The organism is Streptomyces aquilus, assembly GCF_003955715.1.
Classification (GTDB): domain Bacteria; phylum Actinomycetota; class Actinomycetes; order Streptomycetales; family Streptomycetaceae; genus Streptomyces; species Streptomyces aquilus.
In genome coordinates this window covers 10192724-10306902 of the sequence record NZ_CP034463.1, presented here as the reverse complement: position 1 = coordinate 10306902, position 114179 = coordinate 10192724, and the positions used below count along the sequence as shown (strand labels likewise).

Below are 114179 nucleotides of genomic sequence, written 5' to 3'. Positions count from 1 at the left end.
GAGGCGGTGTCCACTGGTGTCCAGAGCGTTCCAATGCACGCCGTCTGAAGGGCTGTTGGCCCTTTTCGGGGCCGAACAGGATCTCCCTGTCACTGTCAGTTCAGCAGATGCGGAGATCCCTCCATGCTCCCAGCACCCCGCGGCCACCGGCTCGCGCGCATCCCCGAGCCTCAGCCCATCGTGGTCACGACGACTCCGTGCATCCCCGCCTCCGGCCGACCGTGCGGCTGCGGCGCGCCCCACTGCTGCGAGGGGGGCGCGGCCGGCCGCACCCGAGGCCGGCCGCAGCGCGCATCGCGCATGCCCCGCCGCCTGCTGCACGAGGCGCTCTGGGCGGCCGTAGCCGGCGCGGCGTACACGTGCGGTGCCACCGGCACGGGCACGGTTTTGTACTGGTTCATCCACCGTTAGGGGAACGGGGTGCGCCGGTGCCTGCAGTCCGCCGCCGCGATGTCCGGGCTGCAGGCACAGTCGAGGAGGGCGCGCACTCCGCGTATGAGCGCGGACTGGCCGAACGCCAGCTTGGAAGACAGCAGTTGGTCATCCGATTGCGAGGACGGCGGTTCTTTCGTGACCGGCCGTCGTGTCGGCGACGCACCTTCGTCGAGCAGGTCGACGGGCTGTAGCGGGCGGTAGGGACGCGGGCCGTGAGCTGACACCGCTGGGGCTCTGAATCCGTTGGCCACCACGGCAAGTCCGACGAGGGCGTTCGAGCCTACGCAGATCATGGTCCAGAGCTGCGGCTCGTTCACGGGGAACGGCAGATCCGTCAGGGGCCACTCGCGCTGGAGCAACGCCGTGCGGTGTCTTTGTGTTCGCCGATGCCGAAGGAAATCTGTACCGGGGTCATGATCCCCAGTGTGCCGTCCGCGCTCGAGAAGACGCGGCGCCGTTGCGCTCAGACGGTGCTTTGCACGGAGGTGTGCGGGCGGGCCGCGCGCTGGGCGCGCGGCCTCACCGCTGACCGGGCGCACCCCAAATGCGCTGCGGTCCGGGTTCCGTGCACGGCGTTGTCCGAGGTGCCCAGATCCTGCGACCAGGGTGTCCCAGGCTGGCCGCAGGAAGCAACTCGAAACCTGGACACGGGCGGGACAGCGTTGTTCTGCCTCGTGCCGACTAGCCGGAGGAGGCCTTTGAACAGGGAGAACGCATCGGAGTCCTGTTCTGGACACAGTTGGGACAATGCCTTGAACTCTAGGTTCCGGGTGGTGTTGAGGGGGGCGGGTCCGGCAGGATCTGGGATGTGTGCAGCGGCGGGCTGGCCCCAAACCTCCCGTCGGCAGTGGCACACATGTCCGAGGTGCATCAAGGGAGTTCACGCATGAGTAAGGCTCTGCTGTGTGTCGGGGACGGCGCTCCGGTGCCGCGTCACCTGTCCGATGTCGTGATGGTCGTTGCCGTGCTGATCGTGGTGGTCGGCACGCTGGGTTCGGCGGCGGCCTGGCAGGACGCGGCGCAGGTACTCGTCACCGAGACAGTGGCCGCGGTAGTGGCCGCGATGGTGGTGGCCGTGGTGAAGCCGTCGGCGCACGACCGCATGTGACGGCTGGTTGATGTCATGGCGGGGCGACGGGAGAAGGAGCTTGTTGCCCGGGTGCCGGAAATGGCGGAGGTGGCGCGCTGGCTGCGGCAGTCGCGCCACCTGTCGGGCCTCACGTACGAAGACCTCGTACAGGCTACGGGCTTCAGCAGGGGCAGACTCAACCGGGCAGCCCACGGCTGGCGCTCCCCCTGGCCGGTGGTCGAGGCGTTCACCCGGGCCTGCGGCACGGACGTAGCCGAGGCCAGACAGCTCTGGCTGAAGGCGAAGGCCGCCCTTGAGGGGATCGACCAGGGCCCCGATGTGATCTCCATCGGGCAGGTGGGCACTTTCGAGGAATTGCGCGAAGCGATGAACCGCCTGCGCGCCCTGGCAGGTTCGCCGAGCCTGCGTGAGCTGGAAGATCGGGCTGGAAAGAGGCTGACGCGGAGCACCTTGAGCAATGTCCTGAGCGGAGCGGTGAATCCCCGCCGGAACCTGGTGGTGATGTTCGCCGAGATCGTGGGGGTAGGACGCAGTGAGGCAGCAGCCTGGGCAGCTGCCTGGGAGCGTGCCGACACCAACTCTCGTGCCGCACGGGCTCGTACGGCACGAGACCTCAAGGCCCCGGCGAAGCCGTTGATGTTGGTGCCTGCTCCGGCCGCGCTGGCCGCGTTGGCCGACATCCCGCTGGCCGAGTGGGCGGCTGTGGCCGAGTTGGTGGACGCCGTGATGAAAGGCAGCACAGGGGCGGGGCAGCACCCTGCGGTCACGGTCGGATTCCAGCACGATCCGGACTCCCCCGGCCACGAGACGATCACCGTCTCGTGCCGGCACACCGGTATGGACCGCGACACCATCAGCAAGGCTTTCCTGGCAAGTTGGACCGGCGGGACGCAGGACCAGGACATCTTCGGCCTGGGCTTTGTCGTGGCGTGTCTGCAGCTGGGTGCGCACATCACGCTGCGCACCGCCCGGGCAGGCGATACGGCATGGACCGTCCTCACCTTCGATCTGGCCTCCCTTACCGCCGGCTCCCCCTGGCACGCGCTCATCGGCGCGGAACCCAAAGCAGCGGCGGAGGACCAGGGCACGTTCATCACCATCAAAGCCCTGCGCGACCCCTGGCCGCCGGGCAGGCAGAACCGTCTGCGGCATCAGCTGGGAGACATTTACAGCTACCTGCTGCGCAAGGAGCAGGTACAGCTGACCGTGTCTGACCGGCCGGTGGCTCCCCGCATGCCGTGCATCTGGGGCGAGAACCGCGTTGTCCAGCGGCGCGAGGGCAACATCGCGGCCGTGCAGCGCCTCGACATCGTGCTGGCCACGCGGTATCGCTGCCGGAACTGCCGTCACACCAGTCCGCTTGGCTCACCGCATTGTCTGCAGTGCCAGGGAACACAGCTCGAGTTGACGGAACAACGCGTATGGGGCTGGCTGGGCGTTCAGCGCTATCTGCACGGCAGTGACTACGGCCTCGACTTCTATCGCAACGGCCGCAAGGTTCTCGTCAGGGACAAAGGCCTGTTCTTCTTCGAGGATGGCCCTGACCGCTCCATGGTGGAGTATCCGGTGGACGGGCCCGCGAAGGGCAGGCTGGTCGGTGAGATCCACTGTGACCACGTGCCCGTCAACTTCACCAAGACGGCATTCGATTACGACAGCCCGGAATGGCGTGCGGTCGTCCATGCCGTGCGCGGCCCCGGCCCTCTTGCTCCCCGGCACGCCCAGCGGTTGGGATACGCGCCCAACACCAGTCCCCTGGCCACCCTCTTCCGCGCCTTCCGCAGGAACGATCCCGGTCTGCGGAACCTGATCCCCGGAGACGGAGCAAAGGCCCTGCACGATGAAGCCGCCGCATGGGCGGAGCGTTTCCGCAAAGGAGATCCTGCCTATCAAAGCGACGACAAGTGGTACGAGGCCGCCCTCGCACACGACACGCCGCGTCCCGCCGTCGTTGCGGCCGCCGACGACCGTATCGATCTGGTGAGCCTGTCCCCCGAGGACTTGGACGATCTCGTCCACCGCCTCTGCATGGAGCTGCACGGCACTACTGAAGGCGGCCCCCGCGAGTTGATCGGACCAGGGCCAGCAACCACTGTCTTGCGTGACAGGCCCACCACCGGCGAACGGTGGGTGCTTCAGTGCCGGCGCAACCGGCACGTCGTGCCTCTGGAGACGGTTCACGCCCTGGCCGGGCAGATGCTGGACGTGCAGGCCAGCCGGGGCATCCTGGTCACCACCAGCTGGTTCGGGGCAAGCAGCCATGCGTTCGCCCAACGCAGCGGCCGCATCGATCTGGTGGACGGCCGAACTCTGAAAGCCCTTCTGCGTGAACACCTCGGCATCGAGGCCCGGCTCGGACTTGGCCGTCTTCCGCCTGAGTGGAATCCGGGAGACATTGCCTGAGCATCCCGGCTCTCGCTGCCAGCCGTACGGCTGGCAGCGTCGTTCGCGAAGGCCATCGCTGCTTCGGCTGTGCCTGTCCCTGGTCGACTGAACCAGTCGCGGAGCGCGCCGCGCGCGGGCGCTGTCGTGCCGCGATCGGAAATAACCCGAATCTGCCTGCCTGTTCGCTACTCGGGGGCTAAAGTCGCGTTTCAGGCCCGGGTCGCCGCTCGTAGCGATGGCACGAGCTGCAACAGACTTCCACGCTGTCCGGGGATGCGGTCGTACCGTGCCCACCAGCAGCTTTCTTCTCACTGCGGCGGGCTTCGGCTTGCCGCGCATCGTTGGAGCTCCTCCATGACAGCCGTCCAGGCCACCCCATCTGCGCTGCCCCGCGACTTCTTCTGCGAGCACTCCGCCAGCAAAAGCCGCGTTCTCGTTCTGCTGGCACACCCTGACGGGCCCTCCAGCCTGCAGGCCGTCATGACCTGCAAGGATGCGCTCGTGGCCCAGCATGCCGCGCTCCTCCTCTCCCTCGCTGCCCGCAACGGGATCCTCACCGCGCCGCAGCAGAACACGGCGGGCAAACTGCTCACTGTGCTGCCGGATGCTCCTGCTGCCTCCTTCCGTCAAGCTCTCGACCAGGCACGCGCGGGGGTGTGGCCCGCCGGCTCGCCGGGGTTCACCTGGCCTTCCGACGACCCGTTCGACTGGGTGCAGGAGAGCGGCACGGAAGAGGCACTTCCCGTTTCCGCTATCCGCACCCCGAGGGACGCTCGGCTCGCCGACCTGCCCGGTCCGGTGATTCGCGTGGTCCAGTTGCGCGAGTTCCACGTCTACGACCAGGCCAAGGCACTCACGGCAGCGGCCGCCAGCGGCTGGGAGCCTGCGCCGCAGGAGGAGCTCACCCAGGAGGATCCGCACGACCTGACCGGCGCTGTCATGTTCGCTGCCGAGACCACGGGTGACCTGCCGGGCGCGGACTGCCTGAACGACACGCAGGAAGGTCAACTGCTGCTGTCTGCTCAGGGAGACGAGGTCGCCGACTGGTCGGCTGAGCCGGTCCGCGTCGATTTCGGCTCGGGCTGGCGCCTGCACCGGACCAATCGCTCCGGCACCGCCTCGAGCACGGGCGCTGTGCCCGAGAGCGACCAGGAGCAGCCGGACTTCGCCGCTCTCTTCGCGCTGCCCGCGGCGTGCGACTGCGAGGAGGAGGACTGCCGCAAGTGCGACTGGACGCTCACGCCGCGCACGGCCGAGCTGCTGTACAGCGCGCTGGTCGAGCTTGCTGAGTCGGCTTACGACGATGCCGCCGAGTTGGGTGATCGTCCCGTCATCAAGGACGATGACGGTGCCTGGGGCTTCTTCTCCCGTCTTCCGCAGGTGACCTGGCGCCAGAACGCGCAGTGGCGGCGCGGCCTGGCCCGGGCCTGCGACGATCTGGCAGGCGACCTCGCGAGCGGCAGATGGCCCCGGCCCGTCTGCGCGGCGGAGGAGATGGTCTTGCATCTCGCCCTCGACGATGCCCTCGAGCATCTGGAAGCCGGTGACGGCAGTCCGCATGCGGCACTGCCCACGCACCGCGACGACTATGACTTCGACGCCTGCTCGGATTTCTTCTTCCAGGACCACGATGTGCTGTGGCTGTACGACAGCAAGTACAGCGAAGACGCCGGAGAAGCCGAGGGCAGGGAGCCTGTCGGCGTCCCGCCCGCCTTGCACCCGGACAACTGGTTCGAAGACTTCCTCAACGTCCCTGCGCGCTCCCCAGAGCGCGGATACCGCCGCTGAACCGCAGGCACGGCTCTTGGCATCAGCCGATGTCGTGAACCCTTCGCCTTCTGCACTCACATCGCCACGGGCTGGCGCCCGGACCTGCAACAGAGAGCACCTGGATGAACGTGAGCACGCAGCCCGTATGGGCTGAAGAGAGATACGAGCGCAACAAGGTCCGCCAGCTGCTGGTCCCCGGCGGCACACTACAGGCCACCGACGAGGCCGGGGCGCTACAAGTTTCCAACGTCTACGGCAGCTGGCCCGCGGTACGCACGCCAGCGGAAGCGGCCGACGGGCTGACCGCCGTGCTGCCCGGCTCTTCCGGCCAGGAGGTGCACTGGCAGGGCAGCCGCATGGCGCACCCGCCGCAGGCGGTGGTGGAGTCGTATCGGGATGCCATCGGCTTTGGGTGCGGATCCTTTGAAGTGACCGTCGGGATCAAGCGGTGAGGCCGTAGTTCTGCGGGTCGGGGCTGGGGTAGAGGCGTTGATGTTCACGCACCGCGTGGTAGCGCCAGTAGTCCTCGAAGTCGCCGTTCGTGATCAGTGCGCGGAGTTGGAGGACGGCTTCGGCGCCGTCGAGTCCCCAGCGGGCGCCGGTGATGTCAAGGCGGTCGGCGATGAGGTGGCGGCAGGCGCCTTCGACGGCGCCGGTGGCGATTGGCCAGCCAGCCGTGAGGGCGGTGTCGTAGTGGAGCTGGTCGAGGTGACCGGTGAGATAGCGAGCGCAGGTGGTGACGGCGTCGCAGCGGGTTGCGGGAAGCTGTTCTGCTGCGGCCTGGGCGGTCATCTCGGTGGCGGCGCGGTCGGCGTGTCCGGCGAGGATCGCGGTGAGTTTGTCTGCGGCCCAGGTCTCGGCCTCGCGGCTGCCGACCGGATGGAAGGCATGCGCGTCCGTCCACGTGTACTCGGCGACGTGCACGAAGTCGAGCAGGATATTCAGGTGAATGCCGCGGCGGTCGGCTTCGGCCTGGATCAGGTCGAGTTGGTGGCGGGCGCCGTCGACGAGGACGAGCCAGTCCCGCAGATGCCGGGGGTCGCGGGCCTCGGCCTGGTCGAAGGCGTCGGCGACGACCAGTTCTGGAGAGTGCATCACCGAGGCGGTGCACCATTTGCGCTCCGCTTTCGGGCCCTGTCGTGGCGGCCGGGTTTCGCTTCGGCCACCGGGCGGGTGGACGATATCGTGCGGCCGACGTGGGGCCGGAACGACATCGAAGACGCAGGCCACCGTCGCCATGCGTTTGCGGTTGGGCTTCTCGCCCGGGGCCAGGCGTCCGCGTCGCCCGGCCGCCGCGCTCTTGGCCGCGGCTCGGCGGGTGGCTTCGCGCAGGGCTTCGGGGCGCATCACCACGCCCTTGCCGTCGATCTCGATGACCAGCGGCATCTCGCGGGTGCACGGGGTGGGGATCTTCGCCGTGTAGTAGGCGGCGATGTCGACCGCGGAGGCGACCACCAGTTCTTTGAGGCGGCGCTTGCCCAGCACCTTCCCACATCGTCGCTCGATTGCAGCGGCAGCCTGGTCGAACGAGCCTCTCACGGCTTCCAGGACCGCGAGCCGGGCAAGGCCGCGTGAGTGCCGGCCCGCGGGCAGCGACAGCTTCTCGTCTGCTGGGTGCACGTTGGCAACGCCTCGGCCACGATGGGCGATCCGGGTCACCCGAACTGGCCCGAACACGCACGTCAGTAGGCGGCGGTGACCCATCTCTCGCCAGGTTCGAGGCTGTCCTTCCGGACCGAGTACCAGGGGCTGCCCTCGGTCCGCTCGCATCGTGTCCTCCTCCTTCCTGGCTCGCTGATCGAGGTGGTTCTGCATCAAATGCCGCAGCAGTTCGCGCCCTAACTCTTCGAGCTGGGCTTCGAGTTCGTCGTGAGACAAGTCTGCTGCCGGGCCGTCGGCCAGCGTCGAGATGAGGCGTTCGAAGGCATCACGGGAGGCGGAGTATGGATCAGGCTCGGGTAAGGCATCGTACGGTTCCATCGAGGGCTCTTCTTCGGGAGTGATTCGTTTTGGTTGGCACCTACGAATCTACGGAGAAGAGCCCCTTGGTCACTGCGAGTTGCTGCGGTCTCGCCCCGGGCCTTGCCGGGCGAGGGTGAACTGTCCCGGCGTGTTCTCGTCCAGCCAGCCTCGTTCCACCAGCCGCTTCAGCTTTTCCCGGGTGCCCTCGATCTTCCCGGTCGTCGTCGGCAGACCGATCCGCGGCACGATCTGCTTGGCCTGCAGCGGTCCTGGCGCGTCAGCGATGATCTCCACGATGTCCCGGTAGACATCCGGTAATACCGCCACCACCAGGCCCTCCCGCCAAGGCGGCACCATCATCACCCCGACGCCGTGAGGCACCGACGTCTCGTCCGGCGCCGGAGCATCCCCCGCCGCAAGGTGCGGTCCGGCCTGAGCGGCCGACAGTTCCGCCAGCACCTGCGCGACGGTCTCCCGCGTGATCTCGAGCCGCGAAAGATCCTCCCGAGCCGCCTCCAGCCGGATGGCCAACTCGGCTGCCTCAGCTTGGAGTGCCTCCACGCGCCGCCGAGCTGCGGCCTCTCGAGCCTGAAGCTCTTCCGGCAAAGACACCATGGCGCCCCACCTCCATCCCGCCACGGTAGAAGCCCGACGACACCACCACACACCAATCAGCGTTTGCCCAGCTCTCCCCGCCCGGGAGCAACTACACCCAATCGATCATTCGAAGGGGAAGAGCAGGACAATAGGCAAGTGCAATCAGTGATTCCCCTAGACCGGAGCAGGGTGCTGAGCCGATGATCAAAACACCGCCCACGATGCAGATGGTCTCCTTTGCGGCCTGGCGGGACACTGCCCCGCATACGGGCCACCATGCCGATCGGCACTACGTCACCCTGGCCGAACTCCTGATCCGCCTGGGGAGTTACGGCCTCACGCTCACGTGGCGAGCCCGGATCTTCGACGATCACCCACACTCCAGCTTCGCGGAGCTGGTCAGAGCTTCAGCCGGCCACGGAATCCCCACCCTCGAGCTGTTGGCCATGGACGCGCCCCACCTGCAGGCCGTCGACGGAGACTTTGAAGGCTACGCGGGTAGCGAGCTCGTGCTGACCCTGAGGGAGTTCGACAGTTCAAGCTGGGATGTCCGCACAGCAGACGAGTGGGTACTCAACGAGATCCGACGACACTATCCGGACGCCAAGCCCATGACCCCGGACGAATGGGATGCCACGAACTGATCCCCGAGGAGGGAACCGTCACTCCAAAGGATCCGCACCCAACCGCCGTTCGCACCACACACACTCGGCAGCAGTCGCAGTCATGGCCGAGATCATCGCTCACGCCACTGACATCGGCCGCAGCCGTACAGCCATGGAACACCCCAGAACGCGCCCTGGGGACGACCGGGACGGCGGCCCGCCTGCCCACGGGGTGATGGGACTTCCTGGATTCGGCCAGAGTTGCTCTTCCTCCTCAGTTGATCTGGTTTTGAAGGGTGTGCGGAGGTTGGGGAGTACGAGCCATGAGGGGCCGCCGACCATGAGGTCGGCGGCCCCTTGGGAATTGGTGCAGTGGGTTGTGGTCAGCCGTTCTGTGATGAGTGGGTGTCCGCCGTCGTTGCGTTGAGGGCGGCTGGGTGGAAGCCGGCCTCGGTCAGGACGTTGGCGGCCACTCCGCGGCCGACCTGGGCAAGGCCGATCAGCAGGTCGTCGCAGTCGATGCGGTCGGAGCCGTTCTGCTCGGACCGTGCCTCGGCGATAGCGATGGCTTTGCGGGCGTAGGGCGTCCAGGCGATGCGTTCGGCTGCTTGGGAGGCACCCATGCTCAGCCGGGTTCCGACGGACCGGTGGATCGTCTTCGACGAGACGCCGGCGGTCTGCAGGAGTTGGGTGGCGCTGTTGTCTTCCGCGGTCAGTCCCCAGAGCAGGTGCTCGGTGCCGATGTAGTTATTGCGGTGCTGCACCGCTGCCTGTTTGACGTGGACCATCGCCTGGCGGAGGTCGTCGGTCATTGTCTCGGGGCTGTATCGCTTGTGCGGGGCGTGGAAACGCTGCTGGACCGCCTGTCGGGTCACGCCCAGGGCGGCGCCGATGTCAGTCCATGAAGAGCCGTGCATGCGGCAGTGCTCGACGTAGTCCTCGACCAAGTCGTCCGCCAGCGCCTGCATCTGGCCTGCGAGTTGGGCGGCAACGGTGAGGAGGGCGAGCCAGTCGGGCTGTTCTTGTCCGCCGGGGCGGTGTGCGGTGTCGCATCTGCGGTCGACTTCCGCGATGAGATCGTCCAGGTCCGGAAGAGCCATGAGGCAAGTACGCCTTGACAATTCAAAATTGTCAAGGCGTACTTGCCTTGCTTCATGCGTGTGTCAGGGGAGTCTCCGCATCGGGATGACGTCGGGGCCGGTGGGCATGGGAGGACGAGCGGCTTCTGGGGTGGCCAGCAGAGCGACGATGGTGACGGGCTGCTGGCAGTGGGGGCAGTTGCGGGTTGCCGTAGGCTCCAACGGGTCTCGTTCGGCGACGAGTTGGCGCCCGGGGCGAGTGACGGCTTTGGGTGGTGGCGGGAACTCTGGCCGTGTCTGCGGTCGTGAGAGCGGCGCCTCACCCAAGCGGCGGGCCCGGGCCTCGTCACGTTCATGCTCGCGCTGGCGTTCGGCATCCTTGCGGCATGCGGGCGAGCAGTAGACCCGCCGCACCGTTGTGGGGGCGTCGAAGACGTTCTCGGAGAGCAGTAGACGCGGCGCTTCGCGCGGCCGTAGGCGGTGAACTCGCCTGCGCAGACCGGCAGGTCATCTGGGTGGGGATCTTCTGCCGGTTGGCCTCGCGGCAGGTGGGTGAGCAGAACACCTGCCGACTGGTGCTGCTGGCGACGGCGAAGACGGTTTCGCAGACCGGGCAGCGTCGGGCCGTGGCGTCGGTGTCCTCGGGGATGGTGGGCTGGTCAGGAGACACGGGCGTTCACTCCCGTCCGCAAGGCGTCGGCCTGGTTCTGGTGGTTGCGGCCTCGATGACCCGGACGAGTTCAAGTGCAAGGTTGCGGTCCGCTTTCTCGGGACCTGCATCCGGGCCGGCGGGGAGTTCGGTTTTCTGGGCAGCCATCGACGGCCTCTTTCTGCGTGCGCGATGGTGGGGACTCCGGCGGCCGGTGTCAGACGCTGGGGCCCGGGTGGTCGAGCGAGGCGTCGTGCAGGAGGAAGTAGGCGATCACCGGGCGAGGGTGTTGCCGGCCGGGGGTGAGCTGCAGCCGCGGCCTGGTCTTCACTCGGGCCACTTCACGCCCAGGCCAGTTGTGATCTGTGGGCCCAGTAGGCTTCGGCAAGGGGGCGCGGGAGTGCGGAGATGCCACGTCGATCTAAGTCGGTTCGACGGGGCCAGGGCGGCACATGGGGCGGGGATGGCTGAAGCGAACACATTGGGCTATCGGCTGGTGCAACGGAATGTGCGGCCCCCGCGTGCCATGACTCTGGTGTGTTCGGGCGGGGACTGGCGGGCGGACGTGCTGCGCATGGTGGAGTGCTATGCGCGCACGTGGGGTGGTGACGGCCACGGCTTGATCGCTTGCTCGCCCGAGTGGGAGGTCGCGGAGCCGTTCTGGCGGCTCGCGGAGGCTTTCGACGCGGATCACTGGGCGGTGTTCGCCCGGACAGGGCGGGGCCTTCAGATGTCGGACCCTCGGGCGTACGAGGCGCAGCTCGCCTCGTACGTGGAAGGCTGGTCCAGGGAGAACGATGTTGACGAAGCCCAGGCCCGGCGGATGCTCGAGCCTCAACTTCTGTCGTCCGGCGCGGGAATGGTGGCGCCGCGGGAGCTGGGGGACCGTATCCGGCGGCGCATGGCTCCGCTGGCGTCGGCGCAGGTCACGGTAACAGCGGAGTTCCGCGCGGACGAGGCGCCGCCGCACCGGCTGGTGGACATGTGCGGGCTGACGTTTCAGCCCGCGCGCATCACCGGCTTCGACGCGGACGAGCTGCCGCCTGCGGTGCAGCTGCTCGTCGCCGCGCGCGCCGGCTTGGTGGCTCCGGGGCATCTGGCGCGGCTGCGGGAGCGCGGCGAGGTGGACCATGCCACCGTTCCGGTGCATCGGGAAGACCTGGCCCAGGTGCTGCGGTACGCGTGGACGGGCCGGCCTGAGACCGGCGCCGATTTCACCCAGCAGGACTTCCTGGACGACCTGCCACTGGCGCAGTCCCGGCTGGGCTGCTCCTGGTTCACCACGTTCGACACGGACGCGGACAGCGAGCCGTTGGTGGTCATCTGCGGGGACAGCGCCGAAGACTTCTGCTACGCCTACACCCGCCAGCGTGTGGTGGGAGACGCGCACTGGCTGCCGGTCGGCCCGGACACCGAAGACCTCAGCCCGCAGCTGCACACCGAGCTGATGCAGATCCTGTACGACCTCGCGGTACCGCTGGTCTCCGCCCGTCCCCTCCTGCTGTCCTCACTCACCCTCGGCGAGGACCAGATGCACGCAGTCCGTGACCAGCTGGTGGCCACGCCATGGGGGCGGATGGCCGCCTCCGGCTCCCCAGGCCGGCTGGACGTACAGGTCTGTGCCCCGGCGGATCTGCCGGTGTGCCGCCGCCTCCACCTTCTCGACAAGGCGCACGTCGGCGACACCCTGCACGAGCCGTTCCTCGGGACCGACCAGGCACGGAACGTCGAGATCCCGCTGCCCAGCGAGGCGGCCGGGGTCCAGCCGGACTCCTGCCGGTGGCAGGTGGACGTCCTAGACCCCAAAGCCGTCCTTCCTGCGCGGTGGGCGCTGAACGACGTGATCACCGCCGACGGCACCTCGTGGGGAGTCCGCTCCAGCACGTCCGGGATCAGCATCGACTCCCACGGCCGGATCTTCACGGTCACCGGGACCTCCCTGGCCCAACTTCTGGTTCAGGTAAGGCTGCGGCTTCCCACAGCCCGCCAGGTGTTCAGCACCCTCCTGGCTGGGGCGGGCATCACCCTGGAGGAGTCCGACAAGGGCCGCTACACCCGGCGCATGATCGAACTGTGGGGAGACTTCGCGGCCCTGGCCGCCGACCTCAAGGAGGGCCCCGCCGCGAACCTGCTGTCCGGGTGGATCTCTGCCGGGAAAGAGCTCGGGCGCGTCTACCAGGACCGCAAGTACCTTACGTTCGCCGATGTCTGCTCGATCACCGGCGGGAGCGAGGAAGGTGCCCGGCAACTGCTGGACGGCTACCTGCAGCGGTCCATCGCGACGCGGGGCCTGCTGTTGACCTGCGGGCAGTGTGTCGGCACGGCCTTCTACCGGCTGGAGGACATCGGAGCGCATTTCCGGTGCCAGCGCTGCCGTCAGCACAACCCGATCGTCCGGTCGGCCTGGAAGGGACAGGAGTTGGAGCCGCAGTGGTACTACGGTCTCGACGAGGTCGCCTACCAGGGCCTGCGCTCGAACGTCCAGGTGCCGGTCCTCGCGCTCGCGGCGCTCTCGGAGCCGGCGCGCTCCTTCCAGTACATGCCCGAAGCGGTCGTCCGCCGGGATGGATACCCGGACCTCGAGGTCGACCTCTGGGCCATCGTCGACGGCCGGATCGTCATCGGCGAAGCCAAGATCAGTGATCGTCTCGAGCAGACGAAACGTGAGGAAGCGCGGCGTTGCGCCGCTCTCAAGGGCCTGATCGACGAGCTCAGCGCGGACGAGTTCGTGATGGCCACCACCGGCTCCGCGTGGGACCGGCGGACCGAGACCCTGGTGAACGAGAAGATTGCGCCGACGGCCAAGGTCACCTGGCTCACCAACCTGCGCTGACATCCAGCGCCGCTGCTGCAGCACCAGGTCGCTTCCCCTTCTCCCCCTGGGCCTGCGCTCCAGCCCTCCGCCGTCGAACCGCCGTATCCGGTAATCGGCGGCAGCGACGGGCGCGGCAGACGGCAGAGCATGCCCTGTCCGTCTAGATGTACTGCCCAGGGACGTTGGTCAACCTGGTGATGGGTGGTTTGCCGCCGGTCGCGGTGTGGGGGCGATGGTGATTGTAGTGATGGAGCCAGGCCGGCAGGGCTTTGCGGCGGGCTGATTCGCTGGCGTAGAAGCGTCCCAGGGCCCAGCCGTCGGCGAGGGTGCGGTGGAAGCGTTCGACCTTGCCGTTCGTCTGCGGCCGGTAGGGCCGGGTCTTCTTCGGTGTGATCCCGAGTTCGTCGCAGGCCCGGGACCAGTGCCGGGAGCGGTAGGCCGAGCCGTTGTCGGTGAGGACCCGCTCGATGCTCACCCCGCGGGCGGCGAACCAGTTGACCGCCCGGTGCAGAACACCGGCCGCGGTCGCGGCCGTCTCGTCATCGCAGATCTCGGCGTAGGCGACGCGGGAATGGTCGTCGACGACGGTGTGCACGAACGCGGTCCCCAGCAGCGGTCCGCGGTACTTGTTGCGGGGCCTGTCGGGTGTTGCGGCACGGTTTGTGCGGCCCTGGACGCGTCCGACGTAACGCCAGCCGCCGTCGGGCACGTTCCCGAGCTTCTTGACGTCGATGTGGAGCATCGCGCCGGGGTGATCGTGTCCGTAACGGCGGACCGGCTCGCCGGTGACGCGGTCGATGTGGGACAGCCGATTGATCCGGCACCTGGTCAGGACCGCGTGGACGGTCGAGGCGGGCATGCCCAGCCGCCCGGCGATCTGGACCGGGCCCAGCCGCTGCTTCCAGCGCAGATGCACGATCCGGCGGACCTGCGGCTGTGGGGTCCGGGCGGGCTGTGGTGGGGCCGTGAGGACCGGTCGAGCATCGCCTCCTCACCGGACTCGGCGTAACGGTCGGCCCACCGCTTGGCGGTGGGCCAGGACACGTCATAGCGCTCGGCTGCACGGGCGACGGGCCACCCGTCATCAACGATCAGACGTGCCAGGCGCAGACGGGCACGAGGCGTCAAAGCAGCGTTAGCGTGAGACACGAAGGCCTCCTGTTTGGCGGAGCGGTTCCTCGACAGCTCCACTCCACAACCGGAGGCCTTCACCCGTCATCCGATTCAGACGGTGTCAGAGCACAAACTCGACCAACCTGCCTGGGCAGTACATCTAGAGCAGCGCGGAGCGGCACACGGGCAAGGAGCTGGGGCCTTCGACCTGCGCCTGGCCGCAGGAGGCGAACACCCGGTGCACCGCCTTTTCCGGAGTAGGACAGCCGCATCGAGCACAGATAGACCTTGGTCATCTTGCCCGCGAGCATGACGTGCACGTCGCCGCAGTCGACCTCCGCCTCTGCCCCTGGCAGATGGGTCTGCGGCACGAACATCGCCTCCGGGCCCCCCCGCCTGCCGGCGTACCTCCTTGCGGCGGTCCTTCACATAGACGCGGACCATGGAATACGAGCGCAGCACTGGGACGCTCTCGTCTTGAGCTCCGCCGCTCAGCCCCCTCGCCTGAACCGCCCCTCACCTCCACATCCATCCGCAAGGACGTCCCGTGCGCGCACATGCCCTCAACTCCGGCTCCTGCCCTTCTCCCGCATTCGCGCCGTGCTGTAGGTGGCCACGCCCTCCGGAGCTGACGTGCGGGCCGCCATGCAGGCGGGGCTGCTGACCTGCAAGCCCCGGCCGGTCCCCTACCCCCCGCATCCCAGAGAGGCGAACCAGCATGACGAGAGGATCAGCCCGTCCAGGCCTATATCTGTGCCGCGACCTCACGCACCGTGAGCCCCTCACGGGCGGCACGGACCAGCGGGAGAACACTGTCGAGGCCAGCGCTCACCGCCATACCGCGCCGCCGAGCGTTCGCTCTGGGGCGAGCCGAGCTCAAGGAGTCAAGTCGCGACTCCCGGCTCGCTCCGCCCGCCCGCGCCGAAGCTGGTCTGTACGGTGCCGATGAGGGCAACCTCGCGGCAGCCCACCGCTATTTCGCCTTGGCGAACTCGACGAAGGCCACCCAGGTCGTCGGCTGGACGGCCAGCAAGCCGCCACTGGGCGCCTTCGTGTCCCGCACCATCACCATGGTCGGGTCGTTGTCGGCTACTTCAACGCAGTTCTCTGTACCCGTGTAGGTGCTTGTCCGCCAGTTCGGGGCCACAGGCTGCACGGTGTTCTCCTAGTCGCTCGGCATCTGATCGAAGTGCTGGCTGGCGGTGAGGATGAGGTCGCGGACGGCAGTGCCGTAGACCGCGGACTGCTTCAAAAGGGCGAAGGCTTTGGCGTACAGCTCGATCTCTCGGGGCTGCGTGACAGAGAACTCGGCCGAGTAGGTTTCGACGAGGACGAGCTTGTCGTCGAACATCGAAAAGGAGTTGCCGGGCCAGATACCCACGGGTGCGGACCGGGGGATGATGCCCAGGCTCAACCGGGGAAGGCGCATCACGGCTAGGAGGCGGTCGAGCTGCCCTTTCATCACCTCTGGTCCTCCGAAGTTGGTGTAGAGCGCCTGCTCGCCGAGCACTACGTTGAAGATTCGATTGCCTCGGTACAGGTACTGCTGCCGTTCAAGCCGTTTGGCCGTGGCGGCTTCGGCATCGTCGGGAATCTCGTAGTAGTCAACAACCTGCCGGAAGGTCTCCGCCGCGTACTCCACCGTCTGAAGCGTTCCCCACACCAGCGTTGGGTGCCAGATACGGAAGACCTTGGTTTTGGCGTAGACCGGCAGGGCCTTCTTCTGCCGCTGCTCTGCCCCGGTCTGGAGCTGCCGGCGCCACTCAAGCCACAGCTCGTCAATGTGGCGCACCGTGGCGATCAAGTCTGGGATGTGCTCTGGTCTGCTGGTCTTGGTACACCAGACGCGGATGTCATCCTCGCTGGGGTTTTGCCTGCCGTTCTCGAGCCGAGACACCTTGGACTCTGCCCACCCCGTGGCCAGAGCGAATGCCCGGCCGCTCGCGAACCCCGCGTCTTTCCGGAAGCCGCGCAGCCGGGCACCCAGTACCTCTCGTGCTTCTTGTGCTTGGTTACTCACTGATGAGTCAGGGCTTGTACTCGGTGTGCGGGATGGCGTCGGCCCAGAGCAGGTCGCGCACACGAACGCACTCGGCAACGGTGTCGGGGTCCTCGATGATCTCCGACCCCAGGACGCGGCCTTCCGGATCAAAGTGGCCGACGGCCAGGAGCTGGTCGTCGTAGAGCCACCAGTCGTTGCCGCCCAGGGGGAAGAAGGTGCCTTCAGGCAGCTGGTGCCGCGGGAACCAGCGGATGTCCTCGCCGGCCTCGATGTTGAGGTGGGTCAGCGAGTGCTCCCACCCGACGTACTGAGAGTGCGGCTCGGTAACCACCCGCACGCGGCGGACCCTCTTGCCTTGGCCAGTGACGCGCTTCATCAGCGTCATCCATGGATCGAGCCAGGTGTAGTCGTCGGGCTCTCCCCGCTGCCATCGGGCATACGGCGTGTCCTCGATGGGAGACCCGTAGTCGTCCCTTAGCTCCAGGTGGAAGGCGTCGCGCTCGAAGTCGTTGAACAGCTCGTCACGCTGCGCGGGGGTGATCAGGTCCACTGTCTTCCTCCAGCAGGGCCGTGATCGAGGACTTGGGGACCTCGATGCAGGTCTCATAGTCGGGCATGCGCATCTGGCTCAGTGCTTCAGGATCGTGCACTTCCGGGCCCTGGAGCACGCATGTGCCCTGTTCCGTGACGAGCATGATCGGGGCCGTGAACTTCCTGATCTCGCCGGACACTTGGCCGTCCTTGGTGAGGTGCTCGAACAGCTCGGTTGGCACCTCGATAGCGGCCTGTCCTTCCGGCACGTTGAGCTGCATGAGCAGTTCGTTGGCGAAGACCTTCCAGCCTTGGATGACGTAGCTGTCCTGGTCGCTGGCGTACAGGGTGGGGCTGTCTCCGGGGGTGGAGTTCTTACCAAGGAACCGTAGCTTCATGGTTGCTCTCCCGTCCGCTATCTTGCGCAGAATTGCGCGACACAGCGATCGTCGACGTCCTGATTGGTGCCGTCAATCGGGTTGCTGCAAACTCGCGCAATCTTCTTGGGAGTTGGACGACGGCCGCCTTACGGTCGTTGTCGAACCCAAGTCCGCGCAGGCAGCGTCGAGGGGAGAAGCGTGGTGGCGAGCGTGAGCGAGGAACCCAAGGCCGGCATCGACAGCTTGCCCGTCGATGTGGAGCTGCTCTCGGACACCACAGATGACGTGCTGAAGATGGAGCTGAGCACGTCGACCCGAGAGGACATCGACTTCAAAACGACGAGGGTCGTCGGTCTCCTGAGTCTGCTCCTGGCCGAAGACCGGGGCGCTGATGACGATGACGAAGGCATGGACCTGTTCCGCCAGGCGTACAAGCTGTTGGAGCTGACCAACCGCCCCGGCAGACAGACGCCGAGTTTCACAGCCTTCTTCTACATGCGCGACGTAGCCAACCTCACCCGGCGCCTGATGTGGGTCTACACCGAGCGAAACGGCGGGGTGCCACGATGACTGACACAAGGCTGCCTGGCGTGGGTGACGAGGTCGAGTACCAGCCCGGATGCCGAGCGATCGTGACCGACGTCAGCCACGGCGTGCCCATCCTCCGGGCCGCAGCTCGTGCCGAGTGGCCGGCCGACAAACCGGACCAGCTCGTGGTGACACGGACTCGCCAAGAGCGCATCGAGGCCGGGGCATGACCCCTCGCCCGTGGCTCCAGGGCACATGTCTGCTCTGCCGCCGCCCCGATCAGCTCGTGATCTTCATAGGCCCAGTCGAGGCAGGCGGCCTGTCAAACCCCCGCCTTCACGTGTGGCGACTGCTGCGAGTGGTGTCGCCACGTCGTCTGCTCCTACAACCAGCAGCGGGACGCGCGTCCTGCCGTGCAGCTCCCGCTCCGGCTTGGTTCCCCTGTGCGAGCCGGGGTGGGGGCTTAAGCCCCAGGAGGTATCGGATGCACCAGCTGATCGTCAGCCCGTTCTTGGACGGCTACCTGGCCGTCCGCCCCGGAAGGGCCACCTGTGTGCGCCTGCCGGCCGAGCGCTACGAGGACATACAGCACCGTGCCCAGACGGACGACCACGTACCCGACTGGCTGGCAACCACCGCCACCGAAGCCTGGGGCCTCGACTTGAACGGTCAGACCGCCGGTTCGGCGCTCCTGGTACGCGAACCGACCGAGTTCGGCTTTGCCCGGGCGAGTTGGGAGATCAACCTCTACTGCAACTTCGGCTGCAAGCACTGCTACCTCGGCGAACGCCCTCTGGCTGGCCTCAGCTGGGAAGACAAGGTCAAGCTCATCGACATCTTCCGCGACGCCGGAGTGCTGTGGCTGCAGATAACAGGCGGTGAACCCACGGTCGACCCCGACTTCGAGGGCGCGTACCGGTACGCCTACCGCCAGGGCATGATGCTCACGGTCTCCACCAACGCCTCGCGTCTGTGGAAGCCCAAGCTGCTGCGACTGTTCCGTGACTGCCCGCCGTATCGCATCGTCGTCAGCATGTACGGCGCCACCAAGGAGTCGTTCGACGAACTCACCCAGCGCAGGGGCGCCTGGAAGAATTTCCACAAGGGCATGGTCGCGGCCCGCAACGCCGGTCTGTCCCTGCGGGTTTCAGTCGTGGTCACCGAGGACAACGCTCACGAGGTCGACGCCATGGTCGCCCTCGTCCAAAGCTGGGGCCTCGATCACCACGTCTACACCAACATGCAGCCGACCTTCTCCGGCACCGGGGAGCCCCTGCTCGTCCAGTCCACGGAGCACCTGCGTAAGCGACCGGTCTTCCAGGGCTGCAACGCCGGCGTCACCTTCTTCCACGCCGACCCCCACGCCAAGGTCTCGATCTGCAAGATCGGCCGTGATGACCAGATCGACCTCATGGCCGAAGGCGTCGACGGTCTTCGCCGGCTCGGAGCCATCTCCGACCGGCTGATGCTTCGCACCGGTGGCTGCTCGGGCTGCTCGCTCTCCGGCTCCTGCCGGGTGTGCCGACCGCTCGCCAAGGTCTACCAGGAGGCGAAGGCACCACTGAACGCCTACTGCCAGCACGCAGACACCAAGGAGATGGTGCACGCATGAGTCCCGTACCCGTCGAGATCCTCACCAGCCGCCCGCCGGTCGTCCGCCCGACCGTGTCCGCCACGCTCGTCGCGACCACGGCGGTCGTCATCGAAACGGACGCCGATGCCCTCATGGAGGGCAGCGCCTGCTCCTGCGCGGCCGGCGACGACAACCCGAACTGACTCTTCCGGTCACCCGTGCTCAGGTCCTGGCGCAATCGCGTCAGGACCTGAGCCTTCGAGTACGAGATGAGTACCTTAAGCACATGCGATTCCGCTGGGACTGGCTTCGTCCAGTGGTGCTGGCGCCCTACGTGCCCACCATCGGGCCGGTCCATCCGTCAGTCCTGACCGAGGACCTGTTCACGGACACCCTGATCGCGGCCTCCACCGAGCGCTGGTTCCTGCGCTACGACAAGGACATCCGCTGGTCCGACAGCAAGGACGAGACCGTCCTTGTCCAGGACATCGCCCACCAACCCGGCGACACGCTCATTCCCACACTGTCCCGACGCGGCGCCGGCACGATCAAGGTCCACCTCTACGGCACCGAGCCCGGCAGCGCGCTCACGGCGACCGAGCTGGCCCAGAAACTAGCCGCCGAACACGGGGCGGCGAGCGCACGGATCGTGCGCTTCCTCGGTCCGGAAGCTGCGGACGGGCGCGGTACGCGCATCCACCTCCAGGACTTCACGACGGCCATCTGCCCAGCTCCTGACGGCCCTGTCCGTCTCTTGCATGAGTGGCCGGCCGGCGTACAAGACACCTTCGCCGGCTTCGCCCAACGGATGGCCGCCGACGGCTTCACCTTCCTCCACCAGCAGATGCAGGCCAAAGCGGTCGGCCCCGTCCTGACAGCCGTCGCGAAGGGCCGGGTAGCCGGCGCCATCGGCCCCATGGAGATCCGACCCGACGCGATCGGCACCCCACAACTGATGCCCCAGTACTTCGGCGTCCTTACCGAACACCGCGGCCAAGGGCTGGGACGCCTGCTGTGGCGCGCCGCCATGTACTGGGGGCAGGTCAACGGCGCCGCATACCAGCTCCTCCAAACCGAGGTCGCAGGCGCCTCAGACCGCCTCTGCCGCTCCGAAGGGCTGACGTCCCTCGGATTCACGTACTGGCAGGCCGCCTGATCTGCATCCAAGCCTTCAGGGCCGCGCGATGCCGGATCACATGCCCTCGGTGAGTATCCGAGGGAGTGCAGGCCGAAGTGTCCGGGCGCCCCAGCTCCGTGATTGCCATGCCGGCCGCACTCGCCCAGGCGTCACGGGCGTAGGAGCCGCAGCTCAGAGGGAGGGTTCACACTACCCTCGAAGACACCATTATTGGTGATTAGAGGTGGTTGCCGATCGATTGCCGCCCGGGGCGCCCGCTTCACCCGCGGCCGACTTGACGGCCCAGACATTCCACCCGCCCCGACCCCAGTGATGCCGCACCCCTGCCCGCCAGCCCGGGCACAGGGCCGCGCCACGGCCTTTCATCAGCGCCCGCCCACCACAGCCCCGTGCCGCACCGCCATCGGCGATCAGGCAGGTGGGTCCGAGAGCGTCCGCTGTAGCTGTTCGCGCAGCCGCATCACTTCGGCGTTCGCCCGCTGACGGAGCAATTCCTCGTAGCGGGCCCAGTCGAAGTTGAGCACGGCACGCCGGTCGTTGAGGTCGCTCTCCTCCTTCAGCAGAGCGACCTTATCCGCATCGATCTCCGCAAACTGGGCCCGCAGGTCGTCGAGTTGTTCACTCAGTACCGCACGCTGCCGCTTCAGCGAGGCGACCTCGCGTTCCAGTCGCTCCTTGTCGCCCCGTTCCTGTTCGAGGAGCGAGGTCAGACGGCTCAGTTCCGCCGCCACGCGAGCTTGCTCATCAAGGACTTGACGGAACTCCGTGCGCACTCGCTGTTCGTGTTCCTGAAGATTGTTCAGAATGTCCCGCAGATCCGACTTGGCCGATTCCAGTTCCAGCAGCGTCGCACCGTCCGGCGGAGGAACGTACCCGGTGTCCGTGGGGAACGAGTCTCCCGGCCCTGTGTCTGGGTCACCTACGCCTGGGTTCGACTGCCGGGCCCTGTCCCGTAACAGCAGCACACGGGTGCGCCGTTCCTCCCATCGCCGCAGGCGGGGATCCTCACGACTGACCGGCTTTTCGTCCTGCACCTCGTACAAGACCCGGACGAGGGCGTTCAGGAAGTCCCGGCTGGGCAGCCGCTTCCCGCGCAGAGTTTCGGCGATCCCGGAGGGCGACAACACGATCGGCGAGCGATCCCCGATCTGGCGGTAGGTGATGTCACAGGCCAGCTGCAGGTCTTTCAGATCCCGGGCGAAAGCGGCCTGCGCCGCCTGGTACACCTCTTCCGCCGATTCCGTCGGGCCATAGATCGGAGTAGCCAAGTTTCCCCCTCACACCACGTGACAGCCATGCTAAAACGCGCATGCCATCCTTGCCCCGGACTCCCTGAACAACGCGGAACACCCGCGGTGTTCGCCAGAATTCGCTCACGTTCGGCGTCACAGGCGCCGTGTTCGGGTTCGTTCTCCCGAATTCCCTTTACTCGCCATCCACTCCCCCCGGCTGCTGAACTGCCGACATGGACCAAAACGAGCCCACCGAACCAGCCCCCGCACGCGACCGGCTGCTGGACCTGGCCGCCCTCACAGGCCTGACAGGACTGTCCCTGCTGGTCTACGCACTCGGAGGCGCGACCGCCCTCTCCACCATCAGCGTTACCGGGATGGGCCTGTTCACCACCTGGAAATTCCGGGAACGCCCACCACACGACCGGGAACGCTGAACCATCAGGCCGATGGGCAGACCCGGTTCGGGCCAAGCGCCTACCCCGCCCGAACCGGTGCCTGTTGTCGGTCTAAAACTGACGACCATCGTTGACACCTGGGTCTCCCGACGCCTACGGAGATCCACATGTCGAAGACAACCCCGCTCGATCGCGAGGCCAAGCGGCGCCTGGCCGTCATACGCCATGTCGAAGAGGTCACCGGCAACGTTGCTATGAGTTGCCGGTACTTCGGCATCAGTCGGCAGGCCTACTACATCTGGTACCGCCGTTACCAAGCCGAGGGCATCGAGGGGCTGCGCACGCGCTCGAAGGCCCCCAAGCACAGCCCGAACGCCACCCACGTTGAGGTAGTCGGGAAGATCATCTACCTCCGGCAGAACTACCACTTCGGGCCAGAGAAGATCGCGATGTACCTCAAGCGGTATCACGACGTCACGATCAGCAAGTCGGGCGTGTGGCGGATCCTGAACCGCCTGGACATGGGCCGTCTGCCGGCCTCTCAGCGGTACAAACGCCACGACCGCCGATGGAAGCGGTACGAGAAGAAGCTGCCCGGCCATCGGGTGCAGATCGACGTGAAGTTCATCGAACCACTTGCCTCGATGCCTCAGGGCCGCCGCGGTGGGCGCAACAAGTACTTCCAGTTCACCGCGATCGACGACTGCACCCGGCTGCGAGTCCTGCGGATCTACCCAACGCTGAACCAAGCGACCGCGATCCAGTTCCTCGACTACGTCATCCAGCGCCTGCCGTTCCAGGTCGAGGTCATCCAGACGGACAACGGCGCCGAGTTCCAGTCTGCGTTCCACTGGCACGTATTGGACAAGGGCATTGCCCACACCTACATCAAGCCGCGAACACCGCGCCTGAACGGCAAGGTTGAGCGCTCTCACCGCATCGACGCCGAGGAGTTCTACCGGCTCCTCGAGGGCGTCATCATCGACGACGCCGAGGTCTTCAACGACAAGCTGCGTGAGTGGGAGGACTACTACAACTACCATCGCCCGCACGGCGGCCTTGGCGGCCAGACACCTTACGAACGCCTCAAGCAGAAGACCACGACTCAGGCGTAACCGGTGATCGTCAGTTGCACACCGACAGCCTGTCTCCCACGCCACGCCCCGCGCGCATAGAGCTAACCCCGACCGAAGAGTGCCCCCATAACCGTCTTCGAAGCCCGCAACTGGTTACCGGCCGAAGGCACTGACAGACCGCGGATCAGGGGCATGACCACCGGCCTTTCCGGCCGGGAGGCACTTCGTCATGTCGACCGGGACGGTGCTGTCCCCTGCGCGGGCGGTCGCGGACTCAGGGAGCTCCACGCCCCTGGTGCCGTCTCAGAAGGACCCCGATCAGCGGGCCCTCAGCCGCCACCTCTCGGCGATCTGGACCGAGCCCGTCGCCGTCATCAAGACAGTCGATGGGATCCCAATCCGCGGCGCAGGCCCGCGCCTCTACACCTGCTTCGATCCCGAGACACGCGGCGAGCTCGCCGCCCTGTCGTGGGCAGAGCCGGTACTGTCCAACTGCCTCCAGACCGGGAAGATCAACGGGCACAGCGTGGCGAGCAGATACACACCGCCCACCGACAGCAGCGTGCAGGGCAGGCCGGCCGAATCCACGAGGAAACCCGCAGCCAGTCCGCCCATCGGAGTGATCAGCTGGACCGAGGCCGTCGTCGCACTCAACACGCGGCTGCGCAGTTCCTCCGGCACCGCCTCATACGTCACGGTGGCCATGATGGGGCTGAGCACACCGAAAGCGAGACCCTCAACCGCCATGATCACGGCCAGCGGGGCGAAGGTGTCGGTGAAGGCGGCAACCACGAAACGCGGCAGGCCCCCGATGAGAAAAGCGATCGTGAACACGGGCCACCGCCGAAAGCGGCTGCCCACCGCCCCAAAGACCAGCGCCCCCACGAGTGCACACACCCCGAACGCCGCGTTCAACAGACCGAGATCGACGGCACCATCAAGCTGCCCACGGGCATCCACGGGCAGGAGCACGGCACTCCATCCCTGGTCGAGGCCCCTGGTGACCAGCGTCATCAGGCACAGGCCCAGCAGCAACGGAGTGGCTGCCAGGAAGCGATAGCCTTCCGCGAGTTCACGACGGTAGGCACGCAACGATGTCGCCTCGACCTGCCGCTGGGCTTGTGCCGCGGGCAGGCCGCGCACCCCGAACGCGAACAGCGGCGCGGAGACAGCGAAGGTCGCGGCATCCATCCACAGAACGTTCTCGGCTCCGAGTACAGCGATCAGCACACCTCCGAGAGCCGATCCGGTCAGCGCCGCACAGCGTGCCGCACCGTCATACAACCCGGCAGCCCTGGTCAGCGGCATTCCGGCGCGTTCGGCGAGCGTGGGCAGCAGCACGCCGCGAGCGGTTTCACCCGGCGCCCGGAACAGCCCTGTCATCGCCATCAGCACGCACAGCATCCAGAACTGCAGGATGCCGGCGAACTGCAGCAGCGGGATCGCCGCAACAGCGGCCCCACAGGCGAGATCGGAGACGACACTCACCCGCCGTCGCCCCATCCGGTCGATGACCGGGCCGGTGACGAGCGCAGCGAGCACGGCGGGCAGCAGTGTGCAGAATGCGACGATCCCGGCCTTGGCGGCACTGCCCGTGCTCTGCAGCACGAACCACGGCACGCCCATGTACGTGAGGCAATTCCCAGTGACCGAAAGGAGGTTGGCGGCAAGAACCATTGCCAGAGGACGGCGATCAACCGGCCTGAAGTCTTCAGGCACTACGGTGGTCTCCCATAAGGGCAAGCGCCCACCGCGAACGAAACCCGTCAGCTGGTGAGCGAGGCGAAGTGGTCAGCGTCTGGCGCGCACAGCGAGGCGCACCGCGATGCGGTGTTCACAAGCAGCGCCTCCACCACTTCGCCGGGAGACCACCCGACACCTCCACGCATTGTCACCTCGCACACCCGTCCTCGGCAACGAAGATCCGTTCGCAATGCGCAGCTCGCGCAGGGAATCGTGCGAGATACGCAGATGAGAGCCGTCGGTGCCCCCTGTGGTCAGCTATCGGCCGGCCGCCCGGCCTTGCTCCGGGTGTGGGCGAGTCGGTAAGAAGGGGCCCCGCCTCTCTCGCTTTGTTCGCCAGGTTATGGTCCCCTTTCCCCCTTCCAGGCCGAGGAGTTGCCACGCTGCGCCGCGCCCTGCGACCGACACGTCTGCGCATTCCCGCCCGTCGCTTCTCCGCCGGGATCGCAGAGCTGCCGCCCACCGCGCGTGAAGCGCTCGGCACCGACGTCACAGCCGGGCAGGCCATCGCCTACCACCGCGACCGCCGTCGCCCTCTACCGCAGCGGACACACGCTGCCGATGACCGACGCAGACCTGGACGACGCAGTGCTCGCCCTGGACTTCCCCTCGTCGGCCTCGAGCGCTAAGACCCGCGCGTCCATCCGTGCCGCGCTCGCTGTCCTGGACCCCGACCGGCGCCGCTACGGCTTCGACTTCGACCGCAGCACCGTCTACCGCCTGGTGTCCGCGGACTGCGGCCGGCTGCCCGCCGCCCTCCGCTCCCGCCAGGACGGCCTGCGCCGCAGCAACAGCCGGTCGGCGCTCTCGTGCACGGTGTTGAGCAGGATCTGGGACTCGCCGACCTGCTGGGCATCTCCGACTCCGCAGCCCAGCGATGGCACGCCGTTGCACGGCTCGGCCATGGCCGCCCGGTGGCAGCGGGCGCACAATGGACCTGCTCCGGTGCGCACATACGGCGACGCTGAACTCGAACTCGGAGAACTGTGTCCTGTCGAACCAGGCAGCGTCGCGGAACGACGTCCCGAAAAAGCGGGCGAGGGCTTGGCACCTACGTCGAGATGGCCTCCCGGCTCTTCGACCCCGCCCTTCTCGCCCTCGGCGTCCTCGCCAGCCGGTCCACGACCCGCGTCACCGCCTCGACATCAGACCTGACACCGATCGTGCAGAGCCTGCGTGCGGTGTCGGAGTACTGCGTTTTCTCGAACGTGGCTTCGCCGGCGAAGTGCGCAGGGTGGCCGGTACGGGTCACGCAAGATCACCCGGTGAGGGCCTGTTCGTCGGGGTTGGTGGGTGGGGAGGGGGTGGTGCCGAAGCGACGGTCGCGGCGGGTGTAGGTGTCGATGGCCTGCCACAGGTGGGTGCGGTCGGTGTCCGGCCACAGGGTGTCGAGGAAGACGAGTTCGGCGTAGGTCGACTGCCAGGGCAGGAAGTTCGAGGTGCGCTGTTCGCCGCCGGTGCGGATGAGCAGATCCACGTCCGGCAGGTCGGGGTGGTGGAGGTGGGCGGCGAGGTGGCGGGGGGTGATGTCGTCGGGCTGGATGGTCCCCGCGGCGACTTGACGGGCGAGTTCGCGTGCGGCTTGGGTGATTTCGCTGTGGCCGCCGTAGTTGATGCACATGTTCACGGTCAGGCCGGTGCGGTGGCGTGTGAGGTGTTCGGTCTCGCGCAGTGCGTGCACCAAGTCCGGTGGCAGTCCTTCGGGGAGGCCGGACCAGCGCAGCTGGACGTCGCGTCGCCAGACTTCCTCGGTTTCCATGACGAGGCCGTCTCGGACCAGGCGCAGGATGGCCTGGATCTCAGCGGCGGGGCGTGCCCAGTTCTCCGAGGACAGGGAGTACAGGCTGAGGTGGGGCAGGCCGATTTCGAGGGCGCCGTAGATGACGTCCCGCACCGCGAGCTGGCCGGCTTTGTGGCCGGCGGTGCGCGGCTGGCCCCGGTGGGTGGCCCATCGTCCGTTGCCGTCCATGATGAGCGCCACGTGTCGGGGGACCAGGTGGGCGGGCAGTTGGGGCGGCTGGACACCGCTGGGGTGGGGCACCGGTGGTAGCGGAGGGGTCGTGCGCGCTGTGTCGTGGTGGCCTTCTGCGGGGTGCGGCAGGTGGATGGTGGCAGGAGTGGTGGCAGTGGTCTGGGTGTGGCGGTGCCAGGCCCTGGCCGTGCGGAGTCGGCCGCGGGCCAGTGTGAGGTGGAAGCGGACTGGGTTCGCCCGTGAGCGGCGCTGCAGCAGTGCGTGGGGTTTGCGGTCAATGCGGTCCAGTTCGAGCAGGTGCAGGTCGATGACGGTTTGCAGGGCTGCGGCCATGGGTGGGTGCTGGGCGCCGGCGGTCGCGGCCTGAGCCAGCCACTGGCGGGCCTTGGCGGTCATGGCGTGGACCATGTCGGCATACCGGCCGTCCGCCCGGCCGTGGGCGAGGGCCTCAGGGCTGACGTCGTGCTCGTCGAGCACGGCGGCGGGCAGCTTGACGAAGCCCTCCGCGGCGTCTTCCCGTAGGTCGCGCAGCACGTCGATGAGGTTGAGCGCGTCGGTCCACACGCGCAGTGCCTGGGCGTCGTCGGGTGTGAAGGCCAAGCCGGGGGTGGTGAGCAGGGCCATCAGGCGCCTCACGCCGAAGGGGAAGGTGAGGGTGCGCCAGTAGGTGTACCAGTCGTCCCAGGTGGTGATGGCGCTCTGGCCTTTGGCGTCCTGGCGGTATACGGCGTTGAGTGCGGTTACTCCGTCGCTGGGCAGGTCCCAGGTCCATACGGCGTGCACGAAGGCCGCGCGCAGGGGGTCTTCGCTGTGGCCTGCCCGCAGGTCGGCCTCCAGTAGTTCGCTGAATCGGCTGACGCGTTCGACTCGTTCCTGCCGGTCGAGGTGCTGGGTGTCGGAGAGGTCGTCGATGTGCCGGCCGTATCCGTACATGGCCCAGAACAACGGTCGCAGTCGGCCGGGCAGGAGCTTGGTGAGAGCTGCTTCCACCGGACCCGACCGGTGCATCAGGCGGCGGCAGATTTCGTAGCCGGTGATGACCGTGGTGTCGTGGATACCGGCTTGGCGGTAGACGTACGTGCGGACCGGGTGCAGTAGACGCAGGGCGATCTGGCGGGCGCGGGGCCTGGTGGCGCGCCCGCCCAGGAGTCTCTGCGTGATGGTGCGCCGGCTGGTGCGGGCGGTGAAAGCAGCCAGGCCGGCGGCGGTCAGTCCTGCTGACCAGCACAGGCCGAGCAACAGGTGCCGCCAGGGGGTGTGGGTGAGATCGACCGCGGACACGGAAGACTGCATCGCCCCGTAGGCGGGCAGCCACTTCAGCAGAGGACTGTCCGCAGAAGGGTTGGCGACGGGGTTCTGCAGTGTCAGATCGATGAAGCTCAGCATGATGACGGCAAACATGCCCGCCAGCTCACTGCGTAGCAGCGCCGCCAGGAGGATCCCGACGCCCCCGTACGTCAGGGCTCCCACCATGAACGCCGCGGCCATGACGTCCAGGCGCTCAGGCCGATAGAAGAAGCACACCCATGCCGTGGCATACGAGGCGGTCAGTGCCGCGGTGAGGAGCAGTACGGTACTGCGAGCCAGCAGCAGGCAGATGCGCGGGTAGCCGGCGAGCACCATGCGGTGGTCGAACTCCGCGGAGCGGCTGGCAGCAAGGAACATCATGAACCCGACGATCAGCGCAAGGGAGTGCAGCCCACCGGACAACTGGCTGACCGTGTTGGCGCCCAGGGCCACGCGCTGATCGGCCGCGCGCAGGAAGAACCGGACCGGGTCGCTGGGCAGGACCTGGTAGGCGAGCGTCAGCCACAGCGGAACGAAGAAGAGCACCAGGACCAGCGCGAGCCGTTTGCGGGCCTGCTCCAGCGCAGCGTGGCGCACCGCTGTCCCCAGACACCGCCCCCACCACCTCATGCGGCACGCCCGGTGACACCTCGTCGGTCGCCGGTCGGGACGCCGTTGCGTGAACGGTGCAGGTGGCCAGGATTGTGCTGGGTCGTTGACACTTTCACTCCACGAATTTGGTGAGAGGCCGGCTCTGGCCGCATGGGTGCGCACGGGTGACAGGACAGGGTCACTGCGAGAGCGGCGCCTGTCATGCGGTTCGGTTGTGCACGGCCTGGATCAGGTCGCGCAGCGCGAATGCCGCCGCGGGAGGCAGGTGGGCGTGGTTCAGGCGTTCCAGGGCCTGGTGGTGGCGCTCTTGGATGAGATCCTCCACCGCCTGGCGGGCGCCGCACTCCTCCAGCAGCCCCTGGATGCGGGCCGCCGTATGGGCGTCCAGATCCGCAGCGCCGACCGTGCGCAGAAGCAGTTCCTGACCGGCCCGGTCCGCCCGGCGCAGAGCGCAGGCGAGCAGGGCGGTGTGTTTGCCTTCGCGGAGGTCGTCCAGGGTGGGCTTGCCCGTACGGCGGGGGTCGCCGAAGGTGCCCAGCAGGTCATCGCGCAGCTGGAACGCCTCACCCAACGGCAGGGCGATGGTGCTGAGCACGTGCAGGAGCGCCTGATCCGCGCCGGCGAGCGCGGCGCCGATGTGCAGCGGGCCTTCCACGGTGTACTGGGCGGTCTTGTACCGGGCGATGCGCAAGGCGGTACTCAGGGAGTCGGTGGGGCGGCCTGTGGTCACCAAGTCCAGGTACTGGCCGGTGACGATTTCGCGGCGCATGCGGTAGACCGCCGGTAGCACGGCCTTGATCTGCTCGGGAGTCATGGGCGTGCTGGTGAGGAGTTCATCGGACCACACCAGCACCAGGTCGCCGGCGAGGATGGCCGCGTTCGCACCCAGCCGGTCAGCCCCGGGACGGCCCGGGTGGTGCGCCGCCAGAGTCCGGTGCAGGGACGGCCGGCCCCGACGGTGGTCGCTGCCGTCCATGACGTCGTCGTGCATGAGCGCGAACGCGTGGAACAGCTCCAGGCAGGCAGCCACCCGCAGGACCGAGACCGGGGGTACGGGGCTTGTGCCTCCGGCCGCGTACCAGCCCAGCACGCACATCAAGGGCCGGATGCGCTTGCCCGGCGCGGAGATGAAGTCACCCACCGCATCAAGCAGCGCTTCCAGACCAGGCTCCTCGGCACGGCTGCCGCTGACCTTGTCGGCCACGAACACGGTCAGCGCCTCCTCGATGCTGCGAACGATCCGGTCCAAGTCCAGTCGGCCTGCGCCGGAGCCCACGCAGCGGGCAGGCCGCAGCAGCGCGGACATTGAACCGGGGGCGTCGTCACGCACTGCGGTGACCGGAGACTGCCGTCGGCTCATGCGACGCTTCCCGCGGCGCTGCTGTGTTCGGCGGCGAGAACGCCGTCCTGGAGTTGGTACAGCACGTCCAGGCGATCGCGGTCGTAGGCGAGGTGGGAGACGACCACGACCGCGCGGCCCCGCTGCCGCAGTCCCTGGGCGATGTCCCAGAACCGCAGGTAGGTCTCCCAGTCGAAGCCCTGATACCGCTCATCCAGGAGCAGCACCTCAGGATCGTGCATCAAACCCAGGGCCAGGTTCAGCTTCTGCCGCGTCCCGCCGCTGAGCGTGTGCATGCGGCTGCGAGGGCTCTCGTCGAAGCCCAGCTCCTCCAGCAGCTCCCACGCGCGCGCACAGCTTTCGAGCCGGTAGGCGGCCTGGAAAGACCGCACATGCTCAGCGACCGTGAATGCCGGGTGCAGCGCGGTGTTCTGCGGGCAATACCCGATCCGCCCTCGGCACTGGACCGTCCCACTGTCGCCCACGGCCTGACCCGCCAAAATGCGCAGCAGTGTGCTCTTGCCGGCACCGTTCGCGCCAACGATGCCCAGCAGACAGCCCCGCGGCACGTCCAGGCTTACCCCGCGCAGTACCGGGCGCCGGCCATAAGCCTTACGGACGTCATGGAGACGCAGAAGGACATCCACGGACACCCGGGTTGAATTGTTCACACCATAAGCAACGACTGGGCTGCACGATGGTAGCGCGGTCACAAGCGCTTCATGGCGTGCGATCAGCACCCGGAGTCCACGGTGCCACCCATCAGCCCGGCGAACCCGCCCGCAAAGCCCGCCCCAGGCACCTCCGACACGCGGGTTCAAGCGTGCGCACGCCCCAGATTCCGCGAACCCGCGTTCTTCCGACCGCACGGCGCAGAAGATCCGCCGCCAGGAGCAGGGCCACCAGTACGCCGAAGCCCAGCTCATCGCCCTCGGGCCTCCGGTTCCGCGGGCCGGGTGCAACCCGGCCGTCTGGCTCCGGCAAGCCCTGGTCGCGGTCGGCGCCCGCAACGTACGGCACCGCGGCGCACACCGCTTCTGCGGACGGTCGACACGTGTTGCCGCCTACTCGATGAAGCTACCAGAGTGACGGTCCCCCTACCCTCAACGGTGGTTCAAGGCAGACAGCACTCTTGAAGTCCCCTGAACGGACAGCCGTTCGGGTACGGCACAAGGGGATTAGATAGCGGGGGTCACGCAGAAGACGTGCCAGGCCGAAAGGTGACTTGGTCTCCGGTGAGATGCGTGTTGAGACCGCTCGGCGTGGCGGTGACCGATCGCAGGTGCAGGCCGTCGGGAATGTTGCGCATCTGAATGGGTTCGGCGAGAACTTTGTCGAGCAGAGCCTGTCCTGCAGCCGGCAGATGACCGTCAATGACGCTTACGTCGGTGAAGGCGATGCGGTTGGCGCCGACCGCTGCGATAGCCGTGCTCACGGTCACCTCGCCGCTGAACGGCAGGACGAGCTGTGCCCTGACCCTGTTCGGCTCGCTGTCTCCAGCTATCTCTAGACCGAGTGCGTCCGACACGTCCTCATACGACAGGAACGCCGTCGCGTCCACGGTCTGTGCGTGGGCCTCATCGGCCTCGCCGGAGGTCTGCAACTCGTCCAGTCCGACGGAGAGCCTGGTCACAGGCAGCGGTCGGCTGGTGCCGCGGGCGGGTATGTCCTGGGCGGTGATGTCCACGTGCCGCAGAGTGCCGGAGGCCAGCTGCGGCAGGACGGGAAAGCCGCGTATATCGACCGAGGGGCGCTCTGGAGTGCCCATCCCCTGTTGAAATGCTTCGGCTGTACGGCTCTCCGCGCGACTCGCCGCGACACGGTCGACAATGATGGCCGTCGCCCCCACCGTGACCAGAAAAGTGGCGGCTATGACGGCCCTGCGACGCATCCTCCGGCGCGGCGGGTGGGCAGACGCCAAGTCATCACCTGGCTCAGGCCAGTGTCCGAGGCTGCCGTCATGGTGATACGGGTTCATGATTCTCCTTCTCATGGGCTGGTTGAGCGGTCGAATATTCAGGAGGCCGTGGCTCGCGTGCGCTGGCGAGAACGGCGCTGGCTCAGCGCGGTGTGGGCAGGGGGCCTCCGCGAGACGGCCGCAGAAGTGATCGCAGAGCACTCGCCGTGCCGTACCGGCGGCATTCGGAGCGGCTCAAGCCCCCGCCTGAGTCGTGGACTTGAGCTGGCCGACCGGGCGCTCGCCTGGCACCGTCGGGAGGGTCTGCACCTCCCCGACGCCCGTTTTCACGGCGTCCGTGTGACTGATCGATGGACCTGGGCTAGCGACTAGGTAGCGCAGAAGCCAGGCGCATTGTCTGGCCCCTGGCGTTGGTGACGCCGTCTCCGCCGGACGGCCCCAGGTCTCTCGCGCCGTCTATTCCCGGTCAGCCGACGGAGCCGGCCTTCGCGAGGTCGAGTGCAATGTCGGTGATCATGTCTTCTTGACCGCCGACCATCTTGCGTCGCCCGACCTCGACGAGGATCGCGCGGGTGTCGAGGCCGTGCTGGCGAGCGGCTGCCTCGGCGTGGCGCAGGAAGCTGGAGTACACGCCCGCGTAGCCGAGGGTGAGGGTCTCGCGGTCGACGCGGACCTCGCGGTCCTGCAGGGGGCGTACGATGTCGTCGGCGGCGTCCATCAGGGGGAACAGGTCACAGCCGTGCTCCCAGCCCATCAGGTCAGCGACCGCGATAAACGCCTCCAGCGGGCAGTTTCCGGCTCCGGCGCCCTGGCCGGCGAGGGAGGCGTCGACGCGGGTGACGCCGCTCTCGACCGCGACGACGGAGTTGGCGACACCGAGGCCGAGGTTGTGGTGGGCGTGGATACCGATGCCGGTGTCCGGTTCGAGGACATCGCGATAGGCGCGGACGCGGTCGCGGACGCCGTCCATGGTCAGGCGGCCGCCGGAGTCGGTGACGTAGACGCACCCGGCTCCGTAGGACTCCATCAGCTTCGCCTGGCGGGCCAGTTCAGCTGGGTCGGCCATGTGGGACATCATCAGGAACCCGGCCACGTCCATGCCCAGGTCGCGGGCCGCGGCGATGTGCTGGGCGGAGATGTCGGCCTCGGTGCAGTGGGTGGCGACGCGGACCGAGCGGATGCCGAGGGCGTGGGCCTGCCGCAGGTCGTGCAGGGTGCCGATGCCGGGCAGGAGCAGCGTGGTGGGCACCGCATGGTGGACGCTATCGCAGACGGCCTCAATCCACTCCCAGTCGGTGTGTGCGCCCACGCCGTAGGTGACGCTGGAGCCGGACAGGCCGTCGCCGTGGGCGATTTCGATCGCGGCGACCCCGGCGTCATCGAGTGCGGCGGCGATGGTGCGGGCCTGGTCGACGGTGTAGCGGTGGCGTACGGCGTGCATGCCGTCCCGCAGGGTCACGTCCTGCACATACAGGGCTGGGGGCTGGTTCGCGGTCATCGGCAGACCACCTCCGTGAAGGGCTGTGCAGTCGCCATGCGTTCGGCGGTGCGCAGGGCGGCCGAGGTCATGATGTCGAGGTTGCCGGCATAGGCGGGCAGGTAGTGGGCGGCGCCCTCGACCTCCAGGAAGACCGAGACCTTCGCGGCGTCGGCGGACCGCGTGCCAGCGGGCAGCAGCGAGCGCAGGGGATCGTCGTCGGCAAGGCGCTCGAACTGGACCTTCTGCTTGAGGCGGTATCCGGGCACGTACGCCTGGACCCGGGCGACCATGTCCTGCACCGAGGCGGTCACCGCGGTGTCGTCGCACTCGCCGATGATGCAGTACACGGTGTCGCGCATGATCAGCGGGGGTTCGGCCGGGTTCAGGACGATGATCGCCTTGCCCCGGGCAGCGCCGCCCACCTTCTCGATGGCCGACGAGGTCGTCTCGGTGAACTCGTCGATGTTGGCCCGGGTGCCGGGACCGGCCGAGCGGGAGGAGATCGAGGCGACGATCTCGCCGTAGTGGACGGGTGTCACGGCTGCGACGGCGGCCACGATCGGTATGGTGGCCTGACCTCCGCAGGTAACCATGTTGACGTTCGGTGCGTCGAGGTGGTCGTCGCCGTTGACCGGCGGGACGACATACGGGCCGAGCGCGGCGGGCGTCAGGTCCACGACCCTGCGCCCCCGCGAGCGCAGCACCTCGTCGTGGCGGCGGTGCGCACCGGCCGAGGTGGCGTCGAAGACGATCTCGACGTCCGCGAACTCGTCCAGTTCCACTAGGCCGTCGACGCCCCCGTGGGTGGTGGCGACCTTCAGGCGGCGGGCGCGGGCCAGGCCGTCGGAGTTGGGATCGATCCCGGCCATGGCGGCGATCTCCAGGGAGTCGGAGAGCCGCAGAACTTTAATCATCAGGTCGGTACCGATATTCCCCGACCCGATGACAGCGACCTTCGTGCTCATGCCGCGGCTCCTTCCGTGGCGGCGGACGCGAACATGGCCGTGACCGTGCCGAGCCCTTCGATGTGCGCGGTGAACTCGTCGCCCTGGGCGGCGACGGCCATCGGGCCGAGGGCACCGGTCAAGACGATGTCGCCGGCCCGCAACGGGTCGCCGAGCCTGGCAAGGGTGGAGGCGAGCCAGAGAGCGGCTGTGAGAGGGCTGCCCAGGCAGTCGGCGCCGGTGCCCTTGGAGACCGTCTCGCCGTTCTTGGTGAGGGTCATCGTCACGGCCCGGAGGTCGACGCGGTCCAGGGGGACGGGGGATCCGCCGAGGACGTACAGGCCGCAGGAAGCGTTGTCCGCGACGGTGTCGACGATGGTGATGTCCCAGTCGGCGATGCGGCTGTCGACGATCTCCAGCGCGGGCAGCGCGAACGCCGTGGCGCGCAACAGGTCGGCGAGGGTCGGGTCGCGATGCGGCAGGTCCGTGCCCACCACCAGGGCGACCTCGGCTTCGACCTTCGGCTGGAGGAGTCGGCCGGGGGCGATCGGTTGTCCCTCGGACACCGCCATGTCGGCGAACAGCGCGCCGAAGTCCGGCTGGTCCACGCCGAGCTGCCGCTGCACGGCGGGTGACGTCAGGCCGATCTTCCGGCCCACCAGCCGCCGCCCGGCAGCGACCCCGCGCTCCACGTGCAGGCGCTGCACGGCGTACGCGGCGTCGATGTCCGCTTCGGGCAGGAGCGAGCGCACCGGGGCGCAGGGGGCGCCGGTGCGGGCGGCCTCCTCCAGGACGGCCGCCGCCTGGGTCACGGCGTCGGCCGGCTTGTGAGTGCTCACGGTCGCCCCCGGCAGGCAGTGGAGCGGTGGTGCGGAGCGAACATGCGGGTTACCTCCGGGGAGAGAGCGGCTGGGTTGGCGTAGAGGCGGCGGTGGCCGTCCGTGGATCCATGACAGGTATAGGCGTACGCCTCGAGCAGCGGCAAAATACGTTCCATGACACGGAACAGCGCGCAGGGGAACATGCTCGACAAGGCGGCTGCCGTCCTCGACTGCTTCCGCCCGGACGGCGGTATGTTCCGTCTCACGGAAATCGCTGCCCGCACGAGACTGGCCAAGACGACCGCGTTCCGTCTCTGCGCACACCTGGTGCGCCTCGGTCTGCTCGAACGCGACGGCGAGAACTACCGGCTCGGGGGCAAGCTCTTCGAGCTGGGCTCGCTGGTACCGCGCCGGCTCGACCTGCGGGAGGCGGCGTTGCCGTTCCTCCAGGACCTCTTCGAGGCCACGCGCGAGACCGTGCACCTCGGCATTCGGGAGGGGCACGACGTGGTCTATGTCGAGCGAATCCACGGCCACCAGGCCCTGGCGCTGCCCTCGCGCATCGGGGGGCGGCTCCCCCTGACTTGCACGGGCGTCGGCAAGGCGTTGTTGGCGTTCTCCGGCTCCGAGCTGGCGGATGAGGTGCTGGCCGGGCCTCTGCCCCGTCTCACTCCGCACTCGGTCACCGACCCGGCGCGGCTGCGTACGGCCATGGAGCAGATCCGGGTCTCCGGTCTCGCGTATGAGGAGCAGGAGGCCGCCCTCGGCGTCAGCTGCATCGCCTCGCCCGTCTTCGCCGGGCCGACGGCGGTGGCCGCCCTGTCCGTCGCCGTGCCGCGCGGCCGGTTTCACCCCGCCCAGCTGGCGCCCGCTGTGCGGACAGCCGCTCTGGGCCTGTCCCGTGTGCTGCGCTCGGGCAGCGGAACGGTGGGCGGCACCTCTTCCTGAGTCGGCACCGAGCGACCGGCCGAGGGCGGCGGGCAACCCGGCAGGCCTCCCGCACGTTCATGAATCACCACTGCCGCGATCCTTGACGCCCACCCCCACCCCTCTTACCGTAGCGATCATTCCAGCCATTGTAGTGACCACTACAAGAAGGTTGGTGCCGGTGCGGTTATCGCTGCACCGGTCATTTGTGGCTGCACCGGTGTCCGCGTGAACCGTCCAGCGGAGCCACCTTCCCCCCTTTCACTCCTTCGGTGAGGTGTTTCTATGAGCGCTACTGAACGAGCCGACTCACGCGGCATGAGACGGCGCGGACTGCTCAAGGCGGCGTTGCCGCTGGGAGCCACCGCGACAGTCCTCGGCACTGGGTCGGCGAGCGCGACCGGCAGCGCCTTTTCGGACGCTCCGGCACGCCGCGGCAGGGACCGCATCGACGTGCATTGCCATCTAATCCCGGACTTCTACCGCCGGTCCCTGGCGGCGCATGGCATCACCAACATTGGAGGCGTGCCGATTCCCGCGTGGAGCCCGACCCTCGCGGTCGACTTCATGAACCGCTACGGCATCCAGACCCAGGTGGTCTCTGTCTCCGAGCCGGGCGTCACCTATCTGTCCTCCTCGGAGGAACGGGTGGCGATGGCACAGCGTCTGAACACCTACACGAGCCGGGATCTGGTCCACACGGCGTCCGCACGCCTGAAGGGACGCTTCGGCGGATTCGCCGTCCTGCCCCTGAGCGGCACCGCCGACGAGCAGGACGTCTCCCACGCCGTCACCGAGGCCAGGCGGGCCGTGCGGGACCTGGAGCTGGACGGCGTGGGCATCTTCAGCAGCTACGGCGGGAAGTACCTGGGCGATCCCGTGTTCGAACCGCTGATGAAGGCGCTCGACGACCTGGGTGCCATGGTGTTCATCCACCCCGTGACCCCGCAGGGCTACCCGGATCTGGGGCTGCCGCCGTTCTTGTACGAGTTCACATTCGACACCACCCGCGCACTGGTCAACATGCTCTACAAGGGCATCTACCAGCGGTACCCACGCATCCGGTGGCTGGCCGCGCACGCCGGCGGCACTCTGCCGTACATCTCCTACCGCACCAGCCTGCTGACCCTGACCCCGGCGATCGCACAGCAGGTGGGGGCCGCCGGGCTGGACGACAGCAGCCCGTACTTCCGCAAGCTCTTCTACGACACCGCTCTGTCCCCGGCGCCTCAGGCGATGAAATCCGTGCGCGAACTGGCCGGACCTGAGCACATTCTCTTCGCCACCGACTGGCCGTTCACCAGTGCCCTGTTCCCCGCTGCCGGAGACCCCGCACCGCAGCTGGACAGGACCTTCTCGTTTGCTGAGCGACTGGCCGTCGAGCGGTCCAACGCGCTGGCTCAATTCCCCGCGCTGGCCGCCAGGATCGGGGCCAGGCCGGCCTGAGCGGGGCTCAACGACGGTGAGCCCCTTCTGTTGCTGTGAGTCCGCAGCGTGTGCCGCGGCCCGGCCGATCGGCCGGGCCGCGGCACGTCATTCCTCCCGTGCTCCGACGAGAACCCGCTCACGCCATCGGAGGTCCGTCCCGGCTCCTTCCATGGGCTGTGCACGCTGTCCGGCGGCGCTGCCCATCCACCCGAGCAGGAATCCCGCGGGAATGGCCATTACAGCGGTCGACTGCAGCCCGACGAGGTGGAAGTCCTGTCCCGGCAGGAGTGAGGTGGGCGTGCCTGAGAAGGAGAGGGAGCAGACGTACAGGGCGGTGGTGCAGAGGACACCGCCGTATACGGTCCACAGCAGCCCGGTCCGGTTGTACTTGCTCCAGAACAGTCCGTACAGACAGGCCGGCAAGACCGTGGAGGCGGCGAGAGTGAGTGCCAGATGGGTCAGGGACTGAAAGTTCCGTCCCTGGGCCATTACCGCCACGAAGATGCAGAGCCCGCCCACGGCTCCTACGGCCCATCTGGCCGATCGGACTTCCCGACGCTCGGACATACGGCCCCTACGTGCCGCGTGCGCGTGCAGGTCGTGCGCCAGGGCGGCCGCGGCACTCAGTGCGATGCCGGCGACTACCGCCAGTACGGTGACGAAGACGGAGCACGCGACAGCGGTGTACAGCACGTTGCCCGCAAGTCCTGAGGTGCCGGCCTCCAGCTCCCCGGCCAGGAGGAGAAGGGCCATCTGGCCGCTGCTGTCGAGGGCACGTATCTTCTGGCCTCCCACGACACCGGCAGCACCGAGTCCTGCGATGACGACGCAGAGGAAGAAAGCGGTCATGATGGCGATGGCGTAGCGGGTCGCTCGGCGGGCGGTGGCGCTGTCAGTGGCCGAGTTGATTCTCATCAGGACGTGCGGCATGCACGCGCCGCCCAGGACGACGGACAGTTGCAGGCTCAGGAAGTCGAGACGCCCGGCGGCGCCGTCACTCAGCGCTTGGCCGGGTTCGAAGTATCGGCCGTGAAGCCCACTCCCTTGCTCGGCCGCGGTCAGCAGGGCGCCCAGGTCGAAGTCGTGGTGCCGCAGGACCAGAAGGGCGAGAAGCACCATGGTGGTGAACACCACGGCCACCTTGACGATCTGGACGAGACTCGTCCCTCTCATGCCGCCGAGCACGGTGTAGCCGATCATCAGCACTCCGACGAAGGCGGTGCACACCTGTTCGGCTCCCAGACTGGTCAGTCCGAGCAGCAGTGCTGTGGCGCTGCCGGCTCCGGCCAGTTGAAGGACGAGGAAGGGCACGCAGACGGCCAAGGTGGCCGTGGCGGCAGCGATACGGGACGACGAACCCGGCGAACGCAGCGCGAGGATGTCGCCCAGGGTGTAGCGGCCGGCATTGCGCAGCGGACCGGCGAGGAGCAGGAACACGCCGACGGCCAGGCAGCTACTGACTGCCAGAGAGATGCCGTCGTACCCGGCCACGGCCACCAGGCCGGATACGCCCAGGAGTGTGGCGGCCGATATGTAGTCCCCGGTGAGCGCCAGCGCGTTCTGCACCGGCGTCAGTGATCGGTTGCCGGTGTAGAAGTCGGCCGTCGTGTCGCCCTCGGGACCGGCCAGAATGCACAGCAGGAGGGACAGGACGATGAATGCCATGAAGGCGGTCAGCACCATCGCCCGTTCATCGGAACCGCCCGAGACCGACGTGAACCCTACGGCGAGTGACAGCTCGGTCATCTCTGTCTCCCCTGCGATGAGTACGGCCATCGGGACATGGCTGCTGCCGAGCCCGGCTGAGGAAGCGATGGGTGCACGAGTTCGGCATGACGTCGCATCGAGTCGACGAGTGGATCGGCGTGGCGGCGGAGCGTGCGGTCGTACCACCATGAGGTCAGCAGCAGAACGGCCATCTGCAGAGCAGCGAGCACGACGCCCAGTGGCATCCTGCTCGCCAGACGGATGGCGGACAGCTCGCCGACTGTGCCGGAGAGCAGCGCGGTGAGCAGGAAGGCGGCGCCATTGAGCGCCAGGAACCGCCGGCGCGCGTCGGAAAGCGTGCGAGGCAGTTGTTGCAGGGCGCCCGCGACAGCCTCATGGGGCCGGTCGTCTGACGGGGGCCCGCTGCCGGGCATGGGAGGCGGGACGGACATGAGTTGGGGTCCTCTCGCGAGGTAGATGGTCACTCAATGGGGCCCCGGGCATCACGGTTCCTGGCATCCCATGACGGGAAGCACGGCGATCGGTATGCCGGACGGACCGAGCAGTGTGGGACGGTGACAGGTCGGCGCTCCGAACCGCAGGCGTTCGGGATTGCCGGGACCGCAAGAGTTCGCCCGTGATCGGCGGCGAGGCTAGGTGCCTGGTGAAGCCCCAGTGCGACGGGTGTGCGACCGGCCGAGAGGGCTGGCGGCGGTGTTGCGCCGCGCTGCCGCAGATCGGGGGAGTACGGTCACTCCGCCGGGCGGCGGAGTGACCGTCGCGGGTCAGTCGTCGGCGATGCCTGCACCACTGAGGGCAGGCACCGTGTTCTCGGGGTAAGTCAGGGAGCGGGCGCCCGCGCGGAACTGGGCGAGCTTGTCCACGATGGTCTGGCCGACGGGGAGGTGGCCCCAGATGCTGATGCCTTGGTGGGTGGTGGGTTCCCAGGTCGTCTCGTCGATGACGATCGGGTTCCAGCCGACTTCCCACTCGAAGCCCGAGGGTGTGCGGGCGTAGTACGACAGTTCCTTGTCGTTGGTGTGCTGGCCGACCGACAGGGCCATGTCGAAGCCGAGTTCGTGCACCCGCTGGTAGCTCTGGGCGACGTCGTCCAGGGTGGCAGCCTGGATGTTGAGGTGCTGGACGCGGGTGCGGATCGGGTCGATGGGCAGCCCGCGGGTGGCGGCAACCGCGATGGAGTGGTGGCGTTCGTTGACGCGCAGGAAGCGGATCTTGAGTTTGACGCCGCTGATGGTCTCGTCGATGTAGTCGGTCAGGCGGGCGTCGAAGACGGTGTTGAAGTAGCCGCGGATCTGGGTGGGCTTGGTGGAAGTCAGCGCGATGTGTCCCATGCCAGAGTCGCCGGTGACGAAGCCGGAGGCGAGCATGCGCAGCGGTTCGGCGGACTTCACCGGGGTGGTGTAGATCTCCTGGGTGATGCCCTTGGGGCCGGGGAAGCGCAGGACGCGTTCCACGCCGCGCAGGGCGGCCTCCTCGTCGGAGCCCTGGACGAGCGGGACGCCGTAGGCGCGGATACGGGCTTCGATCTGTTCGAAGGTGGCGTGGTCGTCGATGTGCCAGCCAGTGGCGACGACGTCCTCGGCTGGGCCGCGCCTGAGCAGGAAACGGCATTCCTGGTCGTCGAGGCGGAAGCGCATCAGGTCGCGGGAGAGGGTGTCGTGGTGCATGCCGATGGCGTCGGTGCCGAAGCGGCGCCAGTCGGCGAAGCGATTGGTCTCGATGATGATGTAGCCGAGGTGGACGGCGCCGAAGACGGAGGCGGTGCTGGTCGCTGCGGTGTTCATCGGCGGCCCGCCAGAAAGTCGGTGCACAGCCGGTTGAAGAGCTCCGCGCGTTCGAACTGGACCCAGTGCCCGGTGTTGGCAACCAGGTACAGGTCGCAGTTGGGCATGCGCTCGGCGAGCATCCTGCCGCCGGAGGGCCTGTTGACCTTGTCCTGTGCTCCCCACAGGACCAGTGTGGGGACGGGCAGTCGGGACAGGCGTGCATCGCGGGTGAAGTCCATCTTCCACAGGGTCCGCAGGGCGTTGGGTCCGGACGGCCGTTGCAGCGGCGGTGAGGCGATCACTTCCGGATCGATGCTGGCTTGGTAGCGCTCGTCGATCGCGGCGTCCGGGACATCGGCGGCGTTGAAGACGAGGTAGTTGCGGATGAACTTTTCCAGCTTCGAGCGCGAGGGTCCGTCGCCTGTGTAGTAGTTCAGCAGGCTGTTGAGGCCTGGGGTGGGAAGGGCGCGGGTGGTGCCGATGCCGCCGGGGCCCATCAGGACCATGCGATCGACCCGGTCGGGGGTGTCCAGGGCCAGGCGCAGGGCGCAGGCGCCGCCGTAAGAGTTGCCGACCAGATGCGCCTTTTTTAGGCCGAGTTCGTCGAGGAGGCGGCGAATGCCGTCGGCCAGGTAGCCGAAAGGGTCGCTGCCGTCGACGCCCTTGGTGCTGCGGCCGTAGCCGGGCAGGTCGGGCACGATGACCCGGTAATCCTTGGCCAGCTCCGAGATGTTGCGGGCGTAGTTGGAGACGCCGGAGGCTCCGGGGCCTCCGCCGTGTAGCAGCAGGACCGGCGGGCCGTCTCCGGTCTCCGCGGCAAAAATCTTCCTTCCGCCGATGTCGTACGTCGTCTCCTGCATCGTCGGCAGGCCGGTCGGTGTCGTCGTCATGATGCCGGTGTCCTCACTGGGCGGTGGACGCGGTAGGGCGGGGAGTCGTGGACGGAGTGAAGCCGCGGGGCGGCGGCGGAAGCGGGGCGCCCCCGGGGGTCGCCGCGTAGACATAGGCGTCGGGACGCAGGGCGAGCGTGGCCGCGCCGTGCCGGGTCATCCAGGGCAGCAGGACGCCGTCGTTATCGACGAGGGTGCCCTCGGTCGGCCGGGAGCCGGTAAGTGTGATGGTCAGGGAAGGAACGCCAACGAGGTTCCAGGCGGGCTGAGGGATGGCGGTGCCCGCGTGCAGAAGGATCCATCGGCCGCCGAGCGCGTCGTCGAGTCGGACACGGGTGCCGTCGGGGCCCGTGACCCAGGGCTGGGGAATCTGGTGGCCGGTCGCCTTGGTGCGAGGGCGGGCCTGCAGGCCAGCTTCGTAGCGGGCGACGGGGATCCAATTCGAGTCCTGCATCCAATCGCCGAAACCCGGTATGCGGTCCAGGGCGCGCAGGGCGCCGTTGCGGACGCGGGCGACCGGCAGACGGCGCTCAGTGATGATCCCGCCGACGAACACCGCCCGCTTCGTGACTTCCTTGACGTGCGGCTTGCGCTCGGCCTCGTAGCTGTCGAGGACCGTCTCGGGCAGTTCGCCGCGCAGCACGGCGTCGAGTTTCCAGCAGAGGTTGGCCACGTCGCGCACGCCGGCGGCCATGCCCTGGCCGATCCACGGCGGCATGGCGTGGGCGGCGTCGCCAGCGAGGAAGACCCGGCCCATGCGGAAGCGGGTGGCGAAGCGCACATGGTGGCTGTAGACGGTGGCGCGCAGGACTTCGATGCTGTCGCGGGAGATGCCGTACCGGGCCACCAGCTGGTACACGGCCTCCTCGGTGGTCAGCTGCTTCTCGTCGTCGCCGGGCAGGATGGGGAACTCCCACCGGTGGTGGCCGAGCGGGGTCGGGCAGTCCACTGCCGGGCGGGCCGGGTCGCAGTGGAAGCGCAACTTGTCGTGGTCCGGCCAGGGCTTGAGCATCTTCGTATCGATCACCACCCAGCGGTCCTCGTACGTCTTTCCCTCATAGCCGATGTTCAGCTGGGCACGGGTGAGGCTGGAGCCGCCGTCGGCCGCGATGACGTAGGAAGCGCGCAGCCGGTGGACGGAGTCGTCGGCCGTGCCGACGACCGTCAGCTCCACGCCGTCGGCGTCCTGGCGCAGGCGCAGACACTCGTGGCGCAACAAGATCTTCACGTTCGGATAGCGGCCTACTCCGTCACGCAGGACCTGCTCCAGCGCGGGCTGGTAGATGAACATCTGCGGCGGGTGACCGTGCCCGCGCGGGGTGGGGTGCGCGCTGAGAAACGTACGGCCATTAGCGTCAACGAAGTCCACCTCCCGCTCGGTCAGCATGTCCTGCTTGAGCCGCTCGGCCAGGCCGATCCGCTGCCAGATGCGGACGACCTCCTCGTCGGTGGAGATGGCCCGGGCACGGGTGAAGATCTCGGCGTCCCGCTCCAGGACGACAACACGCAGCCCCATTGCCCCCAGCAGGTTCGCCGCGGTCACGCCCGTGGGCCCGTAACCGATCACCGCCACGTCATAGGCGCTGTCCTCGGTTTCTGTTCCGGCCCCGGTCTCACTCATCAGGCCACCTCACTGTCGATCTCGCCCGCACGGCTGTTGATGTAGCGTTCACTCCAATTGGAACGAGTGCTACGGTAGGCTTGTCGCCGGGGACGGTCAAGCGGCCGGCGCGAAGCGCACCAAGAGGAGGAGCACCTGCCATGACGAAGCCGCAGACGACGCGCAAGAAGCGCGCGAACGGAGTGGAGTCGCGACAGCGCATCCTCGACGCCGCCGTGGAGATCGCCGGCGAGCGGGGATACGAGGGCACGTCGATCGCCGCCGTCAGCGCCGCGTGCGGGCTGCCCGCCAGCTCGATCTACTGGCACTTCAAGGACAAGGACGACCTGATCGCCGCTGTCATCGAGCGCAGCTTCGACACCTGGCTGGCCGCGGTCGAACTCCCGGGCGAGGAGACGGGCACTCCACTGGAGCGGGTCACCGCCATGGCGGGGAACGTGGCGAAGTCACTGATCGACGCCCCCGACTTCCTCCGTCTGGGGCTGATGCTCGCGCTGGAGCGGCGCCCCGCCGAACCGCGCGGCCGCACGGTGTTCCTCCAAGTCCGCGACATCGCGTGCGCGAAGATCGCCGAGATGGCCGAAGCGCTGGTTCCGGGCCTCGACGAGGAGTCCGTTCAGATCCTGACGACCTACGCCGTCGCGGGCGCCGACGGGCTGTTCGTCCAGCGGGAGATCAACGGTGACGCTGTCGACCTGGTGGCGATGCTCGAATTGCACGCCCAGCTGGTCTACGAGGCGGCGACACGCATGGCGGCGAGGAACAAGGCATGACGCCGGCAGCTGCCCGGCGCCGCGTGGAAGCCGCCCAGCTGCTACGCGAGGCCGAACGCCGCACGGCACCGATCGAACCGCTCTCTACCACGTGGCCCGATCTCGATCTCGCCGACGCCTACGCCGTCCAGCAGGACAACATCGCCCGCCGCCTGGCCGCCAAAGCCACAGTGATCGGCCACAAGGTCGGTCTCACCTCAGCCCCGGTGCGGCAACTCCTCGGCGTGCACGAGCCGGACTTCGGACATCTGCTGGACGACATGGTCCACCGCGACGGCGGCACGGTACGCGCCGCCCGGTACTGCGCCCCACGCGTCGAACCCGAGATCTGCTTCCGCCTCGCCCGGCCACTGCGCGGGCCCGGCGTGACCACCGCTGACGTACTGGCCGCCACCGGGGCGATCGCGCCCGCGCTGGAGATCGTCGACAGCCGCATCCGCGACTGGCGGATCACACTGGTCGACACCGTCGCGGACAACGCCAGCTCTGCGGGACTGGTGTGCGGCTCCTGGACCCCGATGGACTACACACCCGACCTCGCGGCGGTCAGCGTGGATCTGCTCGTCGACGGAAGCCAGGTGGCGTTCGGCAGCGGCAAGGAGGTCCTGGGTCACCCGGCCACCGCAGTCGCCTGGCTGGCCAACGCCCTCGCCGATTTCGGCATGGAACTGGACGCCGGACACGTCATCCTGCCCGGCGCCATGACCACCGCTCCCTTCATCGGCACCGGTCAGAAGGCGGAGGCGCGTTTCGGGGCCCTCGGCTCAGTGTCGGTGTCTTTCATCTGACGACAGCCCGCCCTCCATCCGCACATGACATCACTCAGCCACACTCGCGACTCCGTTACCTACCCGGCCCGCCCCGACCTTCTCTGCCGCTCTCCCAACGGCCCTCCCCCACCGCCACGCCGGACTTCTTCGCACCCCCAGGCACCGGCACTCCTAGCCTCGTCGGGTGGGCCGACAGTGCACGGACGACGGCCGGGATGATGCGACTCCCCCACCGCACCCCGTAGACCGCATGAAAGGCCGCTTCATGTCCCCTTCGGCACATCGCATCGACGTACATCAGCACGTAGTGCCCGCCTTTTACCGCGACGAGCTCGCCACGGCCGGCATCGCCGACGCCGGCGGCCGGGCTCTGCCCGACTGGCGCCCCGAGTCCGCCCTGCGACTGATGGACCTGCTGGGCATCACCACGTCGATCGTCTCCGTGTCCACACCCGGCACCGGCTTCCTCACCGACCCCGCCAAGGCCGCCGACCTGGCCCGACGCCTCAACGACCACTCCGCGGCCTTGGCCTCCGACCATGCCGGCCGCTTCGGCTTCTTTGCCACGCTGCCGATGCCCGACGCCGATGCCTCCGCCGCCGAGGCCGTGCGTGCACTGCATGACCTGCGCGCTGACGGCGTCACCCTGCTCGCCAACAACCGGGGTACCTACCTCGGCGAGGACGATCAGGACGCGCTGTGGCAGACGCTGAACGACCGTGGCGCCGTGGTCTTCGTACACCCGGCGCAGCTGCCCGTACCCCCGGTCGACGGCATTCCCGCCTTCGCCGCCGACTTCCTTCTGGACACCACCCGCGCCGCCTACCTCCTGGTCCGCAACGGCATCCCGCGCCGCTACCCGGACATCCGGTTCATCCTCAGCCACGCCGGCGGCTTCGTTCCCTACTCATCACACCGCATGGCCCTCACCATCGCCAACGACACCGCGCGCAGCCCACTCGACGTACTGGACGACTTCCGCTCCTTCTACTTCGACACCGCCCTGTCCTCCAGCCCCGCTGCCCTGCCCACCCTGCTCGCCTTCGCCCGCCCTGGACACGTTCTCTTCGGCAGCGACTGGCCCTTTGCCCCCACTCCCGCCGGGCAGTACTTCGCGAACGGTCTCGACGACAACGTCGCCCCGGACACGCTCAAGGCCGTCAACCGCACCAACGCCGAAGCACTCTTTCCCCGTCTGGCCGCCACTTCCCCGACGCCGCCCCCAGCCCTACCGGCCCCCGTGCGCCTGCGCCAGGCTGCGCAGCGCACCGCCGCGCGCCTGGTCTTCAAGCTCCTGCAGCCCAGCACCGACTGAGACAGGTTCCTCATGTCCACCAGCCCCCACCGCAAGTCCGACGATCAGACCGAAGACCGGCAGGACGCCGTCGCGACCGGCCGGGCCGGCCACAACGGCGTGCTCTTCGCCATGTGCCTGTCCCTGGTCCTCGTGGTCGCCTCCGTCTCCGCTCTCAACCTCGCACTGCCGGACCTCGCCATCGACCTGTCGGCGACCAACGGCGCACTGACCTGGATCGCCGACGGCTACACCGTCGCCCTGGCCGCTCTCGTCCTGCCCCTCGGCGCCATCGGCGACCGAATCGGCCGCCGCGACGTCCTCATCGCGGGCACCATCGTCTTCGGCGCCGCCTCCCTGGCCGCGTCCTTCGCCGACTCCACCACCACGCTCATCGTCTGGCGAGTCGTCATGGGGCTGGGAGCCGCGATGATCATGCCGGGAACCCTGTCCACGATCACCGCTGCCTTTCCGCCCGAGCAGCGCGTCAAGGGCGTGGCCACCTGGTCCGGCTTCGCCGCCGCCGGGGCCATCATCGGCATGCTCGCCGCAGGGGCCCTGCTGGAGTGGTTCTCCTGGCGGTCGATCTTCATCACCAGCGCCGCGGTCGCCCTCGTAGCCGCCGTCACCGCCCTCCTCTTGTCGCCCAACACCAAAGACGAGCACCCCTCCCCGCCCGACGTGTCCGGGGCCATCTCCACGGCCGTCGGTATCGGCGCCCTCGTTTTCGCCATCATCGAAGGCAACGAGCAGGGCTGGACGGAACACATCGTGATCGCCGCCCTCGTGGTCACGGTGGTGGCCTTCGCCGCTTACGCCTGGCTCGGCCTGCGGCATGAACACCCACTGCTCGATCCCGCTCTCTTCGGCATCCGCGGCTTCCGGGCCGGCGCGATCACCGTCCTTGTGCAGTTCATGGCCGTCTTCGGGTTCTTCTTCGTCGGCCTGCAGTACCTGCAGCTCATCCTCGGCTACAGCCCGCTCAAGGCCGCCGCCGCCCTCGTTCCCGTCGCCGTCGTCGTCCTGCCCACCTCCCAGGCCACCCCTCACCTGGTGCGACGGGTCGGGATGAAGGTCACCATGACCGTCGGCCTGCTCCTGCTGAGCGCCGGTCTGTTCGTCATCTCCCAGCTCGACGTCGGCTCCGGATACCTGCCCTTCCTCGGCGGACTCATCCTGGCGGGCTTCGGCATCGGCCTGTCCGGAGCTGTGGGCACCTCTGCCATCACCGGCTCACTCGGCCGCGGCCAGCAGGGAGTCGCCTCCGCGATGAACGACACCACACGCGAGGTCGGCTCGGCCGTCGGCATCGCCCTCATGGGCTCGATCTACGGCAGCCACTACCGCTCCAACCTGCCCGACTCTGTCGACCAGCTCCCCGCCGAAGCCTCCGAGGCCGCACGGGACTCCGCCGCTGCGGGCCTTCATGTCGCCGATCAGCTCGGCGCCCGGGGCGCGGCCCTGGCAGACGGCGTCAAGTCCGCCTTTATGGACGGCTTGTCCGCTTCACTCATCGCCGTCGGCATCATCGTTCTCGCCGCCGCGATCGGGTGCCTGCTCCGCGCACCGAAGACACCGCCGACATCCGACTAAGTGAGGGAAGGCCCCAGTTTGTCGCGTCCCCAGCAGCCGAGGTGAGGACAGTTCTCCCTACCGATCCCAAGACGCGGCACGAACAGGGGCCGGTAGGTCACCTTCGACTGCGCAGGACCCGTAGCGGATGCAGGTCGACAACGCCTGTTGCGAGTGAGAAGCCCCCGAGCGGACATCGAACGGGCTCGGCCCGTATGGCATCCAGACGCCGCTACCGGCCTCTCCGCGCTTGCCCATGATGCCGCGTTTCGCCGCCCGGCGGACGTCTGGGTGGGCCTCGCAGCGGCCTTCATCGGCGTCGTCGGGTGAGGTCGGGAACCGAAGCATGGGCGGCCACCTGTCGCTGCAGGGCCGTGTTGGTCTCTTTGAGCTTGCTGTTCTCGATCTCCAGTACCTGGATGATGCGGGCCATCAGCTGGGCCTGGATACGCAGATCGTCGCGTTCAGCGCGGACTCGGGCCAGGTCCTGCTGCTGCTTGGCCGCGCGGGCCCGCAGGGACTCGGGCACTCCTTCGGGTAGGGGAGCTCGGGCCTTGACCAGGGCGTAGAAAAGGTCCTTGAGCCCGGTGTGTTTGTGGGTGAGCTTGTTGCGGCGCAGTCCGGCTTCGGCGGCCAGCGAGACGATGGTCAGTTTGCCGTCGGAGTGCAGCGGGGCGCCGATCAGCAGGCGCACCATGGCATCGGTGATGGCCCGGACCTCCGCGGCGTCCTCGGTGGCGGCGTGGCCCTGGGCGTGAGCGAAGGCCTCGCCGACGAGCTGGGCCAGCGCCGCGCCGTCGTGCAGGCCGGGCGCGGCCGCGGCATTCATCGTCGCTCCGTGGGTTCGCTGTCAGCCGGCTGCTGGGCGTCGTGGCGGCTGATGATGGCGGTGAGGTGGTCCTTGCGTTGTTGTTCGCGGGCGGCGATGGGGTAGGGGTTGAGGCCGGCGTCGGCGTCCGCGTCGATCCGGGCGACCTCGGTGCGCAGGGCAGTGATCTGGCTGTCGGTGCGGCTGATGTTCGCGCACGCCGGGTGGCAGCGGGAGTGGTCGGGGGTGCTGCGGCCGCCGTTGCGCGCCCGGTCGCGGTCGGGGTTGCACAGCGCGGTGAATGCGTCGTGGTTGCAGGTCAGGAACGCCTTCGGGTCTTCATAGACCTGGAGGCGGGGGTTGGCGACCAGTGCGCGCAGTTCGCGTCGTCCCAGGTAGGTCCCGGCGTAGCGGTCGGAGAACTCGGTGGCCGCGGCGCGGTAGCGGTCGGCGGCCGGGCCGCTGACTTTCTCGCCGGCGGCGAGGCGTTCGCCGGCCTCGGTGAGGGTCTCGGCCAGGGCCAGGCCCTTCTCCTGGTCCAGGACCTCGAGCATGTCGGCCTTCGAGCGGCCGGCGTAGGACTCCGACATGGCGGTGGCCGCGTGGCCGTACTGCACCGCCAGCGCAATCCGGCCGCCGGGCTGGCGGTAAACGAACCAGGCGATGGTGCGGCGGAAGCGGCGCAGGGCGACGGCGCCGTCGGGGTCGGGCGGGATCAGCTCGTGGGGCCGATCGTGGGCGGCGGCGAGCTGGTTGGCCCAGGCGGTGAAGGCGCGGATCCGTTCCACGGCGGTGTCGGGGGACAGGCCGGTGCGGGGCATGCAGGTGCCCTTGGCGTACCGGTAGAGGGTGCGGGTGAAGAGCTGTTCGCCGTCTTCGAGTTCCTCGACGACGGCGATGGCGCGCGCGACGGGCTCCAGCACGATCCACGGGTCGGCTCGCACTTCGCCTTCGCCGATCGTGTTGCCGTCCTCGTCCAGCACCCCTTTGAAGTGCCGGCCGCGGATCTCGAACCGTACGGTGCCGTCGTCGCGCTCCACGCGGGTGCAGCAGCCGCGGCGCAGGGCCAGGACCTCCTCGGGCCGCATGCCGGAGAGGTAGGCGCAGCAGATCAGGGCGGCAGTGGACAGGTGCAGCATCAGCACGTCCACGTCGTCGAAGCCGATCGCCGCTCGCCACGGGGCGGCGCCGATCCGGGCGGTGAGCGGAACGTCGAGGAGCGGGGCGGGGCCGAAGTCGGTCGGGGTGAGCTCGTCGGTCAGGAGGCCGCGGGCGCGGGCGACTTGGGAGGTGGTGACGCCGAGGGTGCCAGCCAGGAAGGTGTTGGCCATCGGCGGCAGCGGCCCGCCGAAGCGGGCGCGCACGGCGGTGGCGCCGGGCGCGCCGCTGGAGGGCAGCTGCTGCCCGGCCGCGAGCAGGCCGCGCAGGTGGGCCACCGCGGTCTCGGTGCCGCCGCGCGGGGCGCGGTCGGGGATCGCGGCGAGCAGCCGGCGGTGCTCGCGGGCGGCGGCCAGGATGTCCGGGGACAGATCCAGGACCATGCGCAGCGCCCACACCAGCAGCGGGGCCATGACGGCCGGGTGCACGATCGCGACGGCGTTCTCGCCGCCCGGGGTGTCGTCGTTGGCGCCGAGGAAGTCGGACATGACTGCGGCCGGGTCCTCCCAGGGAGGCATGACCAGCCGGTCGTGCTCGGGCAGGTAGGGGGCGTAGGCCCACAGCCGCGAGATCACCCCCAGGGCCTTGGCGTCGGTGCGCCACTGGCGGCCGAGCGGGCGCAGGTGCTCGGCGTACGCCTCCAGGTCGCCGGCGGTGACCCGGGAGAGCTCGGTGATGCCGCGGCCGCCGAGCCAGGTGGCGAAACGGATCCAGATCTGAAAGTTGTGGCGCAGGGTGCCCGGTTGGGTGGTGGAGCGCGAGGCGCGCTGCTGGAGCAGCACCGCCGGGGTCGGGATATTCAGCTCGGCGAACGCCGCGCGCATGATGCCGGGCCGCAGCCCGGCGGGGCAGCGGCTCCAGTCGATGACCAGCGAGCGGTTCGACTCCCTGGGGCTGATCAACGCCAGGCGCCAGGCCAGATCGCGAAAGCGCGGCAGCTGCCCGGGGTCGAAGCCGGGCCGCAGCCGGTTGAACGGCAGGACGAATGCGTCCGGGGCTGGGTCGACGACCTCCGGGCCGGCGGGCAGGGGCGAGGACGCGTTCACGGGTCCAGCCTCCTCTCCAGCATCGCGTGGATCAGCTCCCGCTCGCTGTCGGCGACCGCGGCGAACAGCTGGGGCCGCGCGTCGGTGGTGGTGTAGGTGGTCAGGAAGTCGCCGATCCGCGCGTGGTGCGTCGCCCAGTCCGCGGCCCACACCGCCGGTGTCACGGCCGAGCGCAGGGACTCCAGCGCCTGGTGCAGGTAGGCGATGCGGGGCAGGTCGCGGCCGGTGGCCACCGCGTTGCGGCAGGAGAAGCACAGCAGGAACGACACCGCGCACGGCATCCCGGCCGTGCTGTGGTCGGAGTTGAGGAAGTCCGCGCACGAGGCGACCGGGGTGCGCAGCCGACCGGCCACAATCCGGCGGGCCACCTCCACGTCGATCCCGGCCTCCTGGGCCACGGGCTCGGGGCTCACCTCGCCGACGGCGTCGACCTCCTCGACCAGGCGCATGGCGACCGTCTGCCGGGCGGAGGCCAGAGCCTGGGCCAGCCCAAGTTCCACCGCGCCGCGCGAGGCGGCGCGGACGTCCTCGTCCTGAAGCTGGTAGTCCCGCTCGTGGGTGTCCTGGGTGTTGTTGCGGGCCCGGCCGTGGTGCGCCTGCGCGCTGTGGCGCAGCGCCTGGGCGTGTACCCGGGCGGGCAGGTCTACGCCGCCTGCGCGAACCTGCTGCTGCCAGAGCCGGATCGCGCCCTCCAGGGCCTTGCCGACCTCGTGGTCGCGGAGATTCTCGGCTCCGCCCAGGCCGCGGTGGCCGACCAGCAGCTTCGTCGCGGGCCGGCCCAGCGCTTCCAGGGTGGTGCGGGCCTGTGCGGTCAGCTCCAGCACGTGACGCAGGGCGCGGCCGCTGGAGCCCTCGCCGACGTCGACGAGCGTGTTGCTCGCGTGTCGGCGCCGTCCGCGCCGGGCCGGCGGGCGGCGCCGCGGCGTCTCCATGAACACGCGGGTCGCCTCCGGCACCCCGGGCGCCCGCCGGACGACCGCGGCCAGGACCCGGCGGACGTGGATGTCGCCGCTCCACTGCTTCCACCACTCCACCGTGATGTGCTCGGTCGCGGTGACGGGCGGTTCGGCCGCCGCCGCGTGCTTGAACAGCAGCTTCAGCGTGCTGGTGTTCGTCTGGTAGGTGTCCTGGCTGCCCCAGCCCCGGCCCTGCGCGGCCAGGGCGGCCACCAGCGCCCGCCGGAAGTCGACGGGGCCGGGGCTGTCGCGGAAGTCCCACACGCCCAGCGGTTTCCCGGCGCCGCTGACCGGGCGGATCACCAGGCCGTCCGCGTCCAGCACCGGTGCCTTGCGGTAGTCCGTCGGCGGCAGCGCCGCCCGGCGCCCGCGCCCGCTCACGCCGCGTCCAGGATCAGGCCCGTGCGCGCCGCCAGCTCCGCGATCTTCTCTGCGTTCACCGGGTTGTGGTCGTCGCCGAGCAGCGACTCCAGCTGCAGCCCGCGCACCGGCTCCAGGTAGACGTCCCGCGTCACCTGGTCACTGCGGTGCCCGAGCATGTCCTTGACCATCAGCCAGACCTGCCCGTACACCTCCTCGTAGTGCAGGCGCTCGGCAGGTGTCAGCCCGAGCCGGCGGTCCAGCGCGTTGTGCAGCGCGATCAGGGTCCGCAGGGCCATGGAGTGCCGCAGCATCTTCGGCGTCGCGAAGACCTCGAGCCCCGCGGCGGCGCACCGGTCGCTCGCCCGCTCGAAGACCTTCGTCCAGCTCGTGTACCGCAGCGGCAGCCCGCTCTCGGTCAGCCACAGCATCGCCGGCTCCAGGCCGTCCTCGCCCTCGACGAACAGCAGCATTCGCTCGGCCGCCGTCAGCCTCCCGAGCGCGCTCTCCCCCGCACGACCGTCCCGGCTTCTCCACCGCACGCGGCCCGCCCGGCTGACCGACTGGATGATGCGCAGGTCGGGCAGCCGGTCGTAGACGCCGTGCCGTCGCGCGCGGGCCACCGCCAGGGCGCGCGTGCTCATCCGGTAGCCCTCGACGCGCTGGAGCGCCGGATGGCCGACGTAGAAGGTGTAGCCGGCCCGCTTGGCCACACCTTGGCCCACCCTGCCCGCGTAGTAGTTTCGCCGCCCGAGCGCCGGGAGTTCGCAGAGCAGCAGGGTGCCTCCCTCGCGGCGCCGCAGGCCGCTGGAGTACATCAGGTCGGCGTAGGCCATGTCCCGGCCGGCCGAACGGCCGCGCCACGCCTCGTCCTCCAGGCCGCTCGGCAGCATGCCGCCGAGCCCGACGTTGCGCCACAGTCGAAAGGCACGAGGCGACAGCCACTTCACGTCCGACGTCTTCACGTCCGTCGGCGAGGCCAACGTCACCGGATTCGCCGGCACGAGGCCACGCTTGGCCGCGATGCCGTACAGCAGCTTCAGCGCGGCCTGCTCCTTCGCCCAGGTGCCGCCGTCGACCGGCGCCGGGTTCGTCGCCCCGCGCCGGCGCCAGTCCTCCCAGTCCTCAACGTCGTCCTCCGACGCCTCGTTCCAGTCCAGTCCGCGCTGCCACAGGAACGTGAAGAACAGCCGGTAGAGCGGGGCGTACGTGACCTGCGTGCCCTGCGCCTTGGCCGAGAACGCCGAGCGTCGCAGGCACTCACTTACTGATGGTTTCAGAATGACTGGTGATGGCTTGGGTGCATGAGCGGCCTGGAGTGTGCCGTCCCCGGGGTCGCGCCACCGCCGGACATGGGCGCGCTGTTCACCTTGGCGCTGACACGTCGTCGGCACTCGCTATTGTCCGTGCCATGACCTCAAGTGATCATCTGCTTGGCCTGATCCAGACCGCCCCGGAGGTCGATCTGCTGCTGCGGTCATCGTTCGGCTTCGACATCCACAGAAAGCACAATGGCGATGGCTTGAGGCTTGCCTCAGGTGCGCCGCTGGAGGTGATCGCCGGGGAGTCCGCTGGTGGCGCGTACTTCCTGTGTGCCGAGCAGAACGGTCGCCGGCCGGTAGTGTTCGCGAGTTCCGAAGGGCAAGGCGGGCTGCTCGCCGATGACCTGGCGGACGCATTGGAGATCATCATCGGGCTGGAGTGGCGGGACTGCCTCACATTCTCGGGCGGAGGCGATGTGGAGGTCATGCAGACCTCCGCTCAACACCTTGAACGGTCCCGTGACAAGCACAATCCGGATATCGACAAGGAAGTTACCCAGGTGGCGGCAGCCCTGTCGCTGCGTATCGTGCCTGTCGCTGACCTCATCATCCGGTTGCACGCAGCCGCCTCGAAGACCGAACCGGACTACGTCGTGACCGACGACGACGGGCAGGTGTTCGACCCACCGTTCGGCGAGCGCGTGGAGCCTCGCCACGGTGGCTGGCGCTGAACCCGACCGGCTGCTACCGCCTGTCGCATCGACATCTCGGCCACTATCTGACAACGCGTCGGGCAGACTTTCCGGCGTGCCTGCCGACCTCGTTCCCGACGATCTCTGGGAGCGCATAGCTCCGCTTCTCCCAGCTCGGCCTGCCCGACGCCATCGCCACCCCGGCCGACTGCCGGTATCGGACCGCGTCGCACTGGGCGGCATCGTCTACGTGCTACGCAAAGGAGTGGCCTGGCGCGATGTGCCCATCCAGGTCGTTGGCTGTTCAGGGGTGACCGCTTGGCGTCGGCTCCGGGACTGGACGGAGGCTGGCGTCTGGCCTCGCTTGCACGGGGTCCTTCTCGCCGAGCTGCGAGCGGTGGGTCTCCTGGAGATGGACGACTCGGCGATCGACGGCTCGCACGTCAGGGCGCTCAAAGGGGGGCTCACACCGGACCTTCGCCGGTCGACCGGGGCCGGCCGGGCAGTAAGCATCACCTGATCGTCGACCGGCACGGCACCCCGCTCGCCGTCACGCTGACCGGCGGCAACCGCCACGACGTCACACAGCTCCTGCCGCTTCTTGACGCGGTCCCACCGATCCGGGGCCTGCCCGGACGCCCGCGCACACGGCCACGCAGGCTGTTCGCCGACCGAGGGTACGACTTCGACAAGTACCGCCGCCTGCTGTGGAAGCGTGGGATCAAGCCGCTCATCGCCCGTCGCGGCGTCGCCCACGGCTCGGGCCTGGGCAAGACCCGCTGGGTGGTCGAGCGGACGTTCGCATGGCTCCACCAGTTCAAGCGCCTGCGCATCCGCTACGAGATACGCGCAGACCTCCACCACGGCCTGCTCCAACTCGCCTGCAGCATCATCTGCTTGCGGCGACTCAGAACCTTATTCTGAAACGATCAGTTAGCCGAGGATCGACCCGGCCATCCGGCGCGACGAGGATCGGCTGCCGCTCGCGCAGCCCGAGCACCCGCTCGCGCTCCTTCAAATCCTCCCAGCCGGGGACGGGTCGACCTCCGACGGGATCACCCCCGTCACCAACCCAGAACAGCCGCCATTCGTACGCCACTTGGCTCCCTCTGCCGCAACACGACATGAGGCAACACAGCGTATGTCCACAGAACACCGCTACGTATGGCGGCTGGGTCGAAGTCGGCGCGAGCGCGAGCAGATCAAGAGGAACCATGTCGCAACCCACCCCCTCGTGTGCCGACCCAGTTGCGTTCGCCGCGACCCGGCACCGCATCGTCATCAACCTGTCCGGCGGGAAGGACTGACTCGTGGTGGGCTTGATCGCGATGGACGCCGCCCGCCATGCCGGCGTCACCGACCGCGTCTAGACCGCCCACGCGAGCCTGGGACCGATGGAATGGCCCGCCGCCACCGCGGACAGAGTTCGCTGGCCGAGTGCCAGCGAACTCGCTGCCCAGCACAGCCAGGCCCTCGGCGTGCCGCCCGAGCGGCACATCGAGATCCGCCGAAACCGTGAAGTCGACGGTGAACAGGTGCCGTTCGACCTGCTGACCTTCATCGCGGAACGAGGCGACTGGCCCTGGCCCGGCCGCGCCCGCACCTGCACGGGCCCGTGGAAGACGAAGATGGTGTACCAGGCGTTCACCCCCCAGGTCCGCACGCTCAGGAAGGAGACGGACGGCCCACTGATGTTCGCCAACATGCTCGGGATGCGGGCCGAGGAAAGCGCGGACCGACGCAACCGGGAGGCGCTGCGCCCTACGACCGACAACTCAGCCCGCATCGTCGACGAGTGGCTGCCCGCCCACCAGGTGAGCACCAAAGAGGTCTGGGAGCGCACGCTCAGTGCGGGGCTGCCCTACCACTGGTGCTACGACTCGCATCCCGGCGCCGGGGACCGGCATGGCTCCAGTCGTTGCTCGTGCTCGGCCTGCACCCCGGCCAACCACCGCGATCTGCTGCTGATGGCCGGACGCCGGCCGCGGCTCGCCGAGCTGTGCGCGCTGGTCGAACGCGTCCGCCAGGTGCCGTTCAACCCGAACATCACCATGGCCGAACTCATTACCCTGTCCCGCCGCGGCGACGCCCCGGACCCCGGCATCGAGGTGGAGGAGAACGCAGACTTCGAGCGGATGGAACGCGCCGTCCACGCCGCCCTGCGCAAGCCGCCCACATGGGACTCCAAGGCCCTCACCGGGCCGGGCGAGCTCCTGCACAGCGCGGCTGGGTGCGACGGCTGCCACTGACCACCACACCGCAAACCGCCGCTCTGGAGGGATACTTCTCATGATGACGACGACCACCCAGCGCATCCTCGATCTCGCCGCAGCAGCACCGGCCACCCGCGGCGAGGACCTGGTGCTGCTCCTGGGCGAGGCGAACGAGCTGTACCAGCAAGGCCTTAAGGAGCTGCACCGGGACGTGGCACTGCGTCTCGACGGGCTGGCCACTGCGGACCTGATGGCCGCTGCGGAGACGGCTGACATGCCCTGTGATGCCTCACAGGACCGCGAGGAGGTCATCCTGCTGCTGGCGCTGGCCGAGTGGGAGATGACGCCGGCCGCCCTGGCGTACACGCAGATGGCCGAGACTGCAGCGCACCGCGGCATCTGCTTGATCCCCGAGGAGTAGACCCAAGCGGCCGCGAGCGCGGCCGCCGGGGAAAACCTTGAGGCGCGGGCTGGACTCCCCACCACAACTTCTGCCATTATTTGCTTTATGAGCCGGGGTGGCCGGCGCACCGCCGAGCGGAAGGACGGTTCTGCCATGACCTCGCACCGTGAGCCGCGCCTGGCCGACGCTGCCCAGATCGCGGCCGAACACGACCTGACACCCGCCCGGATCAGCAGCCTGTACACCGGCCGCGAGCAGAACACGGCCGGCCAGACCTTCCCCGAACCCGTCGCCACCCGCGGCCGTGCCCGGCTGTGGGACCACGCCGAGGTCACCGAGTGGTTCGCCCATCGCATCCCGACCCGGCTGCAGGGCTACAAGCCGCCCGCCCGTGACCCGCACGAGCTGCTCAACGCGGCAGAAGCCTCGAGATTCCTCGGCTACAAGAACCCCAACCAGGTCACCACCTTCGTCCGCGACCACCCCGGCTACTTCCCCGACCCGGACGTCGTCGAAGAACTCGGCACCCCCGAGAACCCCTACCGCCGCCAGCAGTGGCGCGTTCAGACGCTGCTGAACTGGCTGGAGACTAGGCCCGGCCGCGGACGACGCGCCGGCACCAAGCCGGCACCGCCCCTGCCTGACGTTCCCGTCGACGGCGACCCGGACGAGCTCCTGGGCGCCAGCGAGGCAGCCGCCCTGCTCGGCTACAAGAGCCTCAGCTCCTTCTCCAGCAGTCTCTCCCAGGGCAACCTGCCACTCCTCAAGACCACGGACGGCATCGCGGAAAACGCCGGCCGCCAGAACGGGCGCCGACGCTGGACACGGCGGCGCATCCTTGAGCAGGCCGCCCAGCGGTCCAAGGGGTAGTACCCGGCGGTGAGCGGATCTCCGCGCACCGCCCCGTGAACGCGACAGCCGGATATGGGTTGGTCTCTTGCGGGCCGTCTGTCGCACGATGGCCGGCATGGCGTGGCTTCGCCACCACACCCCCGCAGCAGCAGATGCTGCTGCGGACCGGCCATCTTTATTCTTCCGAGGCCCGGCACCGACGGCTCACGGCCGGTGGCCCCGACCATCACCCCGACCACGAGGCCGTTGTTGAGCCGTGACCTTGGTCGGGGTTCCGTGGTCGGGGTCATGGTCAGGGCCCGGGGGTTGGCTGCCTCCATGACCCGTTCCCTTTCAGGTGTTCCGGCCGCCGAACCGGCGCCCAGCCCGGCTGAGCCTCTGCGCCTGCAGGTCCTGACGGCGCTTTCCCTGCACCGCATGGCCACGACCGGCCAGCTGCTGCAGATGCTGCGGCCCGACAGCCCCCGCCAACTGCTCTCCCGCGTCCTCAACAAGCTGCGGTCCGCGGGCCTGGTCGACCTCACCCCGCTGCAGGAACCGGACCGCTCACGCACGCACGCCTGGTACCTCACCCCCGACGGGGCACGGCTGACCCGCGACCTCCCCCTCCTGCGAGGACGGCCGCCCTACCCCATCACCTCCACCACCGCGGCATCGCTGAAGACACCCCACACACTGTGCGTCGTCCGCGCCCACCTCCCCTTCGCCACAGACGCCCGCCGGCTCGGACACGAACACGGCCCCTGGGACTGGACCCCCGAGGTAGCCCACTCCATCGGCGAAGGCGAACGCCTCGTCGCCGACGCCGTCCTGCACTACACCCACGTCGACGGCGAACACCGGCGGAAACTGCGCGCGTTCGTCGAGGTCGACCGCACCACCATGAGCAGTGAACGCCTGGCCGTGAAACTCATCGACTACGCCAGGCTGTTCCAGTACGAAGCCCAACCCGTCGGCCGCCGCCGCACCGCCTCGACCGGCCCGGCATGGCTGCGCTGGTACCCCGTCTTCCCCCGCATCCTGTTCATCCTCACCGGCGCCTCCCGAGCAAGACTGGAAGACCGCATCAGCGACCTGCAGGCCATGACCACCCAACACCCCCACGTCGCCACCCTCGCCCGAGAAGTGCCACTGGGCGCCGCCATCCTGCAAGACATCGAACAACACGGCCCGACCGCACCCATATGGGTCCCGCTGACCGGAGGCGATCCACGCCCGTGGACCAACTTGTGATCAACCCCCGCCAGACGGAGGAGCTGCCCGGCGCGGTGGCGCGCAGGGTCCGCTGCGCACTGCGCAGCTACTGTGACGCCTTGGCCACCCGGAACCAAAGTGTCGCCGACTCGCTCGACGAGAAAGCCGCCGTCGTCCTGGGCAACGAGCGCGGGGCGACCTCGGTCCTGAGGGGATAACCGGCGGCCCTAAAGGATGCCGGGACTGCTACCTCACCTGAGGCTCCAGCAGTTCCAGCGCCTCGTCCCAGCGGAAGCGGTCCGCGCCACCGCCAACTCTGGGCTGGTGTGGTTCGCATGATCCGATGAGGACACCTATCCCCCGCAACCGGTCAAGGCTCTGCTGATACGCGGGGTGGGCGGCCTGCGCGGAGTTCAGGTAGGGCAGTGCCGCGGTCGGGATACCCATGCCGTATGCCTCGCACAGGATGCCGAGGGCGAGGGTGTCGGAGATGCCGGCGGCCCACTTGTTGATCGTGTTGAAGGTGGCCGGTGCGACGGCGATGGCGTCCGCTGGCGGCAGCGGGCGTGCCTCGCCCGGTGTACGCCAGGCGGAGCGGATCGGGTAGCCGGTCTGTGCCTCGATCGCCTTCGCGTCGATGAAGCCGAGGCCCTGCGGGGTGGCGATGACGCCGACGTCCCAGTGGCGTTCCTGGGCTGCGGTGATCAGTTTGCCGACGTCTCGGGCAACGCCGGCCGCGCAGACAACGACGTACAGAAACGGCTTCTTGTTCGTGGCGGTCGGCTCACTCACGCGGGAACTCCCAGTTGGCGGCTGAATTGGTGCAGTTCCGGCAGGGTACGTCGGCGGTCGCGGGCGGCCATGTCGGCGACCAGGTGGCGGACGTCGGGGCGGCGGATGTCCTGGGCGGCGCAGGTCTCGGCGATGCGCAGGGCTTGGTAGCCGTCGGCCAGGCGACCCTGCTGGCTGTAGGCGCGGGCCGCCTCCACCCACAGCGCTGCGCGCCGCTCGGGCACCGGGATGTGTCGGCGCATGAGTGGGCGGGCCGCTTGGAGGGCGAGGCCAGCGTCGCCGAAGGCCACCAGGGCGCTGAGCTCGTGCAGGGCGACGTTGGTCGGACTGAAGGTGGCCCACGCGTCGGGCCGGTCGAGGGTGACGTACTGGGAGACGGCCTTGGCCTCGGTGAGGAATTCCTTCGTGGCTGCGCGGTCACCGCCGATGCTGGCCGCGGTCATGCCGCGCAGCAGCAACAGGCCCACGGCGGCCAGGTACTTCGGTGACCGGCGGTCGTAGGAGCCGGTGAGCTGGTCGGCTGTGTGCCGGACGAGGGTGACGGCTTCAGAGGTGTGCTTCTCGCGGACCAGGACGTGTGCCTGGACGCGGACGCTGGAGGCGAGGACGACCGGGTCGCCGGAACGTTCTGCTTCTGCCATCGCCCGGCCGACCGCGAGCCAGGCGTTGCCCTGGTCGTGCTGTTTCAGCAGCAGGCTGGTCGTGGTCTGGTATGCCGTGGCCAGCAGCCCGGACACCGCGTCTCGGTCGCCGGTGGAGGCCGCCCGCAGGTCGGCGATCAAGCAGGGAAGGGTCCGCTCCAGCTCTGTGTAGTTGCAGGTGTGGAAGAGGCTGAGCGCTGCGCCGACCCGGCGGTACAAGTCGGCGGTGTCCTGAGGGCTCCCGGTCCCCTCAGGTCCTGGTCCGGGCAGAAGGGCTCGGACCAGGTGGCCGTGTGAGGTGGTGGGCGGGTTCGGGGCAGCGATTGCGGCGATGCTCGCGGTGAGGAAAGTACGGCGGTGCATGTCGTCAGCTTCGGGATCGGTGGCAGAGGCGTCCTGAGCAGGGGCCAGCCCTAACCGCTGTGGCGGGATGCCCAGTTCTCGGGCGACGGCGCGCAGGACGCGGATGTCCTCCGTGCCACGGCCACCTTCCAGCCGACTCAGCTTGGACTGGTGATAGCCGAGCGCGGCGGCAACATCTGTTTGCGAGCGGCCCTGTAACACCCGTGCGCGACGGATCTCTTCACCGATCCGTCGCGCTTCGCTGTGTGCGTTGGCCATCTGCCACGGCTCCTTCCGCCGTCGCCGATCCTGCCTGCTCAATCGAGCATAGATCAGCCGTACTTGGCGTTCATGCAGCTCCTGCATAACCCATGCAGCGCCTGCGCCTGGCCTAACCGTTCGCCGTGACGAGCTGGTTGCTTGAAGTGGCCGCACCAACCTCGGGAGGCCGCTCATGGCAGCGCACCAACTCAATCTGTCCCTACCCGCCGCTCCGACCGCGGTCACCACTGCCAGGCACCGGGCGGTGGACGCGATAGCGGAGTGGGACGTGGTGCTGGACGACGACGTGGTGCACACCGCTGCGTTGGTCGTCAGCGAGCTGGTCACCAACGCGGTCCGGCACACCGCCACCGGCCAGGTCTCCCTGCACGTGCGGATCTTGGAGTCCGCCCTGCGCATCGAGGTCTGCGACTCCAGTCCAGCGCTGCCCGCACACCGCGACCCGGACGGGCACAGCGAGAGCGGGCGCGGGCTGTTCCTGGTCGCCGCGCTTGCCGAACGGTGCGGCGCCGAGCCGACGCCCGTCGGCAAGCGGTGCTGGGCCGAGATCGCCGTGCCCGCCGCCGCCCCGGCCCCAGGGATTGCTGTCTCTCTACCCCTGTAAAGGAGTGACCGTGACAACCACCGTCTCCACCCCGACCCGGGCCGCTGAGGTGATCGCCGTACGCCCCGGCCCCCCGCTGGGCGGCACCGTATCCGTGGACGGCTCGAAGAACGCCGCCCTGCCCCTGCTGGCCGCCGCCGCAGCTCTCTGCCGCCCGGTAAAGCTGTGCAACGTCCCGGCCAACACCGACGTTCAGATCATGCTCGCGCTGCTCAACCAGGCGGGTTGGCACGTCGCCCACCCTGCCGATGATCCCGCCACTGCAGTCGTCCTGCCTGCTGAGGACCGGGGCAAGCCTTTCGCCCTGGCCGAAGCCGCGCATATCCGCGCCTCGTACTACCTGGTGCCTGCGCTGCTCGCCCGGCACGGCGAGGCACGGCTGCCGTGGCCCGGAGGCTGTCGGATCGGTGCACGCGGGATGGAGCTGCACTTCACGGTGTACGAGGCGTTCGGCGACCGGACTGCGGTGGGCGACGGCGGGTATCGCGTCGAGGCCGCCCCACCGTGCACCGGCACCGTTTCCCTGGTCCTGCCGTTCCGTTCCCGTGGGGCGACTGTGGCCGCCGTCTTGCGCACTGTCATCGCCAGCCGTCCCTTACGCCTGGGCGAACCCAACCTTTCTCCTGAAGTCCTCTGGGTGCTCGACGCGGTGAAGGCCGTGGGCTGGGACGTCCGGGCCAGTGAGCGTCTTCTCAGCCTGGCTCCACCGTTGTCAGGGCAGGGCGAAACCGCCGTCTGGGAGGTGCCCGGAGACAAGGTCGAGGCCGGCACACTGGCGTGCGCGATCGCGGCGACCGGGGGGACGGCGCGCGTCGAAGGCGTCCACGGCAGGGACGTCGGACCGCTCATTGCCGCCCTCCACCGACTCGGGATCCCCGCTGACGTCGAGGACGGTGCCCTCGCTGTCCACGCGCAGGACGTAGCGCCTACGGGTCGTGGACTGCGGGCTATCGCGTCCCTGAGCCCCGGTGGCCTGGACGCCGACTTCGAGCCCCCGCTCATGGCGCTTGCGCTGGGCGTGCCCGGCACTCACCTGTTCGCCGACGCGATCAACCCCGGCCGCCACAGCAACCTGCTTCCCCAGCTGACTCGCCTCGGTGCCGACATCGAAGAGATCTCCCCCACCGAGTGCCGTCTGACCGGCCCCCAGCGGCTGACCGGGGCGGGTGTGGAGGCCACCGACATCCGTACCGGCTCCGCCCTCATGGTCGCCGGCCTCACAGCTCGCGGCGTCACCACCCTCGGCGGCCTCGACCAGCTCCGTCGCGGTCACGCCGACCTGCCCGGCAAGCTGCGTGCCCTGGGTGCCGACGTCTGCGAGGTCTCCCCATGACCGCCCAGCGCACCCTGCGCCAAATCGTGGCCACCACCGACGTCCACTCCGTCTTCGACAACTCCTTGTCCTTCCTCGCCCACCTTCACGCCCTGCGTCCGTCCTCGCTCGTCGTGGACTGCGGTGACTTCTTCGAAGGCAGCGGCTACTACCGCCTCGCCCACGGCTCCATCGAGCGCGAGATCCTGCTCAAGCTCTACGACGTCCTGGCCCCCGGCAACCACGGCTGGCACCACCACTTCGAACCCGAACTGCACCGGCTTACCGTCTGCGCCAACGTCATCGACGCCAAAACCGGCGATGCGCTCTTCCGCCGCCTGCACATCACGCGCGTCGCCGGACGACGGATCGGCATCACCGCCGTGATTGGGCAGCAGGCGTTCCACACCATCCCCGCCGCGCAACGAGCCGACCACGAGGTGACCGACCCTGTCCCGGCGCTGCGCGAGGTCATGCTCGCCCACCACCATGAGGTCGACGACTGGATCCTGCTCAGCCACTCCGGATTCGACGAAGACCTCAAGCTCGCGGCGATCTGTCCCTTCTTCGACGTCATCTTCGCCGGGCACTGCCACAGCGAGCAGTACGGTCCGGTCCGCGTCGGCGACGCACTCATCGTGAAAGGCGGCGAGCTCGGCGACGGATACGCGGTCGCCACGCCCGTCGGCCAGGGCTGGGGCGCGGGCACCACCCGATTCCCGGACCGCGCCCCGGCCTTTGTCCCGGCCGATCTGATGTCGTTGGAGGCGAAGATCGACGCAGTACGACAGCAGCTGACCGCCGTACTGGGGCCTGTCGTCAAGGCGTACCAGCACCGGATTCCCGACCGCCACGTCCTCCTCGTCGACCTCGCGGCCCGGCTGCGCTCCGGGCTCGGGGTGGATGCGGTGATCCTCAACGAGACCGCGCTGCGTCCCGTTCCGCTCGGACACACCCTCACTCTGGGTGACCTGCTCGCCGTCGAGCCCTTCGATAACCAACTCGTCCACGCCCACGTCCCGCAGGAGTTCCGCCATGACCCTTACGGCCTGACGGGCTATCTCACCGAGCAGTGCGGGCCGCTGGTCACCGCGCCTGATCCGCTGCCGGACGGCATCATCACCGTGTTGACCACCGACTACCTCGCCGACACCTACCTCGCCGGCCGCACCCACGCCGCGGGGCTCTGGCTGAGTCAGGCCGTCAAGCACGTCCTCACCGCTCCTTCGGCCAGCGGAGGCACACCGTGATCCTTACCGGCCCGGAGATCACCGCCGCCGCCCAGGACGGCCGCGTGCGGATCATGCCCTTTGCCCCCGATCAGGTCAACCCGAACAGCTACAACGTCCGCCTCGGCCCGACCCTGGTCACCTACACCGCCGACGTCCTGGACGCCCACCAGCCCAACACCACCACCGAGTTCACCATCGGCCCGGACGGACACGTACTCGAGCCGGGCGAGCTGTATCTGGGCCACACCCTCGAAGAGGTCGGCTCCGACACCTTCGTCCCGCTGCTGTTCGGCCGCTCCTCCGTCGGACGGCTCGGCCTGTTCGTCGAGATCACCGCCCCCATCGGCGACATTGGCTTCCACGGCCAGTGGACCCTGATGCTCACCCCGATCCGCCCGCTGCGCGTTTACGCGGGGATGCGGATCGGGCAGATCATGTTCTTCGCCTCCGCCGGCCCGATCGCACCGTACACCGGTAAATACCAGGCAGCAGCCGGTCCCCAGCCCTCCGCCTACTGGCGCGACCTCACCCAACTTCGGGCGGTGGCCCCGTGATTCTCACCGGCCCCGCCATCGCCGCCGCACAAGCCACCGGCGAGATCACCATCGACCCGTACGAGCCGACCCGGCTTTCCCCCAACGCCTACGACTGGCGGCTCGGCGACACCGTGCGCATCTGCGACACCGACCTGGACGCCGCCACTCCCACCCCGTACACCGAGACCACCATCCCCGACACCGGACTCGTCCTCCAGCCCGGCGTGCTCTACCTCGGCCTCACGCACGAGAGGACGGGCTCGGAGATCTACGCCCAGCTCCTCAACGGCAACCGCACCGTGGGCTCGCTCGGCATCTGGGTCCACGTCTCCGCCCCGCTCGGCCACCAAGGGCACGCGATCCGCTGGACCCTGGAGATCCGCGTCGCCAGGCCCGTCCGCGTCTATCCGAGGATGACCTTCGGCAAGCTCGTCTTCCTGCACTGCCTCGGCACCCCGGCCAGCTACCAACTCCACGGCCTCAAGTACACGTCGACCGCAGGCATCGGCATCTCCCGCCTCTACGAAGAGCTCGCCGGAGGTGGCGCATGAGCCGCGTAGCCGCCACGGTCCTCGATCTGCCCTTCGGCAGCGCCGGGGGAAGCATCGAACTCTTCCTCGACCTCTACACCGGCGAAAACCCCCTGATCCCGGCCCGTGCGTTCATGCTCGCCCCGCACACGCCTCACCCTCCTGTACCTGAACCCCTGCAGCTGGTGGCCGTGTCCGGCAAGTGCCTCGCGGGAGCGCCCTTCACGGCGTACGTGAACACGTTGCGCCGAACCCTGGCGCAACACATCGACCCGGCCCGCGTCGACGTCCTGCACCTGCAGCACCTCGCCTTCGGTGCAACGCCCGCCCTGATGCGTGCCCTGCCCGCGCACCCCCGCATCGCCCTGGTCCACGGCACCGACCTGCTGCTCGCCGAAACCCACCGCGACCAACTCCGCGTCCTACAAGAGACCGCCCGCCTCGCAGACGCCATCGTCGTACCCACCGGCGCCATGGTCGACCGGCTGCTCCACCTCGCCCCCACCACCAACCGCCGGAAAATCACACAGATCCCCTGGGGCATCCCCGACCACCTCCTCGCCACCCCACCACCACGCCCCGCCCGCCGGCCTACCGGACACCTCCGACTCCTCTACGCCGGACGCCTCACCTCAGAGAAGGGCATCGAAGCGCTCCTGCGCGCCATGCCCGTCATCCAAGCCGTCGAGCTGAGCATCGCCGCACCACGCCACCAGTTCCAGGCACTGACCCCACTCCTGCGCCTCCTCAAGGTCCACATCCGCTACCTCGGCTGGCTCACCCGCCCGCAGCTGTGGAAAACCTTCGCCGACCACGACGCCCTCGTCATGCCCTCGACCACCCTCGAAGCCATGGGCCTGGTCGCCCTCGAAGCCCAAGCCTGCGGGCTGCCGGTCATCTACCAGCCCGTCCCGGGCCTGAGCGACACCCTCACCGCTACGGGCCTGGCCACCGACTTCACCAACCCGGCCGGCCTCGCCCATGAACTCAACCGGCTCCGCACCAGCCCCGGCCTCCTGCCCGCCCTCCAGGCCGCAGGGCGCACCAACGCCGCCCGCTACCCCCTGAGCGCCACTGCCACCGCCCTCAACGACCTCGGCAAACAACTCACCTGACCGCACCCGCCGTAACAAGATCCGCGCCCGTCTCCTCACTAGGCTGGGCACCGGGACATCACACGGCACGGCCCACGACCGATCGGGAGACCATGGCGCTCGACCTCGACACCGACGGCATCCACCAGCTCCTTGACGACGGCGTCCGCGACAAGGTCTACCCCGGCGCCGTCTGGGCCGTCGGCGACAACCACGGCACCACGGCCGCCGGCGCAACGGGTGTCCTGGACCCCGAGCGGCCCGGCGAACTCATGCAGCACGACACCGTCTTCGACATCGCCAGCCTCACCAAGATCCTCGCCGTGTGGTCGACCATCGGCTGCCTCGTCGAAGACGGCACCCTGCACCTCGACCAGCCCCTGGGCGACTTCTGGCCCGAAGTGGCCGGGCACCCGTTGGCCCAGGTGACCGCCCGCCAGCTCCTCACCCATACCGCCGGTGTCCCGCTGCGGGCCAACCTGAAGAACCTCTACGGCACCGACCCGCACAGCATTCGTGCTGGCGTCCTGCGTGAGGCCGCGCACCGCCCGCCGGGCGAGGCTGTGGAGTACACCGACCGGGCCGCCCTCATCCTCGGCTACCTCGCCGAATATCTCTCCGGCCAGAGCCTCGACACTCTCGCGAGCAGCCGTGTGTGGCAGCCCCTGGGCATGACCCAGACACGCTTCGGACCCCTGCCCGCCGACATGGCCAGACGCTGCGGACCCACCGAACTCGACGACACCACAGCCACCCACCTCAAAGGCACCGCACACGACTTCTCCGCCCGCCTCCTCAACGGCGTAAGCGGCATCGCCGGCACCTTCAGCGTCGTCGATGACCTCGCCGCCTTCCTGCGCTACCTCCTCGCACCGGACGCCTCCGCCGCGACTCCCGGCTTCGGCCCCGCCTGGATCAAGGAATCCCTGCGGATCCACACCGGCCACCTCACCCCGCCCCGCGGACTGTTCTGGCACCCCGCCCCCGAAACCACACCCGAAACCGACGACATCTGGGTCCACTACGGCTTCACCGGCACCGGCATGTGGATCTCACCCACCAAAAACCGATGGGCAGTCCTGCTCACCAACAAGCTCTACTACACCCGCGACCGCGAACCACTCACCCACACCCGCAACACATTCCGCACACTCGCCTTCGCCTGAGACTCGCCCGTATCAGAAAAAACAGCGAGCCGGGGCCGACTCGCACCAACCGTTCGTCAGCGTCGTAAACCTCACTGGGCATGTCCTGCTCGAGGGCAAAACCGTTCTGGGCCCAGCAGACCAAAACCTCGGTCGATCACCGGCCGGCGGGCCCTGGACCCCGCTTCGACACCGGCGACTACACGCTCCGTCCCGCCGCTTCACCTCCCGGCCCCGACTACCTGGCATCGTGGCCGCCTCGCTGTGGAAGATCACCACATCGGCCAGCGCGAACACATTGGGCGGTTCGGCCGCATGTAGCCGGCCAGATGGTAACGCCCAGCACCCACCGCGGGCAGCTGCGGTCTGCCAGCGGAGTTGGCCGACGTTGCCGGGACCGCACTAGTGGATCACGTGGGCGTGGTCCAGCCGGGGCAGCACGTCGCGTCCAAGGCGCCCTGCGGCGTCCATCGACGCCCCCGTCGTGCGTGTCACCGCTGGCCGTGGGTGTGTCAATTTAACGGCTCTGTCTCACATTCGGTGGTGACGGAGCGTGCGGCTATCCGAGGAGGATGCGATGCCGGAGCAGGGTGAAACTTGCTCGTCCGTGCATCTGGCGTGCGATCCGTTTGGTCTTGGTGTTGACGCCCTCGGTCGGGCCGTTGCTGTAGGGAAGCGTGAGTGCGGCGATCACGGCGTCGATGTCCTGGTCCAGGCCCCGGGTGAAGGCGTGGAGGTGGGGCAGGTCGGCTGTTCGGACTCGGGCGATCCAGCGTGTGAGCGCATCGGGATTGTCGGTGTGTGGCGTAAGGAGCGGGGCGAAGTCCCGGATACCCGCTGCCAGTTGGGTCATCTTGGGGCAGGCGGCGGTGAGTTTGGCCAGGAGCTCGTGCTGCTCGGCTTTGAGGTTGTCGGGCCTGGTCAGCAGCATCCGGGCGAGTCGACGTGGCGAGATGTGGCTGCGGTCGGCGTCCGCGCGGCCTTGGTTGATGTACTTGTACAGAAGATTCAGACAGCCCGTGAAGCCGAGGGCTTTAATCTCTTCGAAGAGGTGCAGGACGGGGACGCCGGGATCCTCGGTCCGGCGTTTGCGCAGGTGCTCGCGGTAGGGATCGACCAGGCCGGCACGGTACTTGGGGACGCGGAGCATGCGCTCGGGCCGGTCAGCGCGGGCGTAGCGTTTGACGGTGTTCAGGGCCAGTTGGAGGCGGCGGGCGCATTCGAGCAGGCCCACGCCCTGGCCGATCAGGCCATGGACCTGGTGCCAGCGCTCCAGGGTGGTCTGAGCGCGGGGCCTGTCGTAGATCGGCGCGTCCAGTACGGTGGCCCAGCAGGCGCTGTGTGCCTTCACCTCGCTCAGGGCGGCTTCGCACAGGTTCTTCCATAAATGCCAGCGATCACCGACTTGCACCGCGTCGGGCAGGGCGCGGCGGATGGCCTCGGCATAGGTCGCGGAGCCGTCCCGGCATACGACCTCGATGCCCGGATGCTCGCGCAGCCACGCCTCCAGGGTGTCGGCCGTGCGGTCGGGCAACACGTCGATCCGCTCATGCGTCTCCGCATCGATGATCACTGTGGCGTAGCGGTGGCGCCGGCGCAGAGCGAAGTCGTCGACGCCGATCACACGGGGCGCCCGCCCGGTGGGCAACGGGATCCGCAGGAGGGCGCGCAGAGCCGTGTGACGCGAGACGCCCGCCGCGAGTATCGCCGGCAAACGCGCCCCTGCCCGGCCCGCTAACTCCTTGACCACCGCCTTGACGTGCCTGGTCAGGCGGGTCGTACGCCGCTGGTATCGGTCCAGGACTCCGGGCACCTGCTCGCGGGACCCGAAGAAGATCCTCGGCGACCTGCAGCGCAACGGCGAGCAGGCCCTGACGAAGGGCGACTGAGCCTCCCATGTCCTCGCCTACGTCACAGACCCCTCGCCCGAACTCGCGCTCGCGGGCGGGCGGGGGTCCCCGTACGGCCGACTCGCCGGGCGCCCCTGACACGCCCGGCGGGTCCGGCCCGGCCGCGGCGTCCCTCATCAAGCCCGCCCCGCGTGGGGGGCGCCGCGGCGAAGGCCCCTGGGGCTGGCTGTTCGTCAGCCCCATGGTGATCATCCTCGGCCTGTTCTTCGTCCTGCCGATCTTCATGGCGCTGTGGGTGAGCCTGCTGAACTGGGACGGCCAGTCGAATCCCTTCAGCGGCCAGGCGAAGTTCGTGGGGCTCGACAACTACCGGTCCCTGTTCACCCAGGACGGCTTGGACCGCACCCTGTTCGCGACCTCGCTGCGCAACAACGCCTACTACGTGCTGCTGACCGTGCCGATCCAGACCATCCTCGCCCTGGTGCTGGCACTGATCGTCAACCAGCGGATCCTGCGCGCCCGGGGCGCCCTGCGCACCGCGTTCTTCTTCCCCTCGGTCACCAGCTCGATCGCGGTCTCCACCGTCTTCCTCTTCCTGTTCCAGGGCAGCGGCGCCGTCAACACCGCACTGTCCTGGATCGGGGTGCAGGGCCCCAGCTGGTTCAACGACCCTCGTGGAGTGCTCTCCCTGCTGCTCGGTGCGCTGGGCATCGTCGACCCGGACCGTCCATCGGCTTTCTCACCGACCACCACGTGATGGGCCTGTCCTTCTTCGACTGGCTGTCCGGGCCGTCCGTCGCCATGTGCGTGATCATCATGCTCGCGGTGTGGACGACCTCCGGCACCTTCATGCTGATCTTCCTCGCCGCCCTCCAGGGCATCCCGCGCGAACTGGAAGAGGCCGCCGCCATCGAAGGCGTGGGCCGCCTGCAGATGCTGCGCCACGTGATCCTGCCCGCGCTGCGGCCCGTGATCTTCCTCGTGGTAACCCTCGGCCTCATCGCCACCTGGCAGGTCTTCGACCAGGTCTACGTCATGAGCGGCGGCGCTCCTGGCAACACCACCCTGACCCCGGCCTACCTGTCCTACTCCAGCGCCTTCGACGACGCCAACTTCGGCCAGGGCGCGGCCATCGCCTTCGTCCTGCTGATCATCATCCTCGCCTTCACCGTCGCACAGCGTTTCCTGCTGCGCGAGCGCACCCCCCGAACCCGGAGGAACCGATGAACGCCAAGTCCGCCGCCCGGGCACAAGGGCGCCCGGTACTGCAACGGTTCCCCCTTGCTCTGCGCATCCTCGGCTACACGACCGTCATCGCGATCGGCCTGCTGTACCTGTTCCCGTTCCTCCTGCAGTTGGTCACCGGCTTCAAGACCGACCCGGACGCAGCCGCGCACCCCCTCGGGCTGATCCCCGCCACCCCGACGACCGCCGCCTACCAGCGGCTGTTCGGCCTGAGCCAGTCCGGTGAGGCGGTGCCCTTCTTCCGCTGGCTGGGCAACTCCGTCTTCCTGTCGGTCACCGTCACGGCCGGACGCGTGCTGCTCGACTCGATGGCCGGCTACGCGCTCGCCCGCCTCAACTTCCCCGGGCGCAGGCTGCTGTTCGGCTTCGTCATCGCCATCCTGGCGGTGCCGCCCGTGGCCCTGCTGATCCCGAAGTTCCTGGTGCTGAACACCTTCGGACTGTTCGACACCTACGCCGCCATGATCATGCCGCTGCTGGTGGACACCGTCGGCATCTTCATCATGAAGCAGTTCTTCGAGTCCATCCCCCGCGAGGTCGAAGAGGCCGCGAAGATGGACGGCGCCGGCGTCTTCCGCACCTTCTGGTCGATCGTGCTGCCCATGGCCCGCCCCGCCCTGATCACGCTGACCATCCTGTCCTTCCAGGGCTCGTGGAACGAGTTCACCAACCTCCTCGTCGCCACCCAGTCCAGCCAGTACGAAACCCTCACCACCGGCCTCGCCCGCTTCGTCTCCGGCAGCTTGGGCCAAGGCACCCAGTACCCCCTGAAACTGGCGGCGGCCCTGATGGCCACCATCCCCGTAGCCGTGCTGTTCTTCTGCTTCCAGCGGTACTTCGTCCAGGGCGCCAACGCCGGAGCCGTCAAGGAATAGCCCACCACGGCGTAGGTCCGCGGCACGCACCCGCCGCCGGTAAAACCCGGCCTCCCCCGCGGGCGTCGCAGGCCGCTGCCGACCGTCTCCGCACGTCCTCTGCGCCACCGAAAGGCACACCTGTGTCCACCGCGCCCCGCGACCCGCACCGGCCCGTCGCGCACCTGCGACCGCCCCGCAACTGGATCAACGACCCCAACGGGCTCGTCTTCCACGACGGTCAGTATCACGTCTTCCACCAGTACAACCCCCACGGCGCCACCCACGCACACATGCACTGGGGCCACTTCCGCAGCCCTGACTTGCTCACCTGGGAACAGTTGCCGACAGCCCTGGCCCCGATCCCCGGGGGCGTGGACGCCGACGGTTGCTTCTCCGGTAACGCCGTCTCCGACGGCGACCGGCTCGTCGTCTTCTACTCCGCACACCGCAAGGACCGCTCGGCCCAGCATCAGCCGATCGCCACCGCCGCCTCCCACGACTGCGGCCGGACCTTCAGCCCGTGCCGAGACCTGATCATCCCTGCCTGGCCCGAGGGCTGTGCCATGTACCGCGACCCCTACGTCTGGCAGGACGGTGACCGCTGGCGGATGCTGGTCGGCGCCGCCCTCGCAGACGGACGCGGCGCGGCCCTGCTCTACGAGTCACCCGACCTCGAAACCTGGACCTACCTGGGCCCCTTCAACGCCCGCGAGCCGCAGCCCGTCGGCACCACCGGCCTCAATACCGGCGAAGGATGGGAATGCCCCCAATACCTCCCGGCACCCTCCGGACGCGGTGCCCTCATCTTCAGCGCATGGAACGAGCGCGACGGCCCGCAGTGCGTCGCCGCCCTGGTCGGTGAGGAACACGGCGACCGCTTCGACGCCGGCTCACCAGTACTCCTCGACCACGGCCCCGACTGCTACGCACCCGCCCTGCTGCGTGCCCCCGGTGGCAGATGGATGCTGTGGGGCTGGGCCTGGGAAGCCCGCGACGAGTCCTGGACCACGGCAGCGGGGTGGGCCGGCGTACTCACCCTTCCGCGGGACGTCGCCGTGGAGGGCGACGGCTCGATACGTCAGAAGCCCGCTGCCGAACTCCTCGGCCTCCGAGGTGACCACCGCATCCACGCCGCAGGAGAGACGCACGGTACGCAGCCCGTGGACCTAGGCTCCGTCGGCCACGCCTTCGACCTGGCAACCCGCCTGCAACCGACCGGCGCCACCGGACTTCGGCTGCTCACCACCCCCGACGGTTCTGAGTATCTCGACATCCGCATCGATGCGGCCGCAGGCGAACTGGTCGTCGACCGCGACCACGCCTCACTGGACAGCCGGGCCCGCGGCGGCACCTACCGAATGCCCTGCCCCACCGGCCAGCCGCTCGACCTGCGCGTCATCGTCGACCACTCCATCGCCGAGATCTTTCTGACCTCCACCGGCGAAGTACTCACGCTGCGCTGCTACCCCACCGGGGACGGACCCTGGCGACTGCAGATCCGCACGGCAACAGGCGCGCGCCTCGGCTACACCGTCGACGTGTGGGAACTTCACCCCCTCACGATCAAGGAACCGAGCAGCTTCTGATTACCTGCGTCCCATCAGCGTCCCAACTTCGGCGTCCACCCGCTCGCACAGCCCGTCTGCGGCGGCTTGCCCAGGCAGCGGCTGATGCGTCTGTGCAGGTCAGAGCATTTCGAACCGAGGCCGATCACAACGGCGCTGAACTCACGAGCAGCGGATTCAATCCGTTGGAGCAACGTTCTGAATCCGCACGCCCGCTGAGACGTTTCCGCAGGTCAAACGCCTGCCTGGTGGGGCGGGTGGGACTCGAACCCACGGCCGACGGATTATGAGTCCATTGGGGATCTTGGCGGTCCTTGCCGATCAACGCTCATCCTTGACGTTTTCGCAGGTCAGATGCGGTTGTCCATGTTGGGGCTCGTCAGCCCTTGTCAGTCTGCTCCTGTCCTTGCGGCCTCAACTCGGCCTCAATGAGGCCCGACAGGATCGGACTGAAGACCTGGAGGACAACTCGCGCCAGATCAAGGACAGGATGCGAACTCGCCCGCAGCGGATTCCCCTTCCAACGCGGGGAGGCAATACACGGCACCCATTTGTGCACCGTGTGCCGATGTTTGCCCACAGCTTTGGTCACCGAGTCGAGGGACTCGGTGATGTGACACCCCGCATCGACCCGCCTGCGGGCGATCACCCACTCCTGCTGTTCCTGCTCGGCCACGGCCAGTTCGGCCTGGATACGGTCGGCCCCCTCACGCAACCCGTCCATCCGACGGCGAGCGGCGAGCTCGTAGCCGACAGATCCCGGCCGCCTCGCTAAGGGCGGTGCTCCTGAAGTTCCCGGCGGTCGTGTTCCTCGAAGCAGAAGTCGGGCCTGTGCCGGTGGTCTCCGGCCGACGGTGCGCTCGCCGTGGCGGTGTACGCCGCGCACTGCGCACTGTCCAGCATCTGATCGCTGTCGGATGCGGCGTTGGCGAGGCTCGCGCAGCACGCGGCGAGCAGGAGTCCGCCCGCGACCAGGGGCAGGGTCCGGCGCGGGGGCGGCGGGGCCAGCAGGGCCCGCACCCGTTGCGGCACCGCCCCACCCGTGGCGGCCAGGGCGGCCGGGAGCGAGGCACCGGCGGATGCCAGCGCGGCCCGCCCCACAGCGTGCGCGACGATCTTTCGGTCGCCGACGTGCTGCGCGGCCTCCTCGTCGGCCCAGCGTTCCAGGACGAAGCCGCCCGCGACGGCCAGCGGCCGCAGCAGCGGGTTCAAGGCCGCCGTGAGCTGCCACAGGATCTGGAAGAGGTGATGGCGGCGGCGCAGGTGAGCCCGCTCGTGTGCGAGGAGGGCCTCGCGCTCGCGGCCGGTGAGACAGCGCAGCATTCCCCGGGAGACCACGATCCGGCCCGGTGACCCGGGCAGCGCGAAGGCCATCGGGACGTCGTCGTCGACCACGGTCAGCTCCGTGTCCTCCGGCAGCCGGGCGCGCTCCCGCCGCGCCTGTACGAGGAGGCGGGCCTGCTGCACGGCGGCCACGCCCAGCGAGACGACGCCCACGGCCAGTATGAGGGCGCTGCCTCCCGCGACGACGAGATAGACCGGATCCTCGGCTTGCAGGGCGGCCACCGACCAGCGGCCCTGTTCCGCGACTTCCGGAATCTGTGCCACGCCGGTGAAGGCGAGCAGGGCGAGTGCCCCCGCCCAGCCGATCGCGGTCACGAGCGCGGCGCAGGCCAGGGCCCACGCAGCGCGGTGCGGGGGCAGCACGTGCGCCAGGCGGGGCGCGAGCACGGCGAGCACGGCCGTGACGGCGAAGGGGACGTAGACGCTGATCAGCACGGCTTTACGCCCTCCCTCCTGAACGATCGTCTCCGCTGCGGTCGTCGTGCCCGGACAGGAGCTGCTGCAACACGTGCTCGTCCTGCTCGGACAGTTCCGAGACGAAGCGGGCCAGGACCGCCTCGCGGTCGGAACCCCCCTCGAGCAGCGACCGCATGCGCTGGGCGGTGTGCGACGCCTCGTCCCGCACCGGCTCGTAGGCGTAGCCGCGGCCCTCGCGGTGCCGGACGAGCATCTCCTTGTCGTGCAGCCGGGACAGGATGGTCAGGACGGTCGTGTAGGCCAGGTCGCCCGGCAGCGCCTCCCGGACCTGGCCGGCGGTCAGGGGGCCGTCGGCGGCCCAGAGCGCGGCGAGGACATCGCTCTCCAGTTCGCCGCGGCCTCGCCTGCCGGACGCCCCGCGGGCGCCGCCGTCCTCTCGCTCCTCCACCGGATGCCTCCGTTCGCCGACCGTCCGCACAGACTACCCGGCCATCTCCTACTAATTGTAGGAGGTATGCTCCGGGCTTCGAACCGCGAACTACTACAACTCGTAGAGTTCCGTCGCTCCCGTCCCCTGCGGAGGAAACCCATGCCCCACCGCGTGAGCACGGCGCCCAGACACACACTCACGGGCGCCCCTCCTCCGCAGTCCGCCGCGACGCCCGGCGCGGGACGGTTCGCGATCGTCTCCGCGAGCGTGGGAGCCGGTCACGACGGTGCCGCCGCCGAGCTCGCCCGCCGTCTCGCCGCGCAGGGCTACACCGTGGACCGCCTCGACCTGCTAGACCTGCTCCCCGCCCACCTGGGCCGCGCCGTCCAGGAGGGCTATCACCGGATGCTGGTGCGAGCCCCCTGGGCCTACCAGCGGATCTACTCCAGCACCGAGCGCACTGGGGGCGGCGGGCCGGTTGCGCGGGCGCTGCTGCGCACGGCACAGGACCGGGTACTGCGCGCCCTCCCGCCGGGCACCGACGCCGTCGTCTCCACCTACCCCGGGGCCAGCCGAGTCCTGGGCAACCTGCGCCTGGACGGTCGACTGACCGTGCCGGTCCTCACCTATCTGACCGACTTCTCGGTGCATCCGCTGTGGGTCGCGCCGGGTGTGGACGTCCACCTCGCCGCTCACGCCGTGCCCGCCGCCCAGGCGCGCACGGCCGGGGCCCGGGACGTGCGCGTGCGCGGGCCGGTCACGGACCCCCGTTTCCGGCCCTGCGACGTACGGGGGCGTGGCCGCGCCCGGGAGAGGTTCGGGCTGCCGTCCCACACCCCGCTGGCTCTGCTGGTCGCCGGGTCCTGGGGGGTGGGCCCGGTCCGTACGGTGGCCCGGGAGCTGCGTGACTCCGGCGCCGCCGTCCCGGTCGTCGTCTGCGGCCGCAACGAGGCCCTGGCCGAGCAGCTGCGCGCCGACGGCATCGACCATGCCTTCGGCTGGGTCGACGACATGCCCTCTCTGATGCACGCCGCCGACGTCCTCGTCCAGAACGCCGGCGGGCTCACCTCGCTGGAGGCATTCGCCTGCGGCCTGCCCGTGGCCAGTTACCGCTGCATACCCGGGCACGGGCTGACCAACGCCGCCGCCCTGGACGAAGCCGGCGCAGCCGTCTGGATACGCGACCCGGCCGACCTCAAGGCAGTGCTGTGCGAGCTGATCGACGGCCCGCTCGGACGTCGGCAAAGGGCAACCGGATTCGCCCTGTTCGCTCAGTCCCCCGACGGCTGCCCGACGGCCGAGATCGCGCGCGTGCACCGGTCCGGACTCCCCGACCGGGTTTCTGGTCCGGTAGCACACCGGCACCGTACGACGCGGCGGCTCGCCGCCACGGCCGTCCTCGCGTCCGTCGTGTGCGCCGGCGCCGTCGCCACCGGGGTGGCGACGACCGACGGTCCCGACATCATCCACGCCATCAGCCACCGCCTCGACCCGGACGGCCTCCCACCAGCGCACACCTCCCCGTCGCAGGACGACCACTCGTGAACATCGCCCCGACACTGCGCACGGCCGCCCTCGCCGCCGTACCCGTCCTCGCCGCCGCCCACGCCGCACCCGTCGTCTCCACCTTCGGACCGCTGCGCAACCGCCTCATGCCCCGCCTCTCGGGCCGCGGCCGCATGAACCACATCGCCCTGACCTTCGACGACGGCCCCGACCCCCGCTCCACTCCGCACTTTCTACGGCTGCTCGCCGGGCGCGGAGTGCACGCCACGTTCTTCCTGCTCGGCGGCGAGGCACACCGCTCCCCCGGCCTGGTCCGCGAGATCGCGGCGGCCGGACACGAGATCGCCGTCCACGGCTGGCTGCACCGCCCCCTGCTGCTGCGCGGCCCGCGCGCCACCTATGACGACTTCCGCCGGGCCCGCGACACCGTCGCCGCGATCACCGGACGGCAGCCCACGCTCTTCCGGCCCCCGTACGGCGTCATGTCCACCGCGGCCCACCTCGCGGCCCGCCGCCTCGACCTGACACCGGTGCTGTGGACCTGTTGGGGAGAGGACTGGACGGCACGCGCCACCCCGAACTCCGTCCACCGCACCGTCACCGCCGACCTGGACGGCGGCGGCACGATCCTGCTCCACGACTCCGACTGCACCTCCGCCCCCGGCGCCTGGCGCTCGGCGCTGGGGGCGCTCCCCCGGATTCTGGACACCTGTCAGGCGCGGGGTTACGACGTCGGCCCTCTGCGTGACCACGGCTGGACCGCATGACCAGCCTGTCCGGCAGACGCGTCGATCCGGCCGTGCCCCGCCCGGGCTCGTCAGCCGACCATGGCGGAGGCGCCAAGCAGTGCCCTGGTCGCCTCATGTGCGGGGGCGGCGAACACCTCGGCCGTCCGCCCCGACTCCACGACGCGGCCGGCTTCCAGCACGGTGACGGTCTCTGTGTAGCCGGCGATGATGGACAGATCGTGGCTGATGACGACGAGGGCCATGCCGTGCTCCACGCGCAGCCCGATCAACAGGTCCATGATGGCCCGGCCGGTGTCCGCGTCGAGCGCGGAGGTGATCTCGTCGCAGATCAGGACGTGCGGATCGGCGGCGACGGCTCGCGCGATGGCGACCCGCTGGCGCTGTCCGCCGGACAGCTCGTGCGGGTAGCGCGTAGCGAACGCGGTCGGCAGACCCACCTGTTCGAGCAGGCCCGCCACCCTTTCGGGTACTTCTGCGGCGGTGCAGCGTCGGTGCAGGCGCAGGGGCCGGCCGATCGTGGCGCCGACGGTGCGGCTCGGGTTCAGGGCGCCGAGCGGGTTCTGGGTGATGAGCTGGAGTGCGCGTCGCTGCTCGCGGTTACGGCCGCGTAGTCCGGTGCTCAGGGTCGTTCCGGTCAGGTGGATGGTGCCGGAATCCGGGCGCTGAAGTCCTGCCACGGTGCGTACCAGGGTGGTTTTGCCGGAGCCAGAGACACCGACGACACCGGCAGACCCACCTGGCAGGAGTGTGAATTCGACCCCGGTGAGTGCCGGTGTGCCCCGGAAGGAGACGTGGAGGCCGTGTGCCTCGAGTACGGGGGTGTCGTCGGCGCCGCCCGGTGTGTCCGGCCGTGCTGTGACTGCCTTCCGCGCCTCTGTGCCCGGTCGCGCCACTGTCTGCGCGAGGGAAGGTGTGGGCGGCCGGAGCGGGGACGTGCCCAGGTCGACCGTCTCGTCGGCGAACCGCTCGACGACGTCCGGGTCGTGGCAAGCGAAGGCGATGGCCAGCCGGTGGTCGCGGGCCAGGTGGCGCAGCAGCTCGGCTATCTCGTCACGGAGTGCTGGATCCAGGCCGGCCGTGGGCTCGTCCAGCAGGAGGATCCGCGGGTGTCGGGCCAGGGCTCGGGCGAGGGCGACGCGGCGCTGCTGGCCGCCGGAGAGCGCGCCGGGCCGACGGGCGGCGAGGACGCCCGGGTCGGGAAGGCGTACCTCGTTGAGGAGCGCGGCAACCGCGTCCGGCCCGCGGTCGGCTGCGAGTTCGCGGATGAGGGACCGCACGCGCATCCGCGGGTTGAGGGCGGAGCCGGGGTCCTGGCCGACGTAGGCGAGGCGGGTGGCGCGAAGGGCCCGGAGCTCCCGTTCGGAAAGGGTGAAGACGTCCTGGCCCAGTACCTCGACCTGACCGGCGCTGCGGGTGGTGCCGGGCGGGAGCAGGCCGGTGACGGCCCGCAGCAGGGTGGTCTTGCCGGAGCCCGAGGGGCCGGTGAGGGCAGTGAGGCGGCCCGGACGGAGGGTCAGCGAGGCGTCGTTCACGAGCAGGTGCCCGTCAGGCGCGGCAACGGCGAGGCCGGTGATCCGGACCGCGGGGGCCTCGTCGGGCGCCGCCGCTGGCTGGACGTACTGCTGGCGGGCGTGGCTCACAGGACGGTTACCGCCTTCCGGCCGGTCTGGGGTGCGAGGGCGGAGGCCGCGAGGTTGACGCACAGGGCGAGCAGGCCGACCGCGAGGCTGGGGGCCACCACGGCCCAGGGGTTGAGCAGCAGCCCCGAGGAGTTCTCCCGGATCATCAACGCCCAGTCGGCGGCGGGGGGTTGGGGGCCGACCTGGAGGAAGCCGGCGGTGGCGACGACGTAGACCGCCTCGACGAAGCGCAGACCGAACAGGGCCAGGAGTGTGGCCCGCATGTTGGGCAGCACCTCGCGCACGACGAGCACCCAGAGACGTTCACCGCCGGCAGCCGCCGCCTCCACGTATCCGGAGGCCGCCACGGGTGCCGCCGCGCCTGCCGCGAGCCGCACCGCGTACGGCAGGCCCAGCGCGGTCGCGGCGACGATGATCGCGAGTCGGCCGCCGCCGGGCCAGGACAGCGAGACGAGCATGATGCCGAGCACCGCCGGCAGCAGGATCAGTACGTCGGCGACGCGCTCGACGATCCGGCCGACCAGCGGGCGCAGCGCGCCGATCACGCCCAGGACGGCGGCGAGAGCGGTCACCACGACGGCGATCAGCAGGGCGGACAGCACCAGTTCACGCCCGCCCGCGAGCAGTCGGCTCAGCACGTCCCGGCCCAGCTGGTCGCCGCCGAGGCGTGCCTCACCTCCGGGACCGGCAAACGGGACGGCAACGGGCTCGTCCACCGCGTGCGGGGCGATCCAGGGGCCGATCAGCGCGAGCGCGACGAGCAGGAGGGCGGGCAGCACACGAAGAAGCGGCGAGCTCTTGATACGAGGGGACCTGGCCGCCTTCATCGCGGACACGATCGTCATCTCCGGCCTCCCGTCACCACGTCACGCACCAGGTCCGCCAGCAGCAGCACGCAGCTGATGACTGCGCCCGCGAGAGCCGTCACCCCGGCGATCACCGGGGTGTCCCGGTCGGCCACCGCCGACGACAACACCGCACCGATTCCTGGGTAGTTGAAGATGGTCTCGACCACGACCGCGCCGCCGAGCAGGATGCCGGAGGAGGTGGCGAGTCCCGTCGCGATGGTCGGCAGGGCGCCCGGCAGGACGTGGTGGGTGAGGACGCGGAGCGGCGGGACACCGTCCAGGACAGCGGTCTCGACGTGCGGAGCGCGGGCCTCGTCGTCGAGGGCGGCGCGCACGATCCGGGTGTTCCAGCCGGCCTGCGGGACGGTCAGGGCGAGGGTGGGCAGGACCAGCATGGTCCAGGAGGAGGGGGTTCCGTCGGCGTCGGCGAGTGTGACGGCGGGCAGCCAGCCGGTCCACAGGGAGAACACCAGAACCAGGCCGACGGCCACCACGAACTCGGGGATCGCGAAGACAGCCGTGGAGGTGCCGGTGACGGCCTGGTCGAGACGGCCCCCCGGTCGGAGTGCAGCCCAGCAGCCCAGGGCGATCGACAGCACGGCGGTGAGGAGGAGTGCAGTGGCGCCCAGAACCAGGGTGTTGGGGAAGGCCGTGGAGACGAGGTCGGTGACGCTCTCGCCGTGCGCCGAGGTGCCGAGGTCGCCGGTGGGCAGGCCGGACATCCAGTCCCAGAAGCGTTCCAGGACGGGCCGGTCCAGGCCGAGCGTGTGGCGTCGCTGGGCGAGGTCCACGGCGGTCTCGCCGCGCTCGGAGGTGGCGTGGGCGGCGTCGCCCGGGAGCAGTTCGACGCCGGTGAAGACCAGCGCGAGCAGAACGGCCAGCAGGACGGTCCGCTTGACCAGGACGAGACCGGCACGGATGAGGACACGGACGACTGGCCGGTCCCCCGCGAGCGTGCGCAGGGGACCGGCCGGTGGGGTGATCTGGTCGGTCAACGGGCCAGCCATGCCGTTTGGAGCTGGACCCGGCCGTAGCCGGGCAGCGTCGGCAGCCCGCGGACGGTGGCCCCAGCGAGGTCGATGCCGTCCGCCATGCCCCACAGCAGATAGCCGGAGCTGTCGTACTCGATCTGCTGCAACTGCTTGAGCAGCTGCGTGCGCCGGGCGTCGTCGGCTGTGCCGGTGGCCTTCTGGTAGGCGGCGTCAAACGCGGTGTCCTCCCAGCCCGCCTCGTTCTGGCCGCTGTCGGAGACCATCGTCTTGCTGGCGAAGAAGACCACCGAGTCGTTGGTGCCCCAGTAGGTCGTGTACAGGTCGCCCTTGAGCCAGGTCTTGTCCCAGAAGACCGCCGAATCCTGCTTGACGACCTTCACCTTGACACCGGCCTCGCGGACCTGGGTGGCGAACAGGGTGGCGGACTCGGCGAGCCCGGATATGTCCTCGGTGGTGAGGAGTTCGTAGGTCTTGGAGGTGTCGAACCCCGCGTCCTTCAGCAGCGCCTTGGCCTTGACCAGGTCGCGGGTGCGCTGCGGGATGCTCTTGTCGTAGGCCGGGTCGCCGGTGCCCAGGATGTCGTTGGCGACGCTGCCGTAGCCGGACAGTACCTGTTCGACCATGGCCTTGCGGTCGACCGCGAGGCGCAGCGCCTCGCGCACCTTGGGATCGGCGAACGGACCGTCGGCGGTGCGCATGACGATGGGCATCGCCATGTCGTTGGGCCGGCGGACCGTCTGGATGTCCTTGCGGGAGGCGGCGGTGCGGGCCGCCACGGCACCGGCGTTGGAGGCGAGGTCGATCTGGCCGGCCAGCAGCGCGTTGGTCATCGCCTGGGGGCTCTCGAAGATCTTCACCTCGATGGCGTCGAGGTACACGTCCCCGGCATACCAGGCGTCGTTGCGGACCAGGCGGGCGTTGCCGGAGCGGAACCAGTCGAGCTTGAACGGGCCGGTGCCGGGCGCGTTGGCGATGTCCTTGTCGGTGGTGCCGTCGGGGACGACGAAGGTGGTCAGGCGGGTGAGCAGGGGGAGTTCGGCGTTGGCGTAGTCGGAGACGAGCACGACGGTGTCGGTGCCCTCCGCGGTGATGTTCTTCGCCTGGATGCCGGGCAGCCGGGAGGCGCCGGACGGCGTCGCGCGCAGCCGCTTGAGGGAGAAGACGACGTCCTGGGCGGTCACCGGCTTGCCGTCGTGGAACTTCGCCCCCTCGGCCAGCTTGAACTTCCACGTCTTGAGGTCGACTGACGGCGTCCAGCTCGCGGCCAGCCGCGGCTCGGTGTTCGGCTTGGCTCCGGGCACGGTCAGGGTGTCGTATACGAGGCTGAGGATGAGGTAGTCGCTCTCGTTGGCCTGGGTCCCGTGCGGGTCGCGGGTGACGGCCCCGGTCCGGCCGAGGGCGCCGACACGCAGAGTGCCCCCCTTGCGGGGTTTGGCGGAGCCGCCGGTGGCGGACGCGGCGGGCTCGTCGTCTCCGTTTCCGCAGGCGGCCAGCAGTGCGGTCGCGCCGATGGCGCCACCCGCCCACAGCAGTTGACGTCTCGTCAGGTCCACTTGTTCCTCGATTTCACAGGGCGGGCCAATTGCTTAGGTTTGCCTACCCTGAATAACTGCCCGCACACAAGAGGGCATAGCCCGTGATCTAGATCCTACTTAGGTAAACCTTGCCTATCTTCTATGCAATGGCTATGTTTCCGTCGGCCGCCCGCCACTCGGTGGGACGTGCCTCCGCCCGCCGCCCCCACCCGCACCGGAACGGACGGTTCACCATGCCGACGGCAGCTGCGCCTGTACGTCCGCTTCACTCCCATGCCGCAGCGGAACTCATCACCGCAGCCCACGACCTACTCACCGCCCATGACGGCACCGCCACCCATCCGGACCTGCTCGCCCGAGTTCCCGCCGTCGCGGCCTCGTTAGGTGACGAGATCCGGACGGCCTGCCGCCCCGTCGATACCCCGGACGGGCTGTTCGTCCTGCGCGGTCTGCCCCTGGACGACACGGCCATCGGCCCCACCCCGGCCCACTGGTCGAGTGCCGGCGACGCCGGGGCGGTGTACGATGTCGTCCTGCTCCTGCTCTCCACAGTGATGGGCACCCCCCTGGCCTGGGAGGGCCAGCAGGACGGCCGCTTCGTGCACAACATCGTGCCCTCGCCCGGCCACGAGGACGAACAGACCGGCGCCAGCAGCAGCGTGCTGCTCAGCCCGCACACCGAGGACGCCTTCCATCCGGCCCGGGCCCATCTGCTGGTCCTGGGCTGCCTGCGCAACCACGACGCCGTCGCCACCACGGCCGCGAGCGTCCGGCAGGTACAACTGGCCCAGGAGGAAGTCGAGTTGCTCAGTCGGCCGGTCCTGCCGATCCTTCCCGACGACGCCTACGCCGAGGCCCAGTCCTACGCCGGGGACCCACCGCCGGTCCCCACGCTCTGGGAGTCACCGGACGGACCGACCCTGCGCTTCGACCCCGCCTACACCCCGCTCGACCAGGCGTCCGAGGAGCACCGCGCGGCCTACGCCCGCCTCCAGGACGAGCTCGCCCGGGTCTCCGTGGCCGTCAGCCTCGAACCCGGAGACGTCCTGGTCGTGGACAACGACCTCGTCGTGCACGGCCGGGTCCCCTTCACCGCCCGCTACGACGGCACCGACCGCTGGCTGAAACGTTCCTCCGTACGGGTCCCGGACCGCCGCACGAGGCCGCCCGCCGAGCGGTCCGAACACGGCTACGGACAGCAGGCCGTGGAGGCGTACCGATGACCGACAACGATCTCCCGGAGAGCGAGATGGACGACCGGACCCTGCGCGTGCTCAGCACCAGCGATGTCGCCGGCATCGACATCTCGCTGCCCGACGTCGTCGCCGTGGTGGAGCAGGCGTACCGCACCTTGGCCGACGGTCAGTCGGACAATCCGCGCAAGCTCACCGTCAAGCCAGAGGACGGCCACTCCGTCGCCTACGCGATGCTGGGCCGCGACGGCGTGCGCGGCGTGGTCGCGGTCAAGACGTCGTACAAGTACGGCCTGCACGAGGACCGCGACAAGCAGCACTACTACACGACGTTGACGCTCTACGACGACGCCACCGGACTTCCGGTGGCGATGCTGGACTGCGGCCGGGTCGGCGCGCTGCGCACCCCGGCGGTCTCCGCGCTGCTGGCCCGCGAACTCGCCGCGCCGGACAGCCGCAGCGCCCTCGTCGTCGGCACCGGCACCCAAGGCCGGCTCGCTCTGCCGTTCCTGCTTACCACTCGCCCGGACCTGGAGCGGCTGATGCTGTTCGGGACACACCCGGACGGCATCCGGGCGGTGCGCGAGCAGTTGCACGCGCACTTCCCCGAGCGGGAGCTGGAGATCGTCACCGACCTGCGGGTGGCGGCGCGGGACGCGGACATCGTGCTGGCCACGGCCGGCCCCAACACCCCCGCCTCCGTCGAGGCGGACTGGCTCGGGCCCGCCGCGCTCTGCGTCCTCGTCGGCTACGGCATCGCCCCCTCGACCCTGCACCAGGCGGACCGCGTCATCGCCACCAGCGCCGCCCAGATGCGCGTCACCGGCACCGACATGGCCGACGCGGACGGCGAACTGCCGGAGGTGGACGCCGAGTTCCCGGAGGTACTGGCCGGACGTACCGACGGGCGCACCGACGCCAGGCAGCGGATCTTCGCCTACAACAGCGGCCTCGTCGTCACCGACATCGCCCTGGGCCACCGTTTCGCCCAACTCGCGCTCGCCCAGGGACTGGGTACGGCGGTGCCCCTGTGGAAGTGACCACGGCGCTCCCCTCCCACACCACACCCGAGGTACGCGCTCTCCTGGACGACGGACGGCTGCTGCACGAGCTGGCCCACGGCCTCGGCGGCCCCTTCCACGCGCTGTTCCCCGAGCAGTTCGACGCCAACGCGGCAGCCTTCAGACAGGCGTTCACGGAGGCCGGGGTCGACGGCCGGGTCTACTACGCCAAGAAGGCTAACAAGGCCGCCGTCTTCGTCGAACGAGCGGCCGTGGCGGGGCTGGGCGTGGACGTGGCGAGCCACGGGGAGCTGCGCGAGGCGATGGCCACCGGAGTGCAGGGAGCGGACCTGGTGGTGACCGGTCCCGCCAAGTCCGACGAGCTCCTGCGGGTGGCCGCGCTGCAGGGCGCGCTGGTCGCCGTGGACGCGTTGGACGAGCTCGACCGGCTGCAGCAGGTGGCACGCGGACTCGGCCGTACGGCCAGGGCCCTGCTGCGCGCGCTGCCGCCCGGCCAACCGCACAGTCGCTTCGGCCTGGACTGCGGCGAGATGGCGGCGGCGCTGGACCGGTGCGTGGGCGATGCGGTGGAGCTGGAGGGCTTCAGCTTCCACCTGTCTGGATACGACATCCAACAACGGGCCGATCTAGCCGCAGAGTTGGTACGGCTGTGCCGCCGCGCCCGTGCGCTGGGCCTGCGCGCCGACCGGATCAGCGTCGGCGGCGGCTTCGCGGTGAACTACGTGGACGGCGAGGACTGGCGGCGCTTCGAGGAGAGCCGTAGGCCCGAGCACTTCCACGCCGCGAAGACCTTCGGCGGCTTCTACCCGTACCACTCACCCGTCGCCGGAGCCGACGCGCTGCGTGCGCTGCTGTCGACCACCCCGGCCGGCGAGGACGCCGACCTGGCCGCGCTGGTGCGCGGCGCCGGTGTCACGCTGCTCGTCGAGCCGGGCAGGGCACTGCTGGACCAGGCCGGGTTCACGGTGTTCCGGGTGCAGGGCGTCAAGGAGCGCGACGGGTACGCCATCCTCACCGTGGACGGCAGTAGCCTGAGCCTGTCCGAGCAGTGGTTCGACAGCGAGTTCCTTCCCGACCCGGTGCTGGTGCCGGATGAGCGAGCGGACATCGCCGACGCGGGGCCGTATCCGGCCTGCGTGGGGGCGGCCACTTGCCTGGAGTCGGACATGCCGACCTGGCGCAAGATCCCCTTCCCCCTGCGCCCGGCCACAGGTGACCTGCTGGTCTACCTCAACACGGCGGGCTACCAGATGGACTCCAACGAGTCGCCCTTCCACGACTTGCCGCTACCGCCCAAGGTCGTCGTCGAACCCATCGCCGACCGATTCCGATGGCGCCTGGACCGCCGTCACCGCTAGGAGCTCTCATGGACGACCCCCTGTACCGGCCGCCCATCGTGCGCCAGGTCTCCGAACTCATCGGTGCCACCCCGCTTTTCGAGCTGTGCCGCACCGACGGCGACGCGCGGTTGCTGCTGAAACTGGAGCAGTTCAACCCCACCGGCACCGCGAAGATCCGGATGGCGCGGCAGATGGTGATCGACGCCGAGGAGCGCGGGCTGCTGCGCCCCGGCGGCCGGATCATCGAGTCGACGTCCGGCAACACCGGCCTGGGACTCGCCGTCGTCGCCGCGGAGCGCGGCTACACCTTCACCGCCGTCGTCGACCACCACGCGGCCGTCGACAAACTGCGCGCGATGAAGGCACTCGGCGCCGAACTCGTCTACGTGGCCGCCGACGGCGACGAGGAGCTGGCCACCGCCGCCCGCGAGGAGCTCGCGGAGAAGATGGCCGCCGAGTCCGACAACGCCTACTTCACCGAGCAGCACAACAACCCCGCCAACGGCGTCGGTTACCACCCGGTGGCCCATGAGCTCCATGCCGCGCTCCAAGGCCGTATCGACATCCTCATCGGGGCCGTCGGAACCGGCGGCGGCCTCTTCGGCACCGGGCGCGTGCTGCGCGAGCGTGTTCCCGGTGCGCGGATCATCGGGGTGGAGCCGAAGGGCTCGATCGCCTTCGGGCCGCCCGCCCACGACTACTACCAGTCCGGCACCGGCACCCCCGAGGGCGCGACCATCGGCGCCATGGTCGACTACGACCTCCTGGACGAGGGCGCGAAGGTCGGCGATGTCGAGGCGTTCGCCACGGCGCGGGCCGTCGCCCGGCGCACCGGCCTGCTCCTCGGCGGCTCGGCGGGCGGGGTCGTGTACGAGGCCCTGGCCAGGCTGTCCGCACTGCCGCCCGGCACGACTATGGTCGCGTTGATCAACGACGGCGGGGAGAAGTACATGGACACCGTCTTCGACGACGACTGGATGGCGACCCGTGATCTACGCGACCCCCAAGTGGAATGTGAGGTCGAGGAGTTGCTGATCAAACTCCGCCGACCCGCACCGGACACCCCCCAGGAACGGACCTGATGCCCCCCGTCCCCGCCCGCCTGTTCACCGACGGCCGCGCCCTCGCCACCCTGGCCGTCCCGCTGGCCCTCACCCAGCTCGCCCAGGTCGCGCTCACCACCACCGACACCATCATGATGGGCCTGATAGGCACCGAGGCCCTGGCCGCCGGCGGCCTGGCGATGGTCATCTTCAACCAGCTGCGCACCATGGGCGTCGGTCTGGTCACCGCGGTCGGCAACCAGGTCGCCGCGGCCGACGCGCGCGCGGAGAGCGACGAGGGCAGTGGGGGCGGCGCGGTCGCGCGTGAGGAGATCCAGGACCTGGTCCGGGCGAGTCTGCTGCTGTCCACGCTCGCCGGCCTCGTCGGAGCGGTGCTGATGGTGCTGATCGGGCACGCGGTGGTGTGGCTCGGGCAGGACCGGGACGTCGTCGACGCGGCCCGGCCGATCCTGTACGCGATGGCTCCCGGCTTGGTGCCCTGCCTGTGGTTCCAGGCGATACGGCAGTTCACCGTCGGTATGCGCCGACCGCAGGCCCTGCTGCGCATCACGCTCGCGTCGATCGCCGTCAACGCCGGCCTCAACTGGGTTTTCATCTACGGCACCTGGGGCCTGCCCAAGCTGGGGCTGCCCGGTATCGGCCTCGCTACGACCTCCGTCTACGCCCTGTCCTTCCTGGCCCTGTACGTCTCGGCTCGCCGCGACCCCGCCCTCGCGCCCCTGCTGTCTCTGGCCATCTGGAAGACCCGCCCGGCCACCCTGCGCCGCATGACCGCGCTGGGCTTGCCGATCGCGGCCACCTACGGTTCCGAGGCCGGCTTCTTCTCCGTGGTCGCCCTGCTGGTGGGTAGCTTCGGCACAGCCGCGCTGGCCGCGCACACCGCTGTCAACCAGCTCGTCTACATCGTCTTCCAGATCGCCGTCGGCCTCTCCCATGCGGCGTCCCTTGGTGTCAGCCGGGACCTCGCCCTCGGCAACACGGCCGCCGCTCAGCGCCTGAAGACCACCGCGCTGGCCTGCGCGGCCGCGGTTATGGCGGTCGTGGCGGTGGTGTACGTCAGCGTCCCAGGTCTGGTCCTGGCGCCGTTCTTCGACGGCGGCCAGGGAAAGGCGACCGACCTCGCGGCCCAACTCCTGCTCGTCGCCGCCCTGCTGCAGTTCTTCGACTGCGCGCAGAACATCGGAGTCGGCCTGCTCCGCGGCCTCGACGACACCAAGGGCGGCTTCCGGGTCACCCTCGTCGGCTACTGGCTCGTCGGTCTGCCCGCCGCCGCACTCCTGGGCTTCGTGGCCGACCTGGACACCCTGGGAATCTGGCTGGGCCTCCTCACCGGCCTCGCCACCACGGCCGTACTCCTGCTGCGGCGCTTCACCCAGGGCCTCGGTCGGCTGAACAGCACTGCCGCTCCCGCGCCCGCATGACCCGCCCATCCGTCGGCCGAGGCCAACTGGTACCCGACCGACAGGTTTCCGGCAGCGCCATCCCAGCCCCGTACCTCATTGAACGGTGTCCGGGGCCGACGGGATGTGGGCCGTGGTGATCGTCATCGGGGTGCCGGTGACGGCGATGAGGTAGGTCCCGGGACCGCGGCCGCCGGGCAGGGCGCGGAACCCTCCCGCGGGCTTCACGTGGTACTCGGCGGAGGCGTGCGGGGCGAGCACCGCGGGGCCGGAGGCGATGGTCCACCAGTTGGAGGCGCCCTGGCCGGTACGGCTCGCGAAGTGCGGGGTGAGCGCCGTACCGGTGGTGTTGACGGCCCGCACATCGATGGCGGTGACACCCACGCGCGCGTGGCGCGTGGCGAAGCGCGGCGAGAGGCTCATGCGCAGGGGCGGCGGGCTCGCCGCGGCGATCGCGACGCACACCAGGGCGGGAGCGAGCAACCCACTCGCCAGGACGACCTTCGCACGGCCGGTGACGTGGGGAAGCCGAGGCTGCCAGGCGGTGGCGAACGCGGCGGCCGGAACGGTGGCGGCGGCCGCCAGCCACAGGGGCGTCATCATCAGGAAGTAGCCGTCCTGGGAGCGGATGGCGAGGTAGAACGCGATCCACGGCAGGACGGTCAGGGCGGGGCCTAGCCGCCGGACGAACAGCAGGGTGGCGACGAGCAAGCCGAGCAGGAGCAGCTGGCTGCCGTAGGAGTAGTAGTCAAGGCGGCTGCTGCCGTCGGTGAAGTAGTAGGAGATGCCCATCAGGCCCTGGCCGTGCAGGATCGCCTTCTGTTCGAGCGGCAGGAGTACGCCTTGCAGCCAGGAGGAGAAGTCCTCGACGGCGAAGTAGGCGTTGACCGCCGCGAAGGTGAGAGCAGCGGTGGCCGTGTAGCGGGCGGCCACCGCCAGAGCCCGCCGCGGACCGAGTTCCCCGCGCCTTACGGCGTACAGGCCGATCAGCAGGAACGGGACCAGGAACCAGGCGAGCTGCTGGGCCGCGCAGGCGGCACCCAGACACGCAGCCCGCAGCACTCCCCCTGAGCCCAGGCGGCCGCCCTCACCGGTTGTGGGCCAGCGGACCACCACGGGGACGAGCAGGGCGAGAGCCGTGATCGCCGGGTAGCCGGCGTAAGCGTAGTGGGGCAGGAGGCCGAAGCCGAGGCAGACCGCGGTGGCCGCCGGCCTCCAGGGTGCCGGCAGCAGGAACCACAGCAGGACCGAGGAGACGAGCAGGGCGGCCGTGGTGACCAGGGTGGCGGCCGCCGTGGAGTGGACGACGGCGTGCACCGGGGCCGCGAGCAGCGCGGTCAGCGGCGGGTAGCCGTAGGTGTAGTCGGCACCGCCGGACATGGTCTTGGTGATCCCGACGCGCGGTGTGCCGAACAGCCAGGGCCACGGCTGGCCGTAGACGGGACGGCCGTGCAGGATCTCGTTCGCCGCCTGGGCGGTCAACACTCCCTCGTCGGTGCCCGCGTGATCGAGCAGGTAGCCGCAGAGCACCAGCGCGACGGCAGTCATCAGTACGACGGCGTCGACCCTGATCAGCGCGCGACGGCTCCGTACGAGGAGGCTGAGAGCGGCGCAGACGAGGATCGAGGCGTAGCAGACGGAGATGACGCCGGCGACGGCCGGGCGTGAGGCCATCGCGGTGGTCCAGGCGGACCGTGTCCCGATGAACAGGCTGATCGTTGCCACGAGGGTCATCCCCCGGTGCCACTGCTGGGGCCCGGCGCCCGGGACACGGAAGAGCCGGGCCGTGGCCGGGGGTGGCGCAGTCGGGTTCGTGGCCGCACGCCGCAGAGTCCAGGTGCCGGTTCCTGTGCGACTGGGGTCAGCCATGGCGCCCGTCTCCTCCGCCTCGTGTTTCGTTTGGGTGACCGTTTACATCCGGCCACCCATAGAACATCTACTACATCTTGTAGATGTAGGCTCGGCGAGTGCGGTTCCCCCTCATGGCCGCGTCCACGCGGTTGGGCGAATCGCAGACACCGAATCACCTGCCGGAAAGGCCGCCTTGCCATGACCCCACCGATCCATCCGGCATCACAGCTGGCCGTGAACGTGCTGGACGCTCATTCGCTGCTGGCGGCGTTCGGCGTGCTGGGCGTCGGGGTGGTGATGTTCGCCGAGACAGGGCTGCTGGTCGGCTTCTTCCTGCCGGGCGACTCGCTGCTCTTCACGGCCGGTCTGCTGTGCACGGGCTCGGCGGAGTCGACTGTGCACCTGTCGCTGGGACCGCTCCTGGTCGCGGCGGCGGCAGGCGCCCTGGCCGGGGCGCAGTGCGGCTATGTGCTCGGCCGGAAGGCGGGTGGGGCACTGCTGGCCCGTAGCCGTTCGCCGCGTCTGCACCAGGGAGCGAAACGCGCCGAGGAACTGCTGGAGCGATACGGCCATGCGAAGGCGATCACGCTGGCCCGGTTCGTGCCGGTGGTGCGGACCGTGCTCAATCCGATGGCCGGCGCGCTGGGGGTTCCGGTGCGCACGTTCACGTTGTGGCAGATCGTCGGCGGCCTCGTGTGGAGCCTCGGGCTCACCCTCGCGGGGTACGCGCTCGGCTCGTCGATCCCGAACGTCGACCGTTACCTGCTCCCACTGGTGGCGTTGATCGTTTTGGTGTCGCTGCTTCCCCTGGCCGCCGAGGTGTACAGGGCTCGGCGGGACGGCCGGACCGAGGGGGGACACAGGTGATCATGGCTTTCGACGGGTCGTCTGTCGACGGCACCGAATATCTGGACGTGGTGCGCCTGGCCCGGCATGCGCCGGGCTGGCTGGACGGAGTGGTGTCGTTCTGGTCGACGTACGGGCTCGCGGTGTTCGCCGTGCTCGCGATCGTGGGCTGGTGGTTCGCTCGACGGGGTGGGGATGCGGCGGCGGTGAGGGCGCTGGCGGTTCCGGTGGTGGTGGTCGTCGCGTACGGCGTGGATTTCCTGCTGAAGCTGGCGGTGCGCGAGGACCGGCCGTGCCAGAGCCTTCGAGTGACGACCCTGGAGACGTGTCCGGCGCCCGGCGACTGGTCCTTCCCCAGCAACCACGCGGCGATCGCGGCCGCCGCTGCCGTGGCCCTGCTCTTCGTCTCGCGTCGGCTGGGGGCGGTCGCGGCGGTGGCGGCCCTGGCGATGGCGGTCTCGCGGGTGTGGGTCGGCGCGCACTATCCGCACGACGTAGTGGCAGGCGTGCTGGTCGGTGGCCTCGTCGCACTAATGGCGATGCTCGTGCTGCGACGGTGGTCGCCATCGGTGGCCCGGCGGCTCGGCTCCGGTCGCCTGCGGCGGCTGCTGAGCGCCTCATGAATCGGCGCGACGCCGCCGACCTGGCCGGGACGGTCGGTCTCGGCGCCTGGGTGGCCTTCGGCGTCCTCGCCATGGTGGTGATCGGCCACGACGGCGCTCCGCTGTGGCCGGACGACGGCTTCCTGACCTGGTCGCTCGGCCACCGCCCCGACGTGACCGAGGTGCTGGCCCGAGGGGTGACCGACACCGGCAGCGGCGCCGTCCCCTACGCCCTCGCGGCGTTGGCCGGCGCGATCGTGGGGCGAACCGTTCGGCAACGGATGTGGGCCGCCGCGCTGAGCCTTGCCTGCCTGGGGGCCGGGCAGGCGCTGCGCTACGGCGTGATGACGCTCGTCCAGCGGCCGCGCCCGGCGCCTGCCGACTGGGCGGCGTCGGCGGGCGGTTGGGCGTTCCCGAGCGGGCACACCACGACAGCGGCCCTCACCGCCGGGCTGCTGATCACCGCGGTCTCGCTGCGCGCCCCGCGCGGCGCCACCTCGCTCCGGGTCGTCATCGGGTCCTGGGGCGTGCTGGTGGGCCTGTCCCGGGTCTATCTCGGCGTGCACTGGTTCACCGACGTCATCGGCGGCTGGCTGTTCGCCACCGGATGGCTCGGAGTGTGCCTGTACGCGATGACCCGGTGGCCGCCCGCATCGTTCGTCTCCGGCCCGCCCCGTACGCCGGACAGTCCAACGGAGGGCCATGCGCCACAAGATCCTGGTCGTCGAGGACGATCACGCCCTGCGTGACGTGCTGCGCCGCGGCCTGCTCGACGAGGACTTCGACCCCGTGCCCGCCGCCGACGGCGCCACCGCCCTGCGGCTGGCCACCGGCGACATCGGCGCCGTCGTCCTGGACGTCGGACTGCCCGACGCGGACGGCCGGGACGTCTGCCAGGCGCTGCGCGCGGGCGGGTTCGCCGCCCCGATCATCTTCCTGACGGCCCGCCATCACCTCACCGACCGGCTGTCCGGGTTTTCTGCCGGAGCCGACGACTACCTGCCCAAGCCGTTCCATCTCGCCGAACTCGTCGCCCGGTTGAGGGCCGCACTCAAACGGGCCGCACCCGCGGCCGTGGCCACCGCCGGAGACCTGGTCCTGGACGCGACCCGGCACAGCGCGCACGTCGGCGACGTCCACATCGACTTGTCCCCCACGGAGTTCCGACTGCTGGCCACGCTCATGGCCGCGGACGGAACCCTCGTGTCCCGCCGCGACCTGGTCAGGGCCGCCTGGCCGGACGGCGCCCAGGTCAGCGACAACACCCTCGACCAGTATCTGAGCCGACTGCGCCGCAAGCTGCGCGAAGCGGGCAGCGGCCTCGGCCTCACCACGACACGCAGGATCGGGCACCGGCTGTCATGAACCGGCTCGCGCGCCGTCTGACGCCCCGCACGCTGCGCGGTCGGCTCTCGCTTGTGGCTCTGACCACCGCCGCACTTCTGATGACCGTGCTGACCGTCGTGTTCAACACCGTCATGGACCGGCACCTCAAGCACCAGGCGGACGACGAACTACGCAACCGCGCCGCCGCCGTCGCGACCACCGTCGACACCAGCGGGCCCCGGGTGCGGGTCCTGGAGACCGTCAACGACAGCCTGCTCGACACGAACGTGTGGATCTACAGCGGGACACGGCTACTGGAGAAACCCCCGTCCGCCACGGTCGGCAGCACGCTGACCCGGGCCGCCGACCGGCTCGCCGCGCGGGGCAGCCCGCTCTGCGCGACGGTGCGGACCGGCAACCCCCGTTTGGTCCGCCTTTGCTCCCAACCCGTGTCCGGCCCGCGCAACACCGCCACCGTCGTCACGGCTGCGGATCTCGCCCCCTACCGGAACTCCGCCGGCACCCTGCTGTCTGGCTCGCTGATCCTGGACGCCGTCATGCTCGCGTGCACCTACGCGCTGACGCGGCTGGCCGTCGGACGGGCGCTGCGCCCCGTGCGCACCATGACCGACCAAGCCACCCTGTGGAGCACCGTCGGCTCCGACCAGCGTTTCGGCGCCGCGGACCAGCCGGCCGAACTGGCCCGCCTAGGCACATCGTTGGACGCACTACTGGACCGCATCCGCACCGTACTGCGTCACGAGCAGCAGCTGACCGGGGAGCTGTCCCACGAACTGCGCACGCCGCTCACCCGGATCGTCGTCGAGCTCGACTGGTGGCGGGCCCGCCCTCGCTCGGCGGCCGAGACCGACGCCACCCACGAGGTGATCGCGGAGGCCGCCCAGTCCATGCGCACCATCTGCGACACGCTGTTGAATGACGCGCGCGAAGGCGCGCAGAACACCACGACGGCCGTCGGTGCCACCGCTGTCGCTCCCGTGCTGCGTCGGCTGGTCGAGGACCTCGACGCACGGAACCGGCTGAAGACCGTCGTCGATGTGCCGGACCAGCAGATTGAGGCAGGCGTCGCTTCCGCCCTTCTCGAACGCATCGTCAGCCCGCTGCTGGCCAATGCCGTTCGCTATGCCGACTCCACGGTGACCGTGTCCGCGCGGCGGCATGCCGGTGGCGTCCGCATCGACGTCACCGACGACGGTCCTGGCGTGCCGGAAGAGTTCCTCGACGATCTCTTCCAGCCCGGTCGGCGCGCGGACTCCGGCGACGGGCACGACGGGGCGGGCCTGGGACTGCCGCTCGCGCGGCGCCTGGCCCGCGCCGTCGGCGGCGAGGTCTCCCACGACCCCGGGCACACACCCGGAGCACGTTTCCTGGTCGACCTGCCCGCTGGATGACGTGATCACAGCAGCACGTTCGGCACGACCGGCACCTTCATCAGCCGGACGGGGGCCAGCGCGCCACGGGAGACCTGAACGCATCCTGACCGCCGTGCGTCATCGGATGCCCCCGCCGCCTCACCCGAGCACTATGAGTGACATGACGACCCGTGATCACGGCTCCTGCATAGCGGCGTTCCGCTCCGTCCCCTCCGCCGCCACGGAAGAAGGCCGCCTTGAACCGTCCGATCGCCTCCCCACCGCCTGCCGACCCGGTGACGGCCTGGCTGCGCCGCCGGCTCGGCCGGGCGGTCGTGCTGTCCTACGTCGCTGCCCTCCTCCTGCCCGACCCCGGCCTGTGGCTGCGCCGGGACCACACCGTGCCGATCGGCACCGTGACCGGCCTGCCCCTGAGCACCGCCCCGCTGCTGCTGTCCCTGGTGCTCTTCTCCGCCGGACTCCAGGTACCCGTCCGTGAACTGGGCCGCCTGCTCCGCAAGCCGACCACCCTGGTGGCCGGGATGGTCCTCCACCTCGCGATCCCGCTCCTGGTCATCCCCGTCGTCGCATTCGGACTGCACCGCACCCCGGACAGCGACGGCGGCAGCGGACTGATCACCTCGATGATCCTGATCGTGGCAATGCCGGTGGCCGCCGGAGCCACCGTCTGGACCGGCAAGGGTGACGGCGACCAACCCACCATGGTGGGACTCGTCCTCGCCTCCACCCTCCTCAGCCCGCTCACCATCCCGCTGCTCATCACCACCCTGGTGCCGCTCCTCGACGACGGCTACGCGCACACCCTGGCAACGACCGGCCATACGGCCCAGGGCGGCTTCGCCCTCGTCACCGTGGTCCTCCCCTGTGCGTTCGGCATCCTGTTCCGACTCGCGCTGCCGACGGCGTGGCTCAGCCGGACCCTGCGCGTGATCGTGCCCGTCGCGCTGCTCGGGTCCCTGGTCCTGACCTATGTCAACGCCAGTGGCGCCCTGGGCTCCTTCCTCGCGCATCCGCGCCCGCTGCTGTTCGGCGCGGCACTGGTCGTGGCGGCGCTCGTCTGCCTGCTGTCCTTCGTGCTGGGCCGGGCCGCCGCTCGGCTCCTGCGCCTGGACGCCCCCGCATCCTCCTCGCTGACCCTCGCTTGCGGGATGAACAACAGCAGCGCGAGCGCGGTCCTGATCACCACCACGCTGCCCGACAAACCGCACCTGCTCCTGCCCGTGCTCGCCTACGGGCTGCTGCAGAAGACGGCCGCGAGCCGGGTGGTGCGGACAGCGGCTCGTCGGCACCCGCCCTGCCCTGCGTCACCGTGAGCTCCGCTCAGTGCGTGATGCGGTACAGGTGCTCGGGGCGGCCGGTGGCCCCGTAGCGGAGTTCGAGGCGGACCATGCCCTCCTTGACCAGGTAGGAGAGGTATCGCTGAGCCGCGGCGCGGGAGACTCCGGTGCGTTCGGCGGCCTCCGCAGCCGACAGGGCGTCGTGCGCGCCGCGCAACGTCTGGTGCAACAGGGCGAGCGTCGGCGCGGAGTGCCCCTTCGCGGGGACGCGGGGCACGGCCGGCGGCCGGGCGGCGCTGAACAGGGCGTCCACGTCGGCCTGGTCGGTCTCGGGGGCCGTGCCCAGGGCGTCCATACGGTGCTGGAGCTCCCGGTAGGCGGTGAGCCGCTCGGCGAGGTCGGGCGCGCCGAAGGGCTTGACCAGGTATCCGACGGCGCCGAGCTTCATCGCGATCCGTACCGAGGTGATGTCCCGGTCGGCGGTGATCATGATGGCGTCGGGGCGGTCGCCGCCCTCGTCGCCGCTGAGCCGGCGCAGCACGTCCAGTCCGCTGCCGTCCGGCAGGAAGATGTCGAGCAGCAGCAGGTCGGGGTGCAGGTCGCGCACCGCGGTCAGTGCCTCGGCCACGCTCGTCGCCTGGCCGACCACCTCGAAGCCCCGGACGCGGGACGCGTAGTCGCAGTGGATGCGGCTCACCCGGAAGTCGTCCTCCACCACCAGGGTCCGGATCACCAGCGATCACCTCCTGCCACACCGTCCAGTACCGGTGAGGCCGTCGTGAACAGGGCGCCCCGTGGGCCGGGCGTGGTGTCGGGCACCGGCAGCAGCACGGTGAAGACGGCGCCGGGTCCTTCACTGACGGCGACCGTGCCGCCGTGCCGCTGCGCCAGCCGGTGGACGAGCGCGAGGCCGAGGCCGCGCCGGGCGGTGCCGCGGTCCGGGCGGGTCGACCAGCCGTCCTCGAAGATGGACTCGGCGGTGCCCGGCGGGATGCCGGGGCCGGTGTCGGCCACCTCCACCCGCACCGCGTCGACGGCCTCGATCAGCGACAGACGGACCTCGGCACCGCCCGAGGGCGCCGGTCCGGTCGCGGACGCGTCGATCGCGTTGTCCAGCAGGTTGCCGACGATGGTCAGTAGCCTGGGCAGATGCGGCGGGTCCTCGCCGAGGGCGGAGTCCTCGCTGAGCACGATCCGCACCCCGCGTTCCGCGGCCACCGTGGTCTTGGCGACGATCAGTCCCACGAGCAGCGGGTTGCCGATCCGTTCCCGTACGGATTCGGTCAGCGCCTGCTCGGCACCGGCCGTGTCGACGGCGAACTCGTAGGCGGCGTCGTGGTCGCCGATGTCCAGCAGCCCGGCCACCGTGTGCATACGGTTGGTGAACTCGTGCTGCTGGGCGCGCAGCGCGTCCGTCAGCCCCCGCACCGAGTCCAGCTCGCGCAGCAGACCGATCATCTCGGTGCGGTCGCGCACGGTGACCACGGCGCCCAGTTCCCGTCCGTGCAAGGCGACCGGCATCCGGTTGACGACCAGGCAGTGGTCGTCGGTGAGCACGCTGATGTCGCCGCCCGCCAGGGTGCCGTCCAGGGCGCGGCGCAGCCGCCCGTCGGGCAGGACTTCCGCCAACGTGCTGCCGAGCGCCGTGCCCAGTCCCAGCAGGTCGCGGGCCTCGTCGTTGACCAGCGTGATACGGCCGTCCGGGTCGAAGGCGACCACTCCCTCACGGATGCCGTGCAGCATCGCCTCCCGGTCCTGCAACAGCCCGGCGATCTCCTCCAGCTCCAGCCCGAACGTCGTCCGCTTGAGCCGTCCGGCCAGCAGGAATGCGGCCGCCGAGCCGAGCGCGACGGCAATGGCGCTGTACAGGCCGAAGGTGGGCAGCTCACGCCACAGCTCACCCAGCACATAGTGCTCGGGGATCCCTGCGGACACCTCGCCGACCAGCTTGCCGGTGGGCCCGTACAGCGGGGCCTTGCCGTTGGCGGAGCGCCCCGTCGCGCCCTGGTCGGTGCCGACGTGTGTCCTGCCGTCCAGCGCCACGATCCGGTCCCCCGTCGGTTCACCGACCAGCGCCGCATCGGGGTGCGAGTGGCGGATGCCGCGCAGGTCGAGCACGACCACGTACGATGCGCCAGAGGCCTTGCGGATCCGCTCGGCGACCGTCTGCACCACATCGCCGCCGCCCCCGTACTGCATGGCGTGGCGGATCTGCGGTTCGGCGGCCGTGGTCTCGGCGATGGCCAGGGCCCGCTTCTCGTAAGGGCGGTCGATCTCGTCTCGCTGCGCGAAGGCGAACAGCCCGAAACCGATCAGCCCGGTCAGCGCCAGGATGGCCAGCTGGTTGGCCAGAATCCGCGCGGAGAGCCGCCCCTTCCCACCGCGGCCGATCGGGATACGGATGCGTGTCACGGGTGTCTCTGCCTGTCGTGCGGGGGCCCGGGCGCGGCCCCTGCGCCTTACCCGTGGTGGCGTGATTGTGCCCCCGTCACCGGCCTTCTGCCCACCCCCGGTCCGCTGAGCAGAACGAGCAAAAGCATGGCTAACACGGCTAACGCGAGATACGGCTGAAACAGCGACGTAACACACGCCGGCCTCTAGCGTCTGCCTTCCTCGACCTCCGAGGTCAGGAAGGAGACAGCCTCAGATGGCTTCACGAAACGATGTGGCGACGAGCCCCGGTGCCGGGACGACCGGCCGGGACAGCGCGCGAGTCGAGATCTCAGGACTCACCAAACGGTTTCTGACTCCTGCCGGTGAGGTGTTCACGGCGCTGCAGGACGTGTCGTTCACCGTGGAGCCCGGCCAGTTCTGCGCGGTGGTGGGCCCGACCGGTTGCGGCAAGTCCACGACGCTGAGCATGGTGTCCGGGCTCGACCGGCCCAGCGAGGGCTCGGTCAAGGTCGGCGGCCGTGAGGTGAACGGCGTCACCGACGGCGTCAGCTTCATGTTCCAGAGTGACGCGCTGCTGCCCTGGAAGACCGTCCTTGGCAACGTGCTGATGGGCCCGGTCTTCCGCAGGGTGCCCAAGCAGCAGGCCCAGGCCTCGGCACGTGACTGGCTGCGCCGGGTGGGCCTGACGGGGTTCGAGGACCGCTACCCGCACCAGCTCTCCGGCGGCATGCGCAAGCGCGTGGCGATGGCCGCGGCACTGATCAACGAACCCCGGATCCTGATCATGGACGAGCCGTTCGGCGCCCTGGACGTGCAGACCAAGGCGATCATGTCGACCGAACTGCTCGGCCTGTGGGAGCAGATCCGCCCGTCGGTCATCTTCATCACCCACGACCTCGACGAGGCGGTGGCGCTCGCCGACCGGGTCGTCGTCATGACGTCCAGCCCCGGCTCGGTCAAGGCGGTCTTCGATATCGACCTGCCCCGCCCGCGCGGCTCGGTCCAGGAGATCCGCTTCCAGCCCCGCTTCATCGAACTTCAGCACCAGATCTGGGACTCGCTGCGCGAGGAGGTGGAGCGCGCCTACGCACGCACCGCAGGAGGTACGGCATGAGCACGACGTCCGCTGTTTCACCCGCTTCCGTCAAGGTCGGCGCGCCAGGCTCGGGCGCGTCAGCCGCCAAGCGCGCTCTGCGGCGCCGCATCGGCCTGGTGTGGGCGGGCCGTATCGGCCTCGCGGTCCTCGTCATCGGCGGCTGGCAGGCCTTCACCACCTGGGGGATCGTCGACCCGTTCTTCTTCGGGCAGCCCTCCGGCATCGCCAAACGGCTCGTCGACCTCTTCCAGAACGGCACCGAGTTCGGGTCCTTCTACGCCAACATCTGGACGACGATCCAGGAGGCGCTCGCCGGCTTCGCCCTCGGGGCCGTCACCGGAGTCGTCTTCGGCGTCGCCCTCGGCCAGAGCCGCTACCTCTCCGACGTACTCGGCCCCTACATCAAGATGGTCAACGCGATCCCGCGCATCGTGCTCGGCTCGATCTTCATCGTCGCGTTCGGCATCGGCGTGCTGCCCAAGATCCTGCTCGCCGCGGTACTGGTGTTCTTCATCGTCTTCTTCAACGCCTTCCAGGGCGTGCGCGAGGTCGACCGCAACATCCTGGCCAACGCCAACGTGCTCGGCGCCTCGCAACTGCAGATCATCCGGCACGTCATCGTGCCGTCCGCGCTGACCTGGATCATCGCCAGCCTGCACAGCGCCTTCGGTTTCGCCATCGTCGGCGCACTGGTCGGCGAGGTGCTCGGCGCACAGAGCGGTCTCGGCCTCGTCATCAAGACCGCACAGAACAACTTCGACCCCAACGGCGTGTTCGCCACGATGCTCGTCATCTCGGTCATCGTGCTCGGCGCCGAGTGGCTGATCGGCAAGCTCGAGCACCGGCTGCTGTCCTGGCGCCCGCCGGCCCCGTCCGAGGCCACCAACACCATCTGACATCCCCGCCCTTACCCCTTCCTCGTCCCACGCCCTCAGCAAAGGAATGTGATCAGCCATGTCCCGACGACCCGCCGCCGTCGCCGCGTCCGCCCTCACCGTTCTCGCCCTCGGCGCCGTCAGCGCCTGTTCCGGCAACTCCTCGACGTCGACCGGCACTTCGGGCTCCACACCGACCGTGAAGCTCATGGCCGGCGGACTCGACAAGCAGATCTACCTCCCGTACCAGCTCGCGCAACAGCTGGGCTTCTACAAGAAGTACGGCGTCAACGTCGAGCTCAGCACCGAGCAGGACGGCGGTGTCGGCGCCGAGGAGGCCATGGCTTCGGGTCAGGTCGACATGGCGGGCGCCTGGTACAACCACACCATCGAGTTCCAGGCCAAGGGCAAGGCGGTCGAGGACGTCGTCCAGCTCTCCGGTGCGCCGGGCGAACGGGAGATGTGCACCAAGAAGTCGGGCGTCACCTCGGGCGCCGACTTCAAGGGCAAGACCCTCGGCGTCACCGACCTGGGGTCGGGCACCGACACCCTCACCCAGTTCCTGGCCGCCAAGAAGGGCGTCAAGACCAGCGAGTTCCACCGGATCGGAGTCGGTGCGGGCTCCACCGCCATCGCCGCGCTGCAGAACGGCAAGGTCGACTGCGTCATGACGACGCAGCCGACGGTCGCCGCGATCCAGAAGAAGGGCGTCGGCACCTCCGCCATCGACCTGGCCACCACACAGGGGGCCACGGTGGCGCTGGGCGGCGCCTATCCCGCGGCTAGTGTGCTCGCGCGCACCGACTGGGTGACCTCGCACAAGGACACCGTGCAGAAGGTCGTCGACGCGCTCGTCGCCACCATGCACTGGATCAACACCCACAGCGCGGCCGACATAGCGAACAAGCTGCCCGCGTCGTACGTGTCGAACCAGTTGGTGACCAAGGCCGACTACATCTCGGCCCTGACCGAGGACAAGGGTCAGTTCCTCCCGGACGGCATCATGCCGGCCGGCGGTCCGAAGACCTCTCTGGCGACGGAGAAACTGGTCGGCAATGTGAAGGGGTCGGTGGATCTCAGCAAGACGTTCACCAACGACTTCGCCCTCCAGGCCAACAAGGCGGAGGGCTTCAAGACCACGACGACCCCGGCAGGACCGACTGGCTGAACCCCCGCCCGGCACGGGGCCGCCCAGGTGGCCTCCACCTGGGCGGCCCGCCCGTGTCGGGCCGGGACTCACCTGATCGCTCAGCGGACCGGCAGCACCCTGGTGTGCTCCTCGCGCACGGCCTGCAGAGAACGGGGGTTCAGACCGAGCAGGCTCAGGATCGTTGGTGCGATCTGCTTGGTCTGCACGCTCGCGGAGTCGCGCACGCCGTCCGGAACCGAGGCGCCCGACACCACCAACGGAACATCGAGGTCGTCAGCGTGGGCGCCGCCGTGCTCGGCGATCTTCTGGGTGCCGCCGGTGTAGACGACGCCGTACTGCGCGATGCCGAAGAGGTCCGGGACACGGGCCTCACCGGCTTCGACGTGGAAGTAGCGGGCCGCGGCCTTCCCTGCGTAGACCTTGCTGAGCCCGCTGCGCGTGAAGCCCTTGGGTGCCGCGTTGATGTCGGTGCCGTTGCCGCTCTGCGCCAGTAGGTACCTCTTGGCGAACTCGGTGGCGGCCTGCGAGCGGTCGGTCAGCCAGAGCAGCATCGCATCGTCGTCCACGGAGTGTGCGACCAGATCACCGGCGGCGGGATGGAGCTTCTTCCAGGCGGCGTTGAGGCCGTCCAGCAGCGGGCCGTCGTCGATCCGGGTGAGCGCGGTCGGGTCGGTGGGCGACTGACCGTGCTTGGCGGACAGGATGACCGTGGTGCTGCCGGCCAGGTGCCGCTTCGTGATCTCAGAAGCCAGGGCGCCGATCTGCGCGTTGACGAAGTCCAGGTTCTTCGCCAGCAGCGGTCCGGGCACGCTCTTGGCGGTGTAGCCGCCCTTGAGGCCGTCGGAGGCGGGCAGCTTCTGCGCGGTGGAGACCGACTGGAAGTTGAGGCCGAAGATCGCCGGGGTGCCGACCTTGTGGGTACGGCTGTGGTCGTAGCCGTCGATCTCGTTGAGGACGGCCTGCACCTTGTAGCCGTCGTACTGTTCGGTGGCCTGGTTGTCCTTGGTCCAGTCGTTGCCGGCCGGGTAGCCGAGGGCGTCGCTGTTGATCTCGGGCGTGAACAGGTCCTGGATTCCGGTGCCCGAGGGCCCGTTGAGGATTTCGTACGCCGCGTGCTTGTCCGACCAGGCGGTGCGCAGCCCCGCGCTGCGGGCCACCTCGAAGACGGTGTTCACCTTGACGTAGGAGTGCGGGTAGACCGGTTTGCAGGTCTTGGGGTCGACCGGCAGCTTGGAGGCATTGATCAGGCTTGCCGGGTGGCCCGTCATCGACAGGATGCTGTCCGGCAGGCCGGTGAGTCCCTGACCGGCGTCGAGGGAGGCCTGGTTCTTGTCGAGGTCCTCCGTGAGGTCCACCTCGGCACCGGGCTTGACGGCCTTGCAGTTGGTGGTTCCGGCGGGCAGGAGCGCCGCGTTGTAGGTGTCGTCGTAGTAGATGCCGGTGGTGCCGGGGCCGCCGCCGGTCGCCTGGGCGACCATGCCGGGGAAGGAGTCGGACGGCGTGGTGGTCTTGGCGTGGGTGTACTCCACACCGCCGCCGACCAGCCGCGCCAGTGCCGACTTGGGGTGCCGGGAGACGTACCAGGCCAGGTCCGACTGGTGCAGTCCGTCGATCGAGATCAGCAGGACGTGCTTGGCGGGCGCCCGATGGTGGGAGGCGGCGAACGCCGGGGGCTGGACGGCGGTCACGCCGGTCAGGGCTCCGGCGGCAGCGAGAACGGCTGCGAGTCTGGCATGACTTCTGGACATGTGTGCATCTCCCGGCTCTTTGGGGCGCTTTGCGAGGCGGGCCCATCAGAGTCGCGTCTTGCGTACCGGAAACGGCGCATGTGTGAACGCACACGGAAGAAGCGGTCGGGTCTTCTTCAAGCAGGTCTGCTTTTCTTCAAGACCGATCGACGGCTACTGAGCCGTCGAGCAGCCCGGCCCGTTCGCCACTGGAAGGGCGGCGCAATGCGGTCCTCTCATCCGGACGACTCCTGTGCCTCGTCCCGGTCAACGGGAATGAGCAAGGTGAAGGTGGCGGGGCAAGCACGGGCCAGGGAGATCCTGCCGCCGAGCGAGACGGCCAGGTCCCGGGCGAGAGCCAGGCCGATGCCCGCTCCCGGTCCGCCCCCGGTGTGCCCCCGGTCGAACAGCCGGGCCGGCTCGCCCGCCACGGCACCCTCGTCGCTCACGTCGAAGGCGAGGGCATCATCCAGGTCCCGCACGGTGACCCGGACGGTCCCGCGCCCATGCACGCGGGCGTTGTCCAGCAGGATGCCGAGCACCTCCGACACGGGCGCGCCTGGGACCAGTACATCGCTCGGTGTGCCTCGTGCGGCGCACTCCAGGCGTCTGCCGTCCCGGGCGAACAAGCCGTGCCACCGCTCCTCGGCGTCCCGCAGCAGTTGACCCACCGCGATCTGCCCTGCGGCGGAGGGGGACACCTTGCTCGCACCCGACAGGCGCAACACCTCCTCCACCGTGTGGTGCAGTCGGTGGGTGGTGGCCAGTGCCTCGGTCAGGACGGGGCGCAGACGCGCGTCGTCGTCCTGGGCCAGGCCCGCCTCCAGGGCAAGTTGCAGACCGGTGAGCGGAGTGCGCAGCTGGTGGGAGGCGTTGGCGGCGAAGTCGCTTTCGTGGCGGAGGAGTTCGGACAGGCTGTGCAACATCTCGTTGTGGGTACGGGCGACCTGGTCGATCTCGCCGATGCTGCTGGGGGCGGCGCGGGCGTTCAGGTCACCCTCGGTCACGGCCCGGCAGTGGCGGGACAGATCCTCCAACGGAGACGCCAGGGCCCGCGCCTGACGACGGGCCACGACGACTGCGACGGCCAGCGCCAGAGCCGCCACCCCCAGCAGCACCGCCCACGCAACGAGGACACGGTCGCGCACGGACGCTGCGGCGGACGAAGCCCGCACGACGCCGATCACCTTCTCGGCGTGGGAGACGGGTACCGTCACCACCAGGTCACCGCCCGAGTCGCCCCGTACGGCGTCTCCGCTCAAGGCTCGACGGACCGGGGCGTCGCCCGAGCGGGGGCCGCTGCCCGCCCGCAGCCGTGACTGCGGGTCGTACAGGCCGAGGCGCCCGCCTGCCGGGGGGCTCGGCAGTTCCGCCGGGTCGCCGGTCGCGTAGTCAGGGCTCACGCGTACGGCCCCGGCCAGGGCGGATCGCTCCAGGGTGTCGCGCTGGTCGGCGTACAGGGACGACCTGATGGCCAGGGCCAGCGGGACCGCGAGGAGGACGACTGCGACCAGAGCGGCGGTCAGGGCGACTCGCACCACGCGCTGTCTCATGACCCCATCATGCGGGCCGTTCACCTGGGCGGACGTGCTCCGCCACACGCTTTTGCCGTCCTCTAACCCACGGCGAGCAGGGCGTTAACCGGCCTCTCCCTAGCGTCGGTGCTGTGGATCGTCCGGTCCGCGGACTCCCCCTGGAGGGCAGTGGTCATGGCAGCACGCACACGGACGTACGCGGTCGTCGGACTGGCCTTGGTGGCGGCGGTGACTGCGGGCTGTGCCGGGACGGGTTCGGGCTCGGGCTCCGGTTCGACGGCGTCCCCAGCCGGGTCCTCCTCAGGGGGTGCAGGCGGCGGGCAGAACAACGCGGCGCCCACCGAGTCCAACCCTCCCGGTGACATCCCCGATAATCAGGCGTTCGTCGCCTACCGGCCGACCGGCGGTTCCTTCACCGGCTTTACCGTGAAGGTGCCCGAGGGCTGGGCCCGCACCGACCAGGGCAGCACCACCGTGTTCACGGACAAGCTCAACACGGTGAAGATCACGGCGGTCTCCGCCGCCGGCGCGCCGACGACCCGTTCCGTCAACGACACCGTCATACCGCAACTGCGCTCCCAGGTGCCGAAGTTCGCCGCTCCCAAGGAGTCGGAGGTGACGCGGCACTCGGGCCGTGTGGTCCTGCTGACCTACCAGGGCGACTCGACGAAGGACCCGGTGACCGGCAAGGTCGTGCGGGACGCGTTCGAACGGTATGCCTTCTATCGCGCGGGACACGAGGTCGACCTGACCCTGTCCGGCCCGGTCAACGCGGACAACGTCGATCCCTGGCGCTTCGTCAGCGACTCCTTCGCGTGGCGGTGAGCGTGATGCCAGTCGACTCGTACGACACCCGCGGCTCGGCCCACGAGGTGCTGACAGCCCGCGAGCTGTACCGCTTCTACCGGGCCGGCGAGGAGGAGACCCTCGCGCTGCGCGGGGTGTCGCTGACGGTGCGACGTGGTGAGACCGTCGCGGTCGTGGGACCGTCCGGGGCCGGAAAGTCGACTCTGCTGGCGTGCCTGGCCGGACTCGACGAACCCTCCGGCGGCGAGGTCCGCGTGAGCGGCGTACGGATCAGCCACCGGCCGGAGACCGAGCGGGCCCGGCTGCGCGCCCGGCACATCGGCGTCCTGCTGCAGACCCGCAACCTGCTGCCCCACCTGAACGTGCTCGACAACGTCCGCCTGCCGCAACGGGCGCAGGGCGGCAGGCCCCCTGTCCCGGCCGAGACCCTGCTGGCGCAGGTCGGGCTGACCGGGCGGACACGCGCCCTGCCCCGGGAGCTGTCCGGCGGCGAGCTGGCGCGGGCAGGGCTCGCCGTCGCGCTGGCCAACGCGCCCGCCGTCCTGCTCGCCGACGAACCGACCGGCGAACTCGACGGCGAGACCGAACAGTTGGTGCTTTCACTGCTTCGGGATCGGGCCACGGAAGGCTGCGCGGTGCTGCTCGTCACGCACAGCGCGGAGGCGGTCCGGGTAGCGGACCGGGTGATCACCCTGACAGACGGCAGGGCCACCGGTGCCCCGCCCCCGCACAACCGCGAGGAGGCACACGATGTCGTCGGATGACGTGCTCGTCAGCTGCACGGACGCGGCCCTGACCTTCGGCCGGGGAGCCCAGGCGGTGGTGGCCGTGCACGGCGCCGACCTGACGATCCGGGCCGGGGACCGGCTCGCGGTGGTCGGCCCCTCGGGATCGGGCAAGAGCTCGCTGCTCCATCTGCTCGCCGGACTCGAACAGCCCACCCACGGCACCGTCACCCGCGCCGCCTCCCTCGGGCCGTACGACATCGGCCTCGTCTTCCAGGGCGACAGCCTGATCCCCGCCCTGAACGTGGCCGAGAACACCGCCCTGCCCCTGGTCCTCACCGACCGCGCGGAGGACGAGGCCAGGAGGGCCGCGCTCGCCGCGCTCGCCCGGGTGGACTCCGCCGACCTCGCCGAACGGCTGCCCGAGGAGATCTCCGGCGGGCAGGCCCAACGGGTGGCCGCCGCCCGGGTGCTGGCCCAGGCACCTCGCCTGATCCTCGCCGACGAACCCACCGGCCGCCTCGACCACGCCACCGGCTCCCGTGTCCTGGACGCCCTGCTGACGGCCGCCGACCACACCGGTGCGGCCCTCGTCGTCACCACCCACGATCCGGCCGTCGCCGCCCGGCTCACCGTCCGGCGCAGCATGCGCGACGGACGACTGCTCACACCCGAGGAGGTGTCATGATCACCGCATGGGCGCAAGGCCTGGCCCGCCACCGCACCGGCCGACTGCTGGCCGCCCTGGCAGGCGTCACACTCGCGGTCGCCCTCGTCGCCGCGCTCGGCTCCTTCCTCACCGCGTCCAAGGCGACCATGACCCAACGCGCCCTGCGCTCGGTCGCCGTGGACTGGCAGGTCCAGGTGCAGCCCGGCGCCGACCCGAACGCCGTCCTGTCCCTCGTCCAGAAGACCCCCGGCACCCGCACCGCGCTGCCCGTCGGCTTCGCCCACACCAGCGCCTTCACGGCCCATGTGCAGGGCAGCACCCAGACCACCGGCCCCGGTGTCGCCCTCGGACTGCCCGACGGCTACCGTGCCCGCTTTCCGGACGCCGTCCGTACGCTGTCGGGCTCCTCCACCGGCGTCCTGCTGGCCCAGCAGACCGCCTCCAACCTGCACGCCGCCCCAGGCGACACCATCGCCATCCAGATCCCCGGTGCAGGCCCGCACCGCGTGAAGGTGGACGGCGTCGTCGACCTGCCCCAGGCCGACTCCCTCTTCCAGACCGTCGGTGCCCCCAGCCAGTCGCAGCCGACCGCGCCCCCGGACAACGTCGTCCTGCTGCCCGCCGCCCGGTTCGCCGCCCTCACTCACGGCGCCACCGCCGTCACCACCCAGATCCACGTCGCCCGCACCAACACCGGGCTGACCTCCGACCCGGCCGCCGCGTTCTCCTCGGTCACCGGTGCCGCCCACAACCTGGAGGCCCGCTCGGCAGGCACCGCCCTGGTCGGCAACAACATCGGCGCCGCCCTCGACTCCGCCCGCCAGGACGCCCTGTACGCCCAGATCCTCTTCCTCTTCCTCGGCGTGCCGGGCGCGGTCCTGGCGGCCGCGCTCACAGCGGCGGTCGCCTCGGCCGGCGGTGAACGGCGGCGCCAGGAACAAGGGTTGCTGCGACTGCGCGGGCTGCGGCCCCGCCAAATCACCGGCCTCGCGGGCCTGGAAGCCGCCCTCATCGGCCTCGCCGGGGGCCTCGCGGGGCTGGGTGTCGCCGCGCTCACCGGCCGTCTCGCGTTCGGTGCGGCCTCGTTCGGCGCGAGCGCGGGGCAGTGGGTCGTCTGGTACGCGATCGCCTTCGTACTCGGAGCCGCGGTGGCCGCCGGTGCCGTTCTCGTCCCCGCACTGCGGGACCTCCGCACGGTCACCGTCGCCGACACCCGCAAACAGGAGGGCGTACGTCCCTCCCGGTCCCCTTGGTGGCTGCGGTACGGCCTGGACCTCGTGCTCCTGATCGGCTCGTGGCTGGTCTTCCGCGCCTCCTCCGGCAACCAGTACGCGCTGGTCCTCGCCCCTGAGGGCGTTCCCAGCATCTCCGTGTCGTACTGGGCCTTCCTCGGCCCCGCCCTGCTGTGGATCGGCGCGGCCCTGCTGCTGTGGCGCCTGACCCTGCTGGTCCTCACCCGTGGCCGTCCCGTTCTGACCCGGCTGGCCCGCCCGCTGACCGCGACCCTGGCCGGGACCACCGCGGCCGTACTGACCCGGCGCCGGCGACCGCTCGCCCGCTCGGTGGTGCTGCTCGCCCTGGCCGTCTCCTTCGCCGTGTCCACCGCCGTCTTCAACGCCACGTACCACCAGCAGGCCGAGGTCGACGCCCGGCTCACCAACGGCGCCGACGTCACCGTCACCGAACCGCCCGGGGCCCGGGTCCCACCCGCTTCCGGAGCGGCCCTGAAGATCTCCGGTGTACGGCACGTCGAACCCCTCCAGCACCGCTTCGCCTATGTCGGCTCCGACCTGCAGGACCTGTACGGCGTCCGCCCGGACACCATCGCCGGGGCCACCTCGCTCCAGGACGCCTACTTCGCCGGCGGCACCGCTCGGCAGCTGATGCAGCGCCTTGCCCAGCACCCGGACAACCTGCTGGTCAGCGTCGAGACCGTCAACGACTTCCAGCTCTCCCCCGGCGACACCGTCAACCTGCGCGTCCAGGACGCCCGCACCAAAGCCCTGCACACGGTCCCCTTCCACTACGCCGGCATCGCCAAGGAGTTCCCCACCGCCCCCAAGGACAGCTTCTTCGTCGCCAACGCCTCCTACATCGCCAAGGCCACCGGCAGCGACGCGGTGGGCGCCTTCCTCCTCGACACCGGTGGCAGCCACCAGAAGCAGATCGCCGCGCAGCTGCGTGGGCAGCTCGGCACCGGTGCCACCGTCACCGACCTGACCCAGACCCGCGGCACCGTCGGCACCAGCCTGACGTCGGTTGACCTGGCGGGCCTGACACGCATCGAACTCGCCTTCGCGGTGCTGCTGGCCGCGGGAGCCGGTGGGCTCGTCCTCGCCCTCGGGCTCGCCGAACGCCGCCGTACCTTCGCGATCGCCACGGTCCTCGGCGCGCGGGCACGGCACCTGCGCGGCATGGTCCTCACCGAGGCCCTGCTGCTGGCCGTCGGCGGTCTCGCCGGGGGCGCCCTGATCGGCTGGGCCCTGTCGCAGATGCTGGTCAAGGTGCTGACCGGCGTCTTCGATCCGCCACCCGCCGACCTCTCGGTCCCCGGCGCCTACCTCGCGCTTACCGGCACCGCCGCCGTCGCCGCCATCGTGGCCGCGGCCCTCAACGGCATCCGCAAGACCCGACGCCCCGCCGTGGAGGAGCTCCGCGACCTGTGAACACTCTCCGCGCGCAGGACGGGCTCCCCGCCCTGTCCGCTCCTAGGCTGTGGTCCATGCGCACGCCCGCCGCACCGGACCGCCACCGCCACCGTGTCCTGGTCGTCGAGGACGACGACACCATCGGCCGCCATCTGGAGGCCGGCCTGCGCGGTCACGACTACGCGCCGACCTGGTGCCGTACGGGGGCGGGCGCCCTGGCCGAGGCCGCGCGGACACCGTACGACGTGCTGCTGCTGGACTTGGGACTGCCCGACATGGACGGCCTGGACGTGGCCCGGGATCTGCGGGCCCGCCTCCCCGATCTGCTGATCGTCGTGCTGACCGCGCGGACCGAGGACATCGACGTCATCGCCGGACTGGATGCCGGGGCCGACGACTATCTCGTCAAACCGTTCAGCATGACCGTGCTGCTCGCCCGGCTGCGAGCGCATCTACGGCGGCAGACAGTGGCTGCCCCGGTCCGCAAGCCGGTGCGGCTGGGGGATCTGGTCGTCGACGTCTCCGCCCGACGATGCGCTCTGCACGATGTCGAAATCCCCTTGCGGGCGAAGGAGTTCGACCTGCTCGCGGCGCTGGCCGAGCGGGTCGGCGAGGCGGTGTCGCGGGAGACGTTGATGGCCGAGGTATGGGACGAGAACTGGTTCGGACCGACCAAGACCCTCGACGTGACGATGGCGGGCCTACGCCGCAGACTCACCGAGGCGGCGCAGGCCGAGGACAGTCCTGTCCGCCTGCCGGAGATCACCACGCTGCGAGGGCACGGATACCGGCTGGAACGGCCGCCGGATCCGATGGGTTGAGATGCGGCCGACGTGTCAGTGAGCAAGGACAGGTGGGGAACGTGACGTCGAGTGCGGCATCCCTCGTCCCGGTCAACATCACCCTCGGCGTCCTGCTCGCCGCTCTGCTCCTGGCGGCGGCGGTGGTCGCGGGGCGGTTCCATCTCGACCCGCACCCGTACCGGAGCCGGGCCCGGGAGATCCTCGTCGCCGGGCTGAGGGCCGCGGCCCAGCTGGCCGTCGTGTCGGTGGTCATCGCGTGGGCCGTCAAGTCCGTGCCAGGGCTGTTGGCGTTCCTGGTCGTCATGTTCTCGGTGGCGGTGCGTACGGCTGGGCGGAGAATCACCAGTGACCGCACCTGGTGGCTTACGGCCGCCCCGATCGCCGCCGGCGTGGTGCCGGTCGTCGCGGCACTGCTGCTGACGGGGCTCGTCCCGCTGCGCGGCATCGCACTGATCCCGATCACGGGCATCTTCATCGGCGGCGCACTCACCGTGACCGTCCTCGCCGGACGTCGAGCCCTGGACGAACTGGCCCAGCGCAACGGGGAGGTGGAAGCCGCGATGGCCCTGGGCTTCCTGGACCGGGACGCACGGATGGAGATCGCCCGCCCCGCGGCATCGGAGGCACTCCTGCCGGGCCTCGACCAGACCCGTACGGTCGGGCTGGTCACCCTCCCCGGTGCATTCGTCGGCATGCTGATGGCAGGGGCGAGTCCCGTGATGGCCGGGGCGGTGCAGCTGTTCGTCCTGATCGCGCTCATGGCGGTGCAGTCCGTCGCGGTCGCGGTGACGCTCGAACTCGTCGCCCGCCACCACCTGCACCGCCCGGTACCCGGCGCGCCGACAGGAGCGCCACGCAAGACAAGGCGCCCGATGAAGGGGTTGCCACGCAGCCACACCCTGTGAGCCGTTCGCCAACCTTGCAGGACTTGCTCCAGGTCGGAGCGTCGAGCACGGACGTCCAGCGTGTCGGTGAGGGCGGACGGTCCTTCCGCCAGAAGGCTTGACGCTATGCCACTTCCCGTGGATGCCGTTCCGAGTCGACTTCGGAGGCACTCCGGCGACTCTTTCATGATCAATTTCGGTGAGAGGTGGTGTGCCGCGGCTTGGGTGAGAGGATCGCTCGTCACGGTTCCCAGACGGTCGGGCCTCCGCCGATCCACTCGATGAGATCCGAGGCGGTAATCATGTCCTCTTCTCCCGTGTCAAGCCCGGCACGCTGAAGGAGGACGACCACGTCCCAGAGGCCGAAGGCGCGGCCGACGGCCTCCTTGTGGATATGCACCAACCGGCCGCCCTAGCTATCGGGCGGGCCGACGGTCACCGGTCGGAGGGTGTCATGGTGAACATTCTTCCCACTGAGTGGAGTCCGGGGGGCGAACGGCCGGGTCGCGGGGATCCCATCAGCGGATCACTGGGGCGTGTGAGACAGGACCGTCGTGTGTGGCCCCATCACTGCAGCCTGGCAAAGCGATGTCACCTGATGTGCGGTCGCGGCAGACCTCCGCCGAGGAGACAGTGGCTGTACGCCCCTTCCACCGGACGCAGTCGTTGTGCTCGAGGTGGTGGGAGAGCGCCTGGCCATCGATGTGGATCTCGGAGTGTTCGCTCCTGCGGAGGCTTCGGAATGGGGTGGTGTGCTGCGAGGTGTGCCGCTGCGTGTGGCAGCGGGGATGCGATCGGCCGGGTGGGCGCGGCTGCACTTTCCCGGCGGGCAGGAACGCTGGATTCATCCAGCGGGGCGGGCTCACCTCGATAGCCGGGGGCGTCTGCTGGTCCCCTTCATGGGAGAGGGCCCGGCGCCGTCCGGATGACCTGCCTGCCGGGCGGCGGGCTGAGGTGGCATCTCGTGTCCTGCGCGGCGACTGCGCGTTGAACGAGCGACGCGGCGCGACCCGTGTCACCGGTCCCGCCCGCGCCCTGTGTTCGGTCCGGGACCGCTGGTTCGCCCGGCGGGGCGAGCCGGCACGGAAGACTCCGGGCCGTTGAGGCGCTCTGGCGGTCTCGGAGTCTTCCGTGTGGCCCCGGTCGATGGTCACCCATCGTGCCGGTCACATGACAAGGCAGATGGGCAGCGAACACCCACACCGGCTCAGAGTGCCGAACGGCGGGCAAGCAACCCCAGGACCAGCAGTCCCGGTGCCATCGGCAGCCATCCGGTGAGCAGGCGGTAGCCGATGACCGCCGAGATCGCCGTCTGCCCCGGTGCTCCGGCGGCCGTGAGCGCGAAGGCGAGCGCGGCGTCCAGCGACCCCAGCCCGCCGGGCGTGGGAAGCAGGGCCGCCGCCCCGCTGGCCACGACGTACGCCATGACCACATGGCTGGTGGGCAACGTGAGGCCGAGCGCGTGGACCACGGCCACGACCACGCCCGCGTGCAGCAACGCGAACGCGACGGAGCCGCCCCACAGCGCGCAAGCCCGCCCCCGGGAGCGATGCACCTCCCGCACGTCGGTCACGGCCCGCCCCACCGCCCGCCTGAGCCGACCGCTGGCCAGCACCGCCGACCCGACGGCTGCCGCCACCACCGGCACCAGGACCAGCGCGTGCGGGACCCGCGCCGACACGGGTACAGCGCCCGGCGATGCCACCAGCAGGGCGACGCCGAGCACGCACCGGACGATCCCGCCGACAGCCGCCTTCACCGCCAGTGCGGTCGCCGAGCGCCTGGTGGACAGGCCGCACCGCGTCAGGAACCGCAGGTTGACCAGGCTCGCCCCGGCTCCCGCGGGCAGGATGTGGTTGGCGGCGCAGGCCGCGAACTGCGCTGCCACCAACCGCCCCCGCGGCAGCCGCTCCACGACCGCGCCCTGCTGTGCCACAGCCGCGCACACCCACGTGGCGACGGTGGCGCAGCAGGCGAGCAGCAGCCATTCATCGTCAGCGGCGGCCAGTTGGTCGGTCCCGCTGTCGAGCGTGCCCCAGTGGGAGGCGAGCACACCCCCTGCGGCGATCAGGACCGCCAGAGTGATCCCCCACCTGAGGCAGAGGCGCCTGCCCCCGGTCACGGGCACCCGGTCCGACACAGCCACCGCAGTCACCGCCCCTGGGCGACGCGGGGAGCGACATAGGCGTGCAGAGCGCCCGCCCGCTCCACGGGCCAGGTGCGCGCGTAGGCGGGCGGCCGGTCTCCCGGAAGGGCGAGAACCGCGATGGGGGTCCGGTGGGCGGCCCGGGTGAGTGCGGCCGCGGTGGTGCTGGTGTCGTGGCCCGCGGTCTGTGCCGAGCCGCAGCCGGTGTAGAAGGCGATAGGCACGGCCTCGTATCCGCTGATCAGGCACGGCGGCCGTACGCCGAGCGCGTGGAGGGCGGACGCGGTACGGGACCAGCCCTCACGGTTGGCGGCGGAACCGTGCACGGTGTGTTCCAGGACGGCGTACTGCACGGCCAGATGGCATGCCAGGCCGGCCGCCACCAGGCTCACGGCGAGGGCCCGCGCGGTCCCGCGCGCCGGGGCGGTGGCCAGGCGCGCGAGGCCCTTGGCGACGGGGACGGCGAGCAGGGCATAGGCGGGCAGCAGGAAGCGGGGGGCGGCGTAGCCGATGAGGAACAAGTACGGGACGGCGGCCGTCACCGCGCAGGCCAGCGGGAGCAGGATCGGCAGGGCGCGCCGGGCGCGGACGGCGGCCACCGCGCCGAGAGCGGCGAGCACCGGCAGTGCGAACCACCACAGGGTCACCACCGGGTTGGGGGCCGACCCGGTGCAGGGGCGACAGAGCGTCCGCCCGGCGAGACTGCGCAACTGGTCGGCGACCGCCAGG

The 114179-nt window shown here is 69.6% G+C and carries 102 protein-coding genes and 2 pseudogenes (1 of these 104 cut by a window edge); 59 read left to right on the top strand and 45 right to left on the bottom strand.

Translation table 11 applies throughout. The features are described from left to right. The first annotated feature begins 123 nt into the window (after positions 1-123). The 5 genes from EJC51_RS47090 to EJC51_RS47070 all read left to right on the top strand — a co-directional run bounded on the left by EJC51_RS47090 (position 124) and on the right by EJC51_RS47070 (position 6132). Positions 124-411, top strand: a complete 288-nt coding sequence (locus tag EJC51_RS47090; RefSeq protein ID WP_126269158.1) for a hypothetical protein — start codon at positions 124-126, stop codon at positions 409-411. A gap of 910 nt (positions 412-1321) precedes the next feature. Continuing rightward, complete coding sequence (locus tag EJC51_RS47085) at positions 1322-1543, top strand: hypothetical protein (protein WP_126269159.1); 222 nt, start codon at positions 1322-1324, stop codon at positions 1541-1543. A gap of 15 nt (positions 1544-1558) precedes the next feature. After that, positions 1559-3928, top strand: a complete 2370-nt coding sequence (locus EJC51_RS47080) for a restriction endonuclease (RefSeq protein ID WP_126269160.1) — start codon at positions 1559-1561, stop codon at positions 3926-3928. Positions 3929-4264: 336 nt separating this feature from the next. Continuing rightward, on the top strand, positions 4265-5698 hold the full coding sequence (locus EJC51_RS47075; RefSeq protein ID WP_126269161.1) for a hypothetical protein: 1434 nt from the start codon (positions 4265-4267) through the stop codon (positions 5696-5698). A 104-nt stretch (positions 5699-5802) separates the two neighbouring features. Then, positions 5803-6132, top strand: a complete 330-nt coding sequence (locus EJC51_RS47070) for a hypothetical protein (protein WP_126269162.1) — start codon at positions 5803-5805, stop codon at positions 6130-6132. Here the strand turns inward: EJC51_RS47070 and EJC51_RS47065 are convergent. Both EJC51_RS47065 and EJC51_RS47060 read right to left on the bottom strand, forming a co-directional pair. Beyond that, complete coding sequence (locus tag EJC51_RS47065; RefSeq protein WP_126269163.1) at positions 6122-7660, bottom strand: ISKra4 family transposase; 1539 nt, start codon at positions 7658-7660, stop codon at positions 6122-6124. The two genes, EJC51_RS47070 and EJC51_RS47065, sit on opposite strands and share 11 nt — an antisense overlap. A gap of 69 nt (positions 7661-7729) precedes the next feature. Then, positions 7730-8257 (bottom strand): hypothetical protein, encoded by a 528-nt coding sequence (locus EJC51_RS47060; RefSeq protein ID WP_126269164.1) that lies wholly within the window; start codon positions 8255-8257, stop codon positions 7730-7732. 182 nt (positions 8258-8439) lie between these two features. Between EJC51_RS47060 and EJC51_RS47055 the strand changes: the two genes are divergently transcribed. Continuing rightward, complete coding sequence (locus tag EJC51_RS47055) at positions 8440-8883, top strand: hypothetical protein (protein ID WP_244362289.1); 444 nt, start codon at positions 8440-8442, stop codon at positions 8881-8883. 344 nt (positions 8884-9227) lie between these two features. Here EJC51_RS47055 and EJC51_RS47050 read toward each other — a convergent pair whose 3' ends face one another. Further along, entirely contained in the window at positions 9228-9944 is a 717-nt protein-coding gene (locus tag EJC51_RS47050; RefSeq protein ID WP_244363325.1) for a Clp protease N-terminal domain-containing protein, read from the bottom strand. A 1154-nt stretch (positions 9945-11098) separates the two neighbouring features. Here EJC51_RS47050 and EJC51_RS47045 point away from each other — a divergent pair. Continuing rightward, a complete protein-coding gene (locus tag EJC51_RS47045; protein ID WP_126276723.1) occupies positions 11099-13405 on the top strand; it encodes a hypothetical protein in 2307 nt (768 codons plus the stop codon). Between the two features lie 142 nt (positions 13406-13547). On the opposite strand, the pseudogene EJC51_RS47040 reads toward EJC51_RS47045, so the two are convergent. The 5 genes and pseudogenes from EJC51_RS47040 to EJC51_RS47020 form a co-directional block, all read right to left on the bottom strand. Continuing rightward, positions 13548-14536: pseudogene (locus tag EJC51_RS47040) on the bottom strand (IS481 family transposase). A gap of 937 nt (positions 14537-15473) precedes the next feature. Next, the gene (locus EJC51_RS47035) at positions 15474-15656 is read right to left on the bottom strand and encodes a DUF397 domain-containing protein (protein ID WP_126276722.1); all 183 of its coding nucleotides are present in this window, start codon (positions 15654-15656) and stop codon (positions 15474-15476) included. Between the two features lie 9 nt (positions 15657-15665). Then, a complete protein-coding gene (locus tag EJC51_RS47030) occupies positions 15666-16520 on the bottom strand; it encodes a helix-turn-helix domain-containing protein (RefSeq protein ID WP_166682993.1) in 855 nt (284 codons plus the stop codon). Positions 16521-16527: 7 nt separating this feature from the next. Further along, the gene (locus EJC51_RS47025) at positions 16528-17052 is read right to left on the bottom strand and encodes a DUF6879 family protein (protein ID WP_126276721.1); all 525 of its coding nucleotides are present in this window, start codon (positions 17050-17052) and stop codon (positions 16528-16530) included. Continuing rightward, the gene (locus tag EJC51_RS47020; RefSeq protein WP_126276720.1) at positions 17024-17431 is read right to left on the bottom strand and encodes a hypothetical protein; all 408 of its coding nucleotides are present in this window, start codon (positions 17429-17431) and stop codon (positions 17024-17026) included. The genes EJC51_RS47025 and EJC51_RS47020 overlap by 29 nt, the downstream gene beginning before the upstream one ends. Positions 17432-17623: 192 nt before the next feature. On the opposite strand from EJC51_RS47020, the gene EJC51_RS47015 reads away from it, so the two are divergent. From EJC51_RS47015 to EJC51_RS47000, 4 genes are all read left to right on the top strand, one after another. Beyond that, on the top strand, positions 17624-17983 hold the full coding sequence (locus EJC51_RS47015; RefSeq protein ID WP_244363323.1) for a hypothetical protein: 360 nt from the start codon (positions 17624-17626) through the stop codon (positions 17981-17983). Between the two features lie 442 nt (positions 17984-18425). Next, positions 18426-19553, top strand: a complete 1128-nt coding sequence (locus EJC51_RS47005) for a radical SAM protein (RefSeq protein ID WP_126276717.1) — start codon at positions 18426-18428, stop codon at positions 19551-19553. Beyond that, positions 19550-19717: a hypothetical protein gene (locus EJC51_RS48125; protein ID WP_166682992.1), complete on the top strand. Its 168-nt coding sequence runs from the start codon at positions 19550-19552 to the stop codon at positions 19715-19717. The genes EJC51_RS47005 and EJC51_RS48125 overlap by 4 nt, the downstream gene beginning before the upstream one ends. 83 nt (positions 19718-19800) lie before the next feature. Beyond that, a complete protein-coding gene (locus EJC51_RS47000; RefSeq protein WP_126276716.1) occupies positions 19801-20670 on the top strand; it encodes a GNAT family N-acetyltransferase in 870 nt (289 codons plus the stop codon). Positions 20671-21062: 392 nt separating this feature from the next. On the opposite strand, the gene EJC51_RS46995 is transcribed toward EJC51_RS47000, so the two are convergent. Further along, positions 21063-21920, bottom strand: a complete 858-nt coding sequence (locus EJC51_RS46995; protein WP_126276715.1) for a hypothetical protein — start codon at positions 21918-21920, stop codon at positions 21063-21065. A gap of 197 nt (positions 21921-22117) precedes the next feature. Between EJC51_RS46995 and EJC51_RS46990 the strand changes: the two genes are divergently transcribed. Together EJC51_RS46990 and EJC51_RS46985 are read left to right on the top strand one after the other, a co-directional pair. Further along, positions 22118-22321: a hypothetical protein gene (locus EJC51_RS46990; protein WP_126276714.1), complete on the top strand. Its 204-nt coding sequence runs from the start codon at positions 22118-22120 to the stop codon at positions 22319-22321. A 128-nt stretch (positions 22322-22449) separates the two neighbouring features. After that, positions 22450-23397, top strand: coding sequence for an IS481 family transposase (locus EJC51_RS46985; RefSeq protein ID WP_126269125.1), 948 nt, complete (start codon positions 22450-22452; stop codon positions 23395-23397). 381 nt (positions 23398-23778) lie between these two features. Here the strand turns inward: EJC51_RS46985 and EJC51_RS46980 are convergent, their stop codons facing one another. The 9 genes from EJC51_RS46980 to mhpD form a co-directional block, all read right to left on the bottom strand. Then, positions 23779-25077: an MFS transporter gene (locus tag EJC51_RS46980; RefSeq protein ID WP_279631425.1), complete on the bottom strand. Its 1299-nt coding sequence runs from the start codon at positions 25075-25077 to the stop codon at positions 23779-23781. Positions 25078-25814: 737 nt separating this feature from the next. Next, positions 25815-26006: a hypothetical protein gene (locus tag EJC51_RS48120; protein ID WP_166682991.1), complete on the bottom strand. Its 192-nt coding sequence runs from the start codon at positions 26004-26006 to the stop codon at positions 25815-25817. 353 nt (positions 26007-26359) lie between these two features. Continuing rightward, positions 26360-28957: a polyprenyl diphosphate synthase gene (uppS, locus tag EJC51_RS46965; RefSeq protein WP_244363321.1), complete on the bottom strand. Its 2598-nt coding sequence runs from the start codon at positions 28955-28957 to the stop codon at positions 26360-26362. Between the two features lie 214 nt (positions 28958-29171). Continuing rightward, positions 29172-30332: a polyprenyl synthetase family protein gene (locus tag EJC51_RS46960; protein ID WP_244363317.1), complete on the bottom strand. Its 1161-nt coding sequence runs from the start codon at positions 30330-30332 to the stop codon at positions 29172-29174. Then, positions 30329-30958: an ABC transporter ATP-binding protein gene (locus EJC51_RS46955; RefSeq protein WP_208870799.1), complete on the bottom strand. Its 630-nt coding sequence runs from the start codon at positions 30956-30958 to the stop codon at positions 30329-30331. Before EJC51_RS46955 ends, EJC51_RS46960 begins: the two co-directional genes overlap by 4 nt. Before the next feature lie 545 nt (positions 30959-31503). After that, complete coding sequence (locus EJC51_RS46945) at positions 31504-32202, bottom strand: LmeA family phospholipid-binding protein (RefSeq protein ID WP_279631452.1); 699 nt, start codon at positions 32200-32202, stop codon at positions 31504-31506. 493 nt (positions 32203-32695) lie between these two features. Then, positions 32696-33727 carry a 4-hydroxy-2-oxovalerate aldolase gene (dmpG, locus tag EJC51_RS46940; protein WP_126276708.1) on the bottom strand — a complete coding sequence of 344 codons (1032 nt, stop codon included), beginning with the start codon at positions 33725-33727 and terminating at the stop codon, positions 32696-32698. Continuing rightward, complete coding sequence (locus EJC51_RS46935; RefSeq protein ID WP_126276707.1) at positions 33724-34674, bottom strand: acetaldehyde dehydrogenase (acetylating); 951 nt, start codon at positions 34672-34674, stop codon at positions 33724-33726. Before EJC51_RS46935 ends, dmpG begins: the two co-directional genes overlap by 4 nt. Next, on the bottom strand, positions 34671-35492 hold the full coding sequence (mhpD, locus tag EJC51_RS46930) for a 2-keto-4-pentenoate hydratase (RefSeq protein WP_208870798.1): 822 nt from the start codon (positions 35490-35492) through the stop codon (positions 34671-34673). The genes EJC51_RS46935 and mhpD overlap by 4 nt, the downstream gene beginning before the upstream one ends. A gap of 183 nt (positions 35493-35675) precedes the next feature. Here mhpD and EJC51_RS46920 point away from each other — a divergent pair, with 183 nt between their 5' ends. Together EJC51_RS46920 and EJC51_RS46915 are read left to right on the top strand one after the other, a co-directional pair. After that, positions 35676-36422 (top strand): IclR family transcriptional regulator, encoded by a 747-nt coding sequence (locus tag EJC51_RS46920; RefSeq protein WP_126277447.1) that lies wholly within the window; start codon positions 35676-35678, stop codon positions 36420-36422. A gap of 297 nt (positions 36423-36719) precedes the next feature. Next, the gene (locus EJC51_RS46915; RefSeq protein WP_166682990.1) at positions 36720-37847 is read left to right on the top strand and encodes an amidohydrolase family protein; all 1128 of its coding nucleotides are present in this window, start codon (positions 36720-36722) and stop codon (positions 37845-37847) included. Positions 37848-37934: 87 nt separating this feature from the next. Here EJC51_RS46915 and EJC51_RS46910 read toward each other — a convergent pair whose 3' ends face one another. The 5 genes from EJC51_RS46910 to EJC51_RS46895 form a co-directional block, all read right to left on the bottom strand. Next, the gene (locus tag EJC51_RS46910) at positions 37935-39575 is read right to left on the bottom strand and encodes a sodium/solute symporter (protein WP_166682989.1); all 1641 of its coding nucleotides are present in this window, start codon (positions 39573-39575) and stop codon (positions 37935-37937) included. Further along, on the bottom strand, positions 39572-39988 hold the full coding sequence (locus EJC51_RS48115) for a DUF485 domain-containing protein (protein WP_166682988.1): 417 nt from the start codon (positions 39986-39988) through the stop codon (positions 39572-39574). The genes EJC51_RS46910 and EJC51_RS48115 overlap by 4 nt, the downstream gene beginning before the upstream one ends. Before the next feature lie 333 nt (positions 39989-40321). Further along, entirely contained in the window at positions 40322-41341 is a 1020-nt protein-coding gene (locus EJC51_RS46905) for a VOC family protein (protein WP_126276703.1), read from the bottom strand. Continuing rightward, positions 41338-42213: an alpha/beta fold hydrolase gene (locus tag EJC51_RS46900; RefSeq protein ID WP_126276702.1), complete on the bottom strand. Its 876-nt coding sequence runs from the start codon at positions 42211-42213 to the stop codon at positions 41338-41340. Before EJC51_RS46900 ends, EJC51_RS46905 begins: the two co-directional genes overlap by 4 nt. Positions 42214-42226: 13 nt before the next feature. Continuing rightward, complete coding sequence (locus EJC51_RS46895; protein WP_126276701.1) at positions 42227-43834, bottom strand: bifunctional 3-(3-hydroxy-phenyl)propionate/3-hydroxycinnamic acid hydroxylase; 1608 nt, start codon at positions 43832-43834, stop codon at positions 42227-42229. A 140-nt stretch (positions 43835-43974) separates the two neighbouring features. Between EJC51_RS46895 and EJC51_RS46890 the strand changes: the two genes are divergently transcribed. From EJC51_RS46890 to EJC51_RS46875, 4 genes are all read left to right on the top strand, one after another. Next, complete coding sequence (locus tag EJC51_RS46890) at positions 43975-44607, top strand: TetR/AcrR family transcriptional regulator (protein ID WP_126276700.1); 633 nt, start codon at positions 43975-43977, stop codon at positions 44605-44607. Continuing rightward, positions 44604-45395, top strand: coding sequence for a 2-keto-4-pentenoate hydratase (locus EJC51_RS46885; protein ID WP_126276699.1), 792 nt, complete (start codon positions 44604-44606; stop codon positions 45393-45395). Before EJC51_RS46890 ends, EJC51_RS46885 begins: the two co-directional genes overlap by 4 nt. A 247-nt stretch (positions 45396-45642) precedes the next feature. Beyond that, positions 45643-46692: an amidohydrolase family protein gene (locus EJC51_RS46880; RefSeq protein ID WP_126276698.1), complete on the top strand. Its 1050-nt coding sequence runs from the start codon at positions 45643-45645 to the stop codon at positions 46690-46692. Positions 46693-46704: 12 nt separating this feature from the next. Beyond that, entirely contained in the window at positions 46705-48264 is a 1560-nt protein-coding gene (locus tag EJC51_RS46875) for an MFS transporter (RefSeq protein WP_126276697.1), read from the top strand. A gap of 289 nt (positions 48265-48553) precedes the next feature. Here the strand turns inward: EJC51_RS46875 and EJC51_RS48345 are convergent, their stop codons facing one another. The 4 genes from EJC51_RS48345 to EJC51_RS46855 are packed head-to-tail and all read right to left on the bottom strand — an operon-like array spanning position 48554 to position 53965. Beyond that, positions 48554-49072 carry a hypothetical protein gene (locus tag EJC51_RS48345; RefSeq protein WP_208870797.1) on the bottom strand — a complete coding sequence of 173 codons (519 nt, stop codon included), beginning with the start codon at positions 49070-49072 and terminating at the stop codon, positions 48554-48556. Continuing rightward, positions 49069-51255 (bottom strand): integrase, encoded by a 2187-nt coding sequence (locus EJC51_RS46865; protein WP_126276696.1) that lies wholly within the window; start codon positions 51253-51255, stop codon positions 49069-49071. Before EJC51_RS46865 ends, EJC51_RS48345 begins: the two co-directional genes overlap by 4 nt. Continuing rightward, positions 51252-52592, bottom strand: coding sequence for a hypothetical protein (locus tag EJC51_RS46860; RefSeq protein WP_126276695.1), 1341 nt, complete (start codon positions 52590-52592; stop codon positions 51252-51254). The genes EJC51_RS46865 and EJC51_RS46860 overlap by 4 nt, the downstream gene beginning before the upstream one ends. Then, on the bottom strand, positions 52589-53965 hold the full coding sequence (locus EJC51_RS46855) for a site-specific integrase (RefSeq protein WP_126276694.1): 1377 nt from the start codon (positions 53963-53965) through the stop codon (positions 52589-52591). The genes EJC51_RS46860 and EJC51_RS46855 overlap by 4 nt, the downstream gene beginning before the upstream one ends. Positions 53966-53982: 17 nt before the next feature. Between EJC51_RS46855 and EJC51_RS46850 the strand changes: the two genes are divergently transcribed. Both EJC51_RS46850 and EJC51_RS46845 read left to right on the top strand, forming a co-directional pair. Further along, on the top strand, positions 53983-54564 hold the full coding sequence (locus tag EJC51_RS46850) for a hypothetical protein (RefSeq protein WP_126276693.1): 582 nt from the start codon (positions 53983-53985) through the stop codon (positions 54562-54564). 76 nt (positions 54565-54640) lie between these two features. After that, positions 54641-55449, top strand: a protein-coding gene (locus EJC51_RS46845) for an IS5 family transposase (protein ID WP_165951313.1) whose coding sequence is annotated in 2 segments (ribosomal slippage) — positions 54641-54980 and positions 54980-55449 — 810 coding nt in all. Because the reading frame shifts where the segments join, the coding sequence is not laid out codon by codon here. Here the strand turns inward: EJC51_RS46845 and EJC51_RS46840 are convergent. Further along, positions 55433-55624, bottom strand: coding sequence for a hypothetical protein (locus tag EJC51_RS46840; RefSeq protein ID WP_126276691.1), 192 nt, complete (start codon positions 55622-55624; stop codon positions 55433-55435). The genes EJC51_RS46845 and EJC51_RS46840 overlap by 17 nt on opposite strands. A gap of 295 nt (positions 55625-55919) precedes the next feature. On the opposite strand from EJC51_RS46840, the gene EJC51_RS46835 reads away from it, so the two are divergent. From EJC51_RS46835 to EJC51_RS46815, 5 genes are all read left to right on the top strand, one after another. Beyond that, positions 55920-56774 (top strand): adenine nucleotide alpha hydrolase family protein, encoded by an 855-nt coding sequence (locus EJC51_RS46835; protein WP_126276690.1) that lies wholly within the window; start codon positions 55920-55922, stop codon positions 56772-56774. A 40-nt stretch (positions 56775-56814) separates the two neighbouring features. Further along, entirely contained in the window at positions 56815-57159 is a 345-nt protein-coding gene (locus tag EJC51_RS46830; RefSeq protein ID WP_126276689.1) for a hypothetical protein, read from the top strand. Between the two features lie 135 nt (positions 57160-57294). Beyond that, positions 57295-58011 carry a hypothetical protein gene (locus tag EJC51_RS46825; RefSeq protein ID WP_126276688.1) on the top strand — a complete coding sequence of 239 codons (717 nt, stop codon included), beginning with the start codon at positions 57295-57297 and terminating at the stop codon, positions 58009-58011. Positions 58012-58311: 300 nt separating this feature from the next. Then, on the top strand, positions 58312-59226 hold the full coding sequence (locus tag EJC51_RS46820) for a replication-relaxation family protein (protein ID WP_126276687.1): 915 nt from the start codon (positions 58312-58314) through the stop codon (positions 59224-59226). Beyond that, on the top strand, positions 59211-59405 hold the full coding sequence (locus tag EJC51_RS46815; protein WP_126276686.1) for a hypothetical protein: 195 nt from the start codon (positions 59211-59213) through the stop codon (positions 59403-59405). The genes EJC51_RS46820 and EJC51_RS46815 overlap by 16 nt, the downstream gene beginning before the upstream one ends. 28 nt (positions 59406-59433) lie before the next feature. Here the strand turns inward: EJC51_RS46815 and EJC51_RS46810 are convergent, their stop codons facing one another. Continuing rightward, entirely contained in the window at positions 59434-59979 is a 546-nt protein-coding gene (locus EJC51_RS46810) for a flavoprotein (RefSeq protein WP_126276685.1), read from the bottom strand. Further along, positions 59976-61241 (bottom strand): helix-turn-helix domain-containing protein, encoded by a 1266-nt coding sequence (locus EJC51_RS46805; protein ID WP_126276684.1) that lies wholly within the window; start codon positions 61239-61241, stop codon positions 59976-59978. The genes EJC51_RS46810 and EJC51_RS46805 overlap by 4 nt, the downstream gene beginning before the upstream one ends. Before the next feature lie 175 nt (positions 61242-61416). Here EJC51_RS46805 and EJC51_RS46800 point away from each other — a divergent pair, with 175 nt between their 5' ends. From EJC51_RS46800 to EJC51_RS46770, 7 genes are all read left to right on the top strand, one after another. Continuing rightward, entirely contained in the window at positions 61417-61848 is a 432-nt protein-coding gene (locus tag EJC51_RS46800) for an ATP-binding protein (RefSeq protein ID WP_126276683.1), read from the top strand. Positions 61849-61897: 49 nt separating this feature from the next. Then, a complete protein-coding gene (locus tag EJC51_RS46795) occupies positions 61898-63181 on the top strand; it encodes a UDP-N-acetylglucosamine 1-carboxyvinyltransferase (RefSeq protein ID WP_126277446.1) in 1284 nt (427 codons plus the stop codon). Next, on the top strand, positions 63178-64410 hold the full coding sequence (locus EJC51_RS46790; RefSeq protein WP_126276682.1) for a bifunctional UDP-sugar hydrolase/5'-nucleotidase: 1233 nt from the start codon (positions 63178-63180) through the stop codon (positions 64408-64410). Before EJC51_RS46795 ends, EJC51_RS46790 begins: the two co-directional genes overlap by 4 nt. Continuing rightward, entirely contained in the window at positions 64407-64946 is a 540-nt protein-coding gene (gene dcd / locus EJC51_RS46785) for a dCTP deaminase (RefSeq protein ID WP_126276681.1), read from the top strand. The genes EJC51_RS46790 and dcd overlap by 4 nt, the downstream gene beginning before the upstream one ends. Beyond that, on the top strand, positions 64943-65479 hold the full coding sequence (locus tag EJC51_RS46780) for a dCTP deaminase (RefSeq protein ID WP_126276680.1): 537 nt from the start codon (positions 64943-64945) through the stop codon (positions 65477-65479). Before dcd ends, EJC51_RS46780 begins: the two co-directional genes overlap by 4 nt. Then, on the top strand, positions 65476-66573 hold the full coding sequence (locus EJC51_RS46775) for a glycosyltransferase family 4 protein (RefSeq protein ID WP_126276679.1): 1098 nt from the start codon (positions 65476-65478) through the stop codon (positions 66571-66573). Before EJC51_RS46780 ends, EJC51_RS46775 begins: the two co-directional genes overlap by 4 nt. A 92-nt stretch (positions 66574-66665) precedes the next feature. Further along, positions 66666-67718: a serine hydrolase domain-containing protein gene (locus tag EJC51_RS46770; RefSeq protein WP_126276678.1), complete on the top strand. Its 1053-nt coding sequence runs from the start codon at positions 66666-66668 to the stop codon at positions 67716-67718. A gap of 538 nt (positions 67719-68256) precedes the next feature. On the opposite strand, the pseudogene EJC51_RS46765 reads toward EJC51_RS46770, so the two are convergent. Then, positions 68257-69519: pseudogene (locus EJC51_RS46765) on the bottom strand (ISL3 family transposase); the annotation flags it as partial. Between the two features lie 74 nt (positions 69520-69593). On the opposite strand from EJC51_RS46765, the gene EJC51_RS49060 reads away from it, so the two are divergent. From EJC51_RS49060 to EJC51_RS46750, 4 genes are all read left to right on the top strand, one after another. Next, entirely contained in the window at positions 69594-70304 is a 711-nt protein-coding gene (locus EJC51_RS49060) for a carbohydrate ABC transporter permease (RefSeq protein WP_244363313.1), read from the top strand. After that, positions 70304-70774, top strand: a complete 471-nt coding sequence (locus tag EJC51_RS49055; RefSeq protein ID WP_244363553.1) for a carbohydrate ABC transporter permease — start codon at positions 70304-70306, stop codon at positions 70772-70774. The genes EJC51_RS49060 and EJC51_RS49055 overlap by 1 nt, the downstream gene beginning before the upstream one ends. Further along, positions 70771-71667, top strand: a complete 897-nt coding sequence (locus EJC51_RS46755; protein WP_126276677.1) for a carbohydrate ABC transporter permease — start codon at positions 70771-70773, stop codon at positions 71665-71667. Before EJC51_RS49055 ends, EJC51_RS46755 begins: the two co-directional genes overlap by 4 nt. Positions 71668-71789: 122 nt before the next feature. Then, positions 71790-73235, top strand: a complete 1446-nt coding sequence (locus EJC51_RS46750) for a glycoside hydrolase family 32 protein (protein ID WP_126276676.1) — start codon at positions 71790-71792, stop codon at positions 73233-73235. 358 nt (positions 73236-73593) lie between these two features. Here the strand turns inward: EJC51_RS46750 and EJC51_RS46745 are convergent, their stop codons facing one another. Genes EJC51_RS46745 through EJC51_RS46735 form a run of 3 tightly spaced genes read right to left on the bottom strand, consistent with a single transcriptional unit; the run spans position 73594 to position 75423 of the window. Next, positions 73594-73938 carry a hypothetical protein gene (locus tag EJC51_RS46745; protein WP_126276675.1) on the bottom strand — a complete coding sequence of 115 codons (345 nt, stop codon included), beginning with the start codon at positions 73936-73938 and terminating at the stop codon, positions 73594-73596. A 47-nt stretch (positions 73939-73985) separates the two neighbouring features. Further along, a complete protein-coding gene (locus EJC51_RS46740; protein ID WP_126276674.1) occupies positions 73986-74993 on the bottom strand; it encodes a M56 family metallopeptidase in 1008 nt (335 codons plus the stop codon). Positions 74994-74997: 4 nt separating this feature from the next. Then, positions 74998-75423 (bottom strand): BlaI/MecI/CopY family transcriptional regulator, encoded by a 426-nt coding sequence (locus EJC51_RS46735; protein WP_126276673.1) that lies wholly within the window; start codon positions 75421-75423, stop codon positions 74998-75000. Positions 75424-75564: 141 nt separating this feature from the next. Here EJC51_RS46735 and EJC51_RS46730 point away from each other — a divergent pair, with 141 nt between their 5' ends. Both EJC51_RS46730 and EJC51_RS46725 read left to right on the top strand, forming a co-directional pair. Further along, complete coding sequence (locus tag EJC51_RS46730; RefSeq protein ID WP_126276672.1) at positions 75565-76950, top strand: glycosyltransferase; 1386 nt, start codon at positions 75565-75567, stop codon at positions 76948-76950. Continuing rightward, on the top strand, positions 76947-77678 hold the full coding sequence (locus tag EJC51_RS46725) for a polysaccharide deacetylase family protein (RefSeq protein WP_126276671.1): 732 nt from the start codon (positions 76947-76949) through the stop codon (positions 77676-77678). Before EJC51_RS46730 ends, EJC51_RS46725 begins: the two co-directional genes overlap by 4 nt. 50 nt (positions 77679-77728) lie before the next feature. On the opposite strand, the gene EJC51_RS46720 is transcribed toward EJC51_RS46725, so the two are convergent. The 4 genes from EJC51_RS46720 to EJC51_RS46705 are packed head-to-tail and all read right to left on the bottom strand — an operon-like array spanning position 77729 to position 82693. Beyond that, positions 77729-79300 (bottom strand): ABC transporter ATP-binding protein, encoded by a 1572-nt coding sequence (locus tag EJC51_RS46720; protein ID WP_126276670.1) that lies wholly within the window; start codon positions 79298-79300, stop codon positions 77729-77731. Beyond that, complete coding sequence (locus EJC51_RS46715) at positions 79297-80145, bottom strand: ABC transporter permease (RefSeq protein ID WP_126276669.1); 849 nt, start codon at positions 80143-80145, stop codon at positions 79297-79299. The genes EJC51_RS46720 and EJC51_RS46715 overlap by 4 nt, the downstream gene beginning before the upstream one ends. Next, positions 80142-81155, bottom strand: a complete 1014-nt coding sequence (locus EJC51_RS46710) for an ABC transporter permease (protein WP_126276668.1) — start codon at positions 81153-81155, stop codon at positions 80142-80144. Before EJC51_RS46710 ends, EJC51_RS46715 begins: the two co-directional genes overlap by 4 nt. After that, a complete protein-coding gene (locus EJC51_RS46705; protein ID WP_126276667.1) occupies positions 81140-82693 on the bottom strand; it encodes an ABC transporter substrate-binding protein in 1554 nt (517 codons plus the stop codon). The genes EJC51_RS46710 and EJC51_RS46705 overlap by 16 nt, the downstream gene beginning before the upstream one ends. A 128-nt stretch (positions 82694-82821) precedes the next feature. On the opposite strand from EJC51_RS46705, the gene EJC51_RS46700 reads away from it, so the two are divergent. From EJC51_RS46700 to EJC51_RS46680, 5 genes are read left to right on the top strand one after another with little or no spacing between them, the layout of a single operon-like run. Next, positions 82822-83898, top strand: coding sequence for a TauD/TfdA family dioxygenase (locus EJC51_RS46700; RefSeq protein ID WP_244363311.1), 1077 nt, complete (start codon positions 82822-82824; stop codon positions 83896-83898). Then, on the top strand, positions 83895-84908 hold the full coding sequence (locus EJC51_RS46695; protein ID WP_208870796.1) for an ornithine cyclodeaminase family protein: 1014 nt from the start codon (positions 83895-83897) through the stop codon (positions 84906-84908). Before EJC51_RS46700 ends, EJC51_RS46695 begins: the two co-directional genes overlap by 4 nt. Next, the gene (locus EJC51_RS46690; RefSeq protein WP_126276666.1) at positions 84905-86248 is read left to right on the top strand and encodes an alanine racemase; all 1344 of its coding nucleotides are present in this window, start codon (positions 84905-84907) and stop codon (positions 86246-86248) included. Before EJC51_RS46695 ends, EJC51_RS46690 begins: the two co-directional genes overlap by 4 nt. 8 nt (positions 86249-86256) lie before the next feature. After that, on the top strand, positions 86257-87312 hold the full coding sequence (locus EJC51_RS46685; RefSeq protein ID WP_126276665.1) for a cysteine synthase family protein: 1056 nt from the start codon (positions 86257-86259) through the stop codon (positions 87310-87312). Then, on the top strand, positions 87312-88715 hold the full coding sequence (locus EJC51_RS46680) for an MATE family efflux transporter (RefSeq protein WP_126276664.1): 1404 nt from the start codon (positions 87312-87314) through the stop codon (positions 88713-88715). The genes EJC51_RS46685 and EJC51_RS46680 overlap by 1 nt, the downstream gene beginning before the upstream one ends. 75 nt (positions 88716-88790) lie before the next feature. Here the strand turns inward: EJC51_RS46680 and EJC51_RS46675 are convergent, their stop codons facing one another. Then, complete coding sequence (locus tag EJC51_RS46675; RefSeq protein ID WP_244363304.1) at positions 88791-90563, bottom strand: hypothetical protein; 1773 nt, start codon at positions 90561-90563, stop codon at positions 88791-88793. Positions 90564-90743: 180 nt separating this feature from the next. Between EJC51_RS46675 and EJC51_RS46670 the strand changes: the two genes are divergently transcribed. The 6 genes from EJC51_RS46670 (at position 90744) to EJC51_RS46645 (ending at position 96026) form a co-directional block, all read left to right on the top strand. Next, the gene (locus tag EJC51_RS46670; RefSeq protein ID WP_126276663.1) at positions 90744-91412 is read left to right on the top strand and encodes a DedA family protein; all 669 of its coding nucleotides are present in this window, start codon (positions 90744-90746) and stop codon (positions 91410-91412) included. Continuing rightward, positions 91409-92014, top strand: coding sequence for a phosphatase PAP2 family protein (locus EJC51_RS46665; RefSeq protein ID WP_126276662.1), 606 nt, complete (start codon positions 91409-91411; stop codon positions 92012-92014). The genes EJC51_RS46670 and EJC51_RS46665 overlap by 4 nt, the downstream gene beginning before the upstream one ends. After that, positions 92011-92742 carry a phosphatase PAP2 family protein gene (locus tag EJC51_RS46660; RefSeq protein ID WP_126276661.1) on the top strand — a complete coding sequence of 244 codons (732 nt, stop codon included), beginning with the start codon at positions 92011-92013 and terminating at the stop codon, positions 92740-92742. Before EJC51_RS46665 ends, EJC51_RS46660 begins: the two co-directional genes overlap by 4 nt. Next, positions 92696-93358, top strand: a complete 663-nt coding sequence (locus tag EJC51_RS46655) for a response regulator transcription factor (protein ID WP_126276660.1) — start codon at positions 92696-92698, stop codon at positions 93356-93358. Before EJC51_RS46660 ends, EJC51_RS46655 begins: the two co-directional genes overlap by 47 nt. Next, positions 93355-94731, top strand: a complete 1377-nt coding sequence (locus EJC51_RS46650) for a sensor histidine kinase (RefSeq protein ID WP_126276659.1) — start codon at positions 93355-93357, stop codon at positions 94729-94731. The genes EJC51_RS46655 and EJC51_RS46650 overlap by 4 nt, the downstream gene beginning before the upstream one ends. Before the next feature lie 218 nt (positions 94732-94949). Continuing rightward, positions 94950-96026: a bile acid:sodium symporter family protein gene (locus EJC51_RS46645; RefSeq protein WP_166682987.1), complete on the top strand. Its 1077-nt coding sequence runs from the start codon at positions 94950-94952 to the stop codon at positions 96024-96026. A gap of 7 nt (positions 96027-96033) precedes the next feature. On the opposite strand, the gene EJC51_RS46640 is transcribed toward EJC51_RS46645, so the two are convergent. Together EJC51_RS46640 and EJC51_RS46635 are read right to left on the bottom strand one after the other, a co-directional pair. Then, complete coding sequence (locus EJC51_RS46640; protein WP_126276658.1) at positions 96034-96723, bottom strand: response regulator; 690 nt, start codon at positions 96721-96723, stop codon at positions 96034-96036. Further along, positions 96720-98402, bottom strand: a complete 1683-nt coding sequence (locus EJC51_RS46635; RefSeq protein WP_244363302.1) for an ATP-binding protein — start codon at positions 98400-98402, stop codon at positions 96720-96722. The genes EJC51_RS46640 and EJC51_RS46635 overlap by 4 nt, the downstream gene beginning before the upstream one ends. 235 nt (positions 98403-98637) lie before the next feature. Here EJC51_RS46635 and EJC51_RS46630 point away from each other — a divergent pair, with 235 nt between their 5' ends. The 3 genes from EJC51_RS46630 to EJC51_RS46620 are packed head-to-tail and all read left to right on the top strand — an operon-like array spanning position 98638 to position 101523. Continuing rightward, on the top strand, positions 98638-99498 hold the full coding sequence (locus tag EJC51_RS46630) for an ABC transporter ATP-binding protein (RefSeq protein ID WP_126276657.1): 861 nt from the start codon (positions 98638-98640) through the stop codon (positions 99496-99498). Beyond that, positions 99495-100376, top strand: a complete 882-nt coding sequence (locus tag EJC51_RS46625; RefSeq protein WP_126276656.1) for an ABC transporter permease — start codon at positions 99495-99497, stop codon at positions 100374-100376. Before EJC51_RS46630 ends, EJC51_RS46625 begins: the two co-directional genes overlap by 4 nt. A gap of 58 nt (positions 100377-100434) precedes the next feature. Continuing rightward, positions 100435-101523 (top strand): ABC transporter substrate-binding protein, encoded by a 1089-nt coding sequence (locus EJC51_RS46620; protein WP_126276655.1) that lies wholly within the window; start codon positions 100435-100437, stop codon positions 101521-101523. 80 nt (positions 101524-101603) lie between these two features. Here EJC51_RS46620 and EJC51_RS46615 read toward each other — a convergent pair whose 3' ends face one another. Next, positions 101604-103253, bottom strand: a complete 1650-nt coding sequence (locus EJC51_RS46615; RefSeq protein ID WP_126276654.1) for an alkaline phosphatase family protein — start codon at positions 103251-103253, stop codon at positions 101604-101606. Positions 103254-103468: 215 nt separating this feature from the next. Further along, on the bottom strand, positions 103469-104785 hold the full coding sequence (locus EJC51_RS46610) for a HAMP domain-containing sensor histidine kinase (RefSeq protein WP_126276653.1): 1317 nt from the start codon (positions 104783-104785) through the stop codon (positions 103469-103471). 156 nt (positions 104786-104941) lie between these two features. On the opposite strand from EJC51_RS46610, the gene EJC51_RS46605 reads away from it, so the two are divergent. The 6 genes from EJC51_RS46605 to EJC51_RS46580 are packed head-to-tail and all read left to right on the top strand — an operon-like array spanning position 104942 to position 111325. Beyond that, positions 104942-105592, top strand: a complete 651-nt coding sequence (locus EJC51_RS46605) for a hypothetical protein (RefSeq protein ID WP_126276652.1) — start codon at positions 104942-104944, stop codon at positions 105590-105592. A gap of 5 nt (positions 105593-105597) precedes the next feature. Further along, a complete protein-coding gene (locus tag EJC51_RS46600) occupies positions 105598-106338 on the top strand; it encodes an ABC transporter ATP-binding protein (protein WP_126276651.1) in 741 nt (246 codons plus the stop codon). Continuing rightward, positions 106325-106987 (top strand): ABC transporter ATP-binding protein, encoded by a 663-nt coding sequence (locus EJC51_RS46595; protein WP_126276650.1) that lies wholly within the window; start codon positions 106325-106327, stop codon positions 106985-106987. The genes EJC51_RS46600 and EJC51_RS46595 overlap by 14 nt, the downstream gene beginning before the upstream one ends. Then, on the top strand, positions 106984-109635 hold the full coding sequence (locus EJC51_RS46590) for an ABC transporter permease (RefSeq protein WP_126276649.1): 2652 nt from the start codon (positions 106984-106986) through the stop codon (positions 109633-109635). The genes EJC51_RS46595 and EJC51_RS46590 overlap by 4 nt, the downstream gene beginning before the upstream one ends. A gap of 56 nt (positions 109636-109691) precedes the next feature. Next, a complete protein-coding gene (locus EJC51_RS46585; RefSeq protein ID WP_126276648.1) occupies positions 109692-110438 on the top strand; it encodes a response regulator transcription factor in 747 nt (248 codons plus the stop codon). 41 nt (positions 110439-110479) lie between these two features. Next, on the top strand, positions 110480-111325 hold the full coding sequence (locus tag EJC51_RS46580) for an ABC transporter permease (protein WP_126276647.1): 846 nt from the start codon (positions 110480-110482) through the stop codon (positions 111323-111325). 1186 nt (positions 111326-112511) lie between these two features. Here EJC51_RS46580 and EJC51_RS46570 read toward each other — a convergent pair. Further along, positions 112512-113450, bottom strand: coding sequence for a lysylphosphatidylglycerol synthase transmembrane domain-containing protein (locus tag EJC51_RS46570; RefSeq protein WP_244363300.1), 939 nt, complete (start codon positions 113448-113450; stop codon positions 112512-112514). Between the two features lie 5 nt (positions 113451-113455). Beyond that, positions 113456-114179: the end of a hypothetical protein gene (locus tag EJC51_RS46565; RefSeq protein ID WP_126276646.1), read on the bottom strand. 764 nt of this gene lie beyond the right edge of the window; 724 of the gene's 1488 nt are visible here — the last part of the coding sequence; its start codon lies off the right edge, out of view — the gene reads right to left on this strand; it ends in the stop codon at positions 113456-113458.

Coding starts and splice junctions, on each gene's coding strand:
- EJC51_RS47090 (WP_126269158.1), top strand. CDS start 124: ATGCTCCCAGCACCCCGCGGCCACCGGCTCGCGCGCATCCCCGAGCCT.
- EJC51_RS47085 (WP_126269159.1), top strand. CDS start 1,322: ATGAGTAAGGCTCTGCTGTGTGTCGGGGACGGCGCTCCGGTGCCGCGT.
- EJC51_RS47080 (WP_126269160.1), top strand. CDS start 1,559: ATGGCGGGGCGACGGGAGAAGGAGCTTGTTGCCCGGGTGCCGGAAATG.
- EJC51_RS47075 (WP_126269161.1), top strand. CDS start 4,265: ATGACAGCCGTCCAGGCCACCCCATCTGCGCTGCCCCGCGACTTCTTC.
- EJC51_RS47070 (WP_126269162.1), top strand. CDS start 5,803: ATGAACGTGAGCACGCAGCCCGTATGGGCTGAAGAGAGATACGAGCGC.
- EJC51_RS47065 (WP_126269163.1), bottom strand. CDS start 7,660: ATGGAACCGTACGATGCCTTACCCGAGCCTGATCCATACTCCGCCTCC.
- EJC51_RS47060 (WP_126269164.1), bottom strand. CDS start 8,257: ATGGTGTCTTTGCCGGAAGAGCTTCAGGCTCGAGAGGCCGCAGCTCGG.
- EJC51_RS47055 (WP_244362289.1), top strand. CDS start 8,440: ATGATCAAAACACCGCCCACGATGCAGATGGTCTCCTTTGCGGCCTGG.
- EJC51_RS47050 (WP_244363325.1), bottom strand. CDS start 9,944: ATGGCTCTTCCGGACCTGGACGATCTCATCGCGGAAGTCGACCGCAGA.
- EJC51_RS47045 (WP_126276723.1), top strand. CDS start 11,099: ATGACTCTGGTGTGTTCGGGCGGGGACTGGCGGGCGGACGTGCTGCGC.
- EJC51_RS47020 (WP_126276720.1), bottom strand. CDS start 17,431: ATGAAGCTACGGTTCCTTGGTAAGAACTCCACCCCCGGAGACAGCCCC.
- EJC51_RS47005 (WP_126276717.1), top strand. CDS start 18,426: ATGCACCAGCTGATCGTCAGCCCGTTCTTGGACGGCTACCTGGCCGTC.
- EJC51_RS48125 (WP_166682992.1), top strand. CDS start 19,550: ATGAGTCCCGTACCCGTCGAGATCCTCACCAGCCGCCCGCCGGTCGTC.
- EJC51_RS47000 (WP_126276716.1), top strand. CDS start 19,801: ATGCGATTCCGCTGGGACTGGCTTCGTCCAGTGGTGCTGGCGCCCTAC.
- EJC51_RS46990 (WP_126276714.1), top strand. CDS start 22,118: ATGGACCAAAACGAGCCCACCGAACCAGCCCCCGCACGCGACCGGCTG.
- EJC51_RS46985 (WP_126269125.1), top strand. CDS start 22,450: ATGTCGAAGACAACCCCGCTCGATCGCGAGGCCAAGCGGCGCCTGGCC.
- EJC51_RS48120 (WP_166682991.1), bottom strand. CDS start 26,006: ATGGCCGAGCCGTGCAACGGCGTGCCATCGCTGGGCTGCGGAGTCGGA.
- EJC51_RS46960 (WP_244363317.1), bottom strand. CDS start 30,332: ATGAGCCGACGGCAGTCTCCGGTCACCGCAGTGCGTGACGACGCCCCC.
- EJC51_RS46945 (WP_279631452.1), bottom strand. CDS start 32,202: ATGCGTCGCAGGGCCGTCATAGCCGCCACTTTTCTGGTCACGGTGGGG.
- dmpG (WP_126276708.1), bottom strand. CDS start 33,727: ATGACCGCGAACCAGCCCCCAGCCCTGTATGTGCAGGACGTGACCCTG.
- EJC51_RS46935 (WP_126276707.1), bottom strand. CDS start 34,674: ATGAGCACGAAGGTCGCTGTCATCGGGTCGGGGAATATCGGTACCGAC.
- EJC51_RS46920 (WP_126277447.1), top strand. CDS start 35,676: ATGCTCGACAAGGCGGCTGCCGTCCTCGACTGCTTCCGCCCGGACGGC.
- EJC51_RS46915 (WP_166682990.1), top strand. CDS start 36,720: ATGAGACGGCGCGGACTGCTCAAGGCGGCGTTGCCGCTGGGAGCCACC.
- EJC51_RS46910 (WP_166682989.1), bottom strand. CDS start 39,575: ATGACCGAGCTGTCACTCGCCGTAGGGTTCACGTCGGTCTCGGGCGGT.
- EJC51_RS48115 (WP_166682988.1), bottom strand. CDS start 39,988: ATGTCCGTCCCGCCTCCCATGCCCGGCAGCGGGCCCCCGTCAGACGAC.
- EJC51_RS46905 (WP_126276703.1), bottom strand. CDS start 41,341: ATGAACACCGCAGCGACCAGCACCGCCTCCGTCTTCGGCGCCGTCCAC.
- EJC51_RS46900 (WP_126276702.1), bottom strand. CDS start 42,213: ATGACGACGACACCGACCGGCCTGCCGACGATGCAGGAGACGACGTAC.
- EJC51_RS46895 (WP_126276701.1), bottom strand. CDS start 43,834: ATGAGTGAGACCGGGGCCGGAACAGAAACCGAGGACAGCGCCTATGAC.
- EJC51_RS46890 (WP_126276700.1), top strand. CDS start 43,975: ATGACGAAGCCGCAGACGACGCGCAAGAAGCGCGCGAACGGAGTGGAG.
- EJC51_RS46885 (WP_126276699.1), top strand. CDS start 44,604: ATGACGCCGGCAGCTGCCCGGCGCCGCGTGGAAGCCGCCCAGCTGCTA.
- EJC51_RS46880 (WP_126276698.1), top strand. CDS start 45,643: ATGTCCCCTTCGGCACATCGCATCGACGTACATCAGCACGTAGTGCCC.
- EJC51_RS46875 (WP_126276697.1), top strand. CDS start 46,705: ATGTCCACCAGCCCCCACCGCAAGTCCGACGATCAGACCGAAGACCGG.
- EJC51_RS48345 (WP_208870797.1), bottom strand. CDS start 49,072: ATGAATGCCGCGGCCGCGCCCGGCCTGCACGACGGCGCGGCGCTGGCC.
- EJC51_RS46850 (WP_126276693.1), top strand. CDS start 53,983: ATGACCTCAAGTGATCATCTGCTTGGCCTGATCCAGACCGCCCCGGAG.
- EJC51_RS46835 (WP_126276690.1), top strand. CDS start 55,920: ATGGAATGGCCCGCCGCCACCGCGGACAGAGTTCGCTGGCCGAGTGCC.
- EJC51_RS46830 (WP_126276689.1), top strand. CDS start 56,815: ATGATGACGACGACCACCCAGCGCATCCTCGATCTCGCCGCAGCAGCA.
- EJC51_RS46825 (WP_126276688.1), top strand. CDS start 57,295: ATGACCTCGCACCGTGAGCCGCGCCTGGCCGACGCTGCCCAGATCGCG.
- EJC51_RS46820 (WP_126276687.1), top strand. CDS start 58,312: ATGACCCGTTCCCTTTCAGGTGTTCCGGCCGCCGAACCGGCGCCCAGC.
- EJC51_RS46805 (WP_126276684.1), bottom strand. CDS start 61,241: ATGGCCAACGCACACAGCGAAGCGCGACGGATCGGTGAAGAGATCCGT.
- EJC51_RS46800 (WP_126276683.1), top strand. CDS start 61,417: ATGGCAGCGCACCAACTCAATCTGTCCCTACCCGCCGCTCCGACCGCG.
- EJC51_RS46790 (WP_126276682.1), top strand. CDS start 63,178: ATGACCGCCCAGCGCACCCTGCGCCAAATCGTGGCCACCACCGACGTC.
- EJC51_RS46775 (WP_126276679.1), top strand. CDS start 65,476: ATGAGCCGCGTAGCCGCCACGGTCCTCGATCTGCCCTTCGGCAGCGCC.
- EJC51_RS46770 (WP_126276678.1), top strand. CDS start 66,666: ATGGCGCTCGACCTCGACACCGACGGCATCCACCAGCTCCTTGACGAC.
- EJC51_RS49060 (WP_244363313.1), top strand. CDS start 69,594: ATGTCCTCGCCTACGTCACAGACCCCTCGCCCGAACTCGCGCTCGCGG.
- EJC51_RS49055 (WP_244363553.1), top strand. CDS start 70,304: ATGGGCCTGTCCTTCTTCGACTGGCTGTCCGGGCCGTCCGTCGCCATG.
- EJC51_RS46755 (WP_126276677.1), top strand. CDS start 70,771: ATGAACGCCAAGTCCGCCGCCCGGGCACAAGGGCGCCCGGTACTGCAA.
- EJC51_RS46745 (WP_126276675.1), bottom strand. CDS start 73,938: ATGGACGGGTTGCGTGAGGGGGCCGACCGTATCCAGGCCGAACTGGCC.
- EJC51_RS46730 (WP_126276672.1), top strand. CDS start 75,565: ATGCCCCACCGCGTGAGCACGGCGCCCAGACACACACTCACGGGCGCC.
- EJC51_RS46715 (WP_126276669.1), bottom strand. CDS start 80,145: ATGACGATCGTGTCCGCGATGAAGGCGGCCAGGTCCCCTCGTATCAAG.
- EJC51_RS46710 (WP_126276668.1), bottom strand. CDS start 81,155: ATGGCTGGCCCGTTGACCGACCAGATCACCCCACCGGCCGGTCCCCTG.
- EJC51_RS46700 (WP_244363311.1), top strand. CDS start 82,822: ATGGCTATGTTTCCGTCGGCCGCCCGCCACTCGGTGGGACGTGCCTCC.
- EJC51_RS46695 (WP_208870796.1), top strand. CDS start 83,895: ATGACCGACAACGATCTCCCGGAGAGCGAGATGGACGACCGGACCCTG.
- EJC51_RS46685 (WP_126276665.1), top strand. CDS start 86,257: ATGGACGACCCCCTGTACCGGCCGCCCATCGTGCGCCAGGTCTCCGAA.
- EJC51_RS46680 (WP_126276664.1), top strand. CDS start 87,312: ATGCCCCCCGTCCCCGCCCGCCTGTTCACCGACGGCCGCGCCCTCGCC.
- EJC51_RS46675 (WP_244363304.1), bottom strand. CDS start 90,563: ATGGCTGACCCCAGTCGCACAGGAACCGGCACCTGGACTCTGCGGCGT.
- EJC51_RS46670 (WP_126276663.1), top strand. CDS start 90,744: ATGACCCCACCGATCCATCCGGCATCACAGCTGGCCGTGAACGTGCTG.
- EJC51_RS46660 (WP_126276661.1), top strand. CDS start 92,011: ATGAATCGGCGCGACGCCGCCGACCTGGCCGGGACGGTCGGTCTCGGC.
- EJC51_RS46655 (WP_126276660.1), top strand. CDS start 92,696: ATGCGCCACAAGATCCTGGTCGTCGAGGACGATCACGCCCTGCGTGAC.
- EJC51_RS46650 (WP_126276659.1), top strand. CDS start 93,355: ATGAACCGGCTCGCGCGCCGTCTGACGCCCCGCACGCTGCGCGGTCGG.
- EJC51_RS46630 (WP_126276657.1), top strand. CDS start 98,638: ATGGCTTCACGAAACGATGTGGCGACGAGCCCCGGTGCCGGGACGACC.
- EJC51_RS46625 (WP_126276656.1), top strand. CDS start 99,495: ATGAGCACGACGTCCGCTGTTTCACCCGCTTCCGTCAAGGTCGGCGCG.
- EJC51_RS46620 (WP_126276655.1), top strand. CDS start 100,435: ATGTCCCGACGACCCGCCGCCGTCGCCGCGTCCGCCCTCACCGTTCTC.
- EJC51_RS46615 (WP_126276654.1), bottom strand. CDS start 103,253: ATGTCCAGAAGTCATGCCAGACTCGCAGCCGTTCTCGCTGCCGCCGGA.
- EJC51_RS46610 (WP_126276653.1), bottom strand. CDS start 104,785: ATGAGACAGCGCGTGGTGCGAGTCGCCCTGACCGCCGCTCTGGTCGCA.
- EJC51_RS46605 (WP_126276652.1), top strand. CDS start 104,942: ATGGCAGCACGCACACGGACGTACGCGGTCGTCGGACTGGCCTTGGTG.
- EJC51_RS46600 (WP_126276651.1), top strand. CDS start 105,598: ATGCCAGTCGACTCGTACGACACCCGCGGCTCGGCCCACGAGGTGCTG.
- EJC51_RS46595 (WP_126276650.1), top strand. CDS start 106,325: ATGTCGTCGGATGACGTGCTCGTCAGCTGCACGGACGCGGCCCTGACC.
- EJC51_RS46590 (WP_126276649.1), top strand. CDS start 106,984: ATGATCACCGCATGGGCGCAAGGCCTGGCCCGCCACCGCACCGGCCGA.
- EJC51_RS46585 (WP_126276648.1), top strand. CDS start 109,692: ATGCGCACGCCCGCCGCACCGGACCGCCACCGCCACCGTGTCCTGGTC.